This window comes from Caballeronia catudaia (assembly GCF_001544755.2).
GTDB classification, from domain to species: domain Bacteria; phylum Pseudomonadota; class Gammaproteobacteria; order Burkholderiales; family Burkholderiaceae; genus Caballeronia; species Caballeronia catudaia.
The window spans coordinates 111,915-227,257 of record NZ_FCOF02000009.1 but is presented as its reverse complement, the minus strand read 5'-3'; the positions used below and the strand labels follow the sequence as shown (position 1 = coordinate 227,257).

Genomic DNA, 115,343 nt, shown 5'->3' with positions numbered 1-115,343 from the left:
TGGCACGCTTTTGGCTACATAGCTCCCATTACTGCATCGCAAGCGCGACTTCCGTCGCGCAATTTCCGTATCGGGGGATCGGACATGATGGCCTTTGTATTTTTCGTGCTGTGGATGCTTGCCTCGCTTGGCCTGCTGACCGTGTGGGTGTTTCGCCAGACGCCGCCCGCCGGCCACGACGACAGCAACTCGCCGGTCGTAATCGCCGAGAGCTGATTCGTCCCGCCGCTCGCGATGATGACGCGCGCCCGCACGCGGCGCGTTCCCTCACGTCCACGCGCGACGCCCGCGCCGTAATGGACACGCATTCATGCCTTGACGCAAGCCGTTCGCGCCCTATTCTTAGTGTGCGCGTTATGCGGTTGCTTAACCGATGGCCGTCGTCGGCAGAACATCGAACTCCACGCGCATCGCCGTATCGGCTCGTCGCCGCCGCCGCTCATGACACCCGCAAGGAGACCCGATGTTCCATCAGCTTCTCACTCCGATCGCGCATTCCCTCTTCGCGTCCTTCATCGTCGCCGCGCTGCCGATCATCCTCGTGCTGGTGCTGCTCGGCTGGGCGCGCCGCCCGGCGTGGCAGGCGTCGCTCGCGGGCCTGATCCTCGCGCTCGTCATCGCCGTGGCGGGCTGGCATTTCCCGGTCGGCCTCGCGCTCGATTCGGTCGCGGCCGGCGCGGTGTTCGCGCTGTGGCCGGTCATGTGGATCGTCTTCGCGGCGATCCTGCTTTACAACGTCGCGCAGCGCTCGGGGCGCTTCGAGGCGTTTCGCCAGTGGATGGTCGACAACCTGCCGAACGACCGGCGCATCGTGCTGGTTGTGATCGGCTTCTCGTTCGGCGCGCTGCTCGAAGGCATCTCGGGCTTCGGCACGCCGATCGCCATCACGAGCTCGCTCCTGATCCTGCTCGGTTTCCCGACCCTCGAAGCGCTCACCTTCACGCTCATCTTCAACACGGCGCCGGTTGCGTTCGGCGCGCTCGGCGTGCCGATCACCGTGCTCGGCGCGGTCACACACCTGCCCACCGATGCCCTCGCGAAAATGGTCGGCCGCCAGTTGCCGCTGTTCGCATTCTTCCTGCCCTTCTACGTAATCGGCGTCTACGCGGGCTTTCGCAACATGATGCGCATCTGGCCCGTACTGCTCGTGTCGGGCGGTGCGTTCGCGCTCACGCAGTTCGTTACGTCGAACTACATCAGCTATGCGCTGACCGACGTGCTTTCATCGCTCGTCTCGCTGATTCTGACGATCGCGTTCCTGCGCGTGTGGAAGCCCGTCGCGGATGAAAAGTTTGCAGTGAACGTCGATCGCCGGGCCGATACCCGCGCGCCGGTCTCGGGCGGACAGGGCTGGATACCCTGGATCGTCGTGTCGGTGGTCGTGATCGTGTGGACGGTGCTCAAAATCTTCCTGATCGGCGATGTCAAGGTCGCGTGGCCCGGTCTTGACAAAGCGGTCTTCATCACGCTCTATAACCAGCCTTACGGCGCGATCTGGGACTTCCAGCCGCTTGCAACCGGCACCGCGATCCTGGTCGCGTCGATCATCACCGCGCTCATCGTGAAGCTGCCCGCGCGCGAGTACGGCGCGGCGATCGCCGATACCTGGGTGCAGACGCGCATCGCCATTCTGACCGTGGCGACGATCGTCGGGCTCGCGTATCTGATGAACTACTCGGGCATGAACTACACGCTGGGCTTGGGCGTCGCGTCGGTCGGGCCGCTCTTCCCGCTCGTCTCCGCGTTCCTCGGCTGGGTGGCGGTGTTCCTTTCCGGCAGCGATACCTCGGGCAACGCGCTCTTCGGCAATCTGCAAGTCGTGGCGGCGAACCAGCTCAATCTCAATCCGGTGCTGATGGCGGCGACGAACTCGTCGGGCGGCGTGATGGGCAAGATGATTTCGCCGCAGAACATCTCGACCGGCGTGGCCACGACCGAGCTCAAGGGCAAGGAAGGTCTCGTCTTCGCGCGCACTTTCTGGCATTCGATCTTTCTCACGATCCTGCTCGGCGTGCTCGTCTGGCTGCAGCAGAACGTGCTGACGTGGATGATCCCGCCGCATTGATCTACCGCTTCTTGCGCTTTCGTTCGACAGGCGTATTTCGATACGCGCGCGGTGCTAACATGCGCGGACTTTCGATTTGCATACCGAAGTCCGCCCCGCCATGTCACCCGCCAATCTGCTGCAACTGATCGTCCTCGCCGCCCTGTGGGGCGCGTCGTTTCTTTTCATCCGCGTCGGCGTCGCCGAGTTCGGCGTCGCGCCGCTGATGGCCTTGCGCGTCGGCATCGGCGCCATTTTTCTGATCGTCATGCTGCTCGCCCGCCGTCCGCTCGCCGCCACCGCCGCGACGCTGCGCGCGCGCTGGCTGCAACTGCTCGCCGTCGGCATTCTCAATTCGGCGGCGCCGTTTTGCCTGTTCGCGTATGCCGAGCTGACCCTATCGGCGGGCGCGACATCCGTCATCAACGCGACGACGCCGCTGTTCGGCGCGCTGGTCGCGTATCTGTGGCTGCGCGATCGTCTGACGACCGCCCGCACGATCGGCATGGCGATCGGTTTTGCGGGCGTGCTCGTGCTGGTGTGGAACCAAATCGCGCCGGAGCACGCGGGCCACGATGCCGCGCTGCCCGTGCAAGGCATGCTCGCGGCGGCGGCGGCCCTCGCGGCATCGGCGCTGTATGGCGTCGCGGGCAACTTCGCGAAAAAGTATCTGATGGACGTCGATGCGATGACCAACGCCGCCGGCAGCATGATCGGCGCGACCCTGACGCTCGCGCCGATCGCGTTCCTCACGTGGCCCGCCGCGCCGGTTTCCGCGCACGCGTGGGGCGCGGTGCTCGCGCTCGGCATCGGCTGCACGGGCATCGCGTACTTTATCTATTTCCATCTGGTGGCGGTCGCGGGCCCCGCGCGCGCGATGACCGTGACCTTCGTCATCCCGCTCTTCGGCATCTTGTGGGGCGCGCTCTTTCTCGGCGAACGCGTCTCGCTGGTGATGATGGCGGGTTGCGCGATCGTGCTCGCGGGCACCGCGCTCGCCACGGGCGCGGTGAAGCGCGTGCCCTTTTTCGGACGGCGCAAATTCGCGCCGTGAACTAGACTCCCTGCGACGGGGCCCGCCGCTCGCCCCTCGCGTCACGCGCATCCGTCAAATTGTTTGGATGCGCGTTGCACGTTCCGCAATGCCGCGTCATCCTTTCGCGTTTTTGCGCCGGGAGTCGATATGGCAGTTTCGTTCGCCAAGCTAAAGCATGAAATGATGAAGATGGTGCCGCCCACGCTCTTCTTCTTCGTTCTTCTGCATGCCGTCGTCATCGTTCGCACGCTGATGGTGAAAGGCACCGGCATTTCGCTGCCGACGTCCGCTTCGGTCATCGTCGCCTCGCTGATTCTCGGCAAGTCCGTGATGATCGCGAACATGCTGCCGTTCATCAATCGCTATCCGGATCACCCGCTGATCTGGAACGCCGCGTGGAAAACGCTCATCTATACGATCATCGCCGGCATCCTGCACTATCTCGAGCGCCTCTTCGATTTCTGGAAGGAGACGCACGGCCTGGCGGCGGCGCAGCACGCACTGCTCGCGCATATCAACTGGCCGCAGTTCTGGGCGATTCAGATTCTTCTTTTCATAATGATCGGCAACTACTGCGCGTTCTCCGAACTCGGGCGCGTGATCGGACGCGACGTGCTCAAGTCGTATTTCTTCGGCCCGCGCGTGGACGTGCCGCCGAGATGGCAGCAAGGCTGATCTCCTATTCCCCGCGCACCGGTCCGCGTCCCGCCTTGATCGCGCCGCGTTTCACCTTGCTTTCGACACGCCGCATCTGCGATCCGCGCGTGGGCTTCGTCGCGATGCGCTTGCGCTGGGTGACGGCGACGCTGCGGATCAGCTCGTCGAGCCGCGCGAGCGCCGCGGCGCGGTTCATGTCCTGCGTACGATATTCCTGCGCCTTGATCACGATCACGCCGTCGCGCGTGACGCGGCTGTCGGCGAGCGCGAGCAGTCGCGTCTTGATGTGCTCCGGCAACGACGATGCGCGAATATCGAAGCGCAGATGGATCGCGCTCGACACCTTGTTGACGTTCTGACCGCCCGCGCCTTGCGCGCGCACGGCCGTCAGCTCGATTTCGTTGGGCGGCACGGCGAGGCTGTCGGTCATCGTCATCGGTCGGTCCCCTTGATGCGTCGCTCATAAGCGTCGTACATCAGCGTTATTCATGCCAGACGGCGCATTCTCGCAGCGAGCCCGGAATCGCGCCGCGTCGGCTCTCTCACCGCCTGCGCGAAAATCGCCGCCGAGCCGAACACGTCGATTCTGCGCTTCGCGCGCGTGATCGCGGTATAGACGAGCTCGCGCGACAGCACACGCACGAACACGCCGGGCAACACGAGCGCCGCGTGCTCGAACTCCGAGCCTTGCGACTTGTGGACGGTCAGCGCAAACGCGGTGTCGTGCGGCGGCAGCGCGGCGGGCGACACGTAGCGCAGCGCGCCATCGGCCGTGCGGAATGCGACGCGCAAGAAACCGTCCGCGCCCGGCAGCGCGATGCCGATATCGCCATTGAAGAGCCCGAGCGCATAGTCGTTGCGCGTGACGATCACCGGCCGCCCGGCAAACCACTGCGCGCCCAGCGCCAGCGCGATACCCGCCTGCTCGCGCACTTTCGCGGCGATGCGCGCGTTCACTTCGTCCACGCCACGCGGTCCCTTGCGCGTCGCGCACAGCACGCGGAAGCGATTGAGCGCGTCGAAGAGCCGGGCATGATCGCTTTCTTCGCCCTCGAGCACGGCCGACAGCGCTTGCGCGTAAGGCGCAAAACCTTTCGCGAGGCGCGTGAGCGTGCGCTCGGACAGCGCGGCGTCGCCATCGTCAAAAAGGGCCGCGGCGCGCTCGCCGGCGGGGTCGAGCGCATGAAGCGCGGCCTCATCGTCGCCGTTGCGGACCGCGATAGACAGACGCCCGATATCCGAATCGAGCCCGAAGCGATAGTTCTTCTCCAGCCAGACGACGCAATCGGTCAGCGCGGATTCCGGATCGGGTGCTTCTGGCGGCTCGTCGAAAAGTCCGAGTTGCGGCTCGCTTGTCGGAACGTCGGCCCCGGCATGTGGCAGCGCCCGCTGGAGCCGCTTCGTATCGAGTCCGAGCGCCGACGCGATGCGCGCGATGCCCGCGTGACTGAACGACGGCTCCGCGCTCAGCTCCGCGAACACCGCGCCCGCCTCGACCGCCGAGAGCTGATCCTTGTCGCCGAGCATCACGAGCCGGCTCGACGGCGCGACGGCTTCGAGCAGATGCGCCGCCAGCGCGACATCGATCATCGAGGCTTCGTCGACGACGATCACGTCATAAGGCAGCGGATTGTCGCAATGATGCCGGAAGCGCCCGTCCGCCTGCACGCCGAGCAGCCGCTGCAGGGTGAACGACGTCCGCGGCAGCCGCGCGGCGAGCTCGGGCGGCAGCTTGTCGGCGCGCTCGATCAGCGCTTCCTGCATGCGCTGCGCGGCCTTGCCGGTCGGCGCGGCGAGCGCGATGCGCAAGTCCGGAGCGGCATCGAGCAGGCACGCGAGCACGCCGACCACCGTCGTCGTCTTGCCGGTGCCCGGCCCGCCGCTCACGACGGTCAGCCGCCCCGCCAGCGCGGTGAACGCGGCGACGCGCTGCCAGTCGATGTCGTCGTCGGCGCGCCGGCCGAAATAGCGCGTGATGCGCGCCGCGTGCTCCGCGACGTCCCGCTGCGGCATCGGCATGCGCGCATCGCGCGAGCGCTCGACGAGCGCCGCTGCAAGCCGCCGCTCGTAATCGAAGTAGCGCGCGAGATAAAGCCGCCCATCCTCGTCGATGACGAGCGGCAACAGATCGCCGGCGTCCGCGCGCGCGTCGTCACGTACGAAGCACGTGACGCCGCTCGCGAGCAACGCGTCGCGCGCCTCGTGAAAGCGCTCGTCGTGACGGCGCGCGAGCGCGGCCAGCGGCAGGCATACATGACCCTGCGCGGTGGCGCGGCTCATCGCGAACGCGGCGCGCTCGGCCCACAACACGCCGCGTTCGTCCGCGCCCAGCCGCGCCGCGAGCGCGCTCATGCGCCGCGCGAAACCCTCCGCGAGCGCCGCGCTTTCGTCGACGCCCGCGCGTTCGATGACATCGGGCGTGCTCATGCCGCGCCTCCCGCCATCAGCCGATCGAGCGCCTCGACCAGTTCGAGCGACGGCCGCCCGCTATGCACGCCGCTCGCTGCATCGCCATCGCGCCAATCGGGACGCACGCCCCGCACGAAGAGATACAGATAGCCGCCGATATGCGCGTCGTACGCGTAGTCGGGCAAGCGCGCGCGCAAATAGCGATGCAGCGCGACCACATACACGAGCGCCTGAAGGTGATACGCGTGCTCCGCCATCGCGACGGCGAGCGGCGCGGCGGCGTAGTCGGAGGCGGCGTCGCCCAGATGATTCGACTTCCAGTCGATGATCCAGTAACGCCCGTCGTGCTCGACGATCATGTCGACGAATCCCTTGATGAACCCGCGCAGCGCGCCGGACTCCAGCGCGACATCGGGAAAGCCGTGCGCCGCGAGCAAGCGCCGCAACGCGGTGAAATCGAGCGCTTCGGCAGGAAAAAGAAACTCCAGCTCGTTCATGCGGCGCGTCATCGCGATGCTGTGCAGCCGCATGCCCGGCGAGATTTCAGTCGCGACGGTATCGGCGAGGAGCCGCAGCATCATCGGACGCAGACGCGGCGCGAGCGCTTCGGGCGCGGGCGTCGGATGCTCGTGCAGCGCGCGCTCGACGGCCGCCGCCCAGCCCGACGGCTCCGTGAAATCGGCAAGCTCGTACATGCGATGCAGGCATTCGCCCGCCGCCGCGCCGCGCGGAAACGCGAGGATGTCGTCGTCGGCGAGCGGCGTCTCGTTCTTTGCGGACGCTTGCGCGCGCGCATCGTCCTTGAGCGCGGCGAGCTCGTCGTGATCGGGACGCGCTTCGGCGGGATGCGCCTGATTCGCCTCGTCGCGCGCGCCGGCGGCGATCAGCGAACTGAAGCTCGCCATGCGCCAGCGATCGCGCAAAATCCTTTGATTCGTGCGCGCGGCGATCTCGTGTTCGTTCGAGGTATCGGCGGCGAGCGGCTCGCGCATGTCGATCACCGGCAGCGGCGCGATGCCGATGGCGCCGTCCGCTTTCGCCGCGAGCGCGTGCCACGCCGCGACGATGTCCGCGTCCTCCGGCGGCTCCTTGCAGAATCCGTCGAACTCGCGGCCGCCGCCCGCGGCGAGCCAGTTGAGCACGCTGCGGCGCGACTCTTTTGTCGACCGGTTCGAAAGGTAAAAGCCCGCGACCACGTAACAACGAAACACCGCCCGCGTCAGCGCGACATATACGAGACGCGCGCGCTCGGCCGCCTGCTCGCGCGCGATGGCCGCGCTCACGTGATCGTCCTCGTCGCCTTCGATGCCGTAATGCAGCACGGCGACGCCCGCATCGTCGTGATATTCGCGTGCGTCGGGCAGGCCCGATCCGGACGCATCGCGCGACGCGCCATCGTTCAGGAACGGACAGAACACGACGGCATATTCCAGCCCCTTCGACTTGTGCACGGTCACGATCTGCACGAGATTGCGGTCGGATTCGAGACGCAGTTGCGCTTCCTCGCCGCCGCCTTGCCGCTCGCGTTGCGCGGCGAGCCAGCGCAGCGTCGGCGCGATGCCCGGCTGTTCCGCGCAACGCGCCTGCAGAAGCTCCGCCAGATGATTCACGTTCGTGAGCCGGCGCTCGCCATCGGGCCGCGCGACGAGACGCGTCGCGATCGACAGCTCGCGCGCGAGCGTGCGCCACATCACCGCGAAACCGCGTTCGTGCCAGATCGTGCGATAGCGCGAGAAGCGCTCGACCCAGCTCGTCGAATCGATCGGCTCGCCGTGCGGATCGGCCGCGTCCGCATGTTCGAGCCGCCAGAGCGCGGCGGCGTCGAGCCCGAACCAGTCGGTGGCGAGCGCGGCGCGCAGGCGGCGCAGGTCGCCGGGCGTGTCGATGGCGGCGAGCACGCGCTCGATCTGCTCGGCGTCGGGCGAACCGAACACCGACGCCTGCGCGAGCTCCACGCTGCCGATGCCCCACGCGGCGAGCACGCGCTTGACGAGGCTCCCCTGCCGGTGCGTCTGCACGAGCACGGCGATATCGCCCGCCGACAGCGCCTCGTCGCCGATTCGCACTTCACCGCGCTGCGCGCCACGCAAAAGCCGCGCGATTTCGGCGGCGCAGGCTTCGGCGGCATCGCGCTGCGCATTGGTTTTCGACAGCGCCGATTCGCCGTGCGGGAGCATCCAGACGCAAAAATCCGCGATGTCCGAATAGGCCGCGGCGGGCGTGTCGTCGATGAACGGCCCGCGCTTGCGGGTGCCCGCGCGCACCGGCTGATAGTCCAGCCCGTCGAGGATGAAGGCCTTCGCATTCGCTTCGAACAAGCGGTTGCACGCCTCGATGATCGGCGGCGTCGAGCGCTGATTGACCGCGAGCGTGTAGCGCGCGCTCGCGCCGTCGCGCGCGGCGAGATAGGTGTGCAGATCGGCGGCGCGGAAACTGTAGATCGCCTGCTTCGGATCGCCGACGAGAAAGAGCGGCCCGTGCGGCGCGAACACACGGTTGAAGATCGCGTATTGCAGCGGGTCCGTGTCCTGGAATTCGTCGATGAGCGCAGCCGGATAACGCGCGCGCAACGCCTCGGCGAGCCACGCATGTTTGACGAGCGCGTGATGCAGGTTCGACAGCAGATCGTCGAACGAAACGACGCGGCGCGCGCGCTTGCGCGAGGCGAGTTCCGCGGGCGCATGATCGAGCCATTCGCGCACGACATCAAGCCACATCGCGCTCTGCGACGCCTCGGCGGCGGCGGCGGACGCGGCAAGCGCTTCGGCCTGTTCGAAGAACGCGTGCATGGGTGGCGTGTTCTTGAGCTTCGTGCCCTTCGCGAGCGCGGTGGCCGTGAGCTTGAGCGCGCGTTCGGGCGGCGGCGCGTGACAGTCGCTGTCGGCGAAATACGCGGTCCATGCGTCGATGGCCTCGCCGATGATCTTCGTGCTGTAGCTGTTGCCTTTGAGCGCGCCCTGAGCGTCGGCGAGCAGCTTGACGATGGTGTCGCGCTCCGCGTTCCACAGCGCGCAGGCGTCGTCGAAGAGCGCCTGCATGTCGGCCGCCTCCGCCGCGCTGGTGTCGCCGAAACGAAGCGCGGCCAAAGGCTTTTTCAGGCGCCGCGCGAGTTGCGCATCGAGCGACGCCGGGCCCGCGCCTTTCGCGACGAGCCACGACGCGAACGACGGCGTGCGCGCCGCCACGGGCTCGACGCGCTCGCGCCAGAAGTCGGCCGCGAGCTCGAAGCGCAGCGCGCTGTCGTCGGCTTCCATGTCGAATGCGAACGGCATCGCGGCGGCGAACGGCGCTTCCTGCAGCGCGCGTTGGCAGAACGCGTGAATCGTGTGGATCGCGGCCTGATCGAACGTGGACACCGCGATGCGCAGGCGCTTCGCGGCTTCGCCGGCATCGAGATCGGCGAGCGTCGTGTCGAAAAGCTGCTCGATGAACGGATCGCCGGCGGCGTCGCCGTTTTCGATCGCATGCGCGACACCCGCGAGCCGCGAGCGGATGCGTTCGTGCAGCTCGGCGGTCGCGGCCTTCGTGAACGTCACGACGAGAATCTGCTCGACGGACAGACGCTTTTCGAGCAACAGGCGCACGTAGAGCGCGCAGATGTTCCAGGTCTTGCCCGTGCCGGCGGAAGCCTCGATCTGGTTCACGCCGTCGAGCGCGCAAGAGAAGACGTCGAGTTCCTGCACTGCGTTGTTATCCAGGAATGTTGTCATGCGCCGCTCCGCAGATGCTGCTTGAGCGGCTCGAAGACGATGCGCGCGAGCGCGGCGAAGGCGTCGTCGAGTGCGAGATTCGCGCCGCGGAATGCGATGCGCAACACCGGATCGTCGGATTCGGCGCGCGTGCGTTCCGACTCCCACGCGCCTTGCGCTTTCGAATCGCCCTCCTTCACCTTGAGCCACGCGCTTTTCGGAAAGAACCTGAGCGGCATGCGCCGCCCCGCGCGATAGAGCGCCGCGAGCGCGGCGAGATGCGCGAGCGGATCGGCGACGGGCGTGAGCTCGAAATCCGCCGCCTGCGAGCCGCGCCCGTGCCAGACCGTGCGGCGCGGGCCGAGCGGCAGCGCCGCGCAATACGCGAGATGCGCGAGCCACGCCGACAGATAATCGCGCGCGCGAGGCGCGTCGTAGCGATAGATCACCTGCGCTTGCGGCGTCAGCGCGTTGAGCGTGCCGACGAGCGTCAGCGGACGAAGGTCGACGAGCGCATCGTCGTACGCCCCGAAGAGCGCGAAGTTTTCCGTGTCCGGCCAGCGCGGCGTGAGATCGAGCGCGAACGGCAGACGCCCGATGCCCGCCGCCGTCGACGCGCGCACGCGCTCCGCCAGCTGACCGAGCGCGTGCAGCTCGCGCGCCTGCCACACGCCGCCCGTCGCGCCGCCGGGCATTTCCGGACTCGCGCGGGCGACACGTCTCGCGCGTTCGCGCGCGGCGCGATCGTTGTCACCGGCGGGGTCGAGCAGCGCGGGCAGCACGCGCGCGGCGAGCGCGTCGCGGCCCGGGAAGCCCAGTTCGAACGGCTCGGTATCGTCGAGCTCGGCTTCGGCATCGACGAGCGCGATGCCGAGCCTGTCGCGCAGAAGCGCTCGCGCGGGATGCCGCCAGAAGCGCACGAAGTCGTCGAACGCGATCGTCTGCACCTCGTCTTCCTGCGGCAAGGGCGCGGAGAAGAACGGCGCGACGGGCTGTGTCTTGCCCGATTCCAGCGCGCGCGCGAGTTCGGCGCGCTCGGGCTCGTAGGTGAAGAGCCGGCCGTCATCACGAAAATAGTCGGGCGCATAAGGCTGCAGCGGATGCTCGAATACGAAGCTCGCACGCGCTTTCGCCAGTTCTTCCGGCGCCGCATGCTTGCCTGCGACGGACTTCGCCAGATAGTCGAGCAGCTCGTCGATGAGCGCGGCGGGCGGCAGCACGGCGTTGTCGCGGATGCTGCGCCCCGTGTACGCGATCATCAGCCGGTCGCGTGCGGCGAGCAGGAGATCGAGAAACAGGTTGCGCTCGTCGTCGCGGCGCTGCCGGTCGCCGAGTCTGGAAAAGCGCGCCATCAGGTCGAACTCGTCGGCGCGCGTCAGGCTCGGCAGCATGCCGTCGTCCATGCCGAGCAGGCACACGACGCGATACGGCAAGCCGCGCAGGCTCGTCAGCGACGAGAACGTGACGCCGCCCCACGGCACGCCGCCGCGCGCGGGATCGTCGAGCGTATCGGTGAGCGCGGTGCGGATCACCGCCGCCGACACTTCGGTATCGCCCGCGCCCTCGTGCATCGCGACGACGAGCGCATCGATCGCGCCGCGCACGTCGCCGATCGAATCGGTGAAGGCGACGCCGGCATCGAAGAAACGTTCCAGCGCATCGAGCAGCAGATCGCCCCAGGCGCGCGCCGTGCGCGGCGTCGCGATGCGCACGGCGAACGCGTCGATATCGTCGACGAAACGCGTGAGACGGCCGAGCAACTCGGCGTCCGAGCCGTTCGCGCCTTCGATCGGCAGCCACTCCGCGACCGGCGCGCCGCCCTCCGGCAGCGCGTAGCCGAGATAGAGGCGCGTGAGGGCATCGGCGAACGTGTGGCGGGCCGCGGGCACGTGCTCTTCGGTGACTTCATCGGGACGCAGGCCGCGCCGCGCGCCCGCGGCCGCGAGCCACGCCTGCGCCGTTTCGAGCGCGATGGCGTCGATGCCGTAGCGCGCCGCGATCGCATCCACGCGCAGCCATTCGACGAGTTCCGGCGCGCCGACGCCGCGCTCGGTGAGCGCGAGCCAGTCGATGAGCGCGCGCGCGACGGGATTCGCCTGTGACGGCGGCAGGCCCGTGATGCGATACGGAATGCGCCGCCGCTCGTTGCTCGCTCCCGTGGGCGCCGTGCCGAAAATGCCGTCGATGAGCGGCCCCGCCACCGCGAGATCGGGAAACGCCACGAGCACGTCCGACGGCTCCAGCCCTTCGATCTCGTCGAACCAGTCGAGCAATCGGTCGTGCAGCACTTCTAGCTGGCGCGACAGGCTGTGACACACATGCACTTCGATGCCGTTCTCGACGATCTCATCGGGCTGCGGCTCGGCGTTCTCTTGATCGAGCGCGAGAATGCCGTTCTGCACGCGCGCGAGCCACGTCGGCGCGGGATTGGCTTCGAAAAGCTGCCGCTCGCCCGACGCCGCGCGCTCGGTCAGCTCGTGCAGCATGTGAAGCTGCGCCTGCGTTTGCCGGCCCCATTCCGCGAGCAGCGGATGGCCGACTTCCTGATAATCCGCCTCGCCTTTCAGCTCAAGTTGCTCGACGCGCGCCTCGCTCACGATGTCGAACCAGAACTCGCGGCACGGATTGCTCGCGTAGACGCGCACATCGATCCAGCGCGACAGCTCGCGCAACAGCGCGATATGCAGCGGCGGCATCGTCGGCAGCGCGAACACGCTGATGCGGCGCGGCCATTGGGCGCGCATGGCGGCGTCGCGGTCGAGATTGGGGGCGTCGGCGAGAAAGCGGTATGCGGGCGGCGTCGGGTCTTTTGCGTCCCCGTTCGCATCGAATGCGAGATCGGCGAGCAGCGCGCGCCAGAGCGCGGCCTGCCAGCGTTCGTCTTCGCGCTGGATTTCGTTGGCGCCCGCGAGGCGCGGACCGCGTGTATCGATTTCCACGCCTGAGCCAGAACCGCCCGCAAGAATGGAACCGCCCGCCTGCCAATGATTGAGCCACTCCGGCCGATACGTCAGATAGTGATCGAAGACCGTCGCGATGCGGCGTGCGAGTTCATAGCGCATGGAGTCGTCGGCGGCGTGGAGATAGGTCGAGAGCCGCGCCGAATCGCCGAACGACGGGTCTTCGAACAGCCGATAGCAGCGCCACGCGAGCCGGTCCGGCGCGAACGGCGAATGCGCGGGCACCGGCAGCACGCGGCCGATCTGCGCCCACAGCCATTGCGCCAGATAACAGAAATCGACGTTCGCGCAGATGCCGAAGCGCTCGGCCATGTCGAGTTCGAGCCGCCGCCGCAGGGCCGCGCTCGGCACGATGACGGCCTCGCGCGCGAACGGATCGCCCTCGCGCATCGCGAAGGCGTCGAGGTCTTCGAAGAGCGCGGCGGCGAGCGTCTCGTGACGGTTCGAATAGAAGAGTTCGAGCATGGAAAATGGCTTGCAATGCGGCCCCGGAACACGTCGTCCGCAGCGCGATTTGAAAAGCTTTGTAGATTCAAGGCGCCAGCATAGCAAAGCATGCGCGACGCCGAGAACCTGGCCGAATGGCCGAGGTCCGAAGCCCGTGGGAGTTGAGTTAGACTCGTTCTCGCCTCGTCCCCGAAACATCAACGAGCGTCAAAACAGGAAGTCGATGCGCTATTCGTTCGAAATCAGGAAGTTCATTTACAGCCAGTATTTCTTCGGCGGATTGCGCATCGCATTGGGCGTCTCGCTGCCCGCCGTCCTGATGCTCATCGTTTTTCACAATCGCGAACTTGGTTTCACGATCGCGACCGGCGCGCTCGGCGCGTGCGTCGTCGACATGCCCGGGCCACTGCGGCACAAGCACAACGAGATGCTCGCGTGCACGGCCATCGGCTTCGTTGCGGCGCTTGCAACGGGCATCGCGACGGCGCACCCGCTCACGCTCTGGCTGACCATCGTGCCGCTGACTTTCGTGCTGTCGCTGATCGTGGTGTACGGCAACCGCTGGCCGCAGATCAGCTTCGCGACGCTTTTCATGATGGTCGTCACGCTCGAAGAGCATTTCACGCCGATGCAGGCGCTCATCAACGCTTCGTGGATTCTCGTGGGCGGCCTCTGGTACACCTACTGGGCGACGCTCGTGAGCCGCCTGTTCGTCTACCGCATCGAACAGCAGGCGCTCGCCGAAAGCATGTTCAGCTGTGCGGAGTATCTGCTCGCGCGCGCCGAGTTCTACGATGGCGACGCCGATCTCGACGAGTGTTATCGCCAGTTGATCGAAAAGCAGGCCGTGGCCGTCGAGCGGCAGGAAGCGGCGCGCGACATCGTGCTGCGCAATCTGCCGAAGGTGAAGAGCGGCAAGCTCGATCCGCGGCGCGCGCGGCTCTTCAACCTGTTCATCAACGTCGTGGATCTGCACGAGTTTTTTGTCGGCTCGCATACGGATTATCCGCTCATCAGAAAGACCTTCGCAGGCTCCGACGTCCTCATTTTCTATCGCGACCTGGTGCGCAAGGCCGCCGCTGACCTCGAAGATATCGGGCTTGCGGTTCTCCAGAACAGTCCGGCAGGCAAGCAGATCCGCATGAAGGCCGAACTGCGCGCGATCGAATACGAGCTGGAGCTCATGCGCGAGCACGGGCTGCCGGAGCAAAATCCAGAAGCGTATACGGCGGCGGCGGCCGTGTTCAGGCGCTTGTGGAGCGCGACGCGCCTCATCGAAAAAATGCGCCGCAGCACGCGCGACGACGCGAGTCAGACCGAGACCGAAGTGCAGATCGACCACGCGTTGTCGCGCTTCATCTCGAGCCGGCGCGTGCCGTTCATGCAGATTTTCTCGAATCTCACGATGTCCTCGCCGAGCTTCCGGCACGCGTTGCGCGTGACGATCGCGGTGGGCATCGGATACTGGCTCGGGCGTCTCTTGCCGCTCACGAACGCGTACTGGATCGTGATGACCACCGTCATCATTCTGAAGCCGGGCTACTCGCTCACGAAGCAGCGCAACACGCAGCGGATCATCGGCACGGCGATCGGCTGCACGGTGACCATCGCGCTGATTCTCTTCGTGAAGGAGCCGCATATCCTGCTCTTCGTGATGTTCGCATCGATGGTGATGAGCTACAGCCTCCTGCTCTTCAACTACGCGGCGAGTGTCGTGTTCACATCGTCGTATGTGCTGTTGATGTTTCATCTGCTCGCGCCGGGCAGCATGCGGATCATCGGCGAGCGCGCGATCGATACGGTCGTCGGCTGCGCGATCGCCATCGCGGCGAGCCATCTTTTTCCGTACTGGGAATATCGGCTGATGGGCAAGCTCGTGAAGGACTTGCTCGCCGCGACGCGCAACTATCTCGAAGCCAGTTGGTGGTGGCGGGCGAAGCCGGCTGCCCAGACCGAGAGAGCTCGCGCGGCGTCTTCATCCACGGTTGAAACGCCGGCCGTATTCGCCGATGCGAACGCGGGGGCGGTCGCGGCGGCCACGGCGGAAGCGGCCAGCGAGCCGTCGGCCGGCACGCCGCCGCTCGATCCCGCGATCGTCGCGGATTCGGCGATGAAAGCCGCGAGCGCGACGGCGGAACGGTTGTCGTCGGTAAGCATCGGGGAAAGCACGGCGGCTACGGCGAGCAAGGGCGCGTCCGCCGCGGCGACGGTTGCCGCCACCGCGCTCGACCGCGACTTCCGCTATCGGCTCGCGCGCAAGAACGTGCACATCGCGTTCGCCAATCTCGCGCAGGCGTTTCAGCGCATGATGCTGGAGCCGAAGGCGCAGCAAAAGTACGTCGCCGAATTGAACGATCTGCTCGTACAGAGCCATGTGCTCGCCTCGCAGATCACCGCCGCCGCGCCGCTTTTGCAATCGCTCAACGACGCGGGCGGCCAGCCCTTCGAACCGGTGCAGCGCACGTTCGGCGTCGTGCGCGACAATCTCGCGGGCGCCGTGGACGATCTGCCGGCAGCACCGCAGCCCGATTCCCCCCTCGCGCAGGCCGACGCGCTCAAGGAGCTACGACGCGATCTCGACAAGATGGTGGTCGATGCCGAGCGCGCCCAGTCGCTGTCCGCCGATGCATTGCACGACCTGAAGCTGCTCGCGCATCAATGCAAGCAGATGCTGACGGCGGCGGCGCTCATCGGAAAAGACGCGGCGCAGATTCGTCTTCCGGGTTGAAGGCGTTACTGCGACGCGCCGAACGCGGGCACGGCGGGACGCACGTCGCTGGCGGCGGACGGTTGCGCGTCTTGCCGATCGAATTCGCGTTTGTCGCGGATCGCGTTGAAGAGGACCGTGCCGATCACGATCAAAATCACCACGACGATGAACACGCTGACGGCGCGCGTCGGGTTTTTTCTGGGCGAGCCGTGCGGGCGGCGAGGGTCGCGAGGGTCGTGGGTCATGAAATGGTTCGTGAGGCGATTTCGGAAAAAGATCCGACATGCTACGCGGATTCGTTTTCAGTTGGTTTGCGGGCCTCGCATTCCCCGGTTCATTCGTTTCGCAAAGCGTCGATCCAATGTCGTTGCAATCCCCGCCCATCTCGCGCGAAATTCTCTGCTGCACCGTCGCGCTTGAACGCCGGTCGTCGGCATGACCATACTATTCACGATTCCATGCGCGTTCGATTCCGGCCGCGCTGCAAGGGGCAAGGCCGGAATACCTAGTGACCGGACGCGTTGCGCCGCCCGCCCGGGCGGCTTTCTTTCACGCGATCTGGAAAACGAAAACCCGAAACTCAAGGCTGCAGCGCCGGCCTCACCGGCAGCGCCGTCGAATATTTGATCTGCTCCATCGCGAAACTCGAGCTCACGTCATAGAGCGGCACCGCGCGAATGAGCTGCTTGTACACGCGATCGTAGTCGTCGATATCGGAGACGACGACGCGAAGCAGATAATCGGTCTCGCCGCTCATCCGGTACACCTCGACCACTTCCGGAATATCGCGCACCGCGCGCGTGAAATCTTCCGCCCACGTTTGCGTGTGCTGGTTCGTTCGCACCGCGACGAACACCGTCGTGCCCACGCCCAGCTTCTTCGGATCGCACAGCGCCACTTGCGCGCGAATCACGCCCGTCTCCTTCAGCCGCTGGACGCGCTTCCAGCACGGCGTCTGCGACAGATTCACACGTTGCGCGAGCTCCGCGATGGGCATCGTCACGTCGTTCTGCAGCAATTCGAGCAGTTTGCGGTCGATGAGGTCCATTCCCATGCTGCACCCCTTGTAGGAAATTATTCTATTTCTGGATATCCGAGCGGAATTATATGGAAACTAATTCTGGAGGCAAGCCGGTATAAATGAGCCGATCAGATAACAACGAAGAGACGGCCCTTTCACTATGCGACCCGAACATGTCAGCCGCCCGACGCGGCCCTTTTTCCGCGCTTCCGGCGGCAATCGGAGCGCGGCGCTCGAACAGTTGTGCAGCGAAATCGATGCGGCTTTCGAAGCCGCCGAAACCGCGCCGCAAGCGTCATTCGGACAGCGCGTGCGCCTCGCGCTGCAACGCGCGATCGCAGCTCCTGGCCTGCTGCGGCCGGATCAGCGCGTAAGCAATCCGCAAGTGTATTGCCGGCATCTGCTCGCCGCCGATCCGCTCAATCGCTATGCGATCGCCGCGCTCGTCTGGGAGCCGGGGCAAGCGAGCCCGGTGCATGGGCATCGGACATGGTGCGGCTATGCAGTCATCGAAGGCACGCTCGAAGAAACGCTTTATCGCTGGGATACGCTCGAGCATCGCGCGATCGAAACGCGGCGGCACCCCCGTCCGCCGGGCGCAGTGTCTTTCGTGGATGCAGGACGCAGCGCGATCCACCAGCTCGGCAATCCCGACGATGCCGCCGCGCGCGCCGTGTCCCTGCATATCTATGGCGTCGCGGGCGCGCAGATCGCCACGCACGTCAACGATCTGCTCGCGGCGTAACGACGCGAACCGCCGCTCAGCCCTTGCCCGGCTCGGACGCGGTCGGAATCTGCGGCGGAATCTGCACCGATTGATCGGTCGGCGGCGGCGCCGGCTGCGGCTCGTGCGACACATCGCGCGCCGCGGCCCGCATGCGTGCAGACTCCGGACCGATCGCCAGTTCCTCTTCGTCCTGCATGGACTCCACGGGCGCCGGAGCCTCGCCCGTCCAGATGCGGCGCGCGCGTCCTTCGGCGTCGGCGCCGGACATCGCCTCGCGCGTCATCTGCACGTGCATTTGCGGCACCGGAATCTCCATGCCGGCTTCGTCCATCTTGCGCTTGATGCGCAGGTTGAACGCCCGCGCAACGCTCCATTGCTGCAGCGGCCGCGTCTTGATCTGCCCTTTTACGACCATCCAGTTCGGATCGAAGCGGTCGAGGCCCCAGACTTCGACCGGCCCGAGCATTTCGAGCCGATAGCGGAAATCGGCCATCAGATCGGCGCCGACTTCGTGGATCATCTGCGTGACTTCATCGATGTCGGCGGAGAAAGGCACGCGCACTTCGAACACGGCGTATGCGAAATCGCGCGACAGGTTCTTCACCGTCTTGATCTGCGAGAACGGGATCGCGTGGATCGCGCCCTGGCCGTCGCGCAGGCGCACCGTGCGGATCGTCAGGCTTTCGACGATGCCCGCGTGGCCACCCTCGACCTCGATCGAATCGCCGACGGAAATCGTGTCCTCGATGATGATGAAAAGCCCCGTGATCAGATCCGCGACGAGCGACTGCGCGCCGAAGCCGACCGCGAGACCGATCACGCCCGCGCCCGCGAGCAGCGGCGTCACGTTGAGGCCGAGGTTCGCGGCCGTGACGATCGCCGCGACCGTCAGCAGGAACACGAACACGACGTTGCGCACGAGCGGCAGCATGGTGCGCGCGCGCATGCTCGGACCACGCCCGCCGCGCCGCGCGGCATCCGGGCGTAGCGCTTCCTGAATGCCCGTATCGATCAGAATCCAGATCAGCCACACGACGAAGAACGTCAGCAAGATCATCGCGACCGCGCGCGTGATGCCGCGCGCGGCGACGCTCTCTTCCGCCATGTGCGCGAGCGAGAAGCCCCAGAAGCGCGACGACAGTTCGAGAAACACGAGCCATATGCCGACCACGATCATCGTGCCGACGAACTTGACGAGCCTGCGCACATAGGCCGACTGGCGGCGCGGCCTTCTCGACTTGGGCCGCGTGATGCGCACGACGATCGCCGACAGAAAGAACCCGACGACGAGCAAGCCCGCGGTCGCGATCGCCATCTGCAAGACGTTCTCCGACGTGCCGATGCCCATCAGCGTCGCCACCACCGACGCCGACGCGAGCAAAAGGAGCGGCAACTGCCACAGCGACGCGACCACTTCGAAGGTCTCGGTCGCGGCCTTGCGCGTGTTGCGCTGCTCGTAGGAGCGGCTTCTGATCAGATGCGCGACGGGCCGCTGGAACGCGAGCGCGAAATACGCGGTGAGGCCCGCCGCGCCCATGTTCGCGCAGGTCGAGATGAGCGCGGCGAGATTGGAGCCGAGCTGCTGCGCGACATCGTAATTGGCGGCGGCGTCGCCGAGCGCGCCGAGCGTGCCGATCAGAAACAGCAAACGCCGCGCGCGAATGATCAGCACGTTCACCGCCACGCGACGGTGCGCCGAGCCGAACAGCGAAAACATGATGAGACAGATCGCGGAGAACACCGCGCCCGCGACCATCGCATAGGCGGCGACCATCGCCAATGTGCGCCCGAGCGACAGCGGCATGTAATGCGTGAAGGTCAACGCCGCGAGGAACGCGAAGAGATACGGCGCCACGCGGCGCAGCGTGAAGAGCAGCAGTTCGCGCGTGGTCGGATTCGAATGCAGACCGGTGTCGATGCCGTAACGCGCCTGCACGCGCCGCTGAATATAGACGAGCACGAACGCGCACGCACCCCAGCCGAGGAGCATCGCGAAGAAGTTGAATAGCGTGCGGCCGAACGACTCGCGGCTCTGGCTCGTGACGATCGTGAAGAGCTCGTTGCCGGCCGCGTTGAGGCGTCCGCCCCAATACGCGATCGGCGTCTTGCCGCGCTTCACGTCGGCTTCGATGTTGGTGAGCGCCGACGCGATCGCACCGAGCAGGCCCGCGTTCTGCGCGATCGTCGCCACCACCGACGATGTCGTCGAGGCCGGCGCGGCGCCTGTCGCGTGCGTGCCGCTTGCCGTGCCGTCGATGGCGGCGGCGCCGGAGGCGGGCGCGGCGGCATCGGCGGCGCGCTTGGCATCGCGCAGATGCTTCAGTTGCGCGACGAGCGCCGCGCGCTGCTTGTCGCTGTCGAGCGTCGTGATGATGTTGTCGAGCGAGCGCACCATCTCGGCATCGGACATGGCGGGGGCATCCGCCCCCGACGCCGCGTCCGGTGCGGATGCAGGCGCAGCCGGCGTGATCAGTTCCTGGAAAGTAGGCAGCGTGAGTGCGGGCGCCGCGTGGGCGGCGGGCGCCGCGAGCGCGATCGACGCGGCCAGCACTGTCGGAAGACCAAGCGAAAACGCGTGCAAAGCGTGGCGCGCACAGAAGCGCGCGAGCGCGGCGCCGACCAGCGCGAGCGCCGCCATCCAGGACATCGCGACTGACGCCCACGCGCGTTGCTGCGCGAGGTTGCGTGACTTCATAACGGTCTCGATTTCTGAAAGACCGCCAGTTTAGCGGCTGTGGCGAGACGCCCGCCCAACGCGGACGTAACCGAATGTTAAGCGTCCGTGCGCAGGTCTTTCAGGCGGGACTGCGCCGCGATGCGCGTCGCAAGGCGCGCTATTTGTCCATTTCCGTGCGCGCGCCGCTGCTATCGGCCGATGGGCTGGCCGCACCCGGTTGCGTATTCGACGCGCCGCCCTGCGCGGACCACTCCTGCAGCTTTCGCCCGGCCGACTGCAAGCCTGCGCCGGTGGCGCTCGCGGCGTTGTTGATCGCGGCATTCGTCGCGCTCGCCGCGTTGTCGAAATTAGACCGGGCCGTCGCGGCAACGCCGCTCGCGGATACATCGGGCATCGAGCCGGCGTTGTCCATGTTCTGCTGCGCCGACTGCTTCGCCGCATCGACCTTCTGGCCGACGTAGCTCGCCGCCTTATCGAACTTCTGGCTGGTCTGGCTCGCGATGTTGTTGAGCGCGCTCGCGGCCTGTCCCGCGGTTGCGTCGTGTTTCTCGCACGCGGCGAGTACGCCGAGCGCCGTGAACGCCAAGGCGATACGGGTCATGTGAGTCATCTGCATGGTGTTACCTTCTGCCTGATACGTGCTGGTGTGTGCCGATACGTGCGCGTTCGAGCGCACCTCCGCGAAATCGCCCGCCCACGCTGGACCGCGCGGCGCGATTCCATCTCGGTTTTCGCGCACATCATACGCTGCCGTCGCGATGCTTCGTTCGAAATCCCGCGTCGCTCCAACTGAGCACGTCGAACTCCGAACCTTGCATCGCAGGGGAACCTCGGCTCCCCAAAATCAGCCGTATTCGGCCGTTCAATGCAGGCATTCGGAAAGGCGCACTCGCGTAGAACCGAAATAGAATTTTCCCTCTACATTTAAGAGACTTCTGGTTTGGCGGGCTTTGGCCTTGGCATATATTCGCCTCCGTTCCTGCCTCCACGATGTCTCGCACCATGCTTTTCATGAATGTCGCTGTTGCCCTCGTCGCGGGTTTCATATTGTTCGAGCCTTTCACCCGCGCCCCCGTCTCCCGATTCACCACGCCCCGCATGCGCCGCAGCCTCGCGAACCGTTCTTTCTCTCAGGCGGGCGCGGCATTCTTCGCGGCTTTGCTCGTCGCGACGAGCCCCCCGGCGCCGCAACAGATCTCACCGCTGATCGTGTTCGCAGCCTCGCTGCTGCTCGTGTTCGCAAGCATCTATTGGATCGTTCGCGGCAAGCGCCTGCTCAGGGCGCCGCGCGTGTTCAGCAACATGTGTTGAAGTTTCGACGCGGCGCGCAACGCGCCGCGTCTGCTCGCGCGACCTTCTCTTTCCTTCCCCCGATAGTCCCGAGCCAATACGGTTCGCCCCGCCTTAAAGGTATATTCGCGCCGAGGTTTTTCGCGAAACGCGTGGACGAAAAAAAAGGCGCTACGTTTCCGTAGCGCCTTAAAAGTTCTAGCCATTCCGAGGGCCGTGCTAGAACCTGAGAGCCGGTATGTCGAGCCTCAGCGGGAAGCGCACACGCGCACATCGCCTCGGGTTTCGAAATTGGGTTCCATTTTTTCCGGGATCACTGCTCAAGTCAAGCAAAATTTCGCGGTCCGGGCAAGTGCCCATGTTTCGTTCAACTTGCGTCATTGCCAAAAGAACTTTCGTCACTCATGGAAGTTATCGCGAAGTCTTGCATCGCTTGCAAGTTTCGCGATGCGAGCTAGTAGAATTGCGGCCAGCCATCAAACAAAACGACGTTTCACAAAACAAATGCCTATGCAAATCGAACGGTCTTCGGCCCGGGAACGCGTCCGCGAGAAGGACGGCGAGGAAGTCACCGCGCTCGCGCGCGGGCTCGACGTGCTGCGCCGGATCGCCGCCGCCGATGCGCCCGTGAGCAATCGTGAGCTGACCGACTGGACCGGCATTCCGAAGCCGACGATCTCCCGCATCACCGCGACACTCGTCGGCGCAGGACTGCTGCACCGTCTGCCGGACAGCGAGCGTTTCGTGCTGACCGCGTCCGTGCTGGAATTGAGCAACGGATTCTTGCGCAATTTCGATATTCGCGCCCGGGCGCGCCCGTTCCTCATAAGGCTCGCCGAGCACACCGGATTATCCGTGCATCTCGCCGTGCGCGATCGTCTGGAGATGGTTGTAATCGATGCCATTCGTCCGCGATCCGCCGTACTGGTCTCGCGGCTCGAAGTCGGTGGCCGCATGGATCTGAGCCGCACGGCAGTCGGACGGGCATATCTCGCGGTGCTTTCGGAGGTGGATCGGCACGCGCTCATCGGCAGTCTTCAGACCGCATCGGGTGACGACTGGCCGACCATCGCGGGCGGTTTGCAACGCGGCATCGACGACGCCTTGCGTCTCGGCTTCGCGACTTCACTCGGCGAATGGCATCACGGGCTCAATGCCGTGGCGGCCGGCTTTGTCGGCCCGTCGGGGGAGCGGTACTCGGTGAACTGCGGCGGCGCCGCGCATCAATGCCCGCGCGAGACCCTCATCGGCGACGTCGCGCCCGTTCTGCTCGAATGCGTCGGGCACATCACGCGCGAGATCGGCGGCACGCATGCGCCGAGCGCGGCGCATGCGGCCAGTTAGACCGATAGGCTGCCGCTGACCGGCGCAAGCTCATCGAAAGTCTTTAGGCGGCGCCCGTGTAACAGTCGTAATCAACAGAAAGAATGACCGGTGGACGGCCCCCGGTGCGGGACGTAGCATCATGCTTCGCGCGCACCGGAGCCGCGCCGCCGGCTTTCCGCCCGCTTTCGCGGCTCCGACTATCCAAGTCTTCCGCTCCGGTTGCGGTTCATGCGCGCAGCGCATGCAATGCGCGCCCGAATCGCGACCGCCGCTCGTCCGCGCCCCGTACGTTAGTTTTGAAAGACCCAGCCACCGAATCGATGGACGACCAAAAGAATCCCCCCGGGCCGCGCCCCACACCTCCTACGCCCGCCTCGCCCGCGGCCATCGAGCCTGCCCGGCGGCGTCGCAAAATGGTGCCGCTCATCGTCGCGATCCTGATCGTCGCCGGAGCGATCGCATGGTGGCATCCGTGGAATCGCGGCCGCGACGGCGGCACGAGCGGCCAGCCCGACGCGCGTCAGGGCGGGCGGCGCGGCGCTTCCAGCGCGACGAATCAGCCGCAGCCGGTGCACGTGGCGAGCGTCGCTCAGGGTGAAATGCCCGTCGTCATCAATTCGCTCGGCACGGTCACGCCGCTCGCGAACGTCACGGTCAAGACGCAATTGAACGGCACGCTCGTCGACGTCGCTTTCAGGGAAGGTCAGATGGTCAGGAAGGGCGACCTGCTCGCGCAGATCGATCCGCGTCCGTATGAAATCTCGTTGCGCAACGCAGAGGGTGCGCTCGCGAAAGATCAGGCGCTGCTGCAAACCGCGCGCCTCGACTTGCAGCGCTATCAGACGCTGCTGTCGCAGGATTCCATCGCGAAGCAGCAGGTCGACACGCAAGCCTCGCTCGTGAAGCAGTACGAAGGAGCGGTCAAGTCCGACCAGGCGAACGTCGATACCTACAAGCTCGATCTGACCTACGCGCGCATCACGGCGCCGGTGTCGGGGCGCGTCGGCCTGCGGCAGGTCGATCCCGGCAACTACGTGACGACGGGCGATACCAACGGCGTCGTCGTCATCACGCAGTTGCAGCCGATCAGCGTCATCTTCACCACTTCCGAAGACAACCTCGCCGCCATTCTCAAGCCGCTGCACGCTGGCACGAAGATGTCGGTCACCGCGTACGACCGCGCGAACACCACGCCGCTCGAAGCGGGCTTCCTCGAGACCGTCGACAACCAGATCGACACGGCCACCGGCACCGTGAAGCTGCGCGCCACGTTCGACAACAAGCAAGGCATGCTTTTCCCGAACCAGTTCGTGAACACGAAGCTGCTCGTCGACGTGATCAAAAACGCGACCATCGTGCCCACGTCCGCGGTGCTGAACGGCTCGTCGGGCGCGTTCGTGTACGTCGTGAAGCCGGACAACACCGTGACGGTGCGCAACGTGAAGATCGGACCGGTCGATGGCGAGCGCACCAGCATCAAGTCGGGTCTGCAAGTAGGCGAGCGCGTGGTGATCGACGGTTCCGACCGCCTCAAGGAAGGCGCGAAGATCACGATTCCGGCCGAGAAGGCGAAGGCGGCTTCGGGTGCTTCGGGCGCGTCCGCGGCGTCCGGTGCGCGTCATGGCGGGCATCGGCAACAGCAATCGCAGCAGTAAGCGGCGGTCAAAAGCATGAATCCATCCCGCATTTTTATCCTGCGCCCGGTCGGCACGGCGCTCCTGATGGCGGCGATCATGCTGGTCGGCCTGGTCGCGCTGCGCTTTTTGCCGCTCTCCGCGCTGCCCGCCGTCGACTATCCGACGATTCAGGTGCAGACGTTCTACCCCGGCGCATCGCCGGACGTGATGACATCGAGCGTCACCGCGCCGCTCGAGAAGCAGTTCGGCCAGATGGCGAGCCTGAATCAAATGTCGTCGCAGAGCTCGGCGGGCGCGTCGGTCATCACGCTGCAATTCAGCCTCGACTTGCCGCTCGATATTGCCGAGCAGGAAGTGCAGGCGGCGATCAACGCGGCGGGCAATCTGCTGCCGTCCGACCTGCCCGCACCGCCGATCTACGCGAAAGTGAACCCCGCCGACGCGCCGATCATGACGCTCGCGGTCAGCTCGAAAACCTTGCCGCTGACGCAGGTGCAAGACCTCGCGGACACACGCCTCGCGCAGAAGATTTCGCAGGTGGCGGGCGTGGGCCTCGTATCGGTGAGCGGCGGCAACCGCCCTGCCGTTCGCATCCAGGCGAACACGCGCGCGCTCGCATCGTATGGCCTGAACATCGACGATCTGCGCACGACGATTTCCAACCTCAACGTCAATACGCCCAAGGGCAACTTCGACGGCCCGACGCGCGCCTACACGATCAACGCGAACGACCAGCTCACCGACGCCGACGCCTACAAGAGCGCGGTCGTCGCCTATCGCAGCGGGCGGCCGGTGATGCTGACCGACGTCGCGACCATCGTGCAGGGTCCGGAGAACACGAAGCTCGGCGCGTGGGTCGATTCGACGCCCGCGATCATCCTGAACGTGCAGCGCCAGCCGGGCGCGAACGTGATCGCCGTCGTCGACGGCATCAAGAAAATCCTGCCGCAGTTGCAACAGGCGCTGCCCGCGGCGCTCGACGTGCGCGTCGTCACTGACCGCACCACGACCATCCGCGCGTCCGTGCGCGACGTGCAGTTCGAGCTCGCGCTGTCCGTCGTGCTCGTCGTGCTGGTCATTTACCTCTTTCTCGCGAACGTCTACGCAACGATCATCCCGAGCCTGTCCGTGCCGCTGTCACTGGTCGGCACGCTCGCGATCATGTATCTGTGCGGCTTCTCGCTCGACAACCTCTCGCTGATGGCGCTGACCATCGCGACCGGTTTCGTCGTCGACGATGCGATCGTGATGATCGAAAACATCGCGCGCTATGTCGAAGATGGCGATCCGCCGCTCGAAGCGGCGCTCAAGGGCTCGAAGCAGATCGGTTTCACCATCATTTCGTTGACGGTGTCGCTCATCGCCGTGCTGATTCCACTGCTCTTCATGGGCGATGTAGTCGGCCGCCTCTTCCATGAATTCGCGATCACGCTCGCGGTGACCATCGTCATTTCGGCGATCGTTTCGCTGACGCTCGTGCCGATGATGTGCGCGAAGCTCTTGCGCCACACGCCGCCGAAGGAAAGCAAGCGGTTCGAAGCGCGCGCGCACCAGTTCATCGACTACGTGATCGGGCGCTATGCGGTCGCGCTGAACTGGGTGCTGGCGCGTCAGCACGCGACGCTGTTCGTCTTCGTGCTCACACTCGTTTTCACGGCCGTGCTGTACGTCTACATTCCGAAGGGATTCTTTCCGACGCAGGACACGGGCGTGATCCAGGCGATTACACAGGCGCCGCAGGCCGCGTCCTATCAGGCGGTCGCCGAGCAGCAACAGGCGCTGGCGAAGAAGATTCTGGAAAACCCGGACGTGGAAAGCCTGACGTCGTTCGTCGGCGTCGACGGGACGAACATCACGCTCAATAACGGGCGCATGCTGATCAACCTTAAGCCGCGCGACGACCGCGACAGCACGTCGAGCGAAATCATCCGCACGATCCAGAGCGAAGTGGCCGATATTCCCGGCATCAAGCTCTACATGCAGCCGGTGCAGGATCTGACGATCGATTCGACCGTGAGCCCGACGCAGTATCACTTCATGCTGACGGACCCGAATCCGTCCGAGTTCGCGGAATGGGTGCCGAAGCTCGTCGACCGCTTGCAGCACACGTCGATTTTGACGGACGTCGCGACCGATCTGCAGCAGAACGGCCAGTCGGTGTACATCGAGATCGACCGCGCAACGGCCGCGCGCTTCGGCATCACGCCCGCGACGGTCGATAACGCGCTCTACGACGCGTTCGGGCAGCGCATCATCTCCACTATCTTCACGCAGTCGAACCAGTATCGCGTGATTCTGGAAGCCGAGCCGTCGGACGCGCACTACAGCGAGACGCTCAACGGCATCTATCTGCCCTCCTCGACCGCGACCAACGGGCAAGTGCCGCTCTCGTCCATCGCGAAGTTTCACGAGCGCGCGGCGCCCCTGCTCGTCACGCACCTCGGCCAGTTCCCGGCGACGACCGTCTCCTTCAATCTCGCGAAGGGCGCGTCGCTCGGCGAGGCGGTGAAGGCCATCGAGCAGGCGAAGCAGGACATCGGCTTGCCCGCGTCGTTCCAGATCCGCTTCCAGGGCGCGGCGCTCGCGTTCCAGGCGTCGCTCTCGAACGAGCTGTTCCTGATTCTCGCGGCCATCGTCACGATGTATATCGTGCTCGGCGTGCTGTACGAGAGCTTCATCCATCCGATCACGATTCTCTCGACGCTGCCTTCCGCGGGCGTCGGCGCGCTGCTCTCGCTGATGATCACCGGGCACGATCTCGACATCATCGGCATCATCGGCATCGTGCTCCTGATCGGCATCGTGAAGAAGAACGCGATCATGATGATCGACTTCGCGCTCGAAGCCGAACGCGACGAAGGCAAACCGCCGCGCGAGGCGATCTTTCAGGCGTGTCTGCTGCGGTTTCGCCCGATTCTCATGACGACGATGGCCGCGCTCTTAGGCGCGCTGCCGCTGATGCTCGGCTGGGGCGCGGGCTCGGAGCTGCGGCATCCGCTCGGCATCGCGATCGTCGGCGGGTTGATCGTGTCGCAATTGCTCACGCTCTTCACCACGCCCGTGATCTATCTCGGTTTCGATTCGCTCGCCCGCAAGCTGCGCGCGCGTTTCGGCCGTTCGCCCGATGCGGCGGCAGCCGGTGAAGGACGGTAAGCGATGAACCTGTCGCGCCTCTTCATCGACCGGCCCGTCGCGACGACTTTGCTCGCGATCGGCATCGCGCTCGCGGGCATGTTCGCGTTCGTGAAGCTGCCCGTCGCGCCGCTGCCGCAAGTCGATTTCCCGACCATTTCGGTGCAGGCGAGCCTGCCCGGCGCGAGCCCGCAAACGGTCGCGACGAGCGTCGCGAGTCCGCTGGAGCGGCATCTCGGCACCATCGCCGATGTCAGCGAAATGACGTCGATGAGCTCCGTCGGCTCGACGCGCATCACGCTGCAGTTCGGCCTGAACCGCGACATCGACGGCGCCGCGCGCGACGTGCAGGCCGCGATCAACGCCGCGCGCGCCGACCTGCCCGCCTCGCTGCGCCAAAACCCGACGTACCACAAGGTCAATCCGGCCGACGCGCCGATTCTCGTGCTCGCGCTCTCCTCGCCCACGCGCACGGCGGGCTCGCTCTACGATTCCGCCGCGACCGTGCTGCAGCAGACGCTCTCGACGGTGCCGGGCGTCGGCGAAGTCGACGTGAGCGGTTCGGCGAATCCGGCGGTGCGCGTGGAACTGGAGCCAGGCGGGCTGTTTCACTATGGCATCGGTCTGGAAGACGTGCGCGCCGCGCTCGCATCGGCGAATGCGAACAGCCCGAAGGGCGCGATCGAGTTCCAGGGCACCCGCGTCCAGCTCTACACGAACGATCAGGCGAGCAAGGCCGCGCAATACAAGGATCTCGTGGTCGCGTACCGCAACGGCTCGGCGGTGAAGCTGTCGGACGTCGGCGAAGTGGTCGATTCGGTCGAAGATCTGCGCAACCTCGGCCTCATCAACAACCAGCGCGCGGTTCTTGTGATTCTGTATCGTCAGCCGGGCGCGAACATCATCGAGACGATCGATCGCGTCAAATCCATGCTGCCGCAGTTGCAGGCCGCGCTGCCCGCCGACGTGCAGATCACGCCGACCGCCGACCGCTCCGTCACGATCCGCTCGTCGCTGCACGACACCGAGCTGACGCTGCTGATAGCGGTGGCGCTCGTCGTGATGGTCGTGTTCCTGTTCCTGCGCAACTGGCGCGCGACGCTGATACCGAGCGTCGCCGTGCCGATATCGATCATCGGCACCTTCGCGGCCATGTATCTGCTCGGCTTCTCGCTCGACAACCTCTCGCTGATGGCGCTCACCATCGCGACGGGCTTCGTCGTCGACGACGCGATCGTCGTGCTGGAGAACATCACGCGGCATGTGGAGAAAGGGGTGCCGCGCATGCAGGCGGCCATTCTCGGCGCGCGTGAAGTCGGCTTTACGGTGCTGTCGATCAGCGTGTCGCTCGTCGCCGTGTTCCTGCCTATCCTGCTGATGGGCGGCATCGTCGGGCGGCTATTCCGCGAGTTCGCGCTGACGCTGTCGCTCGCGATCGGGGTGTCGCTCGTCGTGTCGCTGACCGTCACGCCGATGATGTGCTCGCGGCTCTTGCAAGAGCCGCGCGAGCGCAAGCAGGAAGGCCGCATCGCGCGCTGGCTCGAACGCCAGTTCACGCGCATGCAGAACGGCTACGAGCGCACGCTCGGCTGGGCGCTCGCGCATCCGCGCACGATCCTCATGATTCTGCTCGCGACCATCGGGCTGAATATTTATCTGTACATCATCGTGCCGAAGGGCTTTTTCCCGCAGCAGGACACGGGGCGCATCATCGGCGGCATTCAGGCGGATCAGAGCACGTCGTTTCAGGCGATGAAGATCAAGTTCGCCGAGATGATGAAGATCGTCGAGGCGGACCCGGCGGTCGACAGCGTCGCGGGCTTCACCGGCGGGCGCTCGACCAACTCGGGTTTCATGTTCATCTCGCTGAAACCCAAGAGCGAGCGCAAGGTGCCCGCCGACCAGGTCATCAACCGGCTGCGCAAGCCGCTCGCCGATGTCGCGGGTGCGCAAACCTTTTTGCAGTCCGTACAGGACATTCGCGTGGGTGGACGGCAATCGAACGCGCAGTATCAGTTCACCCTGCTGTCGGACACCACGTCCGATCTCTACACGTGGGGACCGAAGCTCACCGACGCGCTGAAGAAGCGCCCCGAGCTCACCGATGTCAACTCGGACCAGCAGCAGGGCGGACTGGAGGCGATGGTCACGTTCGACCGCGCCACCGCCGCGCGCTTAGGCATCAAGCCCGCGCAGATCGACAACACGCTGTATGACGCGTTCGGCCAGCGCCAGGTCTCGACGATCTACAACCCGCTGTCGCAATATCACGTGGTAATGGAGCTCGCGCCGAAGTATTGGCAAGATCCGGAAATGCTCAAGCAGATCTGGATCAGCACGTCGGGCGGCACGGCGAGCGGCTCCGCATCGACACAATCGACGACGACATCATCGGCTTCGACATCCGCTACCGGCTCGACGGGTCTGCGCGGCGCATCGACGAGCACGACCGACACGACCGCCGCCCTCGCGCTCGCCGCCGTGAAGAACTCCGCGACCAACGCGATCGCGGCCACGGGAAAGAACGGTTCGTCGTCGGGCGCGGCGGTATCGACCTCGAAGGAAACGATGGTCCCGCTCTCGGCAATCGCCAAGTTCGGCCCCGGCAACACGCCGTTGTCCGTCAGTCACCAGAGCCAGTTCGTCGCGTCGACGATCTCGTTCAACCTGCCGCCGGGCAAATCGCTGTCGGAGGCCACCGCCGCGATCTATGAAACGATGGCCGAGATCGGCGTGCCGCAGACGATCCACGGCAGCTTTCAGGGCACGGCGCAGGCGTTCCAGCAATCGCTCAACGACCAGCCGCTCCTGATCCTCGCGGCGCTCGCGGCCGTTTATATCGTGCTCGGCATTCTGTACGAGAGCTACATCCATCCGATCACCATTCTCTCGACGCTGCCGTCCGCGGGTATCGGCGCGCTGCTCGCGTTGGTCCTGTTCAGGACGGAGTTCAGCATCATCGCGCTGATCGCGGTGATTCTCCTGATCGGCATCGTGAAGAAGAACGCGATCATGATGGTCGATTTCGCGATCGAGGCGACGCGCCACGGCGCATCCACGCCGCAGGACGCGATCCGTGAAGCCTGTCTCTTGCGCTTCCGCCCGATCATGATGACGACCGCAGCCGCGTTGCTCGGCGCGCTGCCGCTCGCGTTCGGCACCGGCGAAGGCTCGGAGATGCGCGCGCCGCTCGGCATCGCGATCGTCGGTGGGCTGATCGTGAGCCAGATGCTGACGCTGTTCACGACGCCGGTCGTCTATCTCTACATGGATCGCTTCCGCATTCGCGCGGAAGCACGGCGCGCGCGTCGCCAGGGCGCGCGTCCGGCGGGCGCGGCTGAATGAGCGAATGAAAAAAATGCTGCGGACGCAAACGCGTCCCGCAGCGCGCCGCGCAAAAATGACCTACTTTGTCGGTAGCAACCACGGCGAAGGAGTGTCCCCGCATGAAAACGCTGAAGGTTCTGCTGATCGGCGCGCACGGCCGCACGGGGCGCCTCATCGCCGCACGTCTGCACGACGAAGCCATTCCCCTTCGCGCGATGCTGCGTAAATCCGCGCACAAGAGCGAATTCGCCGCGATGGGCGCCGAAATCGTGCTCGGCGATCTGACCAACGACTTCTCCCACGCCTTCGACGACATCACGCACGTGATCTACGCGGCCGGATCGGCGCAAAACGAAGGCGTGCGCGAGCAGCGCATGATCGATCGCGACGCCGTCATGCGCACCGCCGACTACGCGAAGCGCCGGCGTGTGCAGCAACTCGTCGTGGTAAGCGCGCTGTCGGCGTTCGATCCGGCGAAGAGCGGCTTCGCCTGGCGTCACTATTCGCGGATGAAGCGCGAAGCCGATGCCTACGTCGCGCATCGCGGCGTGCCGTACGCGATTTTGCGGCCGGGTCCGCTGTCGGACGAGCCCGCGCATGGCGCCATCGCGCCCGCGAACGAACTCACGACGCACAAGCCGGATGTCGCGCGCGACGATGTCGCCTGTATCGCGGTGCGCTGTGTGACGCGCGGCATAAAGAACCGGCTGATCGCGTTCGTCGGTGGAGAAGAGCCGATCGATATCGTGCTGAACGCGCTATCGAACGAACACGCGCACGCCACACATCACGCCGCACCGACGAGCCTGTAGCCGACGCCCGTTTCCGTCACGATATGCTCGGGCTGCGCGGGATCGCGTTCGAGCTTCTGGCGCAGATGCGCCATGTAGATCCGCAGGTAATGCGGGCTCTCGACATGCGACGGCCCCCACACTTCCACCAGCAATTGCCGATGCGTGAGCACGCGCCCCGCGTGACGCACGAGCGTCGATAGCAGGCGATATTCGATCGGCGTCAGATGCACGTTCTCGCCGCGCTTCGTAACGCGGCGCAGCGCGAGATCGACGGCCACATCGCCGAACGTCACGACCGGCGTCTCGTTGCCCGACGCCTGATTGCGCCGCCGCAGATGCGCGCGAATCCGCGCCATCAGCTCGGAAACGCCGAAGGGTTTCGTGAGGTAATCGTCGGCGCCGGCGTCGAGCGCGGCGACTTTCTCCCCTTCCTGCGTACGCGCCGACAACACGATGATCGGCAACTCGGTCCATCCGCGCAGCTCGCGAATCACGTCGATGCCGTCGGTGTCGGGCAGGCCGAGATCGACGATCACGAGATCGGGCTTGCGCGTCGCCGCTTCGACGAGACCCTTCTGCCCCGTTTCCGCCTCGTGGACAGTCATGCCCTGCCCTTCGAGCGACACGCGCACGAAGCGGCGTATCTGTTTCTCGTCCTCGATCAGAACGACGGTTGCCGTCGGGTTCGAACTCAAGGCAGCAGGATGGTCGAACCGGTCGTCTTGCGCGCTTCGAGTTCTTCGTGCGCGCGCGCCGCGTCCGCGAGCGCATAGCGCTGGCGCACGTTCGTCTTCACCTTGCCCGACGACACGACGTCGAAGAGTTCGGCCGCCATCAGATCGAGATCGCTGCGTTTGGCGATATAGCTGAAGAGCGTCGGCCGCGTGAAATACAGCGAGCCGCGTCCCGCGAGTTCCGACGAATCGAGCGGCGGCAGCGGCCCCGACGAATTGCCGAAGCTCACGAAAAGCCCGAGCGGCGCGAGGCAGTCGAGCGACGCGATGTACGTGTCCTTGCCGATCGAGTCGTAGACCACCGGCACGCCTGCGCCGTTGGTGATCTCGCGCACGCGTTGCGTGAAGTTCTCGCGCGTATAGACGATCGGGTGATCGCAGCCGTGCGCCTTCGCGAGTTCGGCTTTCTCGTCCGAGCCGACGGTGCCGATCACGGTCGCGCCGAGCGCCTTCGCCCACTGGCACGCGATCATGCCGACGCCGCCCGCCGCCGCGTGGATCAGCACGGTGTCGCCCGCCTTCACGCGATACGTCCGCCGCAGCAAGTACTGCGCGGTGAGGCCTTGCAGCATGATCGACGCGGCGTCCTCATAGCCGATCGAATCCGGCAACCCGACGACGTATTCGGCCGACATCACGCGCTCTTGCGCATACGCGCCCGGCGGACGCGATGCGTAGGCGACGCGATCGCCCGGCTTGAACTGCGTGACGCCCTCGCCCACCGCCGTCACTTCGCCCGCAGCTTCCATGCCGAGGCCGCCGGGCAGCGGCATCGGATAGAGGCCGGTGCGGAAATACACGTCGATGAAATTGAGCCCGACCGCGTGATGCTTCACGCGGATCTCGCCCTTGCCCGGCGCGCCCACGTCCACATCGACCCACTTCATGACTTCGGGGCCGCCTGTCTTGTCGAATCGGATTGCCTTGGTCATCGTCTCGTTCTCCTTGTTCGTGCTTATTTCGTGCTCATTGCGCCCGCGCGAAGCGCAGGCGCAAGTCGTCGAGGATCATGCGCGCCGTCGCGATGTTGGTCGCGCACGGCACGTTATGTACGTCGCAGGCGCGCACGAGCGCGTTGATGTCGGGCTCGTGCGGCTGCGGGGTCATCGGGTCGCGCAGGAAGATCACGATATTCACGCGCCCTTCCGCCAGTTCCGCGCCGATCTGCAGGTCGCCGCCGTACGGGCCGGACAGCTTGCGCTCGACGTCGAGCCCGTGCGCCGCCGCAATGCGCCCGCCGGTCGTTCCCGTCGCGACGAGGTCGCATTGCGCGAGCGTATCGACGAACTCGCCCACGAGCGTGACGATGTCGTCCTTCTTCATGTCGTGCGCGATCAGCGCGACGCGTGTGGTCATGTTTGCGCCTCGCTGTCAGTAAGTGCCGGGATAAGCGCCGCCGTCGATCAGCAGGTTCTGTCCGGTGATGTAGCCGGCATGCACGCTGCAGAGGAACGCGCACGCCTTGCCGAATTCCTCCGCTGTGCCGAAGCGTCCCGCGGGCAGGCTCTCCGCGCGGCGCTTGCGCACTTCGTCGATCGGCAGGTTTTGCGCCTTCGCCTGCGCTTCGAGCGTCACGGCGATGCGGTCGGTGTCGAACGAGCCCGGCAGCAGATTGTTGATGGTGACGCCGGTCGCCGCGACCTTGCGCGCGACGCCCGCGACGAAGCCGGTCAGCCCCGAACGCGCGCCGTTGGACAGCCCGAGCACGTCGATCGGCGCCTTCACCGATGAACTCGTGATGTTCACGATGCGGCCGTATCCACGCTCGATCATCCCGTCGATGGTCGCTTTCATGAGCTCGATCGGCGTGAGCATGTTGCCTTCCAGCGCCTTGATCCACATGTCGTGCGTGAAGGTGCGGAAATCGCCCGGCGGCGGTCCGCCCGCATTGTTGACGAGAATGTCCGGCGACGGGCACGCGGCCAGCGCGGCGGCGTGGCCTTCGGGCGTGGTGATGTCGCCGGCGACGGTTTTCACGTCGACGCCGTATTGCGCGCGAATGTGCGCCGCGGTCGCTTCGAGCGTTTCCGCCGTGCGCGCGGTGATCACCAGATTCACGCCTTCAGCTGCGAGCGCTTCCGCGCAGCCGCGTCCGAGCCCTTTGCTCGCCGCACACACCAGCGCCGTGCGCCCCGCGATTCCCATGTCCATCGTTCTTCCTCCGGTGTCGTTCGTCACAGATTGCGACGTCTTCGCGCAATTCTAGAAGAATCGGGTCGGCAACGTCGGCGGGGCGAATAGTCTTAGGGACGTGGCGGCTTTTGGGTAAACTGTCGCCACTGTCCGCGACGCACCGAGCGAGGCGCGAGAGGCAGCCCATCACACGAGCAGGACGCGCAGCGCGCGCAAGACCCATGAAACAAGACAGCCGCTTTCCCAATCTCTTCATCCTCGATCACCCGCTGATCCAGCACAAGCTCACGCACATGCGCGACAAGGACACGTCGACGCGCACGTTCCGCGAACTGCTGCGGGAAATCACGCTGCTGATGGGCTACGAGATCACGCGCAATCTGCCGCTCACGACCAAGCGCGTGGAAACGCCGCTCGTCGAGATCGACGCGCCCGTGATCGCCGGCAAAAAGCTCGCGATCGTGCCGGTGCTGCGCGCGGGCATCGGCATGTCGGACGGTCTGCTCGATCTGGTGCCGTCGGCGCGCGTCGGGCATATCGGCGTGTACCGGGCTGAGGATCATCGTCCGGTGGAGTATCTCGTGCGCCTGCCGCCCGATCTGGAGGAACGCGTCTTCATCCTGTGCGATCCGATGGTTGCGACGGGCTATTCGGCGGTGCACGCCGTCGACGTGATGAAGCGCCGCAAGGTGCACGCCGAGAACATCGTTTTCGTCGCGCTGGTCGCGGCGCCCGAAGGCGTGAAGGTATTCCAGGACGCGCATCCGGACGTGAAGCTCTACGTCGCGTCGCTCGATTCGCATCTGAACGATCATGCGTATATCGTTCCAGGCCTCGGCGACGCAGGCGACCGCCTCTTCGGCACGAAGAACTGAGCGTCCGCTTAAATCCTCCCGACCGCCGCGCCACGCGCGGCGGTTTGCGTTCTGGCGCGCTTTTTTCCCGAATTCGACCCGGATTGCGCTGTCTTTGCGCCGCCGCACCGCGCACGGCGGCACTGAGCGCGCGCGCCGCCATGCTAAAATTTCGGTCTGTTCCTATTCGGGTTACGCCGGACTCAACGATCCGCGAGCGAACCCGGCGTTGTTCACGAAAAGCGCGCGAGCACGCGCGAACAATCGAGGCGCGAACAGACACATTCGGCTACACAAAGCACGACAGCACACTAGGCGCACGGCTCTTCAGCCCGAGCGCGATGGAGAAAGGTAATGGCGGGTCATTCGAAATGGGCCAACATCAAGCATAAGAAGGCCGCGGCCGACGCGAAGAAAGGCAAGGTCTGGACGCGCCTCATCAAGGAAATCCAGGTCGCGGCGCGCATGGGCGGCGGCGAGATCGATTCGAACCCGCGCCTGCGTCTGGCCGTCGACAAGGCTTATGACGCCAACATGCCGAAGGACAACATCAACCGCGCGATCCAGCGCGGCACCGGCGGCGTCGACGGCGCGAACTACGAAGAAATCCGTTACGAAGGCTATGGCATCGGCGGCGCGGCGATCATCGTCGACACGATGACGGACAACCGCACCCGCACCGTCGCGGAAGTGCGCCACGCATTCTCGAAGTTCGGCGGCAACATGGGCACGGACGGCTCGGTGTCGTTCATGTTCGATCACGTCGGCCAGTTCCTGTTCGCCCCCGGCACGCCGGAAGACAAGCTGATGGACGCGGCGCTCGAAGCCGGCGCGGATGACGTCGTGACCAACGAAGACGGCAGCATCGAGGTGATCTGCCCGCCCAACGATTTCCAGAAGGTGAAGGACGCGCTCGAAGCCGCGGGCTTCAAGGCGGAACTCGCCGAAGTGACGATGAAACCGCAGACGGAAGTCGAGTTCGGCGGCGACGACGCGGTGAAGATGCAGAAACTGCTCGACGCGCTCGAAAATCTCGACGACGTGCAGGAAGTCTTTACGAACGCCGCGATCAACGAAGGCTGAAGCTTCGGATCGCACGGGGTGCGGCGCAACCGGATTGCGCCCGCCCTCGCATGGAATATCTTTCGCTTCGGCTCGCATGCCGGAGCAGCGCCGCTCGTTCGACGCCGAGTCGCCGCGGCGCGGCATCACCCTTTGAAGGCGCGTGACGCAGCCGTTATCGGCGCGAGCCGCCTTCGCGACGTTATGACCGCCGTCATGCGCGCCTTACGGTCGATGCGCCCGCCGCTTTTACTCAAGCCGCTTTTTGTCAGGATTTCGGGGATTCACATGAAGTTACTCGTCGTCGGTTCCGGCGGCCGCGAACATGCGCTGGCCTGGAAGCTCGCGCAGTCGCCGCGCGTGCAGATCGTTTATGTCGCGCCGGGCAACGGCGGCACCGCGCAGGACGAGCGCCTGCGCAACGTCGACATCACGGACCCGGCGGCACTCGCCGATTTCGTCGAGAAAGAACACGTTGCGTTCACGCTCGTCGGTCCAGAAGCGCCGCTCGCGGCCGGCATCGTCAATCTGTTCCGCTCGCGCGGCCTCAAGATTTTCGGGCCGAGCAAGGAAGCCGCGCAGCTCGAAAGCTCCAAGGACTTCGCGAAGGCGTTCATGAAGCGCCACAACATTCCGACCGCCGAATACGAAACCTTCTCCGACATCGCCGCCGCGCACGCGTACATCGACGCGAAAGGCGCGCCGATCGTCGTCAAGGCGGACGGGCTTGCGGCCGGCAAGGGCGTCGTCGTCGCGATGACGCTGGAAGAAGCGCACGGCGCCGTCGATGCGATGCTCGCCGACAACACGCTCGGCGATGCGGGCGCGCGCGTCGTCATCGAGGAATTCCTCGCGGGCGAGGAAGCGAGCTTCATCGTGATGGTGGACGGCAAGCACGTGCTCGCGCTCGCGTCGAGCCAGGACCACAAGCGCCTGCTCGACGGCGACAAGGGCCCGAACACCGGCGGCATGGGCGCGTATTCGCCCGCGCCGATCGTCACGCCGCAACTGCACGCGCGCGTGATGCGCGAGATCATCCAGCCGACGGTGCGCGGCATGGAAAACGACGGCATCCGCTTCACCGGCTTCCTCTACGCCGGCCTGATGATCGACTCGAACGGCAATCCGAAGACGCTCGAATTCAACTGCCGCATGGGCGACCCCGAGACGCAGCCGATCATGGCGCGGCTCAAGGGCGATTTCTCGAAAGTCGTCGAACTGGCGATCGACGGCAAGCTCGACACCGTCGATCTCGACTGGGACCGCCGCACGGCGCTTGGCGTCGTGCTCGCCGCGCACAACTATCCGGAAACGCCGCGCAAGGGCGACCGCATCAGCGGCATTCCGGCGGAAACCGAGAATTCCGTCACTTTCCATGCGGGCACGACGCTCGCCGACGGCAAGCTCACCACCTCGGGTGGCCGCGTGTTATGCGTCGTCGGATTGGCGGATTCCGTGCGCGGCGCGCAATCCGTGGTCTACGATACAGTCAACCAGATTTCGTTCGACGGCATGCAGTATCGGCGGGACATCGGCTATCGTGCGGTGAACCGCAAGCAATCGGCTGATAAAAGCGCTGAAAAGCCGGCCGACAAGCACGGCTGACGCGGCGCCGAAGCAGCCCGGGCATGCGCGCTGCCGGACCTCGTGTCCGGCAGCGCGCTTTTGAGAGTTTCGAGACGAAGGGTTAACCCCGGACCGACTAGCAGCAATCGATGAGTGAACCGAACCGCAGCGCGAAACAGCGCGAACAAGACGACGCATCCCATGATATCGAGGCTGTCCGCGACTATCTGACAGGCCTGCAGACACGCATAGCCGATGCGCTCGGCGGTTTCGACGGCACCGCCTTCGTCACCGACGCCTGGACCCGCGAGCCCGGCGCGCATCTGCGTGGCGGCGGCGTGACGCGCATTCTGGAAGGCGGCGGATTTTTCGAGCGCGGCGGCATCGGCTTTTCGGACGTGCAAGGCGACGCGCTGCCGCCCTCCGCGAGCGCAGCGCGTCCGCAGCTCGCCGGTCGCGGCTTCGAGGCGCTCGGCGTTTCGCTCGTGATGCATCCGCGCAATCCGCACTGCCCGACGGTGCACGCCAACGTGCGCATGCTGACCGCGCTCAAGGAAGGTGAAGCGCCGATCTTCTGGTTCGGCGGCGGCATGGATCTCACGCCGATCTACGGCTACGAGGAAGACGCGCGGCATTTTCATCAGACCTGCCGCGACGCGCTCGATCCGTTCGGCGTCGAACTGTATCCGCGCTTCAAGACGTGGTGCGACGAATATTTCTATCTGAAGCATCGCAACGAGCAGCGCGGCATCGGCGGCATTTTCTTCGATGATTACGCGGAAGGCGGCTTCGAGCGCGCGTTCGCGCTGACGAAGAGCGTCGGCGATGCGTTCCTGAAAGCGTATCTGCCGATCATCGAGCGCCGCTGCGACACGCCTTACACCGAACGCGAGCGCGAGTTCCAGGCGTACCGGCGCGGGCGCTACGTCGAGTTCAATCTCGTGTTCGACCGTGGCACGCATTTCGGCCTGCAAAGCGGCGGACGCACCGAGTCGATCCTCATGTCGATGCCGCCCGTCGCGAACTGGCGCTACGACTGGACGCCCGAGCCCGGCACGCCCGAGGCGCGGCTCTATTCCGACTTCCTGGTGCGGCGCGAATGGCTTTGAACTCCGCTGTGCCTTGCACGAAACGCGTCGGCATTTTCGGCGGCACCTTCGATCCGATTCACAACGGACATCTAGCGCTTGCGCGTCGCTTTGTCGAATTACTGCGACTGACCGAGCTCGTGCTGTTGCCCGCCGGTCAGCCCTGGCAGAAAGCGGGCGTATCGGCGCCGGAGCATCGGCTGGCGATGACGCGCGCGGCCGCCGAATCCGTCGTGATCGACGGCGTGACGATCACGATTGGCACCGACGAGATCGACCGGCAAGGCGACACTTATACCGTCGATACGCTCGGTCACTGGCGCGAGCGCGAAGGCGCGGAGGCGTCGATCTCGCTCCTGATGGGCGCGGATCAGCTCGTCAAGCTCGACTCGTGGCATCGCTGGAAAGAGCTTTTCGACTACGCGCATATCTGCGTGGAAACACGGCCGGGCTTCGATGTCGCGACGCTGCCGGCGGTCGTTGCCGCGGAAGTCGCGAAACGCGCCGCGCCGCCAGAAACACTGCAAGCGAGCCTATGCGGTCACGTGCTCATCGACGCAACGCTGCTGCTCGACGTATCCGCCACGGCGATCCGCGAGGCAGCCAGCACGATGTCGGACGTGGCCGAAGCCCGCGCTCAGGTCCCCCCGGCTGTATGGGACTATATTGTTCAACATCACCTGTACCGGACACGGTAAATCAACGGTAAAGACTCGGTAACCATGGAACTTCAAAAGCTTCAACGCGCGATCATCGACGGTCTGGAAGACGTCAAGGCGCAAGACATCAAGGTGTTCAACACGACTCACCTGACTTCGCTCTTCGACCGCGTGGTCGTGGCGAGCGGCACGTCGAACCGGCAGACCAAGGCGCTTGCCAACAGCGTGCGCGAGAAGGTCAAGGAAGCGGGCGGCGACATCATCAGCACGGAAGGCGAAGAGATCGGCGAATGGGTGCTGGTCGATTGCGGCGACGCGGTCGTGCATATCCTTCAGCCCGCGCTGCGCCAGTACTACAACCTCGAAGAAGTCTGGGGCGACAAGCCCGTGCGCGTGAAGCTGCAAACGCCGAACATGTTCGGCGGCGCGCGCGTCACCGCGGATAACGACGAGGACGACGAAGACGCCGCGCCCGCGGTCAAACGTCCCGCGCGCAAGACCACGCGCAAGCACTGATCCCGCTTCATTCGATGAAGCTGGTCATCCTCGCCGTCGGACACAAGATGCCCGACTGGATCACGAATGGCTTCGACGAATATGCGAAGCGCATGCCGCCCGAGTTGCGCATCGAGCTGAAAGAGATCAAGCCCGAGCAGCGTTCGTCGGGGCGCAACGCCGAGAGCGTGATGGCCGCCGAGAAGCAGCGCATCGAAGCCGCCTTGCCGAAGAACGCGCGCGTCGTCGCACTCGATGAACGCGGTCGCGACTGGACCACGATGCAACTCGCGAACGCCCTGCCCGGCTGGCAGCAGGACGGGCGCGATGTCGCGTTCGTGATCGGCGGCGCGGACGGGCTTCATCCCGATGTGAAATCGCGCGCGGAACTCTTGCTGCGCGTGTCGAGCCTCACGCTGCCGCACGGCATGGTGCGCGTGCTGCTCGCCGAACAGCTTTACCGCGCGTGGAGCATCACGCAGAATCATCCTTATCATCGCGCGTGAGGCTTTGCGGTCGTTGGACTTCGAATGCCGCGCGTGTCATTCGAATCCCAATATCCAATGACTCATCCCTTCGTTTATCTCGCTTCCCAAAGCCCGCGCCGTCAGGAGTTGCTGCGTCAGCTAGGCGTGAAGTACGAGCTCCTTCTGCCCCGTCCCGATGAAGACGCCGAAGCACTCGAAGACGCGTTGCCCGACGAAGCCGCCGATGCGTATGTCGTGCGCGTGTGCGCGCTGAAGGCGCATGCGGCGCGCGCGCGGCTCATCGCAGGCAGCCATGCGCCCGCGCCGATTCTCGTCGCCGATACGACCGTGACCATCGACGGATTGATCCTCGGCAAACCGCTGCACGAAGAAGACGCGGTCGCGATGCTCGAACGACTCGTGGGCCGCGAGCATGAAGTGCTGACGGCCGTCGCCGTGGTCGATGGCGAAGGCGCGGCGCTCGATCCCGTTCTTTCCCGCTCACAAGTGCGTTTCGCGAAAGCCGATCGTGCTGCGCTGCAACGCTATGCGGCGTCGGGCGAGCCGCTCGGCAAGGCGGGCGCGTACGGCATACAGGGCCGCGCGGCCGAGTTCATCGAGCGAATCGACGGATCCTATTCGGGTATCATGGGTCTGCCCCTTTTCGAAACCGCAGCACTCTTGCGCGTGGCGCGCGTCGAATTCTAAACAGGCCATGAACGAAGAAATCCTGATCAACGTCACACCGCAGGAAACCCGTGTCGCACAGGTTCAGCAAGGCGCCGTTCAGGAGCTTCACGTCGAACGCACGCTGTCGCGCGGACGCGTCGGCAATGTCTATCTCGGCAAGGTCGTGCGCGTGCTGCCGGGCATGCAGTCCGCGTTCATCGACATCGGTCTCGAACGCGCGGCGTTTCTCCATGTCGCCGATATCTGGCATCCGCGCATCGCGGGCGAGCCGCACAATTCGACGCCGCATGTGCCCATCGAGAAGATCGTCTTCGAAGGGCAATCGCTGATGGTGCAGGTCGTGAAGGACCCGATCGGCACGAAGGGCGCGCGGCTATCGACGCAGGTGAGCATCGCGGGGCGCACGCTCGTGTATCTGCCGCAGGAGCCGCACATCGGTATCTCGCAGAAGATCGAAAGCGAAGCCGAGCGCGAAGCCGTGCGCGCACGTCTGACAGCCGTGTTGCCCGCCGATGAGAAAGGCGGCTATATCGTGCGGACCATCGCCGAAGACGCGACGAGCGAAGAGCTCGCGGCCGATGTCGCGTATCTGCGCAAGACGTGGGCGACGATCGTCGCGCAAGCGCAGCGCGTGCCGCCGACCACCCTGCTCTATCAGGACCTCAACCTCGCGCAACGCGTGCTGCGCGACTTCGTCAACGACGAGACCACGCGCATTCAGGTCGATTCGCGCGAGACGTATCAGATGCTCGCGGACTTCGCGGCGGAGTTCACGCCGGCGGTGGCTTCACGGCTGCATCACTACACGGGCGAGCGGCCGCTCTTCGATCTGTACAACATCGAGACGGAGATTCAGCGTGCGCTGTCACGGCGCGTGGATCTCAAGTCGGGCGGCTATCTGATGATCGATCAGACCGAAGCGATGACGACCATCGACGTCAACACGGGCGGTTACGTCGGCGCGCGCAATTTCGACGACACGATCTTCAAGACCAACCTCGAAGCGGCGCATACGATCGCGCGGCAATTGCGGCTGAGGAATCTCGGCGGGATCATCATCATCGATTTCATCGACATGGAGAATGTCGAGCATCGGGATCAGGTGCTGGGAGAGCTGAAAAAGGCGCTGTCGCGCGATCGCACACGCGTGACCGTCAATGGCTTCTCGCAGCTCGGGCTCGTCGAGATGACGAGGAAGCGCACGCGCGAGTCACTCGCCCACGTGCTGTGCGAGGCTTGCCCGACGTGTCAGGGCAAGGGGCAGGTCAAGACGCCGCGCACCGTGTGCTACGACGTGCTGCGCGAAATCATGCGCGAGTCGCGGCAGTTCAATCCGCGTGAGTTTCGCGTGGTGGCTTCGCAACAGGTCATCGACCTGTTCCTTGAGGAAGAATCGCAGCATCTGGCGATGTTGATGGACTTCATCGGAAAGCCGGTTTCGTTGCAGGTCGAGTCGAATCTCAGTCAGGAGCAGTACGACATCGTGCTGATGTAAAACCGACGCGGCCCGCAACGATCGTCAGTTTCGCGCTTGCGCCGCTTGCGGATCGCGCCCTCTTCCGGGCGCCGTGCCGATCAGTATGCCGATGAGGAACACGAAGAGATTGCCTTCCGTGAAGTTCAGCAGCAGAGAGTTCGCGAGGCAACCGAGGACGAACGCGAAAAGGTAGCCGCTCGCGATCAGCTTCGCAGGCTCCGCCAGCCGCCGGCACTCCCGTCCGATCGCGATCAGGAACCACACGAACAGCGCCACGCCGATGAGTCCGAGCTGCACGCCCATCAAAAAGAACTCGTTGTGCGGATTGCCCGCCATCGCCGCATGCCCGCCGGTCTGCGTGCTTGCGAGGCGCTCAAACTCCGTGCGCACACTTCCAACGCCGTAGCCGGCAATCGGTCGATGGGCCATCAACTCGAGGCTGCGACGGTAGAACAGGATGCGCACACCCATCGACGTATTCTTGTTTTGCGTCTCGAACTGCGAGACTTCCTGCGCCGTGTCCGCGAGCCGCCGGTCTTTCGCGTAGAGCACGAAAGCCGCGATGCAAACACACACCGCCGCGACGCCCACGCTCGCGAGCACGCGCGAGCGCTTGTCGTATCGACGGAACCGCGCTGCCTGCACGACCAGATAGATCGCGACATACGCGATCGCCACCACCTGCCCGGTGCGCCCCTGGAGCACGAACAGCACGTTGATCAGCGCGAGAAGCGCCACGAGATACAGCGCCTTGCTTCGCCACCCGCTCGCCGCCTTCGCGAGCGCAAAGGACAGGCAGACGAGGAACGCCATCATCAAGCCGCCCGAGATGTGGTCCTTGAATACCCAGGGCCGCCTGACCGGGTCCTCCGCATGCATCGGTCCGAATGCAGTCCACCCGAAGTTATTCGTGTACGCCAGCACCATCGATAGTACGAGCGTGGCGAACAGGCTCCAGACCGCCCTGCGCGCCCAGATCCTCCCTGCATCGTCCGCGAAAACGAGCACCAGGAGCGGGATGAACAGCAGTTTCCGATACTTCATCAGAAAGTCGAATCCCTCTGCGTATCCCGCGGCACTGTAAGCCAGGCTCAGGCTCAACACGATGAACAGCGCCAGAGCAGCAGTCGCGCCCGACGACCCCGTCAGCGACGACCTCGCGCGCCGCCATACCTCGGGCGAAGTCAATGCGAACAGGGCGAATGCGGCCGAACCGACGTTCACGCCCGCCGTCGAAATGGGGACCAGCGCCAGCGTAAGCAACGCGAACCAACGCGCCAGAAACAACTGATAGGACTCGGTGCCGGACCGGCCCAGTCTTGAGATTTGTGTGACTTGCATTGTTTTGTTCTACTACCCCGTTTCGGATCAAGCGCCTTGACGCGCGTTCAGGACGTGTTTTTCAGCGCGGGCCGCGCAGATAGAAATCGGCACGCTCCCCGACCGCTTTGGCCGAATATATCGTCTCCACCGTCGCGCGCGCGCGCGCGCCAATGGATTCGCGCAAGTCGGCATTCGCGAGGAGCGTGCGTACCAGGCGATCGGCCTCTTCAGTGCGATCGAAAAGGAAACCGTTCTCGCCGTGCCGAATCCAGTCGGCATAACCGCCGCGCCGGTGACACACGACCGGCAGCCCACAAGCCATCGCTTCGAGGACGACGCGCCCGAACGTCTCGACGTGTGCGCCAGTCCGATAATAAAAGATATCGAGGCCGCGCAAGAAGGTCACGGTTGGAACCGCGCCCTCGGCCAGTATCTGAATTCGGGGCACGGCGGCAAGCGCGTCACCCGAGGCAGCGGAAAAACGGGTGGCGCCCTGCAGCCTGACTTCCGCCCCGTCGGCGGCCCACGCCCGATACAGCGCGATATCGTCGATATCGTGCTTGTCGACGGTATCGCGGCTCAGCCGTCCGATCGCCGGCCGAACGTTGTCCGGGCGCGGATCGGGCGAAGGCGAGAAACGTGCGATGTCGATGGGAGACGGCTGCACTTCGCACTCGACGCCGAGCGCGCGCCGCTGGAATTCGGATATCGCCACATATTCCGTCCGCGGCCACCGAAGCATGACGGGGTGCGCCGCCGTCAGCGAGAGGATCTTCGGATGAAACGTATTGAAGACGTAGATCAGCCGCCGCGGCGCCCGCACGAGATATGGCCACACTGTATGGCGCCAGTGCGCGCCCACGAAAACGAAGGTGCCTCCGTTCGGGCGCGCACCGGGCTGAAGGCCGATGCGGCGGATCGCATATCGATGCGCGAGATCGCGCGAACAGCGCGACGAGGACGACCACAGTGTCAGCTCGCTTCTGTCGCGCAGGACCCGGGCGAGGTGCAGCGCCTCCTGCTCGCTGCCACCGTTTTCATTCATGAAGCCGTTGATGATATGAATCATCGGCTTCGGAGCTGCATTAGGCATGGCAGTGGTGAGTAATGCGGGTTGAAGCTCACGAATCGTCGCCGAATCGACGGACCGCCAAAGACACGCCGCAACGCTCGCTGTACTTTCGCCGGTTCGCCATCGCTTCGGTTGCGGACGAAGTACACCGCGAAGAATCAAGCCGCCTGCTGCTGATATTGAATGCGATGCAGATGGGCGTAGAGCCCGCCCAGTTGCAACAGCTCTGCGTGGCTGCCTTGCTCGATGATCTTGCCGCCATCCAGAACGACGATCCGGTCGGCACGTTCGATGGTCGACAGCCGGTGCGCGATGACGAGCGTCGTGCGGCCTTTCATCAGCGTTTCCAGCGCCGACTGCACATGCCGCTCCGATTCCGAGTCCAGCGCCGAAGTCGCTTCATCGAGCACGAGAATCGGTGCGTCCTTGTAGATGGCGCGTGCGATCGCAAGACGCTGGCGCTGCCCGCCCGACAAACGCATTCCGTTCCCGCCGACAAGCGTGTCGATACCCTGCGGCAGTGACGCGACGACGTCTGCGAGATTAGCTGCGGCAAGCGCGGCAAGCACCTTTTCGCGGTCCGGGATCGTACCATACGCAACATTTGCCGCGATGGTGTCGTTGAACAGCACGACGTCCTGGCTGACCATCGCGATCTGCGCGCGCAGGTCATGCACCGCGAGTTCGGGCAACGGGACGCCATCGACCAGCACTTCGCCCTCGGCGGGATCGAAAAAGCGCGGCAGCAGATTCGCCAGCGTGGTCTTGCCGCTCCCCGACGGCCCTGCCAGCGCGACCATCTCGCCGGGCGCGATCTTGAACGACACGCGATCCAGCGTGATGCGCTCTCGCGAGCCATAGTTGAACGACACGTCGCGGAATTCGACGCTGCCCTGAGCGCGTTCGAGACGACGCCCGCCGCCCGCGTGCTCCGGCGGCTCGTCGATGAGGCCGAAGATCAGCTCGGCCGCGGTCACGCCGCGCTGAAGCGGCTGATTGACGTCGATCAGATGCTTGAGCGGCGAGATCACGAGCAACATCGATGTCACGAACGCGACGAAGCCGCCGACCGTCGTCTGATCGCTCGCTGATTGCAGCACGGCGATGGTGATCACGATGGCGAGCGCGATGGACGCCAGGAATTGCGTCAACGGTTGCGCCAGTCCGCCCGAGACCTGCATGCGCATGGAGTAGCCACGCAGGCGGTTGCTCATCTCCGTGAAACGCCCGGTTTCGTACGACTCGCCGTTATGCACCTTCACGACCTTATAGCCGCCCACGGTCTCTTCGACGATATACGAGAGATCGTTGGTGAGCATCTGATGCTCCCGGTTCAGACGGCGCAGGCGGCGGTTGATCTTCGAAACCAGCCAGCCGATGGCAGGCAGGATCAGCGCGACGATCAGCGTGAGGCGCCAGTTGAGAATGAAGAGGTAACCGAGCAGGAAGACGACCGTCAGCGAGTCGCGCACGAGCGTCACGACCACGCCGGACAAAATCTGCAGAACCTGATTGACTTCGAAGACGATCGCGTTGATGACCGTGCTCGCCGTCTCGCGCTGGAAGAAACCTGCACCCGCGTGAAGCATGCGATCGAACATCTTGAGCCGCAGTTGCAGCAAGATTTTGTTCGACACATAGGAAAGCAGATAGCCTGAAGCGTACTGCGCGGACCCTCTCACGAGCGCAAGCCCGATCACCGCCACGGGCACCACCCATTTCGCCTTCTCGCTCCCGTTCGTCCCGAAGCCGTGATCGAGCAAGGGCTTGAGCAACATCGGGATGCCCGCTTCACTCGCGGCGACGAAACCCATGGCGACGAGGCCGAGCAGCACGATGCTCATCAACGGCCGGACGTAGGGCCACAACCGCCTGACGACGGCCGTGGACGATGTATGCTCGCCGCCACCTATGGTTTTTCTCAGCGTCTGCTTCTCGGTCAAATCATCCTCTACATGCGATGCCCCGCGCGCAAGACGCGGCCGGGCGGAAGGTCATGCCGAACGCCTTCTGGCCGGGCGTCACAATTTCCGTCATTTTAAACCGACGTGCAGGCGGCGCTCAGAATGGATCCGCGTCGGCTTGCGGAACTGCGGGCTCCGGCGACCGATGGTCTTAGAATACGCGTCAACGTTTATCCGGCGCGCACCCGATTTTCTCCCGACGACATGACGCATCCCACACTCGGCATCGCTCTCATCACGTACAACGCGGCCGCGCGGCTCGCGCAATGCCTGACATCCGTTTCTTTCGCCGATGAAATCGTGGTGATCGATGGCGGCAGCACCGACGCAACCGTGGAGATCGCGCGGGCGCATGGTGCCCGCGTGCGCATCGAGCGTGACTGGCCTGGCTTCGGTCCACAGAAGAACCGGGCGCTCGACGCGCTCTCGACCGACTGGATTCTCTCCATCGATGCGGACGAGGTCGTCACGCCGGAACTCGCCGCTGCGATACGGGCCGCAATCGCCACACCCGTGGCCGACGTGTATGCGGTGGATCGCCTGTCGAGCTTTTGCGGCGAGTGGATCCGCCACAGCGGCTGGTATCCGGACTGGATTCCGCGGCTCTTCAAGCGCTCGGCGGCACGTTTCTCGGACGACCTCGTGCACGAGCGCCTGATGGTTTCGGCCGACACGCCCGTCCAGCGCCTGCAAGGCAAGCTGATGCACTACTCGTACGAAGACTTCGAAACCGTATTGCGCAAGCTGGATGCGTACTCCACGGCGGGCGCGCTACAACGCCATGCCGCGGGAAAGCGAGGAAGCCTGAGCATCGCGATCACGCGTGGACTGTGGGCCTTCACGAGAACCTACATTCTCCGGCGCGGCTTTCTCGACGGGCGTTCGGGCTTCCTGATCGCCGTGTTCAATGCACAGACGGTGTACTACCGGTTCCTGAAGCTGGCGCATCTCGACCAACCCCGTTAAGCCGAGACTCGAATCAATAAACGATTTCGATCGCGCTGCCCGCGAATTCGCCGCGCAGCGCCGTGATGAGTTCGTCGGTCGGCTTGACGCGCCACGCATCGCCGAGACGCACTTCGCCTTGCGCGTGCTCGCTGCGATAGACGACGCTCACGTTCAGCCCGTTCGGAATCGGCGTGCTCTGACGCGAACGGCCGTTATCGCGAGCGGGCGGCGCAACAGGCGCGGGCGCCTCGGCGCCCGCGGCATGCGCTTCGAGCACGCGGCGCAGACGCAAGGCGTCGGCGTTGCCGTTCATCTCGACCTTCACGGACTGCGCATAACGGCTGCGCGCGCGTTCCAGATCCATCGCCGTATCGACGGTGAAGCGGATGCCGCCCGTGAACGCATCGTTGCGCGCCTGCCCCTGGACGACGAGCAGCTCGTCTTCCTTGAAGAGCGCCTTGTTCGCTTCGAACTGCTCGTTGAAAACGGTGACTTCGCACTGGCCGCTGCCGTCGTCGAGATTGACGATCAGCATCTTGCCGCGCTGCGTCATCTGCGTGCGCATCGCGGAGATCACGCCCGCGACCAGCTTGTCGCGCCCTTCCTTCAGTTCGCCGATCTTCTGGCGCACGAAACGTCGCACTTCGCCCTTGTAGGCGTCGAAAAGGTGCCCCGACAGATAGAAGCCGAGCGCGGTCTTCTCTTCCTGCAGACGCTTCTTGTCCGACCACATCGCTTCGTCGACGTATTCGTGCTTCGCGAGCGGCGCGTCGCCCATATCGAAGAGGCCGGCCTGCATGGCGTTGGCGGCGGCCTGATCGGCGGCTTCCATCGCCATCGGAACGGAGGCGAGCAGTTGCGCGCGATTCGCGTGCATCGAATCGAACGCGCCGGAGCGGATCAACGCTTCGACAGTGCGGCGATTCACGACGCGCCGGTCGATGCGCTCGCAAAAATCGAAGAGATCCGTGAACTTGCCATCCTCACGCGCGCGCAAAATTTCTTCGATGGCGTTCTGGCCGCTGCCTTTCACCGCGCCCAGACCGTAGCGAATCGTCTTCGAGCGTTTGCCATCCGCCTCGCCGACCGGCTCGAAGCGATAGGCCGACTGATTGATGTCCGGCGGCAACACGGCAAGACCGTTGGTCGCGCAATCCTCGAAGAGAATCTTGACCTTATCGGTGTCGTCCATCGCGAGCGACATGTTGGCCGCCATGAATTCCGCCGGATGGTGCGCCTTCAGCCACGCCGTGTAATACGCGAGCAGCGCGTAGGCAGCCGCGTGCGACTTGTTGAAGCCGTAGCCCGCGAACTTCTCCATCAAGTCGAAGGTTTCGTCGGCTTTCGCGCGAGTGAGGCCGTTCTTTGCCGCGCCCTCCGCGAAGATTTCGCGGTGCTTGGCCATTTCCTCGGGCTTTTTCTTGCCCATCGCGCGACGCAGCAAGTCCGCGCCGCCGAGCGAGTAGCCGCCGATGATCTGCGCCATCTGCATCACCTGCTCCTGATAGACCATGATGCCGTAGGTCTCTTTCAGAACAGGTTCGACGCGCGGGTCCGGATACTCGACGATCTCGCGCCCGTGCTTGCGCGCGCAGAAGCTCGGAATCAGGTCCATCGGACCCGGTCGATACAGCGCCACCAGCGCGATGATGTCCTCGAAGCGGTCGGGCTGCGCGTCCTTGAGCATGCCCTGCATGCCGCGGCTTTCCAGCTGGAACACGGCGACGGTGTTCGCTTTCTTCAGAATCTGGAACGACGCCGGGTCGTCGAGCGGCACCTGCGCGAGATTCCAGTCCTTCTTCGACGGATCGAGCCGGCGAATGTAGCGCTCGGCCCAGTCGAGAATCGTGAGCGTAGTGAGGCCCAGAAAGTCGAACTTCACGAGGCCGACGGCTTCCACATCGTCCTTGTCGTACTGACTGACGACGCCGCCGTCCTCGCCCTGCGTATAGAGCGGACAAAAATCCGTGAGCTTGCCCGGCGCGATCAGGACGCCGCCCGCGTGCATGCCCACATTTCGCGTGAGGCCTTCGACGCGCTGCGCGAGTTCGAGCAACTGATGCACTTCGTCTTCGGAATCGAAGCGCTCCTGCAGCGTGGGCTCTTCCTTCATCGCGTCCGCGATGGTCACGTGCTTGCCCGGCTTGAACGGAATCAGCTTCGCGACGCCGTCGGTGAACATATAGCCGAGATCGAGCACGCGCCCGATGTCGCGCACCGCGGCCTTCGCGGCCATCGTGCCGAACGTGGCGATCTGCGACACCGCATCCGCGCCGTACTTGCCCTTCACATACTGAATGACGCGGTCGCGCCCTTCCTGACAGAAGTCGATATCGAAGTCGGGCATCGACACGCGTTCCGGATTCAGGAAGCGCTCGAACAGCAGGTTGTAGCGCAGCGGGTCCAGATCCGTGATGCCGAGCGCGTACGCGACGAGCGAGCCCGCGCCCGAGCCGCGGCCCGGACCGACCGGCACGCCATTGTTCTTCGCCCACATGATGAAGTCGGCGACGATCAGGAAGTAGCCCGGAAAGCCCATCTTGATGATCGTGCCGCACTCGAAATCGAGGCGCGCGTAATACGTGTCGCGCTGCGCGTCGCGCTCGGCTGCATCCGGATAAAGCTGTTGCAGGCGGACTTCGAGCCCTTCCTTCGACAACTGCACGAGGTAGTCGTCGAGCGAGAGGCCATCGGGCGTCGGGAAGAGCGGCAGCTTCGGCTTGCCGAGTTCGAGCGTCAGATTGCAGCGCTTGGCGATCTCGACGGTGTTCGCGAGCGCCGACGGAATGTCCGCGAAAAGCGTGCACATCTCGTCCTGCGTGCGGAAATACTGCTCCTGCGTGAAGCGCTTTTGCCGGCGAGGATTCGCGAGGATATCGCCTTCCGAGATGCACACGCGCGCTTCGTGCGCGGTGAAATCATCGGGCGTCATGAACTGCATCGGATGCGTCGCGACGACCGGCAGCCGGAGCTTCGCGGCCAGCGTAACGGCTTCCTGAATGTAAGTCTGCTCGCCCGGCTGCCCCGCGCGCTGCAACTCTATGTAAAACGCGTTCGGAAAGAGCTTCGCCCAGCGCGCGGCATGACGCTCCGCACTCGCCGCATTGCCCGCCGCCAGCGCCATGCCGATATCGCCCGCCTGCGCGCCCGACAGCGCGAGCAACCCTTCGGCGAGACCGCTTTCCAGCCATTCGACCAAGACCTCGGCGCCGCCGCGATACTGATTCGTCAGCCATGCGCGGCTCAGCAACTCGCACAGATTGAGATAACCCTGCGTGTTGCGCACGAGCAAGAGCAAACGCGAGGGCTTGTCGCGATCGTCGGGATTGGTGATCCAGACGTCGCAGCCGGCGATGGGCTTCACGCCGTTGCCACGCGCTTCCTTGTAGAAGCGCACGAGACCGAATGCGTTGCCGAGATCGGTCAGCGCAAGCGCGCCCTGACCGTCTTGCGCGGCAGCTTTGACGACGTCGTCCAGGCGCACGATGCCGTCGGCGATCGAGAATTCGGAGTGGACGCGGAGATGAACGAAGCGGGGATCTGACATGGCGGTATTGTACATGCGGGCCGTCGCGAAAATCGGCGGCGGCGGCGCGCTGGCCGAACGGATAAGGCCTTGACGGCTCTGGAAATTGCGCGTGCGCAAGCGCTCTGGAAACGTCGCTTGGCGCAATGCGAGGGCGCACGCCGTTTGCGGGATAATACGTGTTTTGCGCGGCGCTTTCGTCCGCAACTTTTACCGTCACAAGCCGCATCACGCGTCAACCGATCATGAGCATTCTGAACCTCTCCGCCTACAAATTCGTCACCATCGAGGACGGTCCCGCGTGGCGGCCGCTCGTCACCGAACGCTGCAATGCGCTCGGTCTCAAGGGCACGATTCTGCTGGCGCCCGAGGGCATCAATCTTTTCATCGCCGGGCCGATTGCCGAAGTCCGCGAATTCATCGACTACATCCGCACGGACGCGCTCTTCGGCGGCCGTTTCGCCGATCTGCAATTCAAGGAAAGCCTCTCCGCGAAGCAGCCGTTCCGCCGGATGCTGGTGAAACTCAAGCGCGAAATCATCACGATGAAAAAGCCCGCGATCAAGCCGGAACTCGGCCGCGCGCCTTTCGTCGACGCGCCCACGCTCAAAACCTGGCTCGACCGCGGCCATGACGACGCCGGCCGTCCGGTCGTGATGCTCGACACGCGCAACGCGTTCGAAGTGGACGTCGGCACGTTCGATCATGCGCTCGATTACCGCATCACGAAGTTCAGCGAGTTTCCAGAAGTCATCGAGCAGAACCGCGCGGATCTCGAAGGGAAGACGGTCGTGTCGTTCTGTACGGGCGGCATTCGCTGCGAGAAGGCCGCGATTCACATGAAGGAAGTCGGCATCGAGCATGTTTATCAGCTCGAAGGCGGCATTCTGAAGTACTTCGAGGAAGTGGGCGGCGCGCATTACAGCGGAGAATGCTTCGTGTTCGATTACCGCACCGCGCTCGATCCGAACCTGCAGCCGACCGCGACGGCGCAATGCTTCGGCTGCCGCGCGGTGGTGCCGGTCGAAGATCAGGCGTCGCCGTACTACAAGCCGGGCGAGACGTGTCCCGCGTGTCACCCTGAGGCGAAGGTCAGCCAGGCGGCATGATTGATCGCGGTCCTTATCGGGGAAGATTCGCGCCCTCGCCTACCGGTCCGCTCCACGCGGGCTCGCTCGTCAGCGCGCTCGCGAGTTTTCTCGATGCCCGCGCGCACGGCGGAAGCTGGATCGTGCGCATCGAAGACGTCGACGCGCCGCGCACCGTGCCCGGCGCCGCCGACGAAATCCTCGCGACGCTCGCGCACTTCGGCATGCATTCCGATGAACCTCCGGTCTGGCAGAGCGAACGCGACGCGGCGTACTCGGCCGCGTTCGTGCGGCTGCAGGCAGCGGGCTTTGTTTATCCGTGCGGCTGCACGCGCCGCGAGATCGCGGATTCGCTCGTACACGCCCATGCGCGTCACGCGACGCTCGCGTATCCGGGAACGTGCCGCGATGGGTTGCACGGTAAGCCTGCGCGTGCATGGCGGCTGCGCGTGCCGGACGGCGACGCGGCCGTCGTGACTTTCGACGATCGCTGGCAAGGCGTGCAGACACAAGATCTCGCGACCGAAGTCGGCGATTTCGCGCTGAAGCGTGCGGATGGCTTGTGGGCGTATCAGCTTGCAGTCGTCGTCGATGACGCCGACGCCGGCATCACGCACGTCGTGCGCGGCGCCGATCTGCTCGACTCGACGGCGCGGCAAATCTATCTGCAACAGTGTCTCGAGGCGCCCACGCCGGCTTATCTGCATGTTCCCGTCATCAATAACGACGCCGGTGAAAAGCTGAGCAAGCAGACAGGCGCGGCCCCGCTCGATCGCCACGCGCCGCTCGATGCGCTCGTGCAGGCGGCGCGGCACCTGGGCATTGCCGTATCGTCGCCGGCCGCTTCTCTCGATACGTTCTACGGCGCCGCCACGGCCGAATGGGCGAAGCGCTTCCCGCGCTGATTTCTGCTCCAGAAGCAAAAAAGGCAGCCACCTGGGCTGCCTTCCTGACATTTACGACGTCTTGCGCGGCATTCCCAACCCACCGAGCAACGCCGCGAGCGGCTGCTTCGGCGCGCTCTTGCGCTCGGGCTCGACCGTCTCCTCGTGACGCTTCATCGCCGAGGGCGACGGCTCGTATGGCTTCAGGAAGAATTCGTCGATAGGCTGCTGGCGGCCACGCGGGCGATCGTGCGTGCCCGCCGTGCGGCGGCGCGGACCGGCTTCGTCGCGCGAGCCGTGGCGGTGCTCGGTGCGCTCCGGACGGCCGAAGCGATCATCGCGTCGCGGTGCGGACGTCGGGCCATCGCGGCGCGCGCGCATCGTCACTTCGAGTTGTTCGACTTCGAGCGGGCGCTTGATGAGTTTCTCGATGTCGGCGAGCTGCTTGCGCTCGTTCGCGCTGCACAGCGACAGCGCGTCACCCGACGCGCCCGCGCGCCCCGTGCGGCCGATGCGGTGCACGTAATCTTCCGCGTTGAACGGCAGATCGAAGTTGATGACCGCCGGCAATTCGGCGATGTCGAGACCGCGCGCGGCGACATCGGTGGCGACGAGCGCTTCGATCTCACCGCGCTTGAACGCGTCGAGCGCCTGCATGCGCTCGTTCTGCGTGCGGTCGCCGTGAATCGCCGTCGCGACGATGCCATCGCGCTCCAGCACGCGTGCGAGCCGGCTCGCGCCGATCTTGCTGTTGCAGAACACGATCACCTGCTTCAGCTCGCGCTCGCGGATGAGTTGCGCGACCGCGCCGGATTTGTCGCTTTCATGGACCTCGAAGACGATCTGACGCACGTTCGTCGCGGTCGAATTGCTGCGCGCGACTTCGATCGTCTGCGGATTGCGCAGATACGTGGACGCGAGCTTCTTGATCTCCGGCGAGAACGTCGCGGAGAAAAGCAGCGTCTGACGCTCCTTCGGCAGCAGATTCAGGATGCGTTGCAGGTCGGGCAGAAAGCCCATGTCGAGCATACGGTCGGCTTCGTCGAGCACGAGCATCTGCACCTGGCCGAGATTCACCGTCTTCTGCTGGACGTGATCGAGCAGGCGCCCGGGCGTCGCGATCAGGATTTCGACACCGCGGCGCAGCGCCTCTGACTGCGGATTCATGTCGACGCCGCCGAACACGACGGTGCTGCGCAGCGGCGTGTGCTTCGAGTAGGTCTGCACGTTGGCGGCGACCTGGTCGGCCAGCTCGCGCGTCGGCGTGAGCATCAGCGCGCGCACCGGATGGCGCGCCGGCGAGGCGCTCGTGTTCGCGTTCGGCAAAAGGCGCTGGATGATCGGCAGCGAGAAGCTCGCGGTCTTGCCGGTGCCGGTCTGCGCGGCGCCCATGACATCGCGGCCCGCGAGGACGACCGGAATCGCCTGCGCCTGGATCGGCGTGGGCGTGGTGTAGCCGGACTCGCGCACCGCTTTCAGGATGTCGGCGGCCAAACCGAATTGGTCGAACGTAGGCGCGGCAGACGTGTTCGTGGCGACGGAATCAGACATGGTGACTATATGGGCTTTCGCAAAAGTGCCGCTCGATGCGGCGCGCGTAAAAATCGGTCGGGTCGTTCGATCGTCGCGATCGGTTGCTTACGCGGATGGGTTTCGTAGGCGCACACGGCGCGTCAGTCAGTGCTCTTTCAGCACTCGATCAGCGCATCGTGTGCAGCGCCGGGCGTGGCGGTCGGTTCATCGAGCCAGGCCCGCCCGGTTCGAGCGCCGTTCGTTTCAATTCGCGAGCCCGCGCTCAGATGGAACACGGCTTCGATGACGCCTTCAAGGCACGTCCATCGCTCGCTTGCGGTTTGTGGACGCCTGGCGCCCGTGTGCCGCTCGTGCCGGCATGAACGGCGATGCCGGAAAATTGGAAATTCGGTCCGGCTGACACATTCATCGCCGGAAAGCCGCACATTGTAGCACCGCGCGCCGAAGCGCTCCGGCGGCACGCGGCCGCGCCATCGAAGCCCGAACCGGCTCGCAGCACGCAGCGCGCCCGGCCCTACTTCTTGCGCGCCTCGCAATCCGCCAGCAGCGGCGGCGAATCCTTCGCCGCCATTTCGTCGTAGAGATTGGCCTGCGGACCTTTGGTCCACCACGTGTATTGATCGGCGACGTATCGGGCGCCCGAACCCGAGATCACGTTCACGAACAGCAGCTTGCGCCCGTCGACGGTCAGCGCCGCGAAGCTCTGACGGTTGCGCGTGCTGGTGTACTGAACGGACACGCTCTTGCCGTCCTTGCAGTCGTAGCGGGTAGTCTGCGTCGATGCGGTCTGGATCTGCGGCACGGTGAGCGGCATCGCGAGCACGGTGTGGGCGCCGAGCGACGCGAGCGAAAGGGCGAAAAGCTTTTTCATCATCTGGTTCGCGGTTCGTTGAATGCCGGTGCAGCGGTCTTGACGGTCCCATCACGGATCGATCACGTCCGCGCACGCATCGGTGGGCGCGGCGGCTACGTGGCCCACCACCGGCACGATCTTCAGCCCCGCCGACGCGATCCGGCATGGCGCCGCCGCGAGGCCGCAGCCCGACAATCCGATGGACGCCACGACGAGCGTGGCCAGCGCTTTCCATTTCACGTTCTCGCTCCCGCCGGCGCGCGCGCCGCTCAACTGGCCGTGACCGGCCTGACCTTCGATGCCGCGAGTTTCGCGCGCTCGCGGGCTTCGTCCGTATCGGCGCCCGTCGCGAGCGCGACGCCCATGCGCCGTTTCGTGAAGCTCTCCGGCTTGCCGAACAGCCGCAGGTCCGCTCCCGGCACGGCGAGCGCTTCGGCTACGCCCTCGAACGCAATGCCCGCTTCGTCCAGCCCGCCGTAGATCACGGCGGACGCGCCCGGCGCAGAAAGCGCGGTGTCGACAGGCAATCCGAGGATCGCGCGCGCATGCAGCTCGAACTCGGAGAAGCGCTGCGTCGCGAGCGTGACGAGACCGGTGTCGTGCGGACGCGGACTCACTTCCGAGAACCACACGTCGTCGCCGCGCACGAAAAGCTCGACGCCGAAAAGCCCGCGGCCGCCCAGCGCGGTCGTCACCTTCGCGGCGACGTCGCGCGCTTTTGCGAGCGCGGCCGGGCTCATCGCCTGCGGCTGCCAGGACTCGACGTAATCGCCCGCCACCTGCACATGGCCGATCGGCTCGCAGAAATACGTCTGCGTCTCGCCGCTCGCCGCATCAGCCGCGCGCACGGTGAGCTGCGTGATTTCATAGTCGAAGTCGATGAAACCCTCGACGATCACCCGCCCGTGATTCACGCGGCCGCCCGCCATCGCATAGTTCCACGCGGGTTCGATATCCGTGTCGCTCTTCAGCACCGACTGCCCCTTGCCCGACGACGACATCACCGGCTTCACGACACACGGAAAACCGATCGTGGCGATCGCGGCCTTCATCTCGTCGAGCGACTGCGCGAACGCATACGGCGAAGTCGGCAGGCCGAGCTCCTCGGCGGCGAGACGCCGTATGCCTTCGCGGTTCATCGTGAGCTGCGTGGCGCGCGCGGTCGGGATGACGGTCGCGAGCCCGGCTGATTCGATGGCGGCGAGCGCGTCGGTGGCGATGGCCTCGATCTCCGGCACGATCAGATGCGGCTGTTCCTTTTCGACGAGGGCGCGCAGCGCGGCGGCGTCGGTCATGTCGATCACGTGCGCGCGATGCGCGACCTGATGCCCGGGCGCATTCGCATAGCGATCCACCGCGATGACTTCGACGCCGAGCCGCTGCAACGCGATGATCACTTCCTTGCCGAGTTCGCCCGCGCCGAGCAGCATCACGCGCGTGGCATTGGGGGACAGCGGCGTGCCGATGCGCGTGGCGCCAGCGCGGAGTGGACCGGTTTGCATGAGTGCTCCAGGAATGAATCGGGTGGCGAGGCAGTAAAGCGGAAAGCCAGCGAATTGGGCGCGATGCTAACACGCAGCGCCCGCGCCGACACTTTGCCGTCCGGCCTATTGACAGCGTCATCACAGACGGTATTGACACGCGAATGCGCGGCGGAATTCCCGTGCGATCGTCAGTCACATCGGCATCGCGAAGGCGCTGTCAATCATTTTGTTGCATCCGGAAGCTGGACAAATCGTAGGACGCGTGCGATACGCTTACGGTTTAGCCAGCTTCAGGATCATCGATGCCCACGCCCTTCCTTCGCGCGCCCGCTTTGCCTTCTCGCCGGCCGCGCTCATCGTCAGGTTTGCTGTCGCGTCGGAAAGAAGCGCTCTCGCTGGTTTCCCGCACGTGCGCGCTCATCGTCGCCGCGAGCCTCGCTGCCGGCTGCGCGATGCCGAAGCATCCCGATGTAGCCGCGCCGCCCACCGATCCCTATAATCCCGCCGCCACGCAATTGCTCGACGACACGCAATGGGCGCTCACGAGTTGGACCGACGCGAACGGCCAGCCGCGCGCCGTGCCGCCCGCGATCCAGGACGGCGCGCAGCCGCTCACGCTCGATTTCTCGACCGCGACCGGCTATCGCCAGGCGAGCGGCTTCTCGGGCTGCAACCGCTTCAGCGGCACGTACTCGCTCAAGGACGGCAAGCTCGCCTTCGGCCCGCTCGCCGTTACCCGCATGGCGTGCGGGTCCGGCACGGGCGCCGCGCTGGAACGGCCGTATCTCGACGCACTTGCGCATATCGCCAAAAGCGGCGTGCAGATGAACGCTCCGCAGGCGCTGCAACTCACGCTCGATGACGGTCAGGTGCTCACCTTCGCACGGCGCGTCGCAAAGTAAGAAGCGCGCTGCACGCATCGTCGAAACAGGTGTTGCGTACTTGCGGCGAGCGCGTCGCGCGTGCGCGGCAACCGTTAAACTGCTCGATCGAACAGCCCGGCCGGCAGGCGACATGGCACGGCCGGGCAGCAGTCTCATTCGTCAGTCTCAATTCGTTTGACCCAACATTGATTCAATCTCAGGCATGCACATGGTAGTCCTCGGCTGGTTCGGTGCATCGGTCGTCTGGTTTCTCCCGCTTCTCTGGCGCATCGTCAGGCTCGCGCTGCCGGGCGGCGTGCGCGGCCCCGGCACGATCCGTCTCTGGCTCGGCTTCGCCGCCGTGCTGCTCGCGAGCAGCACGCTCGAAGGCACGCTTGCGGGCTCGTTCGAAACGCAGGCGAATATCAACCGCTGCGGGCGCGCGCTCGCCTCGGCGCTGAGCGGCATTGCGCATCCGGGCGGCGCAGGCGCGATCGCGGCGCTCGTGCTGGCGATCTTCCTGCCCTGGCTCGTCGAATTCAGCTGGCGCTCCGTGCTGGCCTGGGCCGACGAAGCATTCGGCTTCGGCCTCCCGCAAAGCTGGCTCACGCCGCGCGAGCGCGAACCCGAGCCTCGGCAGACTTCGTCCAGCCGCGGCAAAGCCGCGAGCTGGTTCGAGCGCCGCGCCCACGCGAAAGCCTCGCGCGATAGTCAGGAACGCAGCCATCGCGCCGAGCGTTTCGATGCGCCGTCGTCGCGCATTCCGCCCGACGAACCCACGCTCGGTCTTCCGACGGGCAATCGCAGCAGCCGTTATCAGCGGCCGACCGTCTGGCGGCCGCCCGCAGTGGGCAAAAGCGCCGCCACCCGCGCGGCGGCGGCCGGTGCGAGCGCCGTGGCCACCGCTGAAGCGTATGCGAAACGCCCCGCTTTCGAGGCGGCAGGCGTCTCACCGCCTTCGACGCACACGGAGCCGGTCGCGCCTTCGGGCTGGCTGAACGCGTCGCCGCCTTCAGCGAATCGCGAGGTCCGCACGGCGTCTGCGCCGCGTCAGGCATCCGCGTTCGAACCGTCGGGATCAGGCTTGCGCGCTTCCGTCGCCGCCGACGAGCTGCGCGTCCAGACGCCGCCGACGTCCGCGCCTCGCCCGGATCGTCCGCGCAGTCCGCCGATTTCGATGCCCGCGCAACGGACGTCGGGCATGGCGAGCGTGTCCACGTCCGTCGTGCCGGGCACGCATGCCGCGCGCAAACCCTCGGCGCCGCAATCGCCGCAGGGGTTAAGACGCAGCCCGGTGCGCCCGGTCGTGAGTGCGGCGACGCGCGAGTTCGCGTCGGCGCCGCTCGACGCGCCCGCATTCTCGCGCCCGGCCGTGCCGCTCGGGCCGCCCTCGCCGCCGCCCGCCCCCGACGCGATTCAGGCGACGCTGCGTTCGATCGAGGAAAAGGCCGCGCTGTGGACGTCGCTCGCCGGCGCGAGCCTCGCTCGCGGACATGTGGCGATGGCGCGGGCTTCCCAGTCGGACATGCCACCGAACGCCGAGGCGCCGGTATTGGCGGCAGCCGGCGAACCGCGCGCGGAGCCTTCGATGACGCCGCCCGCACCGGTTCACGAGATCGAGGAAGACATCGGCACACCGCTGATCGACGCTCTGGCGATCGCGCCTGCGCTCGTCGAGCCGCCGCCGCTCTTCGACGTCCGTCTGATGGAGCCGCCGGTCGCCGAAGCCGCCGCCGCTTCGATCGAACCGCCGAAGAGCGAAGTCAGCGCGGATGAAGCGCCAACTCTCCCGGCACACGCGCTGGAGCCAGAGCCGGACTTGCGCGAAATCGTGCAGACGCCGCCGTGGCTGGACGCCGTCGATTTCGGCAAAGACGAGAGCGAGCCCCCTGCCCCGTCGCTCTTGCGCATCGTCGACGAGCAGAACATCGAATCCGACGCGCAAGAAGAAGAGGAATACGAGCAGCGTGTCGCCGAACGCCAGGCAGCCGGCGACGAGTTCGCGCCGCCGTCGAACATCGTGCGCTTTCCGATCACGACCGCCATCGCGGCCGCGCCGCCGGTTCCGCCGCCCTTCGCGGCGTCCGCGGCACCCGCCGCGGATCAGCCGAGCGCGCCGCCGCCCTCCCCGCCCGTGCGCGGCTTTGCGCCGGCCGAATTCGAATTCCACGCGCCGCACGCATCGGCGGTGGAACTGCCGACGCTCGATCTTCTCGAGCCCGCCTCGGGTGAAATCGAGCCGGTCTCCGAGGAGCGCCTCGCCGAAACCGGTCAGTTGATCGAACAGCGTCTTCAGGAATTCAAGGTGCCGGTGACCGTGGTCGGCGCATCGGCCGGCCCGGTCATCACCCGCTTCGAGGTCGAGCCGGCGCTCGGCGTGCGCGGCAGCCAGATCGTCGGGCTGATGAAGGATCTGTCGCGCGGGCTCGGCCTCACGTCCATCCGCGTCGTCGAGACGATTCCCGGCAAGACCTGCATGGGCCTCGAACTGCCGAACGCCAGGCGGCAGATGATCCGCCTCTCGGAGATTCTCGAGGACGACGTCTATCGCCACTCGAAGTCGAATCTGACGATCGCGATGGGCAAGGACATCATCGGCAATCCGGTCGTGACGGATCTCGCGAAAGCGCCGCACATGCTCGTCGCGGGCACGACGGGCTCGGGCAAGTCGGTGGCGATCAACGCGATGATCCTCTCGCTGCTCTACAAGGCGAAGCCCGAGGACGTGCGCCTCATCATGATCGATCCGAAGATGCTGGAACTGTCCGTCTACGAAGGCATTCCGCATCTGCTCGCGCCGGTCGTCACCGACATGAAGCTCGCGTCGAACGCGCTCAACTGGTGCGTCGGCGAAATGGAGAAACGCTATCGGCTGATGTCGGCGGTCGGCGTGCGCAATCTGCAGGGCTTCAACCAGAAGATCCGCAACACCGAGGCCGCGGGCAAGAAGCTCACGAACCCGTTCTCGCTCACGCCCGACGCGCCCGAGCCGCTGTCGACGCTGCCGCTGATCGTCGTCGTCATCGACGAGCTCGCCGATCTCATGATGGTCGCCGGCAAGCAGATCGAGCAGTTGATCGCGCGTCTCGCGCAAAAGGCGCGCGCGGCCGGCATCCACCTGATTCTCGCGACGCAGCGGCCCTCGGTCGACGTGATCACCGGCCTCATCAAGGCGAATATTCCGACGCGGGTGGCGTTCCAGGTGTCGTCGAAGATCGATTCGCGCACGATTCTCGATCAGATGGGCGCGGAATCGCTGCTCGGCGCGGGCGACATGCTGTTCCTGCCGCCCGGCACGGGCTATCCGCAGCGCGTGCACGGCGCGTTCGTCGCGGACGACGAAGTGCATCGCGTGGTCGAGCATCTGAAGCAGTTCGGCGAGCCGGAGTACGAGGAAGGCATTCTGTCCGGCCCGACGTCCGAAGGCGGCACGCCCGACCTCTTCGGCGACACGCCCGACGCCGAAGCCGATCCGCTCTACGACGAAGCCGTGGCGTTCGTCATCCGCACGCGGCGCGCGTCGATCTCGTCGGTGCAGCGGCAATTGCGCATCGGCTATAACCGCGCGGCGCGGCTCGTCGAGCAGATGGAAGCAGCGGGCCTGGTCTCGCCGATGGGCAGCAACGGCAACCGCGAAGTGCTCGCGCCGCCCGGCCCGGCCGATTGATCGACGGTTCGACTGATCCTTACCAGAGCCGCAAGCGGCGCAGCAGAAAGATCGTGATGGCGGCGCAGGCCGCCATCACGCCGATCACGATCCAGAACGATACCGGGTCTTTCGTGCCCGGCAGTCCCGCCACGTTCATGCCGAAAATGCCCGTCACGAGCGTCGCGGGCAGCAGCAACGCGGACATGATCGCGAGCCACAGCAGCTTGCGGTTGATGTCTTCCGAAAGCGCCGCGGCAATCTCATCCTGCAAGAGCTTCGCGCGTTCGTAGAGCCCTTCCAGACCGGCGCCCAGGCCGTTCAGCACCTGAATCGCCTGGACGAGCGCTTCCATCGAACGCGGCTCGGCCCATTCGAGCTTGCGCAAAACGAGTTGCGTCAGCGCGTTGCGCTCGGGGTCGATGAAGCGCTTCACCTCCACGATGCGCCGTCTCGCGTCGCCGAGCATCGCGCGGCACTTCGAGTGGCTGCCTTCGAGCACGTTCTCCTCGACATCGTCCAGACAATCGCCAATTTCGTCGATGCGGTCCGCGAAGGTTTCGTTCAACGCGCGAATCAGACCCGCGAAGAGATCGACGGTATCGCGGAACATCGCGCCTTCGAGCACGGCGTGACGCAGCCGGTCGGTCGATTCCAGCGGCTTCGCGCGCACCGTGATCATCCGGTGTTTGTCGACGTAAAAGCGCAGCGCGCCGGTCGCGCGGTTCGCCTCGCGTGCACCGGGCGCGGCGGCGTCCGGCGTCTTCGCGACGAGTTCGAGATCCGCGACGACGCCATACATGAAGTTCGACCCGATGTGCACGCGCGGGCGTTTGTCCTCGCCGTTCAGGAACTCGCGCGCGACATCGGGCATCGACGTGACGCCTTCGAGCCAGCCTTCGACGGTGTCGTCGTTCGCGGACAGATGCAGCCACGTCGGGCCGTCGCCCACGACGGAATCGCGCGCTTCGTCCCACGTGAGGCGCAACGCCTCACCGCCCGCGAAGCTGAACGCGCTGATGAATCCCGGCGGCGCGGGCTCGTTGCGTTTGGGCGGGCGTTCACTGGCGTTGAATGTGTGAGTCGTGTTCAATATCTGATTCCCTGCCATTGCCTTTCGATTTCCTCAGTACACCTTTCAGTCGCGCGCGGCCGAATGGCCGAGGGCGAACCGCATCGTACTAGAACTCGTAGCGTCCCCAGAAAAACGCGACATCGCCGTCGTTCAGGCCGGGAATGCGCGGGATGAACGTCGCCATGATCGATGCGCGGCGGTAGCGCACGGAGCCGATCGGCAGCGCGATGGGAAAAGGCACGTAATGCGCCACGTCGCTGCGGGCCGTGACGCCGACGAAAAATCCGCCGCCCGCCTGCAATCCGCCGAGCACCGGCTTCGTGTACCACTGCCGCGCGTAGCCGCCGATCGGCTCGAAGTTGTGATGCGAATCCGAGAAGGCGATCGCGAACAGGATGTCCTCGTTGCCGTTCGCATCGACCCAGTGCTTGCCCGCGCCGCCGCCGTAGGACCACGGGTTGAGCTCGCTGCGACGATCGTCGAAGCCGTCGATATGCCAGCCGTAGCCGGTCACATACAGATCCCAGGCGCCGTCGTGCGCGACGCGCATCACGCGTTCGCACGCCGACGACATCCAGTCCCGCTTGTAGTCGCATTCCGTGCCGCCCGCGCGGGTTGCGAGCGGCGCGCACAGCAACGAAACCGTGACCGCCTTGACCCAAGTTCGTTTCATCGTCGTCGGACCGCGTGTCGCTCGCTAGCTCCTCACGAAGGCGACACGAACTTGAAATCGACCGGCGAGCCGATCGAAAGCTTCTTCGGGTCCGACGCGAGTTCGCCCGTCTGCGGATCGCGGCGGAAGAAATACGCGCTATCGCTTTCCTGATTGCCGACGACGAGCCAGCGCCCGGTCGGGTCGATCGCGAATTCGCGCGGCGTCTTGCCGAGCGTCGGATAGCGCCTGAGGAGCTTCAGATGGCCGTTCTTCGGATCGACCGAGAACGCGACGAGCTCGTTCGCGTCGCCGCGGTTGGTCGCGTAGAGAAAGCGCCCGTCCGGCGAAAGATGAATCGCGCCGCCGCCGATCTTGCCTCGGAAACCCGGCGCGATCATCGATGCGGTCTGCACTTGCGTGAGCGTGCCGTCGCGGTAATCGAACACCAGGACCGACGCGTTCAGTTCGGTCGTCAGGTACGCGTGCTTGCCGCTTTCGTCGAAGATCAGATGGCGTGGGCCGGAGCCCGGCGCGATCGGCGTGTAGCGTGCTTTGGTCGGACCCAGGAGCCCGCGGCTCGACTGCGACGGGGCGGGCGTGTAGCGATAGGCGAACACCTTGTCCACGCCGAGATCCTGCGCGAAAAGATACTTTCCGTCGGGCGAGAACACGGTCGAGTGGACGTGCGAATTGTCCTGCCGCCCCTTCACCGGGCCGCCGCCCTCGTGATGCACCGTCAGCACCGACGTGCCCACTTGGCCATTCGCCACGAGCGGAAAGACGGCGAAGCTGCCGCCCGGATTGGACGCAACCGAGTAGTTGGCGGTGAGCAGATATTTGCCATCGGGCGAGATCGCCAGATAGCACGGATCGTTGCCATCCGACGAAACGCGGTTGAGAAAGCTCAACTGGCCGGTCGCGCGATCGAAGCGAAACGCGCTCACGCCGCCACGCTGGGTCGCGGGGCCGTTGTCGCCGGGCAATTCGTTCACCGCGTACACGTAATTCCGGTCGCGGCTCACGACGAGATACGACGGGTTCACCGTCTGCGCCGACGCGATCCGGGTCAGTTCGCCATTGCCCGTATCGAAGCGATAGACATAGATGCCTTCGCTCTTGCCGCCGCCCGTGTAGGTGCCGACGAGCAGATCGTAGATTTCCGCGCCCGACGCGCCCGACGCGCCCGACGCACTTACGGCGGCTGAGGCGGACGTGGCGGACGCCGGGACCGATTGCGCAAGGACCTGCGCCGCCGTCAGCGACAGCATCAGCGCAAGGCCTTTCGCCCACGCGGCCGGACTCGCGCGCAGCGGGCGCGCGTCTTGCAAGCATGACACGAGCGTATTCGCGCCGGATGGATGGCTCGGGTGCATGAAACCTCCTCATCGTTTCTTTGCCGCTTGTTATCGGAGCAAAGCGAAGCGACGCGTGCGCCGGTATCGCGAAACCCGCGACGTGCGGCAGCAAGTTCCGCTCCAAAGACGCGGAACGCCATCGCAAGGCAAGGATCGGGCTCGCAGCCAAGATACACCACGCACCAAAGGTCAACCGACACGATTCGAATCAACAACAGGAGTTGCCGCGATGACTATCCACCTAAGCCTTGCCCCGCTGGTCTCGCTGATCGCCGGCGTCCTGATCCTCGTCATGCCGCGGCTGCTCAACTTCATCGTCGCGATCTATCTGATCGTGATCGGGCTGATCGGCTTGTTCGGCATGGGATCGGCCCATTTCTGACACAGGCGCGCGAAAGCGCACGCGCACGGACTGAACCGCGCACGTGCGCAAAGTGTCACGAAAGAAGTACAGGCGGGCTGGCCGCGCCGGAATGTGTACCGGGCGCTTCAGCCGTTCGCCAGCTGATCGAGACGCAGGCGTCCCTGCAACGACAACGCGCCGACCGAGACGCCGGCGACGCCGAAGCTATAGCGGCTGAAACAGTCGCGCTCGGTGAGAAAGGCCGCGGCGGTAACCATCGCGTTGCGCGACAGGCCGAGGTCCGTGTGGTCGAGCGGGAGGAGCGTTTCGGTGTCCGAGACGCGGCTCGCGGCGGAAAGAATGGCGATGCAGTCAGCTTTCGACGGATAGAGCATGGGTTCTGTTCCTCGAAAACGCTACGTTAGGGACCGGTCGGACGACGCGCTGCGCGATTGGCTAACGACCGGGGGTCATGCACGAAAGACGCGCGAATGCGGAAGAGGGTTCCGCGAAACTTCATTCTAAACATCAGTCGAATATTTTTTCAACGGCTCGATCGGCGCTTCGTTCGCGTTTTTCCGCCAATGACGCGCGCCACGCTGCCGCACGTCGCGTTGCGCGGCGGGATCGGCCCGGCCCGCTTTTCTGCTCATATCAAACGATTGCGGCAGAATGCGGCCAGAAAGCATGCGTGGCGTCCAGCTTGCTCATCGCGGACGCGGCGCTTCGCCCGGGGGACGCCGCAGCCTGCGTCCCGGATCGTTTGCTCAACCCGCGACGCGCGCTTCGGTCCGGCCCGCGCCGCCAGCAGGAAGATGTTCGCTCATGCCAGCACCGATTGAAGACTATGCGATGGTCGGCGACGGCCACACCGCAGCCCTGATTTCCCGCGATGGTTCCGTCGACTGGCTTTGTTGGCCGCGCTTCGACTCCGGCGCCTGTTTCGCCGCGCTGCTCGGCACGCCGGAGCACGGACGATGGCTCATCGCGCCCGAGATGCCCGACGGCGAGACGCCCGTCATCAAACGCCGCTACCGCGAGGACACGCTCGTCCTCGAAACGGATTTCGAAACGCCGCAAGGCGCGGTGACGATCGTCGACTTCATGCCGCTGCGCAACGGTCATTCGGAGCTCGTGCGTATCGTGATCGGGCGGCGCGGCACGGTGCGGATGAAGATGGAACTCGTGCTGCGCTTCGATTACGGTTCGGTGACGCCCTGGGTCAGCCGCCTGGCCGACGACAGCGGCATCCGCGCGATCGCCGGACCGGATCTCGCGGTGTTGCGCACGCCCGTCGAGCTCGTCGGCGAGAACATGCATACCACCGCCTGCTTCGACGTGAGCGCGGGCGAGCGCGTGCCCTTCTCGCTGTGCTACTCGCAATCGCATCTGCGCGTGCCGCACGCGTCCGATCCGAACACGCAGCTCGCGCGCACCGAGAACCACTGGCGCGAGTGGTCCGGCCAGAGCGAACTCAAGGGCCACTGGGCGAGCGCGATCCGCCGCTCGCTGATTACGCTGAAGGCGCTCGCGTACGAGCCCACGGGCGGCATCGTCGCGGCGCCGACCACGTCGCTGCCGGAGCAGCTCGGCGGCACGCGCAATTGGGATTATCGATACTGCTGGCTGCGCGATGCGACCATCACCCTGCTCGCGATGATGCGCGGCGGCTACTACGACGAAGCCCGCGCGTGGCGTGCGTGGCTCGGCCGCGCGATGGCCGGTTCGCCGTCGCAGGTCCAGATCATGTACGGCATCGCGGGCGAGCGCCGCCTGCCCGAGTGGGAGATTCCGTGGCTGCCGGGCTACGAAGGCGCGTCGCCGGTGCGCATCGGCAATGCCGCGGTCGACCAGTTGCAGCTCGACGTCTACGGCGAAGTGATGAACGCGCTGCACCTCGCGCGCGTCGGCGGCCTGCAGACCGATGAAACCGCGTGGTCGATCCAATGCGCGATGCTTCAGCACCTCGACACGATCTGGGAACAACCCGACGAAGGCATCTGGGAAGTGCGTGGCGGACGCCAGCACTTCACGTTCTCGAAAGTCATGGCGTGGGTCGCGTACGACCGCGCGATCAAGTCGGCGGAGACGTTCGAGCTGCCCGGCCCGATCGACCATTGGCGTGAAATGCGCGCGCGCATCCGCGCAGAGGTGCTGAAGAAGAGCTGGAACCCCAAGCTGAACTCGTTCACGCAGGCCTACGGCAGCGACGCGCTCGACGCGAGCCTCCTGCTCATCCCGCTGCTCGGATTTTTGCCCCCAAAAGATCCGCGAGTGACCGGAACCGTACATGCGATCGAGACCACTTTGACGCACGATGGCCTGGTGAAGCGCTATCACACCGCCGAAGTCGCGGATGGGTTGCCGCCGGGGGAAGGCACGTTTCTGGCTTGTAGCTTTTGGCTGGTCGATAACCTGGCGCTGCAGGGCCGGATCGACGAAGCGCACCAGATGTTCGAGCGCCTCGTCGGTCTCGCGAACGATGTCGGATTGCTGGCCGAGGAGTACGACACGGTGGCGAAGCGCATGGTGGGAAATTTTCCGCAGGCGTTCACCCACGTGGCGCTCGTGCACACCGCTATGAACTTGATGCGCCACGAAGAAGGAATGGCGAAGGCGGTCGGCCAACCATCCGGCTCCGAAAACCATGAAGGAGCGGACGCCCGCACGGCCGCCGACGCAGATGCGGGAAGATCTTAAATATATGTTTTGTTTGGCGAAATTAGCGGTTTCGCGGTAATATTGGTGCAATGCACAAAAGTTGGCATGTCGCGATGTGTTGCTTCCGCGCCGGCAATTTCAACCGATTGGTTGAGTTGAATGTTTATTGCGCGGAAAATCTTGCCACGACTCAGGCTTCGTCGCCCGGAAGTCGATAACGCGCAGGTGGCAGCACTGAAAGGCATTGCAGCACCGCAGGAAAGACAGTGCCCCGGCAGCACGGCGACAGCCCGCCGCGCCGCCGGGGATCTTCGAATGCCGTTGAAGCTCTTCGCCGGAAGTATTGCCGGGATCAACGGGCGTACCGGTTTCCACCGGAGTTACTGGGGCAACCATGCTCTATCAAATTCACGAATTCCAGCGAGCCCTGTTGTCTCCCCTCACGGCATGGGCCGAGGCCGCATCAAAGTCGTTCGTCAACCCGGCCAGTCCCCTTGCCTACGTTCCCGGTTCGAGCCGCCTGGCCGCCGCGTACGAGTTGCTGTACCGGCTCGGTAAAGACTACGAGAAGCCCGAGTTCAGCATTCATCAGATCGTCAAAGACGGCCATAACATTCCGATCGTCGAGCAGACGGTGGTCGAGAAGCCGTTCTGCCGGCTGCTGCGCTTCAAGCGCTTCGCCGACGACAGCGCCACCGTCACCAAGCTGAAGAACGAGCCGATCGTGCTCGTATGCGCGCCGCTCTCCGGCCATCATTCGACGCTGCTGCGCGATACCGTGAAGACGCTGTTGCAGGACCACAAGGTCTACATCACCGACTGGATCGACGCGCGCATGGTGCCGACCGAGAACGGTCCGTTCCATCTGGACGACTACGTCGAGTACATCCAGGAATTCATCCGCCACATCGGCGCGAAGGATCTGCACGTGATCTCGGTGTGTCAGCCGACCGTGCCGGTGCTCGCCGCCATTTCGCTGATGGCGAGCCGTGGCGAAGACACTCCCCGCACGATGACGATGATGGGCGGCCCGATCGACGCGCGCCGCAGCCCCACGTCCGTCAACTCGCTCGCGAACGAGCACTCGTACGAGTGGTTCGAGAACAATGTCATCTACACGGTGCCGTCGAACTATCCGGGCGTCGGTCGCAAGGTTTATCCGGGCTTCCTGCAGCACGCGGGCTTCGTCGCGATGAATCCGGAGCGCCATCTCACGGCCCATTGGGACTTCTATCAAAATCTGCTGCGCGGCGACGATGACGACGCCGAGCAACATCGCCGTTTCTACGACGAATACAACGCCGTGCTCGATATGGCCGCCGAGTATTACCTCGAAACCATCCGCATCGTGTTCCAGGAGTTCCGGCTCGCGGAAGGCACGTGGGAGATCGAAGGCGAGCTCGTGCGCCCGCAGGACATCAAGCACACCGCGCTGTTTACGATCGAAGGCGAGCTCGACGACATCTCCGGCAGCGGCCAGACACGCGCCGCTCACGATCTCTGCACCGGCCTTCCGGCGAAGCACAAGCGGCATTTCACGGCGGAAAAGGCCGGCCACTACGGCATCTTCTCCGGACGCCGCTGGCGCACGATGGTCTATCCGCAATTGCGCGAGTTCATCCTCGAGCACGACAAGACGCCGAAAACCGAAGCGGTGCCGGCGTAAGAACGAGCACGAAAGCGTCGAAACCGATTCCATCGCATCAAACGAAAACGTCGCGCCTTGCAAAAGGCGCGACGTTTTTTCTTCAGACGGCGCGTGTGGGGCGGCCGTGAATCAGCGGCGCGTCAGATAAGCCATCAGCAGTTCGGTATTCATCCGCACGATCTGGTCACGCTGCGCCTGCTCGCTGAAGTCGAGCCCGAAAGTGGCTTCCAGCGTGAAGCGGTTCGAGACGATGTAATAACCGAGTCCCGACAGGATGATGTAGAACTTGAGCGGGTCGACGTCGGTGCGAAACAATCCTGCCTTCTGCCCACGATCGAGAATGGTCGTGAGCGTCGCGACGATGGGCGAAATGAGTTCGCGTATTCGATTCGATCCTTTGATATAGCGCGCCTCGTGGAGATTCTCGTTATTGATGAGGCGCAGCAGTTCGGGATGGTCCCGATAATAATCCCAGACGAAATGCGCAAGGCGTGTCATCGCCTCGATGGGCGCAATGCCGTCGAGTTCGAGCGTGCGCTCGGCGTCGACGAGCGCGGCAAGCGCATGTTCGAGCACGGCGGTGAATAACTGCTCCTTGCTACCGAAGTAGTAATAGAGCATGCGTTCATTGGTCTCCGCCCGGCGCGCAATCTGGTCGACGCGGGCGCCGAACAGGCCGCCGGCAGCGAATTCCTCTGCGGCGGCAAGCAAAATACGGCGACGGGTGCCTTCCGGGTCTCTTTTGATTTTCGGCTGATTCATGATGGCATGACTCGGGAGCCGCGTTGCCGGGTTAGCGTCACGCGGCCCGCATTGGGGTACATGACGTGAACGGGCGCTGCCCATTGGTTAATTGGGAAACACCGTCCTGCGGTCGAACGGAAAAGCACTTCAATTATGCGCACATTGAACGAACATTGGCAATTGGGATTCAAAGCCTTTCGGCACGACCGTTGACGACTTCGGCGATAATGTCGGTTAAAGTCGAGCGCGCGCCCGGAAAGCGGGACGAGTGCCGAACCGGCAGCGTGCCGTCGTCGTGGACGACGAAGTGTTTTAGTAGAGCGGAGCGTGCGGCGTGATTGCAGCGGCGCCGCGTTGCTTACATCGCGCGCACGCTGCGCCAGTCCCCAAGGCATCATCGCAATTCCTCGTGACCGCAACCGTTTCCAGAACGCTCGCAGAGCGCATAGAAGACCTGCTGCCGCAGACGCAATGCACCAAGTGCGGCTATCCGGCCTGCCGGCCCTACGCCGAGGCCATCGCCGCGGGCGAGGCGAACTACAACCAGTGTCCGCCGGGCGGCGCCGAAGGCATCGCGCGCCTCGCCGCGTTGCTCGGCAAGCCCGTGATTCCGCTCGACACGACACATGGCGACGAGCGCGCGCGACCGCTCGCCGTCATCGACGAAGACGTGTGCATCGGCTGCACGCTGTGCATGCAGGCATGTCCGGTCGACGCGATCGCCGGCGCGGCGAAGCAGATGCACACGGTTATCGCCGAACTGTGCACGGGCTGCGATCTGTGCGTGCCGCCCTGCCCGGTCGATTGCATCGCGATGGTGCCCGTGACCGGCGAGCGCACCGGCTGGGACGCATGGAGCCAGCAGGAAGCCGATGCGGCGCGCGCGCGTCACGACCGTCGCATTGTGCGCCTCGAACGCGAGCGCGCAGCAGCCGTTGCGCGGGCGAACGCGCGTCAGGCATCGCGGACGGCGCAAGCCGAACCCGAAGCGCGGGAAAAGCCGGAAGCGCCGGCCGCCGCGCACGACGATCCCGAAGCAAAGAAGCGCGCGATCATCCAGGCCGCGCTCGAACGCGCGCGCAAGAAGAAAGAAGAGATGACGAGCCTCGGCGCGGGCCCGAAAAACACCGCGCACGTGAGCGCGGCGGTGCAGGCGCAGATCGACGCAGCCGAGGAGCGCCGCCGCCGTCTCGGTTTGACGGACGCAGAAAACGCGTCCCAACCCGGTAATGGCGATAAATCCGCGTGATAACGGACATCGAACAATGAACGCCACGAAGCGCCGCGCCATTTACGAGACCTTGCAAAGCCTGAATCCGCATCCGACGACCGAGCTCGAATACACGACGCCCTTCGAACTGCTGATCGCCGTGATGCTCTCCGCGCAGGCCACCGACGTCTCCGTGAACAAGGCGATGCGCAGGATGTTTCCCGTCGCCAGCACGCCGGCAGCCGTGCTCGCGCTCGGCGAGGAAGGCGTGTCGGAATATATCCGCACCATCGGGCTCTATCGCACGAAGGCGAAGAACGTGATAGCGACGTGCCGCATCCTCATCGATCAGCATGGCGGCGACGTGCCGGACGATCGCGCGGCGCTCGAAGCGCTGCCAGGCGTCGGCCGCAAGACCGCGAACGTCATCCTGAACACCGCGTTCGGGCAGCCGACGATCGCCGTCGACACGCACATCTTTCGTGTCGCGAACCGCACGGGGCTCGCGCCCGGCAAGGACGTGCGCGCGGTCGAAACCGCGCTCGAGAAGTTCACGCCGAAGGAGTTCCTGCACGACGCGCATCACTGGCTGATCCTGCACGGGCGCTACGTGTGCAAGGCGCGCGTGCCCGAGTGCTGGCATTGCGCGATCGAGCCGCTCTGTGAGTACCGGCCGAAGACGCCTGCGCCCGTCGAATGAGCGGCCGACTGCGCGACGGGCTACAATGACGGGTTACGAAACGCGAGTGTAATCAATACGTTATGTTCAACCCTAGTCGCGACGAAGTTCGCCAGTTCTTCACCGAAACGTGGCGCAAGGAGCGCGCCGCCGAGATTCTGACGCCGCTCGAAAGCATGGCCGCCGACTGGATCGGCGAACATCCCGAGTATCACGACGTGCTCGCAAATCCCGAAGCGCGCGATACCGATTACTCGCCGGATCGCGGCCAGACCAATCCCTTCCTGCATCTGTCGATGCATCTCGCCATCAGCGAGCAACTGTCGATCGATCAGCCGCCAGGCATCCGCCGCGCGCATGACAGGCTCGTCGCGCGTCTCGGCTCGCCGCACGACGCGCAGCACGCGATCATGGATTGCCTCGGGCAGGTGATCTGGGAAGCGCAGCGCTCGGGCACCCCGCCGGACACCGACGCGTACCTTGCGCTGATCGAGCGGCGTGCTTCGCGGGACTAAGCATCGGGAAACTTCGGGAAACGTCGGGAAACGTCGGGAACAAATGAAAACACCCCGCACGAAGCGGGGTGTTTCACGTTCAGACAGCCTTCGAAGGCAGCGCGCTTACTTCTTCAGCACGAGACTGCCGTCGAGCGATTCGATATACGCCGCGAGATCCTTCAGATCGCTCTGCGACAGGCTTTGCACCTGCGCCGCCATGATGGCGTTGTTGCGGCCGAAGTTCGGGTTGTTGCCGCCGATCTGATACTGGCGCAGCGCCCAGTAGATGTAGGTCGCGTGCTGACCTGCCAGCCGCGGATATTCGCCGCTCACCGGCTTGTTGAGGCCGGGGCCGTGACAGGCCGCGCAGTTGTGGCTGTCGGAAAGCGCACGGCCGTTGCTCACGTCGGCCGCGTGCGCCGTGCCGAACGCCGTCATGCCGATGAGCGCCGCTGCCGCGCATGCTGCCTTGAAGCTGCTTTGAAGTGCCTTGGAGGGCTTCATGAATTCTCCTTCCCGTTGTCGCTCTGGCGTGGTTTCGCGCCCGGATTACTTGTCGGGATTGTTCTTCGATTGGGGAGTCTGCGCGGCGTAGTACGCGGCGATATCGGCGATGTCCTGATCCGAAAGCGTCGTCGCGATGGCGCGCATGGTGTCGAAATGACGGTCGCCCTTTTTGTAGGCATGCAGCGCATTGGCGATGTACTGCGCGTTCTGGCCGCCCAGCATCGGCACTTCGTAGACCTCGGGGTACGCGGTGCGATAGCCGGGAATGCCGTGGCAGCCGATGCACATCGCGACCTTGCCCTCCGCAGCCTTCGCGTTGCCGACGACGTCGGCCGACGCCTCACTCGCGAAGCCGGCGAGACCGGACAGCGCTGCAATCACGGCACATTTGCCGACGAAATTGTTCATAGCTCTTCTAACCTGGCTTGAGGGGAAATCCGGCGCTCAAAAGGCCGCGGCCCGCGCTTAAGCGCGCTACAACCTTCTCGGGACTGTTCACTGCTGCAGGGTCTGTCGCCACGCAGGCCAAAAAAATCGGGCTAATTGTACCGCGCGACCTACCCCCCGTCCACACACGAACCGCGCGGAACCCTTGCTGGCAATGGGAACCGACTGAAAAACAGTCGTCGAAGCTGCGACATTTCGTCCCTGTACAAGCGATGAGTCCGCGTGCGCGCTCGCTTCAAACACATCCGGACGCGTGGCGGCAACCCGCCGATGGAGCGGCTCAAACGATACCCGGCGCGCCTCAATGCGGAAAGGTCTTCTGACTTATACTGGGATTTTTTTGCCAACCGGATCTTCGTCATGCGTTTCGAAGGCTCATCGCAATACGTCGCAACCGACGATCTCAAGCTCGCGGTGAACGCCGCGATGACGCTGCAACGGCCGCTGCTCATCAAGGGCGAACCCGGCACCGGCAAGACCATGCTCGCCGAGGAAGTCGCGGGCGCGCTCGGCATGCCGCTGCTGCAATGGCACATCAAGTCGACGACCAAGGCGCAGCAAGGCCTGTACGAATACGACGCGGTATCGCGCCTGCGCGATTCGCAGCTCGGCGACGAACGGGTGAAGGATATCCGCAATTACATCGTCAAGGGCGTGTTGTGGCAGGCGTTCGACGCGGACCGGCAGAGCGTGCTGCTTATCGACGAGATCGACAAGGCGGACATCGAATTTCCGAACGATCTGCTGCGCGAGCTCGACCGCATGGAGTTCTACGTGTACGAAACGCGCGAGCTCGTGAAAGCGAAGCATCGGCCGCTCGTGATCATCACGTCGAACAACGAAAAAGAGCTGCCGGACGCGTTCCTGCGCCGCTGCTTCTTCCACTACATCAAGTTTCCCGACGCCGAGACGATGAAAGCGATCGTCGACGTGCATTTCCCCGGCATCAAGCAGGATCTTCTCGCGGCGGCGATGCAGAGCTTCTTCGAATTGCGCGGTGTGTCGGGGTTAAAGAAGAAACCATCGACGTCCGAGCTGCTCGACTGGCTCAAGCTGCTGCTCGCCGAAGACATTCCGCCCGAAGCGCTGCGCTCGCCGGATCAGAAGCAGATCGTGCCGCCGCTGCATGGCGCGCTGCTCAAGAACGAACAGGATGTCGCGCTGTTCGAGCGGCTGCTGTTCATGAACCGCAACCATCGCTGAAATAATGAGCCGCTGGATCGAACCCGTCACGCTGGAAGGCGAACACGTCAGGCTCGTGCCGCTGAAGCCCTCGCATGAAGCGGGGCTTGCGGGTGCCGTTTGCGACGGCGAACTGTGGAAGCTGTGGTACACCTTCGTGCCGCAGCCCCACAAAATGCGCGCCTATATCGATACCGCGCTCTATATGCGCGACCGCCTCGGCGCGCATCCGTTCGCGGTCATCGATGTAAAGAGCGGCGCCATCGTCGGCTCGACGCGTTATTTCGCAGTCGATGAAGCAAACCGTCGGCTGGAAATCGGCCATACGTGGTACGCCAGGCGCATGCAGAGAACCGCGCTCAATACCGAAGCCAAACTGCTGCTGCTCACGCACGCGTTCGAGAAGCTCGACGCGATCGCCGTCGAGTTCCGCACGCATTTCATGAACCACGCATCGCGCACGGCGATCGAGCGGCTCGGCGCGAAACAGGACGGCATCCTGCGCAGTCATCAAGTCAGCCGCGATGGCGTCTTACGCGACACGGTCGTGTTCTCCATCATCCAGTCGGAGTGGCCGGCGGTGCGCGCCAATCTGAATCACCGGCTCGACCGCTAAAAACGTCACGATGGAGAGCGCGCCATGCTGATCAACTTCTTCTACTCGCTGCGCGACGCGAAGCTGCCCGTCTCGGTGAAGGAATATCTGACCTTGCTCGAAGCGCTGAAGGCAAAGGTGATCTCGCCATCGCTCGACGAGTTCTATTTCCTCGCGCGCATGACGCTCGTGAAGGACGAGAAGTACTTCGACAAGTTCGATCGCGCGTTCGGCGCCTATTTCCACGGCGTGACGCAGCTTCCCGACGAAGCCTTCGACATTCCGCTCGACTGGCTCAAAAAGCGCCTCGACCGCGAGTTCACCGCGGAGGAGAAGAAGCGCATCGAAGCGCTCGGCGGCATCGACAAGCTGATGGAGCGCGTGAAGGAGCTGATGGACGAGCAGAAGGAACGTCACGAAGGCGGCAACAAATGGATCGGCACGGGCGGCACATCGCCGTTCGGGCACGGCGGCTATAACCCGGAAGGCATTCGCATCGGCGGGGAATCGTCGGGAAATCGCACCGCCGTGAAAGTGTGGGATGAGCGCGCGTACAAAGACTACGACGATCAGGTGGAAATCGGCACGCGCAACATCAAGGTCGCGCTGCGGCGTCTGCGGCGCTTCGCGCGCGAAGGCGCGGCCGAAGAGCTCGATCTGCCCGACACGATCCGCAGCACCGCCGCCAACGCCGGCTGGCTCGATCTCAAGATGGTGCCCGAGCGCCACAACAACGTGAAGGTGCTGATGCTGCTCGATGTCGGCGGCTCGATGGACGATCACATCAAGCGCGTGGAGGAGCTTTTCTCCGCGGCGAAGGCCGAGTTCAAGCATCTCGAGTTCTACTACTTCCACAACTGCGTGTACGACTATTTGTGGAAGAACAATCGTCGCCGTCATCAGGAACGCACGCCCACCTTCGACGTGCTGCACAAGTTCACGCCGGACTACAAGCTGATCTTCGTCGGCGACGCGACCATGAGTCCCTACGAAGTGCTGCAGCCGGGCGGCTCCGTCGAGTACAACAACGCGGAAGCGGGCGCCGTGTGGCTGCGCCGGCTCGCGGACCAGTTTCCGCATCACGCGTGGCTCAATCCCGAGCCGGAGCGTCTATGGGAATACCGGCAGTCGATCTCCGCGATCCGCGACGTCCTCGGCAACCGCATGTACGGGCTCACGATGGCCGGCCTCGAAGCCGCGATGCGCGCGTTGTCCAAATAAGAAACCCGAAATGAAAGCTTCCGCTCCGGCGCCCGCCGCGCCGCGTTTCCTCTTTGACACGTCGCTGTCCGCCATCGTCGCCGGATTCGTCGCGATGATGACCGGTTACACCAGTTCGCTCGTGCTCATGTTCCAGGCGGGCCAGGCCGCGCATCTCACCGACGCGCAGATTTCATCGTGGATCTGGGCGCTGTCGATGGGCATGGCGGTCTGCACGATCGGCCTGTCGCTGCGCTATCGCGCGCCGGTCGTCGTCGCGTGGTCGACGCCCGGCGCGGCGCTGCTCGTCTCGTCGCTGCCGAACGTCGCCTATGCCGATGCGATCGGCGCGTTCATCGTCTGCGCGGTGCTGCTGACCGCCGTCGGCCTCACCGGATGGTTCGACACGCTGATGAAACGCATCCCGTCGGGCATCGCCGCCGCGCTGCTCGCGGGCATTTTGTTCGAGATCGGCATCGAGATCTTCCGCGCCGCCGGGCATCGGACGGCGCTCGTCATCGTGATGTTCTTCGCGTATCTCGCGGCGAAGCGCTTCACGCCGCGCTACGCAATTCCGTCGACGCTCGTCGTGGGCGTCGCGGTCGCGGGCGGGCTCGGGCTGCTCGACTTCTCGCGCTTTCATGTCGCGCTCGCGCATCCCGTTTTCACGATGCCCGCGTTCTCGCTCGCCGCGATCATCAGCATCGGCGTGCCGCTTTTCGTCGTCGCGATGGCCTCGCAAAACGTGCCCGGCTTAGCCGTCCTGCGCGCGGACGGCTACACGACGCCTTCCGCCCCGCTCATCTCGACGACCGGCATCGCCTCGCTCGTGCTCGCGCCGTTCGGCTCGCACGGCGTGAATCTCGCCGCCATCACCGCCGCGATCTGCACCGGCCGCGAAGCGCACGAGAATCGCGACAAGCGCTACACGGCGGCCGTCTGGTGCGGCATCTTCTATCTGATCGCGGGCACGTTCGGCGCGACCATCGCCGCGCTGTTCGCGGCTTTTCCGAAGGAGCTCGTCGTCTCCGTTGCGGCGCTCGCGCTCTTCGGCTCCATCATGAGCGGCCTCGCCAACGCGATGCAGGACGCGCGCCAGCGCGAACCCGCGCTCGTCACGTTCATGGTGACGGCTTCGGGGCTGACGCTCCTGTCGATCGGCTCCGCGTTCTGGGGGCTCGTCGCGGGCATCGTGACGCATGTCGTGCTCAACGCCCGGCGGCCCTGACGCGGCCTACAATGACGGGATCGGCCCGGTTTTCCGGACCGAACTTCCGTCACAGATTAATGGTATTTCGTCATGGCTTTGATCGACAAACTGCTCGCGCGCTCCACCCCAGGCACCCAGAAACGCAAGACGATCGTGCGCGTGCTGCTCGACGACGCCGGGCACGTGCAGGACGTCGTGCTGAAGATGAGTTGCGGCGATCCGGCGAAGGACGCGCACGCCCTCGACGAAGTGCGCAAGATGCGCTTCGCGCGCGGCCAGCTCGGCTCGGGCACGGTGCGGCGCTGGCACGAGCTCGCCTACGCAGCCGATTGAACGCGCGCTCGCGCGTCCTGTCGAAATCCGGCGTCGCCGGGCACGGTATCAGCGCGTTCGCCGCGCTCGGGACTAGAATGGGAGAATGACATTCAGGGGCGCGCCGCGCGAAGGAAGTCGCCGCGCGGCGTCGCATTCATGGGCAATCCGCGGGTTACCGCAATTTGACAAGGCGCATCGCGTCTGAGACTCGACATGACATCCGCTCTCGACCAGCTCAAGCAATACACAACCGTCGTCGCCGACACGGGCGACTTCCAGCAATTCATCGCATTCAAGCCGCAGGACGCGACCACGAACCCGTCGCTGATTCTGAAGGCCGTCCAGAAGGACGATTACAAGCCGCTGCTCGAAAAGACCGTCAAGGAGCACGCGAAGCAGCCGATGCCGCAGATCATCGACAATTTGCTGGTCGCGTTCGGCACCGAGATTCTGAAGATCATTCCGGGCCGCGTCTCCACAGAAGTCGATGCGCGCCTCTCCTTCGACACGAAGAAGTCGATCGACAAGGCGCACGACATCATCAAGCTGTATGAAAACGCGGGCGTCAGCCGCGACCGTGTGCTGATCAAGCTCGCATCGACCTGGGAAGGCATCCGCGCGGCGGAAGTGCTGCAAAAGGAAGGCATCCACTGCAACATGACGCTGCTCTTCTCGCTCGCGCAGGCGGCCGCGTGCGCCGAAGCGGGCGCGCAACTGATTTCGCCGTTCGTCGGCCGCATCTACGACTGGTACAAGAAGTCAGCCGGCGCGGAATGGGACGAAGTGAAGAACGGCGGCGCGAACGATCCCGGCGTGCAGTCGGTGCGCCGCATCTACACGTATTACAAGAAGTTCGGCTACAAGACCGAGGTCATGGGCGCGAGCTTCCGCACGGTGAGCCAGATCATCGAGCTCGCGGGCTGCGATCTGCTGACCATCAGCCCCGATCTTCTGAAAAAGCTCGCCGACAGCAACGACAAGGTGGAGCGCAAGCTTTCGCCTGAAAACGTCAAGAACGAGAACGTGGAGAAAATCGGCGTCGACGAGCCGACCTTCCGCTTCCTCGTCAACGACGACGCGATGGCGACCGAAAAGCTCGCGGAAGGCATCCGCGCATTCGCCGCCGATGCGATCAAGCTCGAAAAGCTGATCACCGCGCTGCAGTAACGCACGGTTTCGCCGGCGGTGCGTGCAGATTCGTCCGCGTCCGATGGCCTGAAGCTGCAAATACAAAACCGCAAATCGCACCGACTCATTGGTTCGATTTGCGGTTTTTTCCATTACACCGACTTGCGCCGCTTCTTCACGTAATTTGACTTTTTCCGAGTCAAGGCGGCATTCCATTGCAATAGACTTTCGAGCTTCGGCGGCATGTCCGCTTCATATGCACGGAGTCTTTCGGTCATGCAACTGGATACCTATCTCTTCTTCAACGGCGATTGCGCAGCCGCACTCGAACTGTATCAGGCCGCGTTCGGCGCGCAGATCGCCGCGCTGGTCCGCTTCCGCGACGCGCCGGACGGCGGCAACGCGCCGCCCGACTGGCAGGACAAAGTCATGCACGCGGTGTTCTGCGTCGGTCCGAACGCGATCATGGTGTCGGACGGCCGCTACGGCCAGCCGCGAAAGGACTACTCCGGCTTTACGCTGTCGATCGCCGCGGACGACGCGCCATCAGGCGAGCGCGTCTTCAACATGCTCGCCGAAGGCGGCAACGTGCTCACGCCGTGGCAATCCACTTTCTGGACGCAAGGTTTCGGCATGCTGACGGATCGCTTCGGCGTGCCCTGGCTCGTCAACGTGGTGCAGGCCGAGGAAGCACAGGCCGCCTGAGCGCCGGCAGTTCATCCGTTGAGCGGCCGCGCGCCTTCTATATTCCACTGCCGCTCGATTTCAGACAGACGCAGGCGCAAGCGCTCAACCTGCTCGACGAAACGCATCGCGAGCCAGTGCATGCCCTGCGTCGCATCGTTTTGCCCTTTGTCGTCGATGCACGGCTGCGGCAGCGGCGACAACTCCACCGCCCGGTATAGCAATCCGACGCGCCCGAAACGCAACGCGCGCGCCATCTGCAAGAGCTGCTGGCGCACCGTGTACTCGCGCGGCGTGCACGCGATCGCGAAGCGGCCCGGCGATGCGCCGGCCACTTCGGGCATCGATCCGACCAGCAGTTCCAGCGCCGCGAGAATCGAACGATGCAGCCGCTGGATTTCTTCCAGCCGCGCCATCGGCACGTCGGTTTCCTTCGCGACCGATTCCATCAGCCCCCGCGATTGCACCAGCCGCTGGCTCATCCTGAAGAAGTGCTGCGCGGACTCCTCCGCGAGCAGCGGCGTGCCGTCGAGCAAGGCGCCATAGAGCCGCGCGCATTCGCGCAGATTGTCCGCGAGCCGGTAACGCCACGAATACGTCGCGTACTGCGGCAGCACGAACGAGAACCCGAGCGCGATCAAGACGCCGATCATCACATTGGCGGTGCGCCACAAGCCGGTGGAAAGCGGCAGGTCGCCGTGGCCGGAGACGATCACCATCGTGATCGCCGTGAGCAGCGCGACGTAGCCCGCCTTGCCGATCGCGTAATAAGCGCAGCCGCCCGCGATCACGCACATCAGCACGAAGAAGACCATCGGCGAACCGGTGAGCATTTGCGCGACGATCAGCACCAGCCCGAAGCACGCGCCGAGCGCCGTGCCGACCGCCCGCTCGGCTGCCTTCTTGCGGATGTTGCCGTAGTGCTGCAACCCACCGATCACCACGAGCACCGACACGGAAGCCCAAACGCCGTGCGGCATGTCGATGCCCGTCGTGACGGCGATCGACACCGCCATCGCGAGCCCGACGCGCACCGCGTGGATCATCGCCGCGTGCCGGTAACGGAAGTACGGCGACGCGATCCATTGAAGAAGGCGCGCGAATCGGCCGCGCCGGAGTGACGTCGATGTCGGTGAAAGCATGGTTCGCTCGCGTCGATGAAGACACACGCCTCACACACGAAGGCGGCCTGAAAACGAAACGCCCGTAGCGGCCAGTCGACTGCTACGGGCGTTTTACCAGCTTTTCGCGACACGCGTCGGGCGGCTGCCCGGCGCGTTACCGCGGCGTGCCGGATCAGCTTTCCACGACGTCCAGATAGTCTTCCGGACGCGTGCGGTCCTCCGAGCGCTTGAGGCCCATCACGCGCACCAGCAGGCTCACGACGATCGAAACGATCAGGTTGACGATCAGCGCCCACACCGCCGCGTAGCCCGGCACGACATAGCCGAAGAGATGCAGCGGATAGATCGAGCCCTTCAGTTGCAGCGACACGGCCATCCACGTGCCGACGCCGATGCCCACCGCCCAGCCAATCAGCAGGCCGCGATAATCCAGCACGCGCGTATAGAGGCCGAGCACGAGCGCGGGCAGCGTCTGGATGATCCAGATGCCGCCGAGCAGTTGCAACTGGATCGCGTAGGTCAGCGGCAGCGCGAGAATGAACGCGACCGCGCCCACCTTCACGATCAGCGACACGAGCTTGGCGACGTTGGTTTCCTGCTCCGGCGTCATCTTCGTGTTGACGAACTCGCGATGCACGTTGCGCGTGTACAGGTTCGCCGCCGCGATCGACATGATCGCCGCCGGCACCAGCGCGCCGATGCCGATCGCCGCGAACGCCACGCCGACGAACCACGACGGGAAGTAGTGCAGGAAGAGCGCCGGCACCGCGAAGTTCGCACCATAGGCCTTGAAGTACGACGCGTACTCCGGCATGTCCTTCACCCCCGACGCGAGCGCCATGTAGCCGAGCAGCGCGAGCAGGCCGAGCACGAGCGAATACGCCGGCAGAAGCGACATGTTGCGGCGGATCGTGTTGCCCGAGTTCGATGACAGGATCGCCGTCACCGAGTGCGGGTACAGGAACAGCGCGAGCGCGGAGCCGACCGCGAGCGTCGCATAGGCGCTGTAGCCGTTCAGGCTCGCGGCATCGGGCGCTTTCAGCAGCAGCTTCTCGGGCGGGACCGTGCTGAAGATATGGCCGAAGCCGCCGAGCTGCGCGGGAATCACGATCATCGCGCCGATGATGGTGATGTAGATCAGCACGTCCTTCACCACGGCGATCATCGCAGGCGCGCGCAGGCCCGACGTGTACGTGTAGGCGGCGAGAATCCCGAACGCGATGATGAGCGGCAGATCGCCGACCAGGCCTTGCGTCGAGAAGCCGAGCGCGCCGATCACCACTTCGATGCCGACCAGCTGCAGCGCGATGTACGGCATTGTCGCGACGATGCCCGTCACGGCGACAGCGAGCGCGAGCATGCGGCTGTTGTAGCGCGCGTGCACGAAGTCGGCGGCGGTCACATAGCCGTGACGCTTCGCAATGCTCCAGAGCTTCGGAAACACGACGAAGGCGAACGGATAGATAAGGATGGTGTACGGCAGCGCGAAGAAGCCCGTCGCGCCCGCGCCGAACACGAGCGCCGGCACCGCGACGAACGTGTAGGCGGTATAGAGATCGCCGCCGAGCAGGAACCACGTGACGATGGTGCCGAAGCGGCGTCCGCCGAGACCCCATTCGTCGAGCTGGGCAAGATCGCCGCGGCGCCAGTGCGCAGCGATGAAGCCGAGAATCGTGACACCGACGAAGAACAGAACGAAGACGATGGTTGCGGTGAGATTCATCATCGCGCACCTCCGTTCTTACGGCCCGAAGGCAGCGCCTTGGTCTTCTTGTAGACGACGGCCGTGATGACCGCGCTGATCAGCACCCACAGAAGCTGATACCAGTAGAAGTACGGAAAGCCCCACAGAACGGGCTCGATCTTGTTGTAAAACGGCACCCATACCACACCGATCCACGGAAGGATCAGAAGCCAAAGCCAATGCTTATTGCGCGGTTGTCCGGTGCCGATCCTAGCTTCGTGGGCCATGAACGGTCTCCTCTCTGTTTTGATTCGCTTGGGTTATCGCGAGCCCGGCGGAATGCCGGTCGTCGGGTAGACATGCCGCTGAAAAGCGTCCCGAAATAACAGAGGGAGTATATGGACCCTTAAAACACGGTCAAGCAGGGAGAATCCCGACTATTACGCTGATTTAAGGGGCCTTCGCACGTAGGCTTTGGTTTTTTCCGGTTGTGCCGATCAGATCGTGAACGAACCGCTCGTCGCTACGCCCGCGCTTTCGGCGACACCCTTGACCCACTTGCGCGCGGGCAAGCCGAGCTGCGCTTCGACGAGCTTCGCACGCGTCTCGAGCGCGGCGAACGCTATGTCGAGCGCGGGACCGGCGAACGCGATCGCGACGCGATTGCCGTCGTGCACTTCGGGCAGCGCGATCACGCGATGATCGAACGCTTCGTTCAGGTGACGCATGTTGCGCACGAAGCTCGGATGATCGCCGAACAGATTGATCGTGACGACGCCCGCTTGCGGCGTGAGACACGCGCGGCATGCACGATAGAACGACACGCTGTCGAGCACGGGGCCGCGCGCTGTGGCGTCGTAGAGATCGATCTGCAGCGCGCCGATCGTGCCGTGATTCGCGCGGTCGTTGACGAACTCCCACGCGTCGCGCTCGGTGACGGTGAGGCGTGCGTCGTCGTAGGGCAGCTCGAACATCGCACGCGCGGCGATCACGACCGCCGGGTTCAGCTCGACGGCTTCGACCTGCGCGCGCTTCAGGAAGCGATAGCAAAACTTGGTGAGCGCGGCCGCGCCGAGCCCGAGCTGCACGATGCGCGCGGGCGTTTCGATGAAAAGCAGCCACGCCATCATCTGCTGCGCGTACTCCAGCTCGATGTGATCGGGCTTTTTCAGCCGCATCGCGCCCTGCACCCATTCGGTGCCAAAGTGCAGATAGCGCACGCCGCCCTCTTCCGAGAACGTCACGGGCGCGAAGCGCGGCTTGCGGGGCGCGTCGATGCGCGGCGCGTTCGCGAGATCGTCTTCATCGCGTTTGCGCTTCGATTTGCTGTTGTCTTTTTTGCGGCCGAACGCGCGGGCTTCAGCCGACGCGCGCTTGATGAGATTCGTCATTGTGTGGTGAGGATGTCGCGCCAGATGCGCAATTTTTGATCGAACGAGAGGATAGCATTGGCCGCGCTCGACGACGGCAGCACGAGCGTGGCATAGCCCGCCGCGCTCAGCACGGGCGCGAACTTGCCGGAAGTCTTGCCGTTGAAGCACACCTTGCGCAACTTCGGAAAGCGCGTGCGGAAGGCGGCGAAGTCATTCGGCGATGCGTTGCGGATCGCGGCATCGAGACTGCCTTCGCGCTCGCATGCGGCAAGCACGTCCCATAAGCCGATGCCATGTTGCATCAACCGTGCGAGGCGTTCGTCGTAGCTCGACTCGTGCAGCGGTTCGCCGATCGCCGCGCCGACGAGCCGCCAGAACTGGTTGCGCGGATGCGCGTAGTACTGCGTCGCCGCCAGCGACGCGACGCCGGGAAAACTGCCGAGGATGAGCGTGTGCGTCGCTGCATCGCCGACCGGTTCGAACCCTGCCAGTTTCGCCGCGAGCTTCATTTCGCCTCGCCATGCGCGACGCGCTTCGCATGCGAGCTCAGATGCTCATACGAGCGCGCATGTTCGCGATGACTCGGCGCATGCGAGGCGGCGAGGCGCGTCCAGAGCGCATCGAGCATACATTCGGTGACCATCAGCGGCGCGCCGTGACGCTTGAAGACCGATCGTCTTGCGACGAGCGCATGTGACGTCCGTTCCGTTTGATTGCGAGCCAGCCGATGGAGCGGATGCCGCGCCGTGATCCGACGACTCGCGAGCGTCGAGCGCGACACGCTGCTGTCGCTGTAAAGCAGTTCCGCGAGCGGGCGCGTGCGCAGTCGGCGCATCGATTGCCACACGCCGGTGCTATCCGCGAGCGCAACGATGCTATGCGCGACGACGAACGGCATGCCATCGACTTTCAATGCGACTTCCCGCACCCATACCGGCGTGCGCGGCGTGACCTGCAAAGCGCGCGCTTCGTCGCGCCACGGCATGTCGACGGCCTCGCGCGTGACCTCGACGGTCACCGCGCCGAGCGTGCGCAAATGCGCGGTCAGCGAGCCGCCTCGCGTGAGCCAGTCCTTTTGTGCATCGGTGAGCGTGGGAAGCGGGACGGCGCGCCAGTGCGCGTCGGTGGGATCGTTGGGCGTGAGCATGGCGGTGATTATAGGACCGTCATGCAATAAAAAACGCGCCGCCGGTTTCCCGGCGGCGCGTCCATTTCGAAGCACTTGCTCGTGTTTAACGCGCGAGCAACAACGCGTTCGTCCGCTTCACGAAGCTCGCCGGATCGTCCAGCGCGCCGCCTTCGGCGAGCAATGCCTGATCGAAGAGCAGATGGCACCAATCCGCGAAGTTCGCGCTGTCCGCATTCAAAGCCTTCACCAGCGGATGCTCCGGATTCACTTCCAGGATCGGCTCCGCTTGCGGCGCATTCTGCCCCGCCGCCTTCAGCATGCGTTGCAGATAGCCGCTCATGTCGCCTTCATCCGCGACGAGACAGCTCGGCGAATCCGTCAAACGGAACGTGAGCCGCACGTCCTTCGCTTTGCCTTCGAGCGCTTCCTTCATCTTCTCGACGAGCGGCTTCAGTTCCTCGCCGACCTTCTCCTGCTGCTGCTTTTCTTCGTCGTCGAGCGCGCCGAGGTCGAGATCGCCACGCGCGACGCTGGCGAGCGGCTTGCCATCGAATTCGTTGAGGAACGAGAGCATCCACTCGTCGACGCGATCCGTCAGCAGCAGCACTTCGACGCCCTTCTTGCGGAACACTTCGAGGTGCGGACTGTTCTTCGCGGCCTGCCAGCTATCCGCGGTGACGTAGTAGATCTTCGCCTGCTCGGGCTTCATGCGCGCGACGTAATCCGCGAGCGAGACGTTCTGCTCGTCGGAGTCATTTTGCGTCGATGCGAAGCGCACCAGCTTCGCGATGCGCTCGCGATTGCTGAAATCCTCGCCGATGCCTTCCTTCAGCACCTGACCGAACTCGTTCCAGAACGTCTGATACTTCTGCTTGTCGGCGTCTTCGGTCGCTTCAGCAGACGTCGTCGCGATCTCTTCGAGCATCGACAGCACGCGCTTGGTCACGCCTTCGCGAATCGCCTTGACGTCGCGGCTTTCCTGCAGGATTTCGCGCGATACGTTGAGCGGCAGATCGGCCGAATCGACCACGCCCTTCACGAAGCGCAGATACGCGGGCAGCAGTTGCTCGGCATCGTCCATGATGAACACGCGCTTCACGTACAGCTTCAGCCCGCCCCGATGCTCGCGGTTCCACAGATCGAACGGCGCGTGCTTCGGCACGTACAGCAGTTGCGTGTACTCGCTGCGGCCTTCGACGCGATTGTGCGTCCATGCGAGCGGATCGTCGTGATCGTGGGAGATGTGCTGATAGAACTGCTTGTACTGCTCGTCGCTGATGTCGTTCTTCGGACGCGTCCACAGCGCGCTCGCCTGATTGACCGTTTCGTCCTCGTCCTTCACGACCATCTCGCTCTTTTCGCTGTCCCACTCTTCCTTCTTCATCAGGATGGGCAGCGCGACGTGGTCCGAATACTTCTGGATGATCGACTTGAGCCTGTGCGTGGAGAGCAGCTCGTCCTCTTCCGGGCGCAGATGCAGCGTGATGGTCGTGCCGCGTTGCGCGCGTTCGATGTCATCGACTTCGAAATCGCCCTCGCCCGCGCTCGTCCAGCGCACGCCCTGATTCGCCGGCAGACCGGCGCGGCGTGTTTCGACCGTGATCTTGTCCGCGACGATGAAGCCCGAATAGAAGCCGACGCCGAACTGTCCGATGAGCGCCGCGTCCTTCTGCTGATCGCCGGAGAGCTTCGAGAAGAACTCCTTGGTGCCCGATCGCGCGATGGTGCCGAGGTGCGAAATGGCCTCGTCGCGGCTCATGCCGATGCCGTTGTCGTCGATGGTGACAGTACGCGCGGCCTTGTCATACGACACGCGAATGCGCAGATCCGGATCGTTCTCGTAAAACGCGCTGTTCTCGATGGCTTCGAAGCGCAGCTTGTCGGCGGCATCGGATGCGTTGGAAATCAGCTCGCGCAGGAAAATTTCCTTATTGCTGTAGAGCGAATGGATCATCAGGTGCAGAAGCTGCTTCACTTCTGCCTGAAAGCTCATGGTTTCTTGCGCCATGCTCGGGTCCTCTGGTGTTGATTGCGTTAATGCCAAATGTCGATCGGGGCGCGCCATCGTCCTGCCGCGCCGCGAATTCGTCCGATATGAGGACGGCGTCGCGATTTTCAAGGGCCATCGTAAGATGCGGCTTTCGAACGACCGATCACACCCGATCACACCCGTCACCGCGATGCCTTCGTCAAAAAAACACGCCCGGCCGCTCACGCGCGGCGAGACCGACATGGCCCGGCTCGTGTTCCGCGATGCGATCGATCATTCGAAGGTGCTGGTCCACGCTCGCGCCTATCTGCCGCTCGGCCTGCAGCCGGGGCGCACGGCGATGGCGCCCAACGGCAACCTCTATTTTCCGCGCGGCTGCTTTCAGGACGACTTCTCCGCCTGCGGCCTCGCCGACCGCATGTGGTTCATCCATGAGATGACGCACGTGTGGCAATTCCAGCTCGGCTATCCGGTGCGCTTGCGCGGGGCGATTCGGATCGGCTTGCCGTACGCGTACACGCTCGGGCACGGCAAGCGTCTCTCCGACTACAACATGGAAGCGCAAGGCAACCTGCTCGCGGACTATTTCGCGCTGAAATTCTGCGACGGTCAGAGCCGATTGTACGAACATCGCTATCGGCAAACGGAAAACGCGCTCGCGCTCTACGAATCCGTGCTGGCCGATTTCATCCGCGCGCCCGCCGATCGTTGCAACCTGCCGGGACCCGCGCTTACCGTGCTTAAGCGCTGCGCCGCGCGGCCTTATCGAGATAGTTCGACAGGAATTCAGCCAGCGCCGGATCGCCGCAATTGGCGACATTGAAGCGCATCCACGTCGTCGGCGACTGATGCGGCGAGAAAAGACTGCCGGGCGTCAGCAGAAAACCGGCTTCGTGTCCGGCGGCCGCGAGGCCATCGGAGTCGACGCCCGCATCCGCCCACAGGAACATGCCCGCGTCCGGCGTCGCGTACAGCCGCAAGCCGGTTTTCTCCAGCATGCGCGCGGTTTTATCGCGCACGCCGTCGAGCCGCGCGCGCAGGCGCTCGACGTGCCGCCGATAGTGCCCTTCCGTCAGCACCTTGTAGACCACGCGTTCGTTGAGCTCGGGGCTCGTCATGCCGACGAGCATCTTCTGGTCCGCGAGCGCCTTCGCCACATCCGGCGCCGCCGCGATATAGCCCACGCGCAGATTCGCCGCGAGCGTCTTCGAGAAGCTGCCGAGGAAGATCACACGCTTGAGTTGATCGAGCGATGCGAGGCGCGTCGCGGGAAAGCCCGCCGGGCACAGATCGCCGTACACATCGTCCTCGACGACGATGAAGTCGTATTCCTGCGCCATCTGCAGGATGCGAAACGCCTGCGCCGCAGTCAGCGACGTGCCCGTCGGATTCTGCAAAACGGAATTGATGATGAGCATCTTCGGACGCCAGGTCGCGACGAGCGTTTCGAGCGCGTCGAGATCGGGCCCGTCGGGCGTGTACGGCATGCCGACGAGCCGCGCGCCCTGAGACGCGAAGCGGCCGAACATCTGAAACCACGCCGGATCGCCGACGATGACCGCGTCGCCTGGCTTCACGTAGAGGCGCGCGATCAGGTCGATGGCCTGCGTGATGCCCGACACCAGCACGATCTGCTTCGCCGCCGACGCGCCGATCTCCAATTCCTCGAGCCGCGTCTGCAACTGCTGGCGCAGCGGCAGAAACCCTTGCGGCGTGCCGAAGCCGAGCATCTGCGCGCCGCTCTGCCTCGACAGCGAGCGCAGCGCATTGGTGATGAGCTCGCCGTCGAGCCAGCGGCCCGGCAGATAGCCGAGACCCGGCCCTTTTTCCGGGCTCGACGTATGCAGCATGTTGCGCAGCAGCCAGACCACGTCGATGGCGTTTTGCACCGGCTCGCGCTCCGTCGCGGCGGCGGGCGTCTCGCCTTTCGCGACGAGCGTCGGCCCGCCGCGCTCGCGCACGTAGAAACCGGAGCCGCGCCGCGAATCGAGATAACCGTGCGCCACGAGCCGTTCGTAAGCCTCGACGACGGTAAAGCGCGACACGCCCTTGTCGAGCGCGAGCTTGCGGATCGACGGCATGCGCATGCCCGGGCGAAACACGCGCTCGTCGATGCGGCGGCGACCCCATTGCACCAGTTGGTCGACGAGCGTGAGCTGAGCGGCGTCGTGCGGGGCGGGAATCTGATCGAGCGGAACGGACATGCGGGCCTCTCTTCGGCAAACGCGACGGTGCGCTGTGAAAAACTGTACCGAATAGTATTGGGCCGATTGTACCGTTACTGTTACGGTGTTAGCGGCTACATTTTGCTTTCGGGCTCCCGGCGCGCGAGACGGAAGCGTTATGCTATCGGCCCTTATCCGGCTCGCATCGCACGTCATGACCGAACCTCGACTCAAACTCGATCACCTCGTGATCGCCGCACGCACGCTGGACGAAGGCGCACGGTTCGTCGCAGCGAAATTCGGCATCGAAACGGTGGCCGGCGGCGCGCATCCGCTGATGCGCACGCACAACCGACTGCTGAATCTGTGGGACGGCGCGTATCTCGAAGTGATCGCGATGGATCCGGCGGCGGCGAGCGTCGAATCGCCGAGACCGCGCCTCTTCGCGCTCGACGATCCCGCGATGCAGCGCCGTCTCGAAGAACACGGCCCGCAACTCGTGCACTGGGCCGCGCGCGTGGATCGGCCTAAGTCGCTGGTGCGCTGGCGCGAGCAGTATCCCGAACGCATTGCGCCCGTCGTGGCGATGTCGCGCGGCGGCAATACATGGGGCCTGACCGTCCCCGACGACGGCGCGTTTCCCGCGTGGCAAGGCGCCGGCGATGGCGTGTTGCCGTCGCTGATCCAGTGGGACACGCCGCGCCATCCGAGCGCGACGCTGCCGGAATCGGGCATCGCGCTACGCTCACTGACGGGTTTTCATCCGCAGGCTGAGACGCTCGCGGCGCAGCTCGCGTGGCTCGGCGCGGCGCATCTGATGCGCGTCGAGGAAACAGCGGGCGCGCCCGTGCTCGTCGCGCAGTTCGATCTGCCGGACGGCTCCGTGCTGACGCTCGGCGAATCGGCGGAAGCGGCCGGGGCGCGCGAGGAAGAAGCGCGGCAGGCAGCCAGGCGCCGTCGCGTGAAGAAAGCGGAATCACCCGATACAGCGGACTGACGCACTCACGCGACGGTCCAAACAAGGAGACGCCTCACGATGAAGACACGCGAAACCGAAGGCATGCTGCTCGGCCTGATCGGCGTCGTCATTTTCAGCCTCACGCTGCCGATGACGCGCATCGTCGTCGAGCAGGTGCATCCGATCCTGAACGGCCTCGGGCGCGCGCTCGTCGCTGCGGTTCCGGCCGCGGCGCTTCTCCTCTGGCGTCGCGAAAAGCTGCCGACCTGGCCGCAGGTCAAGAGCCTCGCCGTGGTCGCGCTCGGCGTCATCATCGCGTTTCCGGTGTTCTCCGCGTGGGCCATGAAAACCGTGCCCGCGTCGCACGGCGCGGTCGTCAATGGCTTGCAGCCGCTTTGCGTCGCGGTCTATGCCGCGTGGCTCTCGCACGAGCGGCCCTCGAAGGCGTTTTGGGCGAGCGCGATCGCGGGCAGCGCGATCGTCGTCGCGTTCGCATTGCAGGCGGGCGGCGGCGGCCTGCAGGCGGGCGACCTGCTGATGCTCGTCGCGGTCGGCATCGGCGCGCTCGGCTATGCGGAAGGCGCACGGCTCGCGCGTCAGATGGGCGGCTGGCAGGTGATCTGCTGGGCGCTCGTGCTCTCCGCGCCCTTTCTGCTGCTGCCGGTCGGCTGGCTCGCGTGGGCGCATCATATGGCGCATCCCGAACCGCTCGCGCTGCGCACGTGGCTCGCGTTCGGCTATGTCACGCTGTTCTCGCAATTCATCGGCTTCTTCGCGTGGTACGCCGGCCTCGCGATGGGCGGCATCGCGCGCGTCGGGCAAGTGCAACTGCTGCAGATTTTCTTCACGATGGCGTTTTCCGCGCTTTTCTTCGGCGAACACGTGAGCGCATCGACGTGGCTGTACGCGGCTGCCGTGATCGTGACCGTCGTGCTCGGCCGCAAGGCGTCCGTTCGCGCCGCGCCGCCGGCCGCGCCCGTCGCGACGCACGCAAGATGACGCACTCGCGCGATAATTGACGTTTGCGGCAAGCGCCGCGATAAAAACCAATCCCGGGACATCAGAGACAACCGAGGCATTTCCATGAATCAAGCCGATCTCCGCGCCACGCCGTGGCAACTCTCCGAACGCGCACGCAAGCTCACCAGTTCGGCGATTCGCGAAATCCTGAAGGTCACGGAACGGCCGGAAGTCATTTCCTTCGCGGGCGGCCTGCCCTCGCCCGCAACATTCCCCGTCGAGGAAATGCGCCATGCGTCGGAGCGCATCCTGCGCGATCAGCCCGCCGCCGCGCTCCAGTACAGCGCGACGGAAGGCTACATGCCGCTGCGTGAATGGGTCGCGGCGCGCTATTCGGTGAACGGCGCGCATATCCGCCCGACGCAAGTGCTCATCACGACCGGCTCGCAGCAGGCGCTCGACCTGCTCGGCAAGACGCTCGTCGATCCGGGCAGCCGCGTGCTCGTCGAAACGCCCACTTACCTCGGCGCGCTGCAGTCGTTTTCGCTGTTCGAGCCGCACTACGTGCAGGTGCCGACCGACGAATCCGGCTTGATTCCCGACGCGCTCGACGCCGCGCTCACCGCGAACGCGCGCCTTCTCTACGCGCAGCCGAACTTCCAGAACCCGACGGGCCGCCGCTTGCCGCTAGAGCGCCGCCGCGCGCTCGCCGCGTTCGCGAAAGACGCCGCGTTCCCGGTCATCGAGGACGATCCCTACGGCGCGCTCGATTACGCCGGCGCACCGCTGCCCACCTTGCTCTCGATGGAGCCCGATCACATCGTGCATCTCGGCTCGTTCTCGAAGGTGCTCGCGCCGGGCTTGCGCGTGGGCTACATCATCGCGCCGGAGGAACTGCACTTCAAACTCGTGCAGGCGAAGCAGGCGACCGATCTGCACACGCCGAGCCTCACGCAGCGCATCGTGTACGAAGTGGTGAAAGACGGCTTTCTCGATACGCACGTGCCGACCATCCGCGCGCTCTATCGCGATCAATGCCACGCGATGCTCGACGCGCTGGAACGCCACATGCCCGCCGGCGTCGAATGGAACCGCCCGGAAGGCGGCATGTTCGTGTGGGTGAAGCTGCCGAAGCACGTCAATTCGATGAAGCTGCTGGAGCAGGCGATCGCGCAGAACGTGGCCTTCGTGCCGGGTGGTCCGTTCTTCGCGAACGAGGCCGAGCACAATACGATGCGCCTGTCGTTCGTGACCGTGCCGCCCGCGACGATCGACATCGGCGTGGCGAAGCTCGGCGCGCTGATCCGCGCGAGCATCTGACTTTCAACGTTTAGAGGAGCAACCGATGGCATCCAACGTGTACGACAAGCTGAAGGAACTCGGCATCGACCTGCCCGCCGCGGGCGCGCCCGCCGCCGCTTATGTGATGAGCGCGCAGAGCGGAAACACCGTGTATCTGTCCGGCCATATCGCGAAGAAGGACGGCAAGGTGCATGCCGGCAAGCTCGGCGCCGACATCACGACGGAAGAAGGCAAGGCCGCGGCGCGCAGCGTCGCCATCGACCTGATCGCGACGCTGCATGCGCACGTCGGCGATCTCAACAAGGTGAAGCGCATCGTCAAGGTGATGAGCCTCGTCAACTCGACGCTCGAATTCACCGAGCAGCACATCGTCACGAACGGCGCGTCGGAACTGATTGCCGAAGTCTTCGGCGATGCCGGCAAGCATGCGCGCTCGGCGTTCGGCGTCGCGCAGATTCCGCTCGGCGCGTGTGTCGAGATCGAAATGATCGCGGAAGTCGCCTGACGCGTCTTCTTCGCTCGACAAGCGAACCCGACGCGTCCCCGCGCGTCGGGTTTTTTTATTCTCGCTGAAGCCGGAACCATCCCATGTCCTCACGCACCGTCCAATTCAAGCAGGTCGATGTCTTCACGCCGGTTCCGTTCAAAGGCAATCCGCTCGCGGTGATCTTCGACGCCGAAGGTCTGTCGACGGAGCGCATGCAGGAGATCGCGCGCTGGACCAACTTGTCGGAGACGGCTTTTCTGCTGCCGCCGACCGATTCTCGCGCCGATTATCGCGTTCGCATATTTACGACGGCGGTCGAACTGCCGTTCGCCGGCCATCCGACGCTCGGCAGCGCGCACGCGTTGCTCGACAGCGGCTACACGCCGAAGACGGCAGGCCGGCTCGTGCAGGAATGCGGTGTCGGGCTCGTGGCGCTCGCCGAACAAATAAACGGCGAGTGGGCATTCGCCGCACCGCCTGCGACCATCGTGCCTCTGACCGGCGCGCAGAACGATCGTCTCGCCGCCACGCTCGGCGCGGCGGTAATCGATTTCAGCGCGCCGCCCGCCGCCGTGAACAACGGCGCGCCGTGGCTCGTCGTGCGCGTGCAGGACGCCGCGCAATGTCTCGCGCTGTCGCTGCAAGGCCCCGCGCGCGAGTCGTTGCAGACGCTCGTTGCGGAGGTCGGCACGCACGGCATCGCGGTCTACGGGCCGCACGAGCCGGGCGGGCCCGCGACTTTCGAGCTGCGCGTGATCCTGCTCGGCGCGGAAAACATCGAAGATCCGGTGACGGGCAGCGCCAACGCCGCGCTCGCGACGCTCTTGACCGCGCAGGACAAGCGGCCGGGCACGAGTTTCACGGTGCGGCAAGGCACGGCGCTCGATCGCGACGGCCGCGTGAGCATTGCCTACGACGACGAAACGAGCGGCGCGCGGGCGTGGATCGGCGGCGCGTCCGTAACGGTGATCGACGGCACATTCCGCCTTTGAAACAATGACCTACGCGCGGCACGAAGGCCGCGCGTATACCCCCAAGCGCCGCCCCTTCCTTAATCTGCGAGGCTTCGCTAATATCTGAACAATCGGGGATAGCCAATTGCGGTTCACATCGGACGGTGCGTCGTCATGGAGGTGAGCCGCTCGCGCCGCAGCGCAAACGTATGCTCTTAACGACACCGGACGCTCGTTGTTTCGCTGATGGCGGGGTTCGCGCGCTGCTGCACAAAACGGCTCGCCGAACGGCCGTTGCGCTGCCTGCTGATGTGATCGGAACGTGGACAGGGTCGTGAATCGCGTCCCGGACAGCTTATCCGCCGACCCTCCGCTGCGCGCCGCGCGCGGTATATTCACTCGATTCGGCCGAACGCCTCACGACATGCATCGCTTCATCCATTTCGCGCAGTTCGCAGCACGCCACGCGCTACGCGACTACGCGTGCATGGACGCGTCATGAAGCGCATGCGCGGCCACACGTTTTCCGACACTTTTCTCGGCGCACCCGCGGCGCGGCGCCGGCGCGCGCTGCTGGCCATTCCCGTGCTCGGGACCTTCGTGCTGGTTTTGCTGTGGGCGGTGATCTTCGCGCGGCTCTCCGTCGAGCGCGAGGCGACGACGCATGAATCGATGGCCTCCGCCGCCATCCTCTCCTCCGCGCTCGAGCAGCACACCATCAAGGCGATCCATCAGGTCGACCAGATCACGCGCTTCGTCAAGTTCGAATACGAGAAGTCGCCCGATAACTTCGATCTCATCGCGACGGTCGAGAAAGGCGTCGTGCAAAGCGACACGCTCGTGCAAGTGTCGCTGATCGACGAGTACGGCACGCTCATCGGCAACACGTCCGATCCGCATCCGAAACCCATCGACCTGTCCGACCGCGAGCATTACAAGGTTCACGCGCATTCCAACGACGATCTGCTCTACATCAGCCGTCCGGTGCGCGGGCGCGTGTCGGGACTTTGGACCCTGCAAATCACACGGCGGCTCAATCATCCGGACGGCTCGTTCGCCGGTGTCGTGGTGGTGTCGGAGAATCCGGCCTATTTCACGAACGACTTCTATAACGTCGCGTCGATCGGTCACGAAGGCGTGATCGCCGTCGTGTCGGATAACGGCTCGGTGCTCGCGCGCAGCACGGGCGGCAGCCTTGCCGAGAGCGCCGCGGCCAATGCAGCCGCGAAGGGCGGCGGGCGCAGCGGCCCGGCCGATCGCGCGCACGCCGAATTCAGCGCGAGCGGCGTCTACCCGACGACCGATCACGCGTCCGGCATCTATGTCGATCCGATCGACCACGTAAAGCGCATCGTGTCGTACCGGCACATCGACGGCTATCCGCTCGGCGTGCTCGTCGGCCTCTCCGAGCGTGAGGAGATGATCGACTACAACCACACGCGCAACGTCTATCTGCTGATGGCGAGCTTCATCTCGCTCGCCATGCTCGGCTTCTTCGCGGTCGCGACGGGCCTGATCGGCAAGCTGCTCGGGCGCGAGCGCGAGATGACGCATCTCGTCGAATACGACCTGCTCACTGGCCTGCGCAACCGCTACTCGACGCTGCGCGCGCTGCGTCACGACGTGGCGCAGCCGGAGAACATCGGACGGCTCGCGCTGCTCTTCATCGACCTCGACAACTTCAAGACGGTGAACGACACGCTCGGCCACAACGCTGGCGACATCGTCCTGCAGATGACCGCGTCGCGGCTGTCCGAGACGGTGGGGCAAAGCGGCACGCTGTCGCGCATCGGCGGCGATGAATTCGTCGTCGTCGTGAAGGGCGACGATGTCGAGCAACGCGCGGTCACGCTCGCCAACGACATCTCGACGATGTTCGCCACGCCGTTCGACGTGCGCGGCAGCGCGTTCGTGCTGCACGCGAGCATCGGCATCGCACTCTTCTCGGTGTCGAACGAAAGCGAGATCGACCTGCTCAAGAAGGCCGATCTCGCGATGTACAGCGCGAAGGACGCGGGCCGGAACTGCTATCAGTTCTATTCGCCGCAACTGTCGCATCGCGCGGATCATCTGATGCGGTGGGAGCAACAACTGCGCGTCGCGCTCACCGAGCAGCAGCTTTTCCTCGTCTATCAGCCGAAGATCGATCTGACGCGCCGCTGCATCACCGGCTTCGAGGCGCTCGTGCGCTGGAATCATCCGCAGCACGGGCTCATTCCGGCGAACGAGTTCATTCCGGTCGCCGAGTCGACGGGACTGATCGTCGCGGTCGGCGACTTCGTGATTCACACCGCGTGCATGCAGCTCGCGCAATGGCAGCGCGACGGTTATACGGGGCTGTCGCTCGCGGTGAACATCTCGGCGGTGCAGTTCTGGCGCGGCGATTTGCTGGAGACGGTCGGGCGCGCGATCGAAGCGAGCGGCATTCCGCCCGACAAGCTGGAGCTCGAAATCACCGAAACCGTGATGGTCGAGTATCCGGAGCTCGTGCAGGAGAAGATCGCCGCGTTGAAGCGTCTGGGCGTGCGTATCGCGCTGGACGACTTCGGCACGGGCTACTCGTCGCTGTCGTATCTGAACCGCTTTTCGGTCGATACGCTCAAGGTGGACCGCTCGTTCATCCAGGCGATTCCCGAGGACCGCAGCGTATGTGTGATGGTGTCGGCAATCATCAACCTGGCGCGATCGCTGGGGCTGACCGTCGTCGTCGAAGGGACCGAGCGGGAGGAACAGATTGCATGGCTTGCGGCGCTCGGGCCGGTGGAAGCGCAGGGCTTCCTGTTCTCGCGGCCTGTGCCGGCGGATGGCGTGCAAGCCCTGCTCGACCGCTTCGGTGTGTGCGGGTGGCCGCGCGGGCAGGCGCCGCGCTCGCGCAAGGATGCGGGACACGAGTCGAGCACCGCGCTCTCCGATGAGCGCGGCGGTTGACTCAGAGGTTCAGAAGCCGCGAGAAAGAACCGCCGTCCCGATCGTCACGACGCCGAGCACAAGATTGATCACGACGAGCCGTCTCACGGTGCCGACCGCACGCGCGCCGTCGGGCCAGTTCTGCGCCTGCACCGCGCGGCGGATGCGCGGAAAGACCGCGAAGCGGATATGCCCGAAGATGAGCATCATCACGATGCCGAGCCCGGCCATCGCGTGCAGCGGCCATGCCGCATGACCGCCGCCGAACTCCACGAGCAAAAAGCCGCCGGTGACGAGAATCACGAGCACAGCGGCCGCCACCCAGTTGAAGAATCGCGCGAAGACCGCTTCCCACAACGGCAGGCGTAGCTGCGGCGTGAGATCGCCGAGTGCGGGACGCAGGCAGAAATGCGCGAAGACCATCCCGCCTATCCAAACGGCTACGCCGAGCAGATGCAGAAAGAGCGCGGCTTCGATGGCTTTGTTCATTGCGTTTCGTTTATTTCGATTTTCGTTTGTTTCGATTAATATGGCGTTCTACGCTCATTCAGGCGGGGTACGCCATGACACGAACTATCCATCCCGAAGTGAATCTACCGGTCGAACGCGAAGTGCAGGCGGCAGTCGAGGGACAACGCACACTCGCCACGTATCTGTCGACCGGTTTCGAGACGCAGCGGATCCAGATCTTCGACGATAAGGACGAAGCGCATCAGATTGAATTGCCGACTTCGGCGCTACGCCTTCTGGTCGACATTCTCGCTGAGCTCGCCGACGGCAACGCCGTCAAGATCGTGCCGGTTCATGCTGTACTGACGACGCAGGAAGCCGCTGACCTGCTCAATGTCTCACGTCCGCATCTCGTCAAACTGCTGGAAGCCGAAGCGCTGCCTTCGCACAAGACCGGCAAACATCGGCGCGTCCGCTTTGCCGATGTCATGCGATACAAGGCCGCGCGCGACCGCATGAGCGAAGAAGCGATGAAGGCACTGGCCGAGCAGGCACAGAGACTAGGAACGGACTACGAATGAAGAGTTCCCGTTTCATCGTCATTTATGACGCGTGCGTGTTGTATCCGGCGCCGCTGCCAGACTTTCTCATGTGGCTCGGTCTCTCAGGACAGTTCCGGGCGCGATGGAGCCTGCAGATTCACGAAGAGTGGAAACGCAATCTCTTGAAGAACCGTCCCGACCTGACGAGAGAACAAGTGGATCGGACGGCTGAGCTGATGGACCTGGCGGTTCCCGATGCGCTCGTCAGCGGGCATGAAGACCTGATCGCCGGATTGAATTTGCCTGACGACGACGATCGCCACGTGCTGGCGGCAGCCATTCGCAGCAACGCCAGCGTGATCGTCACGTTCAACGAGAAGGACTTCCCTGAGCAGGTATTGAGCCCATTCGGAATCGAGGCGCGGCACCCTGACGTGTTCGTCGATGAGTTGTTCGATCTTGCGCCGGCAGCCGTCATTCACGCCGCGCAGCAGCAGCGCAAGCAATTGCGGCACCCTCCGATGGAAGCGGAGCGGTTCATTGAAATTCTGCTGAAGCAGGGGTTGGTTCAGACGTGCAAATCGCTCGCGATGTACAAGGCAATCTTGTGAGAGCGACGCAGCCGTAGCCGCGTCGCTCCATCACCCCATCACTCCTCGAACACCGGCCGCAAATCCGTCACCTTCAGCGACGAATCCGGCGCCCTTCCCTTCCTCGCCCGCTTGCCCAGATGCAGCTGCATCTGCGAGCCCGCGAGCTTCTCGTCCCTCACCTTCCCGCCGCGCCCGGTGCCGGTCATCACGACGCCGCGCGCATCGATCGCGAGCGCCTGGCGCAACGTCTCCTTCGGATCGAGCGCCATCAGGATGACGCCGCGCCCGCCGCCGGACAGCGTCTTCATCTCGTCCATGCCGAACACGAGCAGACGCCCCGCGCTCGACAGGCACGCGACGTAAGTCGCGCCGGGAACGACAGGCATCGGCGCGAGCGGCGCGGCGCCTTCGTCGATCGTCATGAACGCCTTGCCGGCCTTCTGGCGGCTGATCAGATCGCCGAGCTTCGCCACGAAGCCGAAGCCATTGCTCGACGCCAGCAGCAGTTGCTGCTCCGCGTTCCCCGCGAAGTAATGCAGCAGATGCGTGCCCGATTCGAGCTCGATCAGCGAAGTCACCGGCACGCCGTCACCGCGCCCGCCCGGCAGCGCCGAGACCGGCACCGAATACACGCGCCCCTTGCTGCCCCACGCGACGAGCGAATCCGGCGTGCGCGCCTGGAACGCGGCGTAGAGGCCATCGCCCTGCTTGAACGTAAAGCCCGCCGGATCGAGCCCGTGGCCCTTCAGCGCGCGGACCCAGCCCTTCTGCGACACGACGACCGTCACCGGTTCGTCGACGACACGCGCCTCGAACGTCGCGCGCGTGGCCTGCTGGATCAGCGTGCGGCGATCGTCGCCGAATTGCTTCGCGTCGGCCTCGATTTCCTTGATGAGCAGCCGCTTCATCGCGGCGTCGCTGTTGAGCAGTTCTTCGAGCTTCGCCTTTTCTTCGCCCAGCTCCTTCAACTCCTGTTCGATCTTGATCGCCTCCAGTCGCGCCAACTGACGCAGACGGATTTCGAGAATATCTTCCGCCTGCCGGTCCGAAAGATTGAAGCGCGCGATCAGCGCCTGCTTCGGCTCATCGCTTTCACGAATGATGCGGATGACTTCATCGATATTCAGGAAGACGATCATCCGTCCTTCGAGAATATGGATGCGATCGTTGACCTTGCCGAGGCGATGCTGCGTGCGCCGCGTGACTGTGACGAACCGGAAGCCGACCCACTCGTGCAGTATTTCGAGGATGCCCTTCTGACGCGGCCGGCCATCCACGCCGATCATCACGAGATTGATCGACGCGTTCGATTCCAGGCTGGTGTACGCGAGCAGCGTATTGACGAACTCCGTCTGATCGATGCGGCTCGACTTCGGTTCGAACACGAGCCGCACGGGCGCGTCCTTGCCGGACTCGTCGCGCACGGCGTCGAGCAGCGCGAGCATCGACTGCTTGGTCTGAACCTGCTCGGGCGTGAGTGTCTTCTTGCCGAGCTTGATCTTCGGATTGGTGAGATCCTCGATTTCTTCCAGCACTTTCTGGCTCGACACCCCCGGCGGCAACTCCGTGATGACGACCTGCCACTGACCGCGCGCGAGCTCTTCGATCTTCCAGCGCGCGCGCACCTTGAGCGAGCCGCGGCCGGTCTCGTACGCCGCCGAGATTTCTGCCTGCGACGAGATGATCTGTCCGCCGCCGGGGAAATCCGGTCCCGGCAGCTTGTCCATCAAACCTGCGTGACCGATCTTCGGATCGCGGATCATCGCGACGGCCGCCGCCGCCACTTCGCGCAGATTGTGCGACGGACATTCCGTCGCGAGACCGACCGCGATGCCCGATGCGCCGTTCAGCAACAGGAACGGCAAGCGCGCGGGCAGCAGCTTCGGCTCTTCGAACGAGCCGTCGTAGTTCGGCATGAAATCGACCGTGCCCTGATCGATTTCATCGAGCAGAAGGCGCGCGATCGGCGTCAGGCGCGCTTCGGTGTATCGCATGGCCGCGGCGCCGTCGCCGTCGCGCGAGCCGAAGTTGCCCTGACCGTCGATGAGCGGATAGCGCATCGAAAAGTCCTGCGCGAGGCGCACGAGCGCGTCGTACGCCGACTGATCGCCGTGCGGATGATACTTGCCCAGCACATCGCCGACGACGCGCGCCGACTTCACCGGCTTCGCGTTGGCGGCGAGGCCCATCTCGCTCATCGCAAAGAGAATGCGGCGCTGCACGGGCTTCTGCCCGTCGCTGACATCGGGCAGCGCGCGGCCCTTCACCACGCTCACGGCGTAGTCGAGATACGCGCGTTCGGCGTAATCGCCCAGTGTGAGTTGCTCGCCGTCCGGTGCGGTCTGTTCGGCGAAGAGATCGTCTGTGATTCCCATCGATTAATCCGTTGTGCGTTGCTTCAAGCCGAGCTCAGATGTCCGCTTCGACTTCGTTGCCCTTCTCTTCGAGCCAGCTTCGGCGCGATGCCGCTTCGCCCTTGCCCATCAGCATCGTCATGCGCGAAACGGTGAGATCGAAGCCGAGGTCACCGAGCGCGACCGGCAGGAGACGCCGCGTGTCGGGGTTCATGGTCGTGTCCCAGAGCTGTTCCGCGCTCATTTCGCCCAGGCCCTTGAAGCGGCTGATGGTCCATGCCGTTTCGCGCACGCCGTCCTTGCGCAGCTTGTCGAGAATCGCTTCGAGTTCGCCTTCGTCGAGCGCATAGAGTTTCTGCGCGGGCTTCTTGCCGCGCGCGGGCGCATCGACGCGAAAGAGCGGCGGACGCGCGACGCACACATGGCCGCGCTCGATCAGTTGCGGAAAATGCTTGAAGAACAGCGTCAGCAAAAGCACCTGGATGTGCGCGCCGTCGACGTCCGCATCGGAAAGAATGCAGATCTTGCCGTAGCGCAGATTCGAAAGATCGATCTTGTCGTCCGGGCCATGCGGATCGACGCCGATCGCAACCGCGATGTCATGCACTTCGTTGTTCGCGAAGAGGCGGTCGCGCTCGGTTTCCCACGTGTTCAGCACCTTGCCGCGCAAGGGCAGGATGGCCTGGAATTCCTTGTCGCGACCCATCTTCGCGGAGCCGCCCGCCGAATCGCCCTCGACCAGAAAAAGCTCGTTGCGGGCGATGTCCGTCGATTCGCAATCGGTCAGCTTGCCGGGCAAAACGGCGACGCCGGAGCTCTTCTTCTTCTCGATCTTCTGGCCGGCGCGCGTGCGCGCCTGCGCCTGACGGATCACGAGTTCCGCGAGCTTCTTGCCAAACTCGACGTGCTGATTCAGCCACAACTCCAGCGCGGGCCGCGAGAACGACGACACGAGCTTCACGGCGTCGCGGCTGTTCAGGCGTTCCTTGATCTGACCTTGGAACTGCGGGTCCAGCACCTTCGCCGAAAGCACGAACGACACGCGCGCGAACACGTCTTCCGCGAGCAGCTTCACGCCCTTCGGCTGCAGATTATGAATTTCGACGAAGTTCTTCACCGCCTGAAAGAGCCCGTCGCGCAGGCCGGATTCGTGCGTGCCGCCCGCGGGCGTCGGAATCAGGTTCACATAGGATTCGCGCAAGAGCGGCCCTTCCTCGCTCCACGCGACCACCCACGACGCGCCCTCGCCTTCCGCGAAGGTCTCTTCGGTGTTCTTCGAGCTTTCCGCATAGCGCTCGCCCTCGAAGAGCGGAATCAGCAGTTCGCTGCCGCCCATGCCTTCGAGCAGATAGCCGCGCAGGCCGTCTTCGTACTTCCACGTCTGACGCTCGCCCGTCTTCTCGATGACGAGCGCCACTTCGACGCCCGGCAGCAGCACGGCTTTCGAGCGCAACAGACGCTGCAGTTCGCCGAGCGGCAGATTCGCGGAATCGAAATACTTCGGATTCGGCCAGGCACGCACGCGCGTGCCGCTTTTCTTTTCGCCGCGTTCGGGGGAACGGGTCACGAGTTCTTCGATCACGTCGCCATTGGAGAACGCGAGTTGCGCCACCTTGTTGTCGCGCCAGACGGTCACTTCGAGACGCGTGGCGAGCGCATTCGTCACCGAAACGCCGACACCGTGCAAGCCGCCCGAGAACGTGTACGCGCCGCCCGCCGCCTTATCGAACTTGCCGCCGGCATGCAGCCGCGTGAAAACGATCTCGACGACCGGCACGCCTTCTTCCGGATGCAGGCCGAAAGGGATGCCGCGGCCGTCGTCGTCGACGGAAACGGAGTTGTCGTTATGCAGCGTGACGGTGATCTGCTTGCCGTAGCCGCCGAGCGCTTCGTCGGAGGCGTTGTCGATGACTTCCTGAATGATGTGCAGCGGATTCTCGGTACGCGTGTACATGCCGGGCCGCTGCTTGACCGGCTCCAGGCCCTTGAGCACCTTGATCGATGCTTCGCTGTAGCCGGCTGCCTTGGCTTGCATGACAGGACGCTTGCCGCGTTCCGTGCCTGTCGCCATTGCGCTGGATTTTTTCGTGGACATAGTTGGACGTTGATCCGGCTTCTCGGGCGTTCTCGCGGGAATGTCACGACGTGACGCCCGGCAAGCCGGCGGATGCTTGATGAATGTGCCTGGCCGGATGCGCGATGAGCGAGGCGGAAAACCGCCCGCCGATCCGAGCCGCGCTAGGAGAATAGCGGTTTTCGCTCGCCGCGCCCACCTCGGAGGCAAAAACGCGATGCAGGCGTGAACGATCCGCGTTCACGAAACCGACACGCCTGCGGGCCGCGAAAGCGCTTATTTGCGCTTCGCTTCCAGCTCTTCCCAGCGCTCGAGCGCGACGAGCAATTCCTCTTCGATCGCCGCATGGCGCTCCGACAGACGCGCGCCCTCCTTCGCGTCCTTCGCGAAGATCGAGCCGTCTTCGAGCTGCGCCCCAATCGCCTTCTGCTCTTCTTCGAGTGCCGCGACACGCCCCGGCAGCGCTTCCAGTTCACGCTGTTCCTTGAACGATAGCTTCGCGGTGCGCTGCGCGTTGCGGCCCGCCGCGCTTTCCTTTGGCGCGTCGTCTTTCGTCGCTTCCTTCGCGCTCTGACGCGCCGCCTCTTCCGCGATGCGCTCCGAACGTTCGCGCTGAATCTGCCAGTCGGAGAAACCGCCGACATACTCGCGCCACATGCCGCCACCTTCCGCCGCGAACACCGAGGTCACGACGTTGTCGAGAAACGCTCGGTCATGGCTCACCAGCAACACGGTGCCGTTGTAATCCGCGAGCAGTTCTTCGAGCAGTTCGAGCGTAGGAATATCGAGATCGTTGGTGGGCTCGTCGAGCACGAGCACGTTCGCGGGACGCGCGAAGAGCCGCGCGAGCAGCAGGCGATTGCGCTCGCCGCCCGAGAGCGACCGCACCGGCGAGCGCGCGCGTTCGGGCGCGAACAGGAAGTCGCCGAGATAGCTCATGACGTGCTTCTTGACGCCGTTCACTTCGACCCATTCGCTGCCGGGGCTGATGGTGTCAGCGAGCGATTTGTCGAGATCGAGCTGCGCGCGCATCTGGTCGAAATACGCGGCCTGGATGTTGGTGCCGGTGCGCACGCGCCCTTCATCGGGTTGCAGTTCGCCGAGAACGAGTTTCAGCAGCGTGGTCTTGCCCGCGCCGTTCGGCCCGACCAGACCGATCTTGTCGCCGCGCATGACAGTCGCCGTGAAGCGCTCGACGATCGTCCGCTCGCCGAAGCGCTTCGTCACGTCGGTCAGTTCCGCGACGATCTTGCCGGACTTCTCGCCCTGTCCGACATCGAGCCTGACATTGCCCTGCACATTGCGCCGCTCCTCGCGTTCCTTGCGCATCTCGACGAGCCGCGCGATACGGCCGACGCTGCGCGTGCGTCGCGCCTCGACGCCCTTGCGAATCCACACTTCCTCTTGCGCGAGCAGCTTGTCGAACTTCGCCTGCTCGACCTGTTCGACTTCGAGCTGCTGCGCCTTGCGCGTCTGATACGCGCTGAAATTGCCCGGATACGACAGCAACCGTCCACGATCCAGTTCGACGATGCGCGTCGCCACGCGATCGAGGAACGCGCGGTCGTGCGTGATGAAGAGCAGGCCGGAGCGCAATGTGATGAGCAGCTCTTCCAGCCAGCGGATGCCGTCGAAGTCGAGATGGTTGGTCGGCTCGTCGAGCAGCAACACGTCCGGCTGCACGACGAGCGCGCGCGCAAGGGCGACGCGCTTCTTCATGCCACCGGACAGGTCGCCTGCGCGGGCATCGCCGTCGAGGCCGATCTGCGCGAGCGTCGTCGCGACGCGCGTGCGCCAGTTCCAGGCATCGCGCGTATCGAGCGCAGATTGCAGCGCGTTCATGCGCGCGAGCAGTTCGTCGTGCTTCGCGCCTTCGGGCGTGTCGGCGAGCGCATGCGCGACAGCGTCGTATTCGTCGAGCAACGCGCGCGCATCGGTGAGGCCCGACGCGACGACATCGAACACGGAAGCGTCGAGATCGAACTCGGGTTCCTGCGGCACATAGACGGTCGTGAGCTCGCTCTGACGCGTGACGAGGCCGTCATCGGGCGCGGCGAGGCCCGCGACGATCTTCAGGAGCGACGACTTGCCGGCGCCGTTGCGACCGATCAGTCCGACGCGCTCGCCCGCTTCGAGCGAGAAGTCGGCGTGGTCGAGCAACGCGACATGGCCGAACGCGAGCTGCGCGTCCGAAATGGAATAAAGCGACATGGGAAAACCGGATGAATGGCGAAAGTCGGTGACGAAAACGGCAACCGAGGCAAGCGCTCATTGTACCGGGCGTACCGGGCGTACCGGGCGCGGCGTGCGCCGCCGCGGCTCCCAAGCGGAGCTGGCCGAATGGACGAGGAACAAGAAGGCCGCCCGGACGCGGTCCGCGGCGGCCTTTCCGTGCACGCGATGCGTTATTGCTTCACGTGAACCTTGATCGTCTGGCTCATTTCCGGCCCGTAAGAGCGATGCGCGCCGTCGGCGAACTGCATCGTCAGCGTGTGATCGCCGGGCGGCAGCTTCACGTCGGCTTCGGTCTGGCCCTTGCCATAGTGCAGGTTCTTGTCGTCCATCGGGACGACCGTGCCTTTCGCAATCGGCTTTTCGTCGATCAGCAGATGATGATGGCCGGTGCCTTCGGTCATCGTGCCGGCCGGCGCGACCGACATGCCATCGACGCCGAATTTCACGTGCACGGGGTTCGTGACGGTCGCGCCGTCCTTCGGCTCGACGAAATAGACGCGCGCCTGCGCGTGCACCGCGCCCGCGAACGAAAACAGGACCGCGCCCGACAACATCGCGCTCAAGAGCTTTTGCTTCATCGTTTTCTCCATGTTGTGAAACCGGTCGATGGCGCGAAGTCGGCGCCGGAGACCCGGAAAAGCATACACCGAGCTTTCGGGAGCCGCGTATCCGTACCATCCTGCCGACGCAATATGACACGGCGTGCGGCCGGCCGCCGGAGCGGGGAACGATCGCGCCGATTCCTGTAAGATGCCGGGTCGCCGCGCAATGCGCTGTCCTGTGCCGCACGCGGTCCCTTTATTTCTTTCGAATCAAGAGTCTGTCGTGAGCGAAGTCATCGAATACAAAAGCTGGGTCTGCCTGATTTGCGGCTGGATCTACAACGAGGAAGAAGGCCTGCCGGACGAAGGCATCGCCGCGGGCACCCGTTTCGACGACATTCCCGCCGACTGGCGCTGCCCGCTGTGCGACGTGGGAAAGGCGGATTTCGTCGTCGTCGAGTTCTGAACGATGCCGCCGCGCGTGCGGCGGCATCGTTTCACGCTTCAGCGCGCCACCGCGATCAACTCGCGGCTCGTTTCATCCACCGGTGCGCGGTTCCAGTCTCCGTACCAGTCGATCTTCGCAAAGTCCGCTCCGGTCAGCCGTTTCGTCAGTTCGTCGCGCGTGCGAAAGCGCAGTTCGCTCGCCGCGCTGAGCGTCTCTTCGACCATTTCAGTGCCCGGCTTCGGCATGAAGCGATAGTGGGTCGTGAACGCCACGCGTCCGGCCGCGAGCGGGTCGGGCACGGCGTGCCGTTCCAGCCAGACGTCGACCGCCCTGCCGTCCGGCGCTTCGATGCGCCGCAGCGAACGCTCCGGCGTCCAGTTCTCCCACGCGCGCGCCGCCGGATTGCGACTCTCGAACGCGATCGCACCGCCGGGCCGCAACGCGCGTCGCGCGGCGACGAGCGTCGCGACGAACGAGGCATCGTCGAGAAAGATTTGCGCGACGTGTCCCGTCATCACGAGCAAATCCGCCGCGCCGACAAACGGCAGCGCGTTCGCATCGCCTTCGATCCACGTCACCTTGTCGCCGTCCGGACGCGCGCGCGCCACGCGCAGCATGTGCGGCGACGGATCGATGCCCGTCACGCGATGACCGCGCCTGGCGAGTTCGCACGCAAGCAAGCCCGTGCCGCAGCCGAGATCGACGACATGCCGCGCGGACGCCGCCAGCGCGAGATAGAACGCCGTGTCGTCGGCGAACGGATTGAGTGCGTCGTAAAGCGCGACGAGGCGCGGATCGTCGTAGCGCATCAGCGGCTCTGATACGCGAGCGCGTCGCGCAACGGCTGGCTGCCGATCATGATCGGTCCTGAGAACGGCGTATCGAGATCGAGGATCACGAGCACCGCCGACGCGATCGACAGCGCGCCGAGCATGATCGTCACGAGCGACAACGCATTGCGCGGCGCGATCAGCCCGAAGCACAGAAAGATGATGAGCAGCCACCCGACGAGAATGCGGTCGAACGGATAGGAGATCGACCCGTGCGCCTCCTCGACCAGCTTCCACCGCTGCGCGATCAGTTGATCGAAGCGCGCGGCGGCTTCGGTAGCGAGCTGGCGATGATAGTCGTCGCGCGGGACGAGGATGCGTACGTCGTGCTGGGCTTTGCTCAACAGCGCGCCGAGCGTCGCGCTCGCGAGGCTGTCGTCCTTTTTCGACGGCTCGACGTTCGGATAGTAATCACCGGGCGGCGGCGCCTCGTTCGGCCACGTGCTCGCGATCGCCGCCGCCGTGTACGAGCGCAGCAGCCTGCGCGCCGGATCGAGCTCGCCACCGTAGTCGCGCATGGCGCGATCGAGTTCGATGATCGAGGTCGCGTAGTTGCGCATGTCGGTGTTGGTGGTATCGAAAATCGTTTTCGCCGATGCGGTAAGGAGGCCGAGCACGAGCGCCGCGAACGTGACCAGCATGCCGACGAGCAACTGGATCAGTTGCACTGTTTCCTGCGCCTTGTGCTCTTCGGGCAAGAGTGGCCGCACGATTGCGCCGATGCCCGTGCAGGCGAGCAAGAGGATGAAGACGAGCACCGCGGATTCGATTTCGGTCATGAACGCATGAGCCGTGAAGGCGAGCCTCAGGTGGTCGCATTATCGGCGCGAAGCTGCTTACGATTCAATGGGGGGGACGGCGGGAGGCGGGAAAGAGGCGGGCAGCGACAACAGCAGAAGCAGAACACGACGAGCGCCGTGCAGAAATCTTGGTCCCCCCGGCAGGAATCGAACCTGCATCTAGCGCTTAGGAGGCACTCGTTCTATCCATTGAACTACGGGGAGGGGAGCGGACCGCGCTCAGCCGATGCGTCGGCGAGCGAGCGCAGAGTATAGCAAAGGCGCGCGGCGGCTTTCGGTTCGGCGCGAACAAATTGGGAGCCTTCGACGCGCAACGAAAAAATCGGCGCACGTGCAGGGTTTCTCCCTATCAAGTCTCGCCGAAGCGCGCCGCCATCGGAATAATGGACTCATTCCCCAATATCAAGCCGCAGGGCGCGTTTTCGGCGTTGCTGGCGGACCAGGACCTGACGCACCTCGAACTGGTGCTGCGCCGCTCGTTGGCGTGCGATCTCGGCGGTCCGTTGCTGCCGCCTTCGTACTGGCGCGAGCGGCTCGCATCGATCATGCGCCAGTCCCATCTTTCGCATACGCAGATTCAGACCGTGCATCGGCTGTATCTGCATATCGATGCGTTCGAAGCCGCCGCACGCGCACGCGAGGAAGAACTCAGCATCGAACGCGCGCGCGTGGCCAGCGAAAGGTCCCAAAGCGCCTGAGCGCCCTTCGCGCGTTTCTACGCCGCCTGACGCGCGCGCTGCTGCTGTTGCGCATGCGCCGCGAGCCGCACCGCCGCATTGGCCGCGCCGTAGCCGTCGTAGCCGCCGCGCCGCTCGATCACTTCGAGGAAGAAGCGCTGATCGAGCTGCTCCGTGTACGCGTGGAAGAACTCGCCGCCGCGCTCGTCGCGATCGTAGAGGATGTTGTGCTCGCGCATCTGGTCGATCTGCTCGTCGGGCAGGCCGAAACGCGCGACCAGATCGTCGTAGTAGTTGCGCGGAATGCGCAGGAACTTCACGCCATCGGCTTCGAGGCGCGGAATCGCAGCGAAGATATCCGGCGTGCTGAATGCGACGTGGTTCAGCCCCGAGCCGCGATACGTCGACAGCGATTCGGCCACCGCCGTGTAGCGGTCCACCGACGCGTTCAGCGCAATGCGCACCGAACCGTCGCGGCTCCGCACCGCGCGGCTGCGCACGAGCCCGTACGGATCGGGCACCAGCACGGCAGGCTCCGTCTCGAAGCCGAACGCGCTGCGGAAGAACAAGACCCACGTGTCGAGCGCATCGGCGGGCAGCGAGAGGCACACGTGATCGATGCGCGACAGCGGCCCCACTTCATACGGCCCGTCGATATCCGTCAGGATGAAGTCCGATTCCCACAGCGTCGGGCCGCCCTTCGCTTCGTCTACGAAATAGTCGAGGCTGCCATCGGGCGACTGCACGCCTGGCACCACGCGCTCGTTCGGACCGACGCGCCCCGAAAACGGCTGCGACCCATACGCCGCGGCGCGCTCGAACGCGAGCTTCGCGTCATCGACATGAAACGCCGACGCGCACAGCGACAAGCCGTGCTTCTGGAAAAACGCGCTCGCGAAGGAATCGGCCTCGGCGTTGAGCACGATCGAGCCCGCGCCGTGCCGATACAGCGCGACATCCTTCGAGCGATGCTTGCCCGCGAGCCTGAAGCCGAGCCTGCCGAGCCATCGGGCGAGAAGTTCGCGCGTGGAATCGTCGACGGCGAATTCGAGAAACTGGAAGCCGATATGTTCAGGCGGCGCGGGCGGATTGAAGAGCTCCGGCGGCACCTCCTTACCCATTGCGCCCATCAGCGCGCGCGTCTGCTCTTCCAGATAACGCAGCGAGCGATGACCGTCCGCCGCCGTGATCGCGGTCGGCGCGGCGCGGAAGCCATCGTTGAAGATTTCGAGCGACAGCGGCCCCTTGTAGCCCGATTCGAGCACGCGCGCCGTGAAGCCCGCGACATCGAACGCGCCCTGCCCCGGAAAGCATCGATAGTGACGGCTCCATTCGAGCACGTCCATCGCGAGCACGGGCGCGTCGGCGATTTGCACGAACGCGATGCGCTCGCCGGGAATCGACGCGATCTCGTCCACCGAATCGCGAATCGACAGCGTATGGAAGGTGTCGAGCGCGAGGCCGAGATTCGGATGATCCACGGCATCGACGAGCTTCCACGCGTGCTTGTACGAATTCACGTAGCGGCCCCACGCGAGCGCTTCATACGCGACGATCACGCCCGCTTCCCCGGCGATCTTCGCGAGCGTGCCCAGTTGATCGACGATGAGCGCGTCGTCGCGAATCGTGTCCGGCGACACGTTGCTGCACACGAGGATGCGGTCCGTGCCGAGCTCGTGCATCAGCTCGAACTTGCGTTTGGCACGCTCGACGTTCTTCGCGAGACGTTCGGCGCTCACGCCGTCGAAGTCGCGAAACGGCTGGAACAGATAGATTTCGAGGCCCAGATCGGCGCACATGCGGCGCACGTCGGCGGGCGTGCCGTCGAAATACAGCAGATCGTTCTCGAAGATCTCGACGCCGTCGAAGCCCGCCGCCTTGATGGCCTTCAGCTTCTCGGGAAGCGTGCCGCTGATGGATACCGTCGCGATGGATGTACGGATTGAACGCAGCATCGCTGCCTCCTCGTTGCAATCAATGAATGCGGGATGGATGCGGTGCCTTCCAGTTTAGGACGTCCGCATGACGGACGCGCGCAATCCACGTCAATTCTGCGAGATGATAACAAACTAACTAGACCGTACAAATTAGTAAAAACACGGACCGACAAGCCTCGCGCGTGCGTTCACACTGCGCGTACTCAATTTCGCACTGCAACAACAGTGCAACGTGCCGGAGCGCTCGCATGACCAACAAGACTTCATATCTCATCGGCCTGATCGGATCGGGCATCGGCGGTTCGCTCACGCCCGCCATGCACGAAAAGGAAGGCGCCACGCTCGGGCTCAGCTACGTGTATCGGCGCATCGACCTTCAGGCGCTCGCGCTGGAGCCGGCCGCCCTGCCCGATCTGCTCGCCGCTGCCGAGCGCATGGGCTACGACGGCCTGAACATCACCTATCCGTGCAAGCAAAGTGTGATCCCGTTGCTCGATGACCTCGATCCCGACGCCCGAGCGCTTGGCGCCGTCAACACGGTAGTGCTGAAGGACGGCAAGCGCATCGGTTACAACACGGACTGGTCGGGCTTTGCGCGCGCGTTCCAGCGCGGGCTGCCGGGCGTGCCGCTCGAACGCGTCGTGCAGCTCGGCGCGGGCGGGGCGGGTGCGGCCGTCGCGCACGCCGCGCTCACGATGGGCGCGCGCGAACTCACCCTCTTCGATTCCGACGACGCGCGCGCGGCCTCGCTCGCCGCCGAACTCGCGGCGCGTTTCCCGGATCGCGTCGTGAAAAGCGGCGGCGATCTGCGTGAAACGCTCGCGTCGGCGAGCGGCCTCATTCACGCGACGCCCACCGGCATGGCGAAGCTGCCGGGCCTGCCGTTGCCGGCGGACTATCTGCACAAGGAATTGTGGGTCGCGGAGATCGTGTATTTCCCGCTTGAGACGGAACTGCTGAAGGCGGCGAAGGCGATCGGCTGCCGCACGGTGAGCGGCGGCGGCATGGCGGTGTGCCAGGCGGTCGACGCGCTGCGCATTTTCACCGGCCGCGAGCCGGATGCCGAGCGCATGTTCGCGCACTTCCAGAGCTTGCTCGAAGGCTGATCCGACGTAGACCACGAAAAACGGCGACCTCGTGAGAGTGTCGCCGTTTTTTCATGTGTGCGATGAAACCGTCAGCCGTCGCGCCGCATGTAGCGCAGCACGGCATCGACGATCATCTCGCGATGACGCGCGCGCAAACGCGGCCCTGAAGGATCGCGCCCGAACGCCGCGCCCCACGTGTGACGATTCCCCACGCGGTGAAAGCAGAACGAGCTGATCATCAGATGAAGGTCGATCGGATCGACGTCGTCGCGAAACTTGCCCGCCGCCACGCCGCGCGCGATGAGATCCTCGATGGTCTTCACGACCGTCGAATTGCGCGCCTTGAACGTCTTCGACTGCTCGATGTACTTCGCCGCATGAATGTTTTCGATCGTCACGAGACGCACGAAATCGCGATGCTTGTCGTGATAGTCGAACGTGAAGCCGACGAATTCGCGCAGCGCTTCTTCGGGGTCCATCTCCGCGAGCTGCAACTCCTGCTCGAGCGCGCGGATATCGCCATAGACCTGCTCCAACACCGCCTCGTACAGCCCTTCCTTGCTGCCGAAGTAGTAGTACAGCATGCGCTTGGTGGTATTGGTGCGCTCCGCGATGGCGTCGACGCGCGCGCCCGCTAAGCCCATCGCCGAAAACTCCTGCGTGGCGATGTCGAGAATGTTCCGCTTGGTCTCCTCAGGATCATACTTGCGCCGCCCTTCTGCTGTGGTCGACGAGGGCGCAGCACTGGCGGCCTTGCTTCCTTTTTTCATTTTTCTGTCTGAGAACGGCATTGAAAATCGATTCTAGCACGGGCTATATAGGCATCTTTGCCTTATGCAGCGTTCGATTCGGCCCGCTTCACCTATAATTTTTCTTCCCCGCCTACACCCATAAATCCGATGCGCATCAAGCTCCTCGCAACCCTCTGTCTGGCCGCAACGTGCCTGTGCGCGACGGCGCAGACCGCGATGCCGCCCGGCCATCCTTCATCGAAAGAACTGATGGCCGCCGAAGGCGTGATGACGAGCGCGAACATCGCGCGCGGCGCGGCGGATGTCTGTCATCTCGATGCCGCGAAGGTCGCGCGCTTTCGGGAAGCCGTCCGCAAAAGTTATCCCGATGCCCCCGATTTCGACGGCGAATGGAAGCTCGGTCTCGCGCAGGCGCAACCGACCGTCGACCGCTTCGAGAAGCTGAAGACGAGCAACCCGGCCGAGTACAAGAAGCAGACCGGCGAGGCGTGCCCGGCGATCGATCGCGGCATCGACGAAGTCACGCAGCCGCAATAGTGACGCGCTGGTCACGCGCTGGTCACACACGCTTCACGCATTCATCACGCGCTCGTGCCGTTGTAATGTGCGCGCTTTTCGGCGTACATCGCGGCGTCGGCGCGTTGCAGCATCGGTTCGAGGCGTTCGCCCTCGTGCGCTGTGGCCGCGCCCATCGCGAAAGATAGCGGCATGCCGGAATAGAACTGACTGTTCACTTTGTTCACTTCGAGCAACTGGCGAATGCTGTCGATGACCGCCACGCCTGCGCGGCGAACATGCGCAGCGTGTGCTGATTCACGTCGTGCACGCGGCTCCCACGACGCCTCGTGTCCCGGCAGTATGACCGCCTTGAGCAGCACGTCGAGGCGCTTGCCCTCGAGCGTGTAGTTGACCGTCTGACTCACGAAGCGCGTCTTGCCGGACCACAACTGTTCGAGTTCATCGACGTGCGTGGCGAGCATGTCGTCGCGGAACACGCGGTCGAGGTGCTGCACGAGATGATCGACGTCCTTCGCGTGAAACAGCGACAGCGTGCGCCGGTTGACCGTCACGACGCGAATGCGCGAGGAACACTCCGCGACGCGCTCGGGATTCTCGGCGAGAAACGCGCGCAGATCGGCGACGCCCGCCGCGCGCCATCGCTCGAACTGCTCGCGCACCGCGCTGAAATCCTCGAGCCAGAGGTACACGGGCGCGAGATCGAACATGTCGGCGTCGTCCTCCGGCACGCTCGCCGGCATGAATTGAGCGGCAGCGCGGCGCAGGTCGTTGGGCATGGTCGTCCTTTCGTTCTTTCGGCCCGCGCCGTCCGAATTCATCTCATCATTGTATCGCGCAGGATATTTGCGGGCCGAATCACACTTTCGCGCAGACCCGGCGCGACGTTTCGGCTCGCGCCGGATATCGGGGGCGGATGCTACACTCGATTGGCTTTCGCCGTCGCTGCGCGTGCGATGTTCTCGCGGTTCCAGCGCGCAACGCCCGGGCACGTTTGCTGCACTCGTCCGGCTGAGCGCGCGACATCACGCAGTCCGGTGCGCAGTGCCGCATCCATCCACATCGCAAGAAGAAGGAGGCACGACTCTCATGGCTGATTTCCGCATCTGGTCCGACGAATTTCCAGCGAACGGCTTCATGACGCACGCGCAGGAATTCGACCAGCAAGCCTTCGGCGGCTCGGGCGAGAACATTTCCCCGGCGCTGCAATGGGAAGATCCGCCCGCCGATACCCGCAGTCTCGCGCTCACCGTCTACGATCCGGATGCGCCCACGGGCAGCGGCTTCTGGCATTGGATCGTCGTCAATATTCCGCCCGACGTGCGCTCGCTGCCGCGCAACGCCGGCAAGGCCGACGGCAGCCTGCTGCCGCAAGGCGCGCTGCAGCTTCGCAACGATTACGGCACGGTGGGTTTCGGCGGCGCGGCGCCGCCGCGTGGCGACAAGCCGCATCGCTACATCTTCCGCATCCATGCGCTCTCCGGCGAGAGCCTTCCGCTCGATGCCAATGCGACCAACGCGGTCGCGCGCTTCATGACGCATCTGAACGAGATCGATTCGGCGACGTACACCGGTCTCTACGAGCTGAAGTAAGCACGCGGACAAGGCGCGGCCCGTCCCGCCGCGCCCATCTGGAAGCTGTTTGAAAACGGCGCGCCTTAGAATGCGCCGCCCGCCACTCACCGTCGATCGATGGATTCCGAACAAGGTCTGCCGCTGCCCCAGCGATACTGGGCCATTGCCGTCGTCGCGCTCGGCATCACGCTCGCGGTGCTCGACGGCGCCATCGCCAACGTCGCGCTGCCGACCATCGCGCGCAATCTGAACGCCTCGCCCGCCGACTCCATCTGGGTCGTCAACGCCTATCAGCTCGCCATCACCATTTCGCTGTTGCCGCTCGCCTCGCTCGGCGATCGCATCGGCTACCGGCGCGTGTATATGGCGGGCCTCGCGCTCTTCACGGTGTCGTCGTTCGCATGCGCGCTGTCGGGCTCGCTCGTCACGCTGACCATCGCGCGCGTGATCCAGGGCTTCGGCGCGGCCGGC

At 64.7% G+C, this 115,343-nt stretch carries 99 protein-coding genes, 1 tRNA gene and 1 pseudogene (1 of these 101 only partly in view); 54 read left to right on the top strand and 47 right to left on the bottom strand.

The genetic code is table 11. The features are described from left to right. The first annotated feature begins 84 nt into the window (after positions 1-84). The 4 genes from AWB75_RS39145 (at position 85) to AWB75_RS13030 (ending at position 3,755) form a co-directional block, all read left to right on the top strand. Positions 85-216: a hypothetical protein gene (locus AWB75_RS39145; RefSeq protein WP_268807828.1), complete on the top strand. Its 132-nt coding sequence runs from the start codon at positions 85-87 to the stop codon at positions 214-216. 247 nt (positions 217-463) lie between these two features. After that, entirely contained in the window at positions 464-2,065 is a 1,602-nt protein-coding gene (locus AWB75_RS13040) for an L-lactate permease (protein ID WP_061124489.1), read from the top strand. 100 nt (positions 2,066-2,165) lie between these two features. Then, entirely contained in the window at positions 2,166-3,098 is a 933-nt protein-coding gene (locus AWB75_RS13035; protein WP_061124488.1) for a DMT family transporter, read from the top strand. A 129-nt stretch (positions 3,099-3,227) separates the two neighbouring features. Continuing rightward, on the top strand, positions 3,228-3,755 hold the full coding sequence (locus AWB75_RS13030) for a hypothetical protein (RefSeq protein WP_061124487.1): 528 nt from the start codon (positions 3,228-3,230) through the stop codon (positions 3,753-3,755). 4 nt (positions 3,756-3,759) lie between these two features. On the opposite strand, the gene arfB is transcribed toward AWB75_RS13030, so the two are convergent. Genes arfB through recC form a run of 4 tightly spaced genes read right to left on the bottom strand, consistent with a single transcriptional unit; the run spans position 3,760 to position 13,260 of the window. Next, positions 3,760-4,173 (bottom strand): alternative ribosome rescue aminoacyl-tRNA hydrolase ArfB, encoded by a 414-nt coding sequence (arfB, locus tag AWB75_RS13025; protein ID WP_087039176.1) that lies wholly within the window; start codon positions 4,171-4,173, stop codon positions 3,760-3,762. A 50-nt stretch (positions 4,174-4,223) separates the two neighbouring features. After that, entirely contained in the window at positions 4,224-6,164 is a 1,941-nt protein-coding gene (recD, locus tag AWB75_RS13020) for an exodeoxyribonuclease V subunit alpha (protein ID WP_061124486.1), read from the bottom strand. Continuing rightward, positions 6,161-9,856, bottom strand: a complete 3,696-nt coding sequence (gene recB, locus AWB75_RS13015; RefSeq protein ID WP_061124485.1) for an exodeoxyribonuclease V subunit beta — start codon at positions 9,854-9,856, stop codon at positions 6,161-6,163. The genes recD and recB overlap by 4 nt, the downstream gene beginning before the upstream one ends. Beyond that, a complete protein-coding gene (gene recC, locus AWB75_RS13010; protein WP_061124484.1) occupies positions 9,853-13,260 on the bottom strand; it encodes an exodeoxyribonuclease V subunit gamma in 3,408 nt (1,135 codons plus the stop codon). Before recC ends, recB begins: the two co-directional genes overlap by 4 nt. Positions 13,261-13,465: 205 nt before the next feature. On the opposite strand from recC, the gene AWB75_RS13005 reads away from it, so the two are divergent. Continuing rightward, positions 13,466-15,970 carry an FUSC family protein gene (locus tag AWB75_RS13005; RefSeq protein ID WP_061124483.1) on the top strand — a complete coding sequence of 835 codons (2,505 nt, stop codon included), beginning with the start codon at positions 13,466-13,468 and terminating at the stop codon, positions 15,968-15,970. Positions 15,971-15,975: 5 nt separating this feature from the next. Here the strand turns inward: AWB75_RS13005 and AWB75_RS13000 are convergent, their stop codons facing one another. Beyond that, the gene (locus tag AWB75_RS13000) at positions 15,976-16,197 is read right to left on the bottom strand and encodes a hypothetical protein (protein WP_061124482.1); all 222 of its coding nucleotides are present in this window, start codon (positions 16,195-16,197) and stop codon (positions 15,976-15,978) included. 335 nt (positions 16,198-16,532) lie between these two features. Continuing rightward, positions 16,533-17,006, bottom strand: coding sequence for an Lrp/AsnC family transcriptional regulator (locus AWB75_RS12995; protein WP_061124481.1), 474 nt, complete (start codon positions 17,004-17,006; stop codon positions 16,533-16,535). A 127-nt stretch (positions 17,007-17,133) separates the two neighbouring features. Between AWB75_RS12995 and AWB75_RS12990 the strand changes: the two genes are divergently transcribed. After that, a complete protein-coding gene (locus AWB75_RS12990; protein ID WP_061124480.1) occupies positions 17,134-17,718 on the top strand; it encodes a cysteine dioxygenase family protein in 585 nt (194 codons plus the stop codon). Between the two features lie 16 nt (positions 17,719-17,734). Here AWB75_RS12990 and AWB75_RS12985 read toward each other — a convergent pair whose 3' ends face one another. Further along, entirely contained in the window at positions 17,735-20,395 is a 2,661-nt protein-coding gene (locus AWB75_RS12985; protein ID WP_061124479.1) for a mechanosensitive ion channel family protein, read from the bottom strand. 139 nt (positions 20,396-20,534) lie between these two features. Next, positions 20,535-20,993 (bottom strand): hypothetical protein, encoded by a 459-nt coding sequence (locus tag AWB75_RS12980; protein ID WP_061124531.1) that lies wholly within the window; start codon positions 20,991-20,993, stop codon positions 20,535-20,537. A 431-nt stretch (positions 20,994-21,424) separates the two neighbouring features. Here AWB75_RS12980 and AWB75_RS12970 point away from each other — a divergent pair, with 431 nt between their 5' ends. The 6 genes from AWB75_RS12970 (at position 21,425) to AWB75_RS12945 (ending at position 31,901) form a co-directional block, all read left to right on the top strand. Then, positions 21,425-21,688 (top strand): hypothetical protein, encoded by a 264-nt coding sequence (locus AWB75_RS12970; protein ID WP_143746431.1) that lies wholly within the window; start codon positions 21,425-21,427, stop codon positions 21,686-21,688. Between the two features lie 489 nt (positions 21,689-22,177). Continuing rightward, entirely contained in the window at positions 22,178-23,011 is an 834-nt protein-coding gene (locus AWB75_RS12965) for an IclR family transcriptional regulator (protein ID WP_087086599.1), read from the top strand. 302 nt (positions 23,012-23,313) lie between these two features. After that, positions 23,314-24,648 carry an MdtA/MuxA family multidrug efflux RND transporter periplasmic adaptor subunit gene (locus AWB75_RS12960; RefSeq protein ID WP_061124475.1) on the top strand — a complete coding sequence of 445 codons (1,335 nt, stop codon included), beginning with the start codon at positions 23,314-23,316 and terminating at the stop codon, positions 24,646-24,648. 15 nt (positions 24,649-24,663) lie between these two features. Beyond that, on the top strand, positions 24,664-27,783 hold the full coding sequence (locus tag AWB75_RS12955; RefSeq protein ID WP_061124474.1) for an MdtB/MuxB family multidrug efflux RND transporter permease subunit: 3,120 nt from the start codon (positions 24,664-24,666) through the stop codon (positions 27,781-27,783). A 3-nt stretch (positions 27,784-27,786) separates the two neighbouring features. Then, positions 27,787-31,107 (top strand): efflux RND transporter permease subunit, encoded by a 3,321-nt coding sequence (locus AWB75_RS12950; RefSeq protein WP_061124473.1) that lies wholly within the window; start codon positions 27,787-27,789, stop codon positions 31,105-31,107. 101 nt (positions 31,108-31,208) lie between these two features. Further along, entirely contained in the window at positions 31,209-31,901 is a 693-nt protein-coding gene (locus tag AWB75_RS12945) for an SDR family oxidoreductase (protein ID WP_061124472.1), read from the top strand. On the opposite strand, the gene kdpE is transcribed toward AWB75_RS12945, so the two are convergent. Genes kdpE through AWB75_RS12925 form a run of 4 tightly spaced genes read right to left on the bottom strand, consistent with a single transcriptional unit; the run spans position 31,877 to position 34,768 of the window. Then, positions 31,877-32,578, bottom strand: coding sequence for a two-component system response regulator KdpE (kdpE, locus tag AWB75_RS12940; RefSeq protein ID WP_061124471.1), 702 nt, complete (start codon positions 32,576-32,578; stop codon positions 31,877-31,879). The two genes, AWB75_RS12945 and kdpE, sit on opposite strands and share 25 nt — an antisense overlap. Beyond that, positions 32,575-33,549 (bottom strand): quinone oxidoreductase family protein, encoded by a 975-nt coding sequence (locus AWB75_RS12935; protein WP_061124470.1) that lies wholly within the window; start codon positions 33,547-33,549, stop codon positions 32,575-32,577. Before AWB75_RS12935 ends, kdpE begins: the two co-directional genes overlap by 4 nt. Positions 33,550-33,583: 34 nt before the next feature. Then, positions 33,584-33,973, bottom strand: a complete 390-nt coding sequence (locus tag AWB75_RS12930; RefSeq protein ID WP_061124469.1) for a methylglyoxal synthase — start codon at positions 33,971-33,973, stop codon at positions 33,584-33,586. 15 nt (positions 33,974-33,988) lie between these two features. Further along, positions 33,989-34,768, bottom strand: a complete 780-nt coding sequence (locus AWB75_RS12925; protein WP_061124468.1) for an SDR family oxidoreductase — start codon at positions 34,766-34,768, stop codon at positions 33,989-33,991. Positions 34,769-34,971: 203 nt separating this feature from the next. Here AWB75_RS12925 and upp point away from each other — a divergent pair, with 203 nt between their 5' ends. The 9 genes from upp to rng all read left to right on the top strand — a co-directional run bounded on the left by upp (position 34,972) and on the right by rng (position 43,126). Next, positions 34,972-35,625 carry a uracil phosphoribosyltransferase gene (gene upp / locus AWB75_RS12920; protein ID WP_061124467.1) on the top strand — a complete coding sequence of 218 codons (654 nt, stop codon included), beginning with the start codon at positions 34,972-34,974 and terminating at the stop codon, positions 35,623-35,625. 333 nt (positions 35,626-35,958) lie between these two features. Then, the gene (locus AWB75_RS12915; RefSeq protein WP_061124466.1) at positions 35,959-36,687 is read left to right on the top strand and encodes a YebC/PmpR family DNA-binding transcriptional regulator; all 729 of its coding nucleotides are present in this window, start codon (positions 35,959-35,961) and stop codon (positions 36,685-36,687) included. Positions 36,688-36,954: 267 nt separating this feature from the next. Further along, the gene (gene purD / locus AWB75_RS12910) at positions 36,955-38,271 is read left to right on the top strand and encodes a phosphoribosylamine--glycine ligase (RefSeq protein WP_061124530.1); all 1,317 of its coding nucleotides are present in this window, start codon (positions 36,955-36,957) and stop codon (positions 38,269-38,271) included. A gap of 110 nt (positions 38,272-38,381) precedes the next feature. After that, positions 38,382-39,341 carry an oxygen-dependent coproporphyrinogen oxidase gene (hemF, locus tag AWB75_RS12905; protein WP_061124465.1) on the top strand — a complete coding sequence of 320 codons (960 nt, stop codon included), beginning with the start codon at positions 38,382-38,384 and terminating at the stop codon, positions 39,339-39,341. Next, on the top strand, positions 39,332-40,018 hold the full coding sequence (locus tag AWB75_RS12900) for a nicotinate-nucleotide adenylyltransferase (protein WP_061124464.1): 687 nt from the start codon (positions 39,332-39,334) through the stop codon (positions 40,016-40,018). The genes hemF and AWB75_RS12900 overlap by 10 nt, the downstream gene beginning before the upstream one ends. 24 nt (positions 40,019-40,042) lie before the next feature. Further along, positions 40,043-40,495, top strand: a complete 453-nt coding sequence (gene rsfS / locus AWB75_RS12895) for a ribosome silencing factor (protein WP_061124463.1) — start codon at positions 40,043-40,045, stop codon at positions 40,493-40,495. Between the two features lie 14 nt (positions 40,496-40,509). Beyond that, a complete protein-coding gene (gene rlmH / locus AWB75_RS12890; RefSeq protein WP_061124462.1) occupies positions 40,510-40,980 on the top strand; it encodes a 23S rRNA (pseudouridine(1915)-N(3))-methyltransferase RlmH in 471 nt (156 codons plus the stop codon). 57 nt (positions 40,981-41,037) lie between these two features. After that, complete coding sequence (locus AWB75_RS12885) at positions 41,038-41,649, top strand: Maf family protein (protein WP_061124461.1); 612 nt, start codon at positions 41,038-41,040, stop codon at positions 41,647-41,649. Between the two features lie 7 nt (positions 41,650-41,656). Next, complete coding sequence (gene rng, locus AWB75_RS12880; protein ID WP_061124460.1) at positions 41,657-43,126, top strand: ribonuclease G; 1,470 nt, start codon at positions 41,657-41,659, stop codon at positions 43,124-43,126. A gap of 24 nt (positions 43,127-43,150) precedes the next feature. Here rng and AWB75_RS12875 read toward each other — a convergent pair whose 3' ends face one another. From AWB75_RS12875 to msbA, 3 genes are all read right to left on the bottom strand, one after another. Further along, complete coding sequence (locus tag AWB75_RS12875) at positions 43,151-44,449, bottom strand: O-antigen ligase family protein (protein ID WP_061124459.1); 1,299 nt, start codon at positions 44,447-44,449, stop codon at positions 43,151-43,153. A 61-nt stretch (positions 44,450-44,510) separates the two neighbouring features. Continuing rightward, entirely contained in the window at positions 44,511-45,500 is a 990-nt protein-coding gene (locus AWB75_RS12870) for a glycosyltransferase family 4 protein (RefSeq protein ID WP_061124529.1), read from the bottom strand. Between the two features lie 161 nt (positions 45,501-45,661). After that, positions 45,662-47,428 (bottom strand): lipid A export permease/ATP-binding protein MsbA, encoded by a 1,767-nt coding sequence (msbA, locus tag AWB75_RS12865; RefSeq protein WP_407642146.1) that lies wholly within the window; start codon positions 47,426-47,428, stop codon positions 45,662-45,664. Between the two features lie 243 nt (positions 47,429-47,671). Between msbA and AWB75_RS12860 the strand changes: the two genes are divergently transcribed. Next, positions 47,672-48,433, top strand: a complete 762-nt coding sequence (locus AWB75_RS12860) for a glycosyltransferase family 2 protein (RefSeq protein WP_061124457.1) — start codon at positions 47,672-47,674, stop codon at positions 48,431-48,433. Between the two features lie 13 nt (positions 48,434-48,446). Here AWB75_RS12860 and dnaE read toward each other — a convergent pair whose 3' ends face one another. Then, on the bottom strand, positions 48,447-51,962 hold the full coding sequence (gene dnaE / locus AWB75_RS12855) for a DNA polymerase III subunit alpha (RefSeq protein ID WP_235012083.1): 3,516 nt from the start codon (positions 51,960-51,962) through the stop codon (positions 48,447-48,449). Positions 51,963-52,186: 224 nt separating this feature from the next. Between dnaE and AWB75_RS12850 the strand changes: the two genes are divergently transcribed. Both AWB75_RS12850 and gluQRS read left to right on the top strand, forming a co-directional pair. Continuing rightward, positions 52,187-53,050, top strand: coding sequence for a sulfurtransferase (locus tag AWB75_RS12850; protein ID WP_061124456.1), 864 nt, complete (start codon positions 52,187-52,189; stop codon positions 53,048-53,050). Continuing rightward, on the top strand, positions 53,047-53,934 hold the full coding sequence (gene gluQRS, locus AWB75_RS12845) for a tRNA glutamyl-Q(34) synthetase GluQRS (protein ID WP_061124455.1): 888 nt from the start codon (positions 53,047-53,049) through the stop codon (positions 53,932-53,934). The genes AWB75_RS12850 and gluQRS overlap by 4 nt, the downstream gene beginning before the upstream one ends. Positions 53,935-53,985: 51 nt before the next feature. On the opposite strand, the gene AWB75_RS12840 is transcribed toward gluQRS, so the two are convergent. The 4 genes from AWB75_RS12840 to purT form a co-directional block, all read right to left on the bottom strand. Continuing rightward, complete coding sequence (locus AWB75_RS12840; RefSeq protein ID WP_061124454.1) at positions 53,986-55,464, bottom strand: DEAD/DEAH box helicase; 1,479 nt, start codon at positions 55,462-55,464, stop codon at positions 53,986-53,988. A 496-nt stretch (positions 55,465-55,960) separates the two neighbouring features. Beyond that, a complete protein-coding gene (locus AWB75_RS12830) occupies positions 55,961-56,317 on the bottom strand; it encodes an MliC family protein (RefSeq protein ID WP_061124527.1) in 357 nt (118 codons plus the stop codon). Between the two features lie 51 nt (positions 56,318-56,368). Further along, entirely contained in the window at positions 56,369-56,539 is a 171-nt protein-coding gene (locus AWB75_RS38105; protein WP_200822971.1) for a DUF6726 family protein, read from the bottom strand. A gap of 29 nt (positions 56,540-56,568) precedes the next feature. Then, positions 56,569-57,801, bottom strand: a complete 1,233-nt coding sequence (gene purT, locus AWB75_RS12820; RefSeq protein ID WP_061124451.1) for a formate-dependent phosphoribosylglycinamide formyltransferase — start codon at positions 57,799-57,801, stop codon at positions 56,569-56,571. 284 nt (positions 57,802-58,085) lie between these two features. Between purT and AWB75_RS12815 the strand changes: the two genes are divergently transcribed. Both AWB75_RS12815 and AWB75_RS12810 read left to right on the top strand, forming a co-directional pair. After that, positions 58,086-58,685, top strand: a complete 600-nt coding sequence (locus AWB75_RS12815; protein ID WP_061124450.1) for an META domain-containing protein — start codon at positions 58,086-58,088, stop codon at positions 58,683-58,685. A 190-nt stretch (positions 58,686-58,875) separates the two neighbouring features. Next, entirely contained in the window at positions 58,876-62,313 is a 3,438-nt protein-coding gene (locus AWB75_RS12810; protein WP_061124449.1) for an FtsK/SpoIIIE family DNA translocase, read from the top strand. 19 nt (positions 62,314-62,332) lie between these two features. Here AWB75_RS12810 and AWB75_RS12805 read toward each other — a convergent pair whose 3' ends face one another. The 3 genes from AWB75_RS12805 to AWB75_RS12795 form a co-directional block, all read right to left on the bottom strand. After that, complete coding sequence (locus tag AWB75_RS12805; RefSeq protein ID WP_235012081.1) at positions 62,333-63,385, bottom strand: transporter; 1,053 nt, start codon at positions 63,383-63,385, stop codon at positions 62,333-62,335. An 88-nt stretch (positions 63,386-63,473) separates the two neighbouring features. Further along, positions 63,474-64,040 carry an antimicrobial peptide resistance and lipid A acylation PagP gene (locus tag AWB75_RS12800; RefSeq protein WP_061124447.1) on the bottom strand — a complete coding sequence of 189 codons (567 nt, stop codon included), beginning with the start codon at positions 64,038-64,040 and terminating at the stop codon, positions 63,474-63,476. A 32-nt stretch (positions 64,041-64,072) separates the two neighbouring features. Next, positions 64,073-65,395, bottom strand: coding sequence for a lactonase family protein (locus AWB75_RS12795; protein WP_061124446.1), 1,323 nt, complete (start codon positions 65,393-65,395; stop codon positions 64,073-64,075). Positions 65,396-65,606: 211 nt separating this feature from the next. Here AWB75_RS12795 and AWB75_RS12790 point away from each other — a divergent pair, with 211 nt between their 5' ends. Then, positions 65,607-65,759 carry a DUF3096 domain-containing protein gene (locus AWB75_RS12790; protein WP_087086596.1) on the top strand — a complete coding sequence of 51 codons (153 nt, stop codon included), beginning with the start codon at positions 65,607-65,609 and terminating at the stop codon, positions 65,757-65,759. 107 nt (positions 65,760-65,866) lie between these two features. Here the strand turns inward: AWB75_RS12790 and AWB75_RS12785 are convergent, their stop codons facing one another. Both AWB75_RS12785 and AWB75_RS37695 read right to left on the bottom strand, forming a co-directional pair. Continuing rightward, the gene (locus AWB75_RS12785; RefSeq protein ID WP_061124445.1) at positions 65,867-66,115 is read right to left on the bottom strand and encodes a hypothetical protein; all 249 of its coding nucleotides are present in this window, start codon (positions 66,113-66,115) and stop codon (positions 65,867-65,869) included. Between the two features lie 126 nt (positions 66,116-66,241). Beyond that, a complete protein-coding gene (locus tag AWB75_RS37695; RefSeq protein WP_159462780.1) occupies positions 66,242-66,409 on the bottom strand; it encodes a hypothetical protein in 168 nt (55 codons plus the stop codon). A 136-nt stretch (positions 66,410-66,545) separates the two neighbouring features. Between AWB75_RS37695 and AWB75_RS12780 the strand changes: the two genes are divergently transcribed. Both AWB75_RS12780 and AWB75_RS12775 read left to right on the top strand, forming a co-directional pair. Further along, positions 66,546-68,420 (top strand): glycoside hydrolase family 15 protein, encoded by a 1,875-nt coding sequence (locus AWB75_RS12780; RefSeq protein ID WP_061124444.1) that lies wholly within the window; start codon positions 66,546-66,548, stop codon positions 68,418-68,420. Between the two features lie 355 nt (positions 68,421-68,775). Beyond that, positions 68,776-70,047 (top strand): polyhydroxyalkanoate depolymerase, encoded by a 1,272-nt coding sequence (locus tag AWB75_RS12775; RefSeq protein ID WP_061124443.1) that lies wholly within the window; start codon positions 68,776-68,778, stop codon positions 70,045-70,047. A gap of 111 nt (positions 70,048-70,158) precedes the next feature. On the opposite strand, the gene AWB75_RS12770 is transcribed toward AWB75_RS12775, so the two are convergent. Continuing rightward, positions 70,159-70,791 carry a TetR/AcrR family transcriptional regulator gene (locus tag AWB75_RS12770; protein WP_061124442.1) on the bottom strand — a complete coding sequence of 211 codons (633 nt, stop codon included), beginning with the start codon at positions 70,789-70,791 and terminating at the stop codon, positions 70,159-70,161. Positions 70,792-71,182: 391 nt separating this feature from the next. Here AWB75_RS12770 and rsxB point away from each other — a divergent pair, with 391 nt between their 5' ends. The 3 genes from rsxB (at position 71,183) to AWB75_RS12755 (ending at position 73,177) form a co-directional block, all read left to right on the top strand. Further along, positions 71,183-72,022: an electron transport complex subunit RsxB gene (gene rsxB / locus AWB75_RS12765; RefSeq protein ID WP_061124441.1), complete on the top strand. Its 840-nt coding sequence runs from the start codon at positions 71,183-71,185 to the stop codon at positions 72,020-72,022. A 16-nt stretch (positions 72,023-72,038) separates the two neighbouring features. After that, positions 72,039-72,683, top strand: coding sequence for an endonuclease III (nth, locus tag AWB75_RS12760; protein WP_061124440.1), 645 nt, complete (start codon positions 72,039-72,041; stop codon positions 72,681-72,683). A 62-nt stretch (positions 72,684-72,745) separates the two neighbouring features. Then, the gene (locus AWB75_RS12755) at positions 72,746-73,177 is read left to right on the top strand and encodes a DUF1841 family protein (protein ID WP_061124439.1); all 432 of its coding nucleotides are present in this window, start codon (positions 72,746-72,748) and stop codon (positions 73,175-73,177) included. Between the two features lie 105 nt (positions 73,178-73,282). Here AWB75_RS12755 and AWB75_RS12750 read toward each other — a convergent pair whose 3' ends face one another. After that, positions 73,283-73,663: a c-type cytochrome gene (locus AWB75_RS12750; protein WP_061124438.1), complete on the bottom strand. Its 381-nt coding sequence runs from the start codon at positions 73,661-73,663 to the stop codon at positions 73,283-73,285. Between the two features lie 45 nt (positions 73,664-73,708). Then, entirely contained in the window at positions 73,709-74,074 is a 366-nt protein-coding gene (locus AWB75_RS12745) for a c-type cytochrome (protein WP_008350687.1), read from the bottom strand. A 399-nt stretch (positions 74,075-74,473) separates the two neighbouring features. On the opposite strand from AWB75_RS12745, the gene AWB75_RS12740 reads away from it, so the two are divergent. The 7 genes from AWB75_RS12740 to AWB75_RS12710 all read left to right on the top strand — a co-directional run bounded on the left by AWB75_RS12740 (position 74,474) and on the right by AWB75_RS12710 (position 80,448). Continuing rightward, positions 74,474-75,316 (top strand): AAA family ATPase, encoded by an 843-nt coding sequence (locus AWB75_RS12740; protein WP_061124437.1) that lies wholly within the window; start codon positions 74,474-74,476, stop codon positions 75,314-75,316. A 4-nt stretch (positions 75,317-75,320) separates the two neighbouring features. Further along, a complete protein-coding gene (locus AWB75_RS12735) occupies positions 75,321-75,911 on the top strand; it encodes a GNAT family N-acetyltransferase (RefSeq protein WP_061124436.1) in 591 nt (196 codons plus the stop codon). A 24-nt stretch (positions 75,912-75,935) separates the two neighbouring features. Beyond that, positions 75,936-77,111, top strand: a complete 1,176-nt coding sequence (locus tag AWB75_RS12730; protein WP_061124435.1) for a vWA domain-containing protein — start codon at positions 75,936-75,938, stop codon at positions 77,109-77,111. Positions 77,112-77,121: 10 nt separating this feature from the next. Further along, positions 77,122-78,318 carry a benzoate/H(+) symporter BenE family transporter gene (locus AWB75_RS12725; RefSeq protein ID WP_061124434.1) on the top strand — a complete coding sequence of 399 codons (1,197 nt, stop codon included), beginning with the start codon at positions 77,122-77,124 and terminating at the stop codon, positions 78,316-78,318. Positions 78,319-78,390: 72 nt separating this feature from the next. After that, positions 78,391-78,633 carry an energy transducer TonB gene (locus AWB75_RS12720; protein ID WP_061124433.1) on the top strand — a complete coding sequence of 81 codons (243 nt, stop codon included), beginning with the start codon at positions 78,391-78,393 and terminating at the stop codon, positions 78,631-78,633. Between the two features lie 195 nt (positions 78,634-78,828). Further along, positions 78,829-79,782, top strand: a complete 954-nt coding sequence (gene tal / locus AWB75_RS12715) for a transaldolase (RefSeq protein WP_061124432.1) — start codon at positions 78,829-78,831, stop codon at positions 79,780-79,782. Positions 79,783-80,019: 237 nt separating this feature from the next. After that, positions 80,020-80,448 carry a VOC family protein gene (locus tag AWB75_RS12710; protein ID WP_061124431.1) on the top strand — a complete coding sequence of 143 codons (429 nt, stop codon included), beginning with the start codon at positions 80,020-80,022 and terminating at the stop codon, positions 80,446-80,448. Positions 80,449-80,459: 11 nt separating this feature from the next. Here AWB75_RS12710 and AWB75_RS12705 read toward each other — a convergent pair whose 3' ends face one another. From AWB75_RS12705 to htpG, 7 genes are all read right to left on the bottom strand, one after another. Continuing rightward, the gene (locus AWB75_RS12705; RefSeq protein WP_061124430.1) at positions 80,460-81,569 is read right to left on the bottom strand and encodes an FUSC family protein; all 1,110 of its coding nucleotides are present in this window, start codon (positions 81,567-81,569) and stop codon (positions 80,460-80,462) included. Between the two features lie 154 nt (positions 81,570-81,723). Further along, the gene (gene mctP / locus AWB75_RS12700) at positions 81,724-83,274 is read right to left on the bottom strand and encodes a monocarboxylate uptake permease MctP (protein ID WP_061124526.1); all 1,551 of its coding nucleotides are present in this window, start codon (positions 83,272-83,274) and stop codon (positions 81,724-81,726) included. Beyond that, the gene (locus AWB75_RS12695) at positions 83,274-83,522 is read right to left on the bottom strand and encodes a DUF3311 domain-containing protein (protein ID WP_061124429.1); all 249 of its coding nucleotides are present in this window, start codon (positions 83,520-83,522) and stop codon (positions 83,274-83,276) included. Before AWB75_RS12695 ends, mctP begins: the two co-directional genes overlap by 1 nt. A gap of 210 nt (positions 83,523-83,732) precedes the next feature. Next, positions 83,733-84,626 (bottom strand): class I SAM-dependent methyltransferase, encoded by an 894-nt coding sequence (locus tag AWB75_RS12690; protein WP_061124428.1) that lies wholly within the window; start codon positions 84,624-84,626, stop codon positions 83,733-83,735. After that, positions 84,623-85,117: a DNA-deoxyinosine glycosylase gene (locus AWB75_RS12685; protein ID WP_061124427.1), complete on the bottom strand. Its 495-nt coding sequence runs from the start codon at positions 85,115-85,117 to the stop codon at positions 84,623-84,625. Before AWB75_RS12685 ends, AWB75_RS12690 begins: the two co-directional genes overlap by 4 nt. After that, positions 85,114-85,755, bottom strand: a complete 642-nt coding sequence (locus AWB75_RS12680; protein ID WP_061124426.1) for a chorismate--pyruvate lyase family protein — start codon at positions 85,753-85,755, stop codon at positions 85,114-85,116. Before AWB75_RS12680 ends, AWB75_RS12685 begins: the two co-directional genes overlap by 4 nt. A gap of 85 nt (positions 85,756-85,840) precedes the next feature. Further along, positions 85,841-87,745, bottom strand: a complete 1,905-nt coding sequence (gene htpG, locus AWB75_RS12675; RefSeq protein WP_061124425.1) for a molecular chaperone HtpG — start codon at positions 87,743-87,745, stop codon at positions 85,841-85,843. 172 nt (positions 87,746-87,917) lie between these two features. On the opposite strand from htpG, the gene AWB75_RS12670 reads away from it, so the two are divergent. Further along, positions 87,918-88,550 (top strand): Rhs element Vgr protein, encoded by a 633-nt coding sequence (locus AWB75_RS12670; RefSeq protein ID WP_235012080.1) that lies wholly within the window; start codon positions 87,918-87,920, stop codon positions 88,548-88,550. Here the strand turns inward: AWB75_RS12670 and AWB75_RS12665 are convergent. Beyond that, positions 88,468-89,931 carry an aminotransferase-like domain-containing protein gene (locus AWB75_RS12665; protein ID WP_061124424.1) on the bottom strand — a complete coding sequence of 488 codons (1,464 nt, stop codon included), beginning with the start codon at positions 89,929-89,931 and terminating at the stop codon, positions 88,468-88,470. The genes AWB75_RS12670 and AWB75_RS12665 overlap by 83 nt on opposite strands. Positions 89,932-90,106: 175 nt before the next feature. Between AWB75_RS12665 and AWB75_RS12660 the strand changes: the two genes are divergently transcribed. The 6 genes from AWB75_RS12660 to AWB75_RS12635 all read left to right on the top strand — a co-directional run bounded on the left by AWB75_RS12660 (position 90,107) and on the right by AWB75_RS12635 (position 97,480). Next, positions 90,107-90,889 carry a VOC family protein gene (locus AWB75_RS12660; protein WP_061124423.1) on the top strand — a complete coding sequence of 261 codons (783 nt, stop codon included), beginning with the start codon at positions 90,107-90,109 and terminating at the stop codon, positions 90,887-90,889. Between the two features lie 39 nt (positions 90,890-90,928). Then, positions 90,929-91,849 (top strand): DMT family transporter, encoded by a 921-nt coding sequence (locus tag AWB75_RS12655; RefSeq protein WP_061124422.1) that lies wholly within the window; start codon positions 90,929-90,931, stop codon positions 91,847-91,849. Between the two features lie 84 nt (positions 91,850-91,933). Further along, positions 91,934-93,130, top strand: a complete 1,197-nt coding sequence (locus AWB75_RS12650; protein WP_061124421.1) for an aminotransferase-like domain-containing protein — start codon at positions 91,934-91,936, stop codon at positions 93,128-93,130. Between the two features lie 25 nt (positions 93,131-93,155). Next, positions 93,156-93,617, top strand: a complete 462-nt coding sequence (locus AWB75_RS12645) for a RidA family protein (RefSeq protein WP_061124420.1) — start codon at positions 93,156-93,158, stop codon at positions 93,615-93,617. 83 nt (positions 93,618-93,700) lie between these two features. After that, a complete protein-coding gene (locus AWB75_RS12640) occupies positions 93,701-94,591 on the top strand; it encodes a PhzF family phenazine biosynthesis protein (protein WP_061124419.1) in 891 nt (296 codons plus the stop codon). Positions 94,592-95,050: 459 nt separating this feature from the next. Next, positions 95,051-97,480: a bifunctional diguanylate cyclase/phosphodiesterase gene (locus AWB75_RS12635; RefSeq protein WP_061124525.1), complete on the top strand. Its 2,430-nt coding sequence runs from the start codon at positions 95,051-95,053 to the stop codon at positions 97,478-97,480. A 9-nt stretch (positions 97,481-97,489) separates the two neighbouring features. Here AWB75_RS12635 and AWB75_RS12630 read toward each other — a convergent pair whose 3' ends face one another. After that, complete coding sequence (locus AWB75_RS12630; protein ID WP_061124418.1) at positions 97,490-97,948, bottom strand: CopD family protein; 459 nt, start codon at positions 97,946-97,948, stop codon at positions 97,490-97,492. A gap of 74 nt (positions 97,949-98,022) precedes the next feature. Here AWB75_RS12630 and AWB75_RS12625 point away from each other — a divergent pair, with 74 nt between their 5' ends. Further along, positions 98,023-98,490, top strand: coding sequence for a helix-turn-helix domain-containing protein (locus AWB75_RS12625; protein ID WP_061124417.1), 468 nt, complete (start codon positions 98,023-98,025; stop codon positions 98,488-98,490). Continuing rightward, complete coding sequence (locus tag AWB75_RS12620) at positions 98,487-99,062, top strand: PIN domain-containing protein (protein WP_061124416.1); 576 nt, start codon at positions 98,487-98,489, stop codon at positions 99,060-99,062. Before AWB75_RS12625 ends, AWB75_RS12620 begins: the two co-directional genes overlap by 4 nt. Before the next feature lie 38 nt (positions 99,063-99,100). Here AWB75_RS12620 and parC read toward each other — a convergent pair whose 3' ends face one another. The 4 genes from parC to AWB75_RS12595 all read right to left on the bottom strand — a co-directional run bounded on the left by parC (position 99,101) and on the right by AWB75_RS12595 (position 106,261). After that, entirely contained in the window at positions 99,101-101,419 is a 2,319-nt protein-coding gene (gene parC / locus AWB75_RS12615) for a DNA topoisomerase IV subunit A (protein ID WP_061124415.1), read from the bottom strand. A 34-nt stretch (positions 101,420-101,453) separates the two neighbouring features. After that, positions 101,454-103,433 carry a DNA topoisomerase IV subunit B gene (locus AWB75_RS12610; protein WP_061124524.1) on the bottom strand — a complete coding sequence of 660 codons (1,980 nt, stop codon included), beginning with the start codon at positions 103,431-103,433 and terminating at the stop codon, positions 101,454-101,456. Positions 103,434-103,748: 315 nt separating this feature from the next. After that, positions 103,749-105,683, bottom strand: coding sequence for an ATP-binding cassette domain-containing protein (locus AWB75_RS12600; protein ID WP_061124413.1), 1,935 nt, complete (start codon positions 105,681-105,683; stop codon positions 103,749-103,751). Between the two features lie 194 nt (positions 105,684-105,877). After that, positions 105,878-106,261 carry a DUF4399 domain-containing protein gene (locus AWB75_RS12595; protein ID WP_407642145.1) on the bottom strand — a complete coding sequence of 128 codons (384 nt, stop codon included), beginning with the start codon at positions 106,259-106,261 and terminating at the stop codon, positions 105,878-105,880. 271 nt (positions 106,262-106,532) lie between these two features. Between AWB75_RS12595 and AWB75_RS12590 the strand changes: the two genes are divergently transcribed. Then, positions 106,533-106,715: a rubredoxin gene (locus tag AWB75_RS12590; protein WP_041730228.1), complete on the top strand. Its 183-nt coding sequence runs from the start codon at positions 106,533-106,535 to the stop codon at positions 106,713-106,715. Positions 106,716-106,753: 38 nt separating this feature from the next. Here the strand turns inward: AWB75_RS12590 and AWB75_RS12585 are convergent, their stop codons facing one another. From AWB75_RS12585 to AWB75_RS12575, 3 genes are all read right to left on the bottom strand, one after another. Next, positions 106,754-107,506, bottom strand: coding sequence for a class I SAM-dependent methyltransferase (locus tag AWB75_RS12585; RefSeq protein ID WP_061124412.1), 753 nt, complete (start codon positions 107,504-107,506; stop codon positions 106,754-106,756). Beyond that, a complete protein-coding gene (locus AWB75_RS12580) occupies positions 107,506-108,306 on the bottom strand; it encodes a bestrophin-like domain (protein ID WP_061124411.1) in 801 nt (266 codons plus the stop codon). Before AWB75_RS12580 ends, AWB75_RS12585 begins: the two co-directional genes overlap by 1 nt. Positions 108,307-108,456: 150 nt before the next feature. Continuing rightward, positions 108,457-108,531, bottom strand: a tRNA-Arg gene (locus tag AWB75_RS12575). Between the two features lie 179 nt (positions 108,532-108,710). On the opposite strand from AWB75_RS12575, the gene AWB75_RS12570 reads away from it, so the two are divergent. Continuing rightward, on the top strand, positions 108,711-109,025 hold the full coding sequence (locus AWB75_RS12570; RefSeq protein ID WP_061124410.1) for a hypothetical protein: 315 nt from the start codon (positions 108,711-108,713) through the stop codon (positions 109,023-109,025). A 17-nt stretch (positions 109,026-109,042) separates the two neighbouring features. On the opposite strand, the gene AWB75_RS12565 is transcribed toward AWB75_RS12570, so the two are convergent. After that, the gene (locus tag AWB75_RS12565; RefSeq protein WP_061124522.1) at positions 109,043-110,947 is read right to left on the bottom strand and encodes a bifunctional sugar phosphate isomerase/epimerase/4-hydroxyphenylpyruvate dioxygenase family protein; all 1,905 of its coding nucleotides are present in this window, start codon (positions 110,945-110,947) and stop codon (positions 109,043-109,045) included. Between the two features lie 242 nt (positions 110,948-111,189). On the opposite strand from AWB75_RS12565, the gene AWB75_RS12560 reads away from it, so the two are divergent. Then, positions 111,190-112,047 (top strand): shikimate dehydrogenase, encoded by an 858-nt coding sequence (locus AWB75_RS12560; RefSeq protein ID WP_061124409.1) that lies wholly within the window; start codon positions 111,190-111,192, stop codon positions 112,045-112,047. A gap of 71 nt (positions 112,048-112,118) precedes the next feature. Here AWB75_RS12560 and AWB75_RS12555 read toward each other — a convergent pair whose 3' ends face one another. Continuing rightward, positions 112,119-112,799 (bottom strand): TetR family transcriptional regulator, encoded by a 681-nt coding sequence (locus AWB75_RS12555; RefSeq protein WP_061124408.1) that lies wholly within the window; start codon positions 112,797-112,799, stop codon positions 112,119-112,121. Between the two features lie 129 nt (positions 112,800-112,928). Between AWB75_RS12555 and AWB75_RS12550 the strand changes: the two genes are divergently transcribed. After that, the gene (locus AWB75_RS12550; protein ID WP_235012079.1) at positions 112,929-113,318 is read left to right on the top strand and encodes a hypothetical protein; all 390 of its coding nucleotides are present in this window, start codon (positions 112,929-112,931) and stop codon (positions 113,316-113,318) included. Between the two features lie 293 nt (positions 113,319-113,611). Here AWB75_RS12550 and AWB75_RS38455 read toward each other — a convergent pair. After that, positions 113,612-114,076 (bottom strand): annotated as a pseudogene (locus AWB75_RS38455) (histidine kinase); the annotation flags it as partial. A gap of 310 nt (positions 114,077-114,386) precedes the next feature. Here AWB75_RS38455 and AWB75_RS12540 point away from each other — a divergent pair. Both AWB75_RS12540 and AWB75_RS12535 read left to right on the top strand, forming a co-directional pair. Next, entirely contained in the window at positions 114,387-114,890 is a 504-nt protein-coding gene (locus AWB75_RS12540) for a YbhB/YbcL family Raf kinase inhibitor-like protein (protein WP_061124406.1), read from the top strand. A 99-nt stretch (positions 114,891-114,989) separates the two neighbouring features. After that, positions 114,990-115,343: the 5' end (the start) of an MFS transporter gene (locus AWB75_RS12535; RefSeq protein WP_061124405.1), read on the top strand. 1,014 nt of this gene lie beyond the right edge of the window; 354 of the gene's 1,368 nt are visible here — the first part of the coding sequence; the start codon lies at positions 114,990-114,992; the stop codon falls past the right edge of the window.

Coding starts and splice junctions, on each gene's coding strand:
- gluQRS (WP_061124455.1), top strand. CDS start 53,047: ATGATTGATCGCGGTCCTTATCGGGGAAGATTCGCGCCCTCGCCTACC.
- AWB75_RS12790 (WP_087086596.1), top strand. CDS start 65,607: ATGACTATCCACCTAAGCCTTGCCCCGCTGGTCTCGCTGATCGCCGGC.
- AWB75_RS12695 (WP_061124429.1), bottom strand. CDS start 83,522: ATGGCCCACGAAGCTAGGATCGGCACCGGACAACCGCGCAATAAGCAT.
- AWB75_RS12935 (WP_061124470.1), bottom strand. CDS start 33,549: ATGACCAAGGCAATCCGATTCGACAAGACAGGCGGCCCCGAAGTCATG.
- nth (WP_061124440.1), top strand. CDS start 72,039: ATGAACGCCACGAAGCGCCGCGCCATTTACGAGACCTTGCAAAGCCTG.
- AWB75_RS12875 (WP_061124459.1), bottom strand. CDS start 44,449: ATGCAAGTCACACAAATCTCAAGACTGGGCCGGTCCGGCACCGAGTCC.
- AWB75_RS12900 (WP_061124464.1), top strand. CDS start 39,332: ATGGCTTTGAACTCCGCTGTGCCTTGCACGAAACGCGTCGGCATTTTC.
- AWB75_RS12730 (WP_061124435.1), top strand. CDS start 75,936: ATGCTGATCAACTTCTTCTACTCGCTGCGCGACGCGAAGCTGCCCGTC.
- AWB75_RS12625 (WP_061124417.1), top strand. CDS start 98,023: ATGACACGAACTATCCATCCCGAAGTGAATCTACCGGTCGAACGCGAA.
- AWB75_RS12580 (WP_061124411.1), bottom strand. CDS start 108,306: ATGACCGAAATCGAATCCGCGGTGCTCGTCTTCATCCTCTTGCTCGCC.
- AWB75_RS12735 (WP_061124436.1), top strand. CDS start 75,321: ATGAGCCGCTGGATCGAACCCGTCACGCTGGAAGGCGAACACGTCAGG.
- AWB75_RS12830 (WP_061124527.1), bottom strand. CDS start 56,317: ATGAAAAAGCTTTTCGCCCTTTCGCTCGCGTCGCTCGGCGCCCACACC.
- AWB75_RS12995 (WP_061124481.1), bottom strand. CDS start 17,006: ATGGGAATGGACCTCATCGACCGCAAACTGCTCGAATTGCTGCAGAAC.
- AWB75_RS12655 (WP_061124422.1), top strand. CDS start 90,929: ATGAAGACACGCGAAACCGAAGGCATGCTGCTCGGCCTGATCGGCGTC.
- dnaE (WP_235012083.1), bottom strand. CDS start 51,962: ATGTCAGATCCCCGCTTCGTTCATCTCCGCGTCCACTCCGAATTCTCG.
- AWB75_RS12990 (WP_061124480.1), top strand. CDS start 17,134: ATGCGACCCGAACATGTCAGCCGCCCGACGCGGCCCTTTTTCCGCGCT.
- mctP (WP_061124526.1), bottom strand. CDS start 83,274: ATGAATCTCACCGCAACCATCGTCTTCGTTCTGTTCTTCGTCGGTGTC.
- AWB75_RS37695 (WP_159462780.1), bottom strand. CDS start 66,409: ATGCTTTCTGGCCGCATTCTGCCGCAATCGTTTGATATGAGCAGAAAA.
- AWB75_RS12860 (WP_061124457.1), top strand. CDS start 47,672: ATGACGCATCCCACACTCGGCATCGCTCTCATCACGTACAACGCGGCC.
- AWB75_RS12570 (WP_061124410.1), top strand. CDS start 108,711: ATGGACTCATTCCCCAATATCAAGCCGCAGGGCGCGTTTTCGGCGTTG.
- AWB75_RS12630 (WP_061124418.1), bottom strand. CDS start 97,948: ATGAACAAAGCCATCGAAGCCGCGCTCTTTCTGCATCTGCTCGGCGTA.
- arfB (WP_087039176.1), bottom strand. CDS start 4,173: ATGACGATGACCGACAGCCTCGCCGTGCCGCCCAACGAAATCGAGCTG.
- purD (WP_061124530.1), top strand. CDS start 36,955: ATGAAGTTACTCGTCGTCGGTTCCGGCGGCCGCGAACATGCGCTGGCC.
- AWB75_RS12955 (WP_061124474.1), top strand. CDS start 24,664: ATGAATCCATCCCGCATTTTTATCCTGCGCCCGGTCGGCACGGCGCTC.
- AWB75_RS12645 (WP_061124420.1), top strand. CDS start 93,156: ATGGCATCCAACGTGTACGACAAGCTGAAGGAACTCGGCATCGACCTG.
- AWB75_RS12915 (WP_061124466.1), top strand. CDS start 35,959: ATGGCGGGTCATTCGAAATGGGCCAACATCAAGCATAAGAAGGCCGCG.
- AWB75_RS12965 (WP_087086599.1), top strand. CDS start 22,178: ATGCAAATCGAACGGTCTTCGGCCCGGGAACGCGTCCGCGAGAAGGAC.
- AWB75_RS13030 (WP_061124487.1), top strand. CDS start 3,228: ATGGCAGTTTCGTTCGCCAAGCTAAAGCATGAAATGATGAAGATGGTG.
- AWB75_RS13005 (WP_061124483.1), top strand. CDS start 13,466: ATGCGCTATTCGTTCGAAATCAGGAAGTTCATTTACAGCCAGTATTTC.
- AWB75_RS12620 (WP_061124416.1), top strand. CDS start 98,487: ATGAAGAGTTCCCGTTTCATCGTCATTTATGACGCGTGCGTGTTGTAT.
- recD (WP_061124486.1), bottom strand. CDS start 6,164: ATGAGCACGCCCGATGTCATCGAACGCGCGGGCGTCGACGAAAGCGCG.
- AWB75_RS12980 (WP_061124531.1), bottom strand. CDS start 20,993: ATGCAGATGACTCACATGACCCGTATCGCCTTGGCGTTCACGGCGCTC.
- AWB75_RS12925 (WP_061124468.1), bottom strand. CDS start 34,768: ATGGACATGGGAATCGCGGGGCGCACGGCGCTGGTGTGTGCGGCGAGC.
- AWB75_RS12550 (WP_235012079.1), top strand. CDS start 112,929: ATGCGCATCAAGCTCCTCGCAACCCTCTGTCTGGCCGCAACGTGCCTG.
- AWB75_RS12930 (WP_061124469.1), bottom strand. CDS start 33,973: ATGACCACACGCGTCGCGCTGATCGCGCACGACATGAAGAAGGACGAC.
- AWB75_RS12850 (WP_061124456.1), top strand. CDS start 52,187: ATGAGCATTCTGAACCTCTCCGCCTACAAATTCGTCACCATCGAGGAC.
- AWB75_RS12710 (WP_061124431.1), top strand. CDS start 80,020: ATGCAACTGGATACCTATCTCTTCTTCAACGGCGATTGCGCAGCCGCA.
- AWB75_RS12680 (WP_061124426.1), bottom strand. CDS start 85,755: ATGCTCACGCCCAACGATCCCACCGACGCGCACTGGCGCGCCGTCCCG.
- AWB75_RS12705 (WP_061124430.1), bottom strand. CDS start 81,569: ATGCTTTCACCGACATCGACGTCACTCCGGCGCGGCCGATTCGCGCGC.
- recC (WP_061124484.1), bottom strand. CDS start 13,260: ATGCTCGAACTCTTCTATTCGAACCGTCACGAGACGCTCGCCGCCGCG.
- AWB75_RS12800 (WP_061124447.1), bottom strand. CDS start 64,040: ATGAAACGAACTTGGGTCAAGGCGGTCACGGTTTCGTTGCTGTGCGCG.
- AWB75_RS12770 (WP_061124442.1), bottom strand. CDS start 70,791: ATGAATCAGCCGAAAATCAAAAGAGACCCGGAAGGCACCCGTCGCCGT.
- AWB75_RS12720 (WP_061124433.1), top strand. CDS start 78,391: ATGGCTTTGATCGACAAACTGCTCGCGCGCTCCACCCCAGGCACCCAG.
- hemF (WP_061124465.1), top strand. CDS start 38,382: ATGAGTGAACCGAACCGCAGCGCGAAACAGCGCGAACAAGACGACGCA.
- AWB75_RS12540 (WP_061124406.1), top strand. CDS start 114,387: ATGGCTGATTTCCGCATCTGGTCCGACGAATTTCCAGCGAACGGCTTC.
- rlmH (WP_061124462.1), top strand. CDS start 40,510: ATGAAGCTGGTCATCCTCGCCGTCGGACACAAGATGCCCGACTGGATC.
- AWB75_RS12795 (WP_061124446.1), bottom strand. CDS start 65,395: ATGCACCCGAGCCATCCATCCGGCGCGAATACGCTCGTGTCATGCTTG.
- purT (WP_061124451.1), bottom strand. CDS start 57,801: ATGCAAACCGGTCCACTCCGCGCTGGCGCCACGCGCATCGGCACGCCG.
- AWB75_RS13000 (WP_061124482.1), bottom strand. CDS start 16,197: ATGACCCACGACCCTCGCGACCCTCGCCGCCCGCACGGCTCGCCCAGA.
- AWB75_RS12945 (WP_061124472.1), top strand. CDS start 31,209: ATGAAAACGCTGAAGGTTCTGCTGATCGGCGCGCACGGCCGCACGGGG.
- AWB75_RS12870 (WP_061124529.1), bottom strand. CDS start 45,500: ATGATTCATATCATCAACGGCTTCATGAATGAAAACGGTGGCAGCGAG.
- upp (WP_061124467.1), top strand. CDS start 34,972: ATGAAACAAGACAGCCGCTTTCCCAATCTCTTCATCCTCGATCACCCG.
- AWB75_RS12785 (WP_061124445.1), bottom strand. CDS start 66,115: ATGCTCTATCCGTCGAAAGCTGACTGCATCGCCATTCTTTCCGCCGCG.
- AWB75_RS12745 (WP_008350687.1), bottom strand. CDS start 74,074: ATGAACAATTTCGTCGGCAAATGTGCCGTGATTGCAGCGCTGTCCGGT.
- AWB75_RS12665 (WP_061124424.1), bottom strand. CDS start 89,931: ATGTCCGTTCCGCTCGATCAGATTCCCGCCCCGCACGACGCCGCTCAG.
- AWB75_RS12690 (WP_061124428.1), bottom strand. CDS start 84,626: ATGACGAATCTCATCAAGCGCGCGTCGGCTGAAGCCCGCGCGTTCGGC.
- AWB75_RS12840 (WP_061124454.1), bottom strand. CDS start 55,464: ATGTCTGATTCCGTCGCCACGAACACGTCTGCCGCGCCTACGTTCGAC.
- AWB75_RS12560 (WP_061124409.1), top strand. CDS start 111,190: ATGACCAACAAGACTTCATATCTCATCGGCCTGATCGGATCGGGCATC.
- AWB75_RS12985 (WP_061124479.1), bottom strand. CDS start 20,395: ATGAAGTCACGCAACCTCGCGCAGCAACGCGCGTGGGCGTCAGTCGCG.
- AWB75_RS12815 (WP_061124450.1), top strand. CDS start 58,086: ATGCCCACGCCCTTCCTTCGCGCGCCCGCTTTGCCTTCTCGCCGGCCG.
- rng (WP_061124460.1), top strand. CDS start 41,657: ATGAACGAAGAAATCCTGATCAACGTCACACCGCAGGAAACCCGTGTC.
- AWB75_RS12650 (WP_061124421.1), top strand. CDS start 91,934: ATGAATCAAGCCGATCTCCGCGCCACGCCGTGGCAACTCTCCGAACGC.
- AWB75_RS12610 (WP_061124524.1), bottom strand. CDS start 103,433: ATGCAAGCCAAGGCAGCCGGCTACAGCGAAGCATCGATCAAGGTGCTC.
- parC (WP_061124415.1), bottom strand. CDS start 101,419: ATGGGAATCACAGACGATCTCTTCGCCGAACAGACCGCACCGGACGGC.
- AWB75_RS13035 (WP_061124488.1), top strand. CDS start 2,166: ATGTCACCCGCCAATCTGCTGCAACTGATCGTCCTCGCCGCCCTGTGG.
- AWB75_RS12660 (WP_061124423.1), top strand. CDS start 90,107: ATGACCGAACCTCGACTCAAACTCGATCACCTCGTGATCGCCGCACGC.
- AWB75_RS13040 (WP_061124489.1), top strand. CDS start 464: ATGTTCCATCAGCTTCTCACTCCGATCGCGCATTCCCTCTTCGCGTCC.
- AWB75_RS12885 (WP_061124461.1), top strand. CDS start 41,038: ATGACTCATCCCTTCGTTTATCTCGCTTCCCAAAGCCCGCGCCGTCAG.
- AWB75_RS12640 (WP_061124419.1), top strand. CDS start 93,701: ATGTCCTCACGCACCGTCCAATTCAAGCAGGTCGATGTCTTCACGCCG.
- AWB75_RS12960 (WP_061124475.1), top strand. CDS start 23,314: ATGGACGACCAAAAGAATCCCCCCGGGCCGCGCCCCACACCTCCTACG.
- tal (WP_061124432.1), top strand. CDS start 78,829: ATGACATCCGCTCTCGACCAGCTCAAGCAATACACAACCGTCGTCGCC.
- rsfS (WP_061124463.1), top strand. CDS start 40,043: ATGGAACTTCAAAAGCTTCAACGCGCGATCATCGACGGTCTGGAAGAC.
- AWB75_RS12750 (WP_061124438.1), bottom strand. CDS start 73,663: ATGAAGCCCTCCAAGGCACTTCAAAGCAGCTTCAAGGCAGCATGCGCG.
- AWB75_RS12595 (WP_407642145.1), bottom strand. CDS start 106,261: ATGTTGTCGGGCGCGGTCCTGTTTTCGTTCGCGGGCGCGGTGCACGCG.
- AWB75_RS12585 (WP_061124412.1), bottom strand. CDS start 107,506: ATGCGCTACGACGATCCGCGCCTCGTCGCGCTTTACGACGCACTCAAT.
- AWB75_RS12670 (WP_235012080.1), top strand. CDS start 87,918: ATGCCTTCGTCAAAAAAACACGCCCGGCCGCTCACGCGCGGCGAGACC.
- AWB75_RS12780 (WP_061124444.1), top strand. CDS start 66,546: ATGCCAGCACCGATTGAAGACTATGCGATGGTCGGCGACGGCCACACC.
- AWB75_RS12755 (WP_061124439.1), top strand. CDS start 72,746: ATGTTCAACCCTAGTCGCGACGAAGTTCGCCAGTTCTTCACCGAAACG.
- AWB75_RS12635 (WP_061124525.1), top strand. CDS start 95,051: ATGAAGCGCATGCGCGGCCACACGTTTTCCGACACTTTTCTCGGCGCA.
- AWB75_RS12600 (WP_061124413.1), bottom strand. CDS start 105,683: ATGTCGCTTTATTCCATTTCGGACGCGCAGCTCGCGTTCGGCCATGTC.
- recB (WP_061124485.1), bottom strand. CDS start 9,856: ATGACAACATTCCTGGATAACAACGCAGTGCAGGAACTCGACGTCTTC.
- AWB75_RS12950 (WP_061124473.1), top strand. CDS start 27,787: ATGAACCTGTCGCGCCTCTTCATCGACCGGCCCGTCGCGACGACTTTG.
- htpG (WP_061124425.1), bottom strand. CDS start 87,745: ATGGCGCAAGAAACCATGAGCTTTCAGGCAGAAGTGAAGCAGCTTCTG.
- AWB75_RS12555 (WP_061124408.1), bottom strand. CDS start 112,799: ATGAAAAAAGGAAGCAAGGCCGCCAGTGCTGCGCCCTCGTCGACCACA.
- AWB75_RS12685 (WP_061124427.1), bottom strand. CDS start 85,117: ATGAAGCTCGCGGCGAAACTGGCAGGGTTCGAACCGGTCGGCGATGCA.
- AWB75_RS12775 (WP_061124443.1), top strand. CDS start 68,776: ATGCTCTATCAAATTCACGAATTCCAGCGAGCCCTGTTGTCTCCCCTC.
- AWB75_RS12810 (WP_061124449.1), top strand. CDS start 58,876: ATGGTAGTCCTCGGCTGGTTCGGTGCATCGGTCGTCTGGTTTCTCCCG.
- AWB75_RS12740 (WP_061124437.1), top strand. CDS start 74,474: ATGCGTTTCGAAGGCTCATCGCAATACGTCGCAACCGACGATCTCAAG.
- AWB75_RS39145 (WP_268807828.1), top strand. CDS start 85: ATGATGGCCTTTGTATTTTTCGTGCTGTGGATGCTTGCCTCGCTTGGC.
- AWB75_RS12725 (WP_061124434.1), top strand. CDS start 77,122: ATGAAAGCTTCCGCTCCGGCGCCCGCCGCGCCGCGTTTCCTCTTTGAC.